Raw genomic sequence first — 111,437 nt, forward strand, 5'->3', positions numbered from 1 at the left:
ACTCGGAGGGGCGTTCCGTCGGCACGGGTGAGGCGGGGGGCCGAGGCGGTGGCGGGGGTCGTTGTGGTCACGTCTCCAAGTATCGAGCGGTTCCTATGAACCGACTGTGATCGGTCCATGAGCAGGCTGCGCATCGTCCCCGGGCGACCCGCGCGGGCCGCGAGCACCCGGGGCGCCGGGCGCGCGTCAGGCGGACGGGTAGTCGGCGCAGGCGAAACGAGCCGAGTCCGGGGCCCAGCAGGGCACGTTGATCGTGCCCTGGCCGCCGAAGAGGGCGAGCACGTCGCGCGGCGCCCGGCCCGGCACGGGCAGGCCGTCGGGACCGAGGGGCAGGGTGCGCAGCACGACGTCGCGGTTCTCGGGGTGGCCGAGCGTACCGGGCTCGAACGACACCCAGAGCAGCGTCGAGCCGTCGGGCGACACGTGCGGGAACCAGTTGACCCGTTCGTCGTCGGTCACCTGCACGACGTCTCCGCCGTCCAGGCGGCTCCGGAAGAGCTGCGCGTGGCCGGCGACCCCCTCGGAGGCGCGCTCCGAGTTCGCCCACAGCCACGCCCCGTCCGGAGAGAACTCGGCCCCGTCGTCGGGGTGCTCGTCGTCGGTCACCGGCGTGGTCGCGCCGTCGGCGAGCGAGACCAGGGCGACGTTCGTGCGCCAGCCGGCCCGCGCCTCCTCGTCGTCCGGGTCGTCGACCGGCGCCGGCAGGGCGCCGACGATCACGCTGAGCGTGGCACCGTCGGGCGAGACGCCGTGCAGGTAGTTCTTGTGGTTGCGGCCCGCGGGGTGGTCGCGCGTCACGCGGCGGGGGTGCCGCCCGGGGTCACGCCGTCCCACGGCACCTCGTACAGGTGGCCGTCCCGGGCGCTCACGATCACGGCCCCCTGGTCGGGAACGATCACGTGGTCGTTGTTGATCTCGGGCACTTCGCCCATCGGCACCGGCTCGAGCGCCGTCTCGTCGACCCCACGGGCGTCGGCGGGCACCCGCCAGAGCAGGCCGTCGCCGTTGACGACGAGCCAGCGACCGTCGGGGCTCCAGTTCGGGGCCTCGACGAGCACGCGGGTGCTCTCGAGGACGACCTGGACGTCGCCGGTCGCGGGGTCGACGACGAGCAGGCGGCTCCGTTGGCCGGGCAGCAGGGTTCGGGGCATGGGATCAGTCTGCCGTCACTGGTTCGAGAAGGCGGCGTCGAAGGAGGCGCTCGGTCGCCTCCAGAGGAGTGAGCGGATGTAGGCGAGCGCCTCGGGGGCGCCGTGCAGCCGGTCCATGCCGGCGTCCTCCCACTCGATCGAGATCGGGCCGTCGTAGCCGATCGCGTCGAGGGCGCGGAAGGCGTCCTCCCACTTCATGTCGCCGTGGCCGGTCGAGACGAAGTCCCAGCCCCGGCGGGGGTCGCCCCAGGGCAGGTGGGAGCCGAGCACGCCCGAGCGCCCGCTGACGGGCTTGATGCGGGTGTCCTTGCAGTCGACGTGGAAGATCCGGTCGGCGAAGTCGGTGATGAACGACACCGTGTCGACCCCCTGCCAGAGCATGTGCGAGGGGTCCCAGTTGAAGCCGAAGGCCGACCGGTGCTCGATGGCCTCGAGCGCCCGGACGCTCGTCCAGTGGTCGTAGGCGATCTCGCTCGGGTGCACCTCGTGGGCGAACCGGACGCCCACGGCGTCGAACACGTCGAGGATGGGGTTCCAGCGGTCGGCGAAGTCCTGGTAGCCGGCGTCGATCACGCTCGCCGGGACCGGCGGGAACATCGCCACGTAGGGCCAGATCTTCGAGCCGGTGAAGCCGACGACGGTGTCGACGCCCATCTTGCGGGCCACCCGCGCCGCCCGCTTCATGTCCTCCGCGGCCCGCTGCCGGACGCCCTCGGGCTCGCCGTCACCCCAGGTGGACGGGCGCACGATCGCCTGGTGCCGGAAGTCGATCGGGTCGTCGCAGACCGCCTGCCCGGTCAGGTGGTTCGAGATCGCCCAGACCCCCAGGCCGTGCCGCTCGAGCACGTCGAGTCGCGACCGCAGGTACGCGTCGTCCTGGTCGGCGCGCTCGAGGTCGAGGTGGTCGCCCGACGCGGCGATCTCGAGGCCGTCGTAGCCCCACCCGGCGGCGAGTGCCGCGACCTCCTCGAAGGGCAGGTCGGCCCACTGGCCGGTGAACAGGGTGACGGGGCGGGAGCTCTCGGCCATGGGTTCCTTCTCGGGGGCGACGGGGGTGCGGGCGGGCAGCGGGGGCGGTGCGGGCGGCGGCGGGGTCGGGACGGTCGGGGTCAGGGCAGGTCGACCCACCGGCGCGACGCGGCGGACCCGAGGACCGCCTCGGTCACCCGGACGGCGCGCAGGCCGTCGACGAAGGTCGGCAGCCCCTCGGGGGTCCCGCCCCGGACGGCGTCGTGGGCGTCGCGCACGAACCCGGCGAACGCGTCGACGTAGCCCATCGGGTGCCCGGCGGGGACGGTCGACAGGCGGGCGGCGTCGGGTGCGAGCACGGCCGCGTCGCGGGCGACGAGCTGCGTGCCCGACCGGCGTCCGACCCAGAGCGTCTCGGGCTCCTCCTGCGAGAACTCGAGGCTCTCGGCGGTGCCCGACAGGTCGAGCAGGAGGCGGTTCTTGCGACCCGGCGCGACCTGCGACACGAAGAGGGTGCCGATCGCCCCCCGTGCCGTCTCGAACACGACGGCCGCCTCGTCCTCGGTGTCGACCGACGAGCCCCCGCGGTGGGTGTGCACGGTGGTGGTCGTCGAGGTCAGCCGGGCCAGCCGGTCGCCCAGGACGAACTCGAGCAGGTCGACCAGGTGGCTGCCGATGTCGGCGAAGGCCCGTGACGGACCGCCCGCGGCCGAGTCGACCCGCCAGTCGACGTCGTCGCTGTCGAGCAACCAGTCCTGCAGGTAGGAACCCCGGACGCTCAGCACGCGGCCGACCTCGCCCGTGGCGACGCGGGCCCGGGCCTCGCGCACCATCGGGTGGTAGCGGTAGACGAAGGGCACGGCACCGACCAGTCGCCCGGCCCGGGCGGCCTCGACCAGGGCCTCGGCCTCGGCGCTCGAGGTCGCCAGCGGCTTCTCGCAGACCACGTGCTTGCCGGCGGCGAGCGCCGCCAGCGCGACGGGCGCGTGCGTGGCGTTCGGCGAGCAGACGTGCACGACGTCGACGCCGGGATCGGTGACGAGGTCGTCGACGCTCTCGTGGGAGGTGTCGACGCCCAGGGACGCCGCCGCGTGGGCCGCGCTGGCGGCGCTCGAGGAGGCGAGGGCGACCACGCGGGCGCCGGCCGACCGCGCGGCGCCGGCGTGCACGCGCGCCATGAAGCCGCCGCCCACGATGCCGACGCGCAAGGGTTCGACGCGACCCGCGCCTCCTCGGCTCGGCGCTGCCCGGCCGGCCGGGCCGGCGGTGGCGCCCACCGGCCCCACCGCCGTGGCCACGGCCGGCTCGGTCACTTCACGGCCCCCGACGACAGTCCGGTGATCAAGTGTTTCTGCACGAGCATGAAGCCTATGAGCACGGGCAGCGAGACGACGACCGAGGCGGCCATGAGCTGGTTCCAGTAGACGTCCTGCTGCGAGGCGTAGGCGCGGAGGCCGATGGAGAGCGTGCGCGTGTCCTTGCTCGTCAGCACCGAGGCGAAGAGCACCTCGCCCCAGGCCGTGATGAAGGCGTAGACCGCGACCGCGATGATGCCCGGCTTGGCGACCGGGATGATCACGCGGAACAGGGCACCGAGGCGACCCGTGCCGTCGATCATCGACGCCTCCTCCAGCTCTTTCGGGATCGACGCGAAGTAGCCCGTCAGCATCCAGATCGAGAACGGCAGCGAGAACGTCATGTAGGTGATGATCAGGCCGAGGTAGCTGCCGGTCAGCTGCACGCCGACCGTGCGCTGGATCTGCACGAAGATCAGGAACAGCGGCAACAGGAACAGGATGCCCGGGAACATCTGCGTCGACAGCACGACCAGGCTGAAGCTGCGCTGGCCCTTGAACCGCAGGCGGGCCAGTGAGTACGCGGCGAGCACGGCCATGGCCACCGACAGCACCGTCGCCGAGATCGTGACGATCAGGCTGTTCTTGAAGTACGACGCCAGCGGAACCGTCTGCCAGATCTGCACGTACGGCTCGAGCGTCACCCGGCTGGGGATCCAGGTGAACAAGCCCTGGACGTCGGCGAGCGGCTTGATCGACGTGGTCAGCACCACGTAGAGCGGGACGACCACCACGAGCGACAGGAAGGCCAGCCCGAAGAAGCGGAAGACCTTGAACCCACGGGTCTCAATCATCGTGTTGTCCCTTCGGCAGAACCATGCGGATGTAGAACGCCGACGCGATCAGCAGCACGACCAGGAGCATCACGCTCATGGCACCGCCGAGGCCGAAGTTCCAGTTGTTGAACGACTGCTGGTAGATCAACGGCGAGATGAGCGTCGCCTGCTCGGGCGACGCCGGGCCGAAGAGCACGTAGGGCACGTTGAACTGGTTGAAGATCCACAGGCTCATGATCAACAGCAGCACGGCGTTGGCCGGCTTGACCATGGGCAGGGTGATCTGGGTGAACTGCTTCCAGAGGCTGGCGCCGTCGAGGCTCGCGGCCTCGTAGACGTCGCCCGGGATGTTCTGCAGCGCGGCGAGCAGCATCAGGAAGGCGAAGGGCCAGAACTGCCACGCCGTCACGATGACGATGGCCCAGAACGAGTTGCCGCCGAGCAGCCAGAAGGGGCGGTCCTGCAGGATGCCGAGGTCGTCCACCAGGAAGCGGTTGATGGCCCCGTCGCGCTGGTTGAACATGAAGGCCCAGGCGATGGTGCCGACGTACGACGGCAGGGCGTAGGGCACGAGGAAGAGCGTGCGGAGGATGCCGCGGCCCTTGAACGAGCTGGTCAGGAGCACCGCGCCGAGCATGCCCATGCTCCAGGCGATGGCCACCACGATGACGGTGAACATCAGCGTGCGCCCCAGGGCCCCGTACAGCTGGCCGGCGATGGGCGAGGACGGGTCGAGCGCGGTGACGAAGTTCTGCAGGCCGACGAAGGGCGCGTTGACCCAGTTGGCGATGCTGAGCTGGTTCAGCGTGATGAACGCGATCCAGATGCCGAGCACCATCGGGACGATGTGGACGAGCAGTTCGGCCAGGGCGGCGGGCGCCACCAGGAAGTAGGCGAGCGGCGATCGGTGCTTCTTGCGCTTGGCCGGCTCGATCGGGGCCTGCTGGTGCGGGTCGGGCGGGAGGTCTTTCTCGGCGGTGGCGGGGGGCAGGACGTTGACGGTCATGAGGGTCCTCTCGGGGCCTGGGTGGCGGGGGCGGCCGGTCGATCGGACCGGCCGCCCCCGTCACGGGCGGTGGGACGGGCTACTGACCCGAGCTCATCTGGCTGTTCGCGTCCTCGAGGGCCGACTTGACGTCGGACTCGCTGACGGAACCGCCCTGGGCTGCGGTGGCGAGGAGGTTCTTGATCGCGGTGCCGACCAAGGTCTCCATCTGCCCCTCGGAGGGGTAGAGGGGCATGGGCTGGGCGTGGTCCTCGAGGATCGTCTGCTTCAGCTTGATCGTGTCCGACTGGAACGCCGGGTCGTCGTACGCGCTCGTGACCACGGGCAGCGAGCTGAACGCCTTGTTCAGGTACACCTGCTCGGAGTCGCTCGTCAGGTGCTTGACGAAGTCGATCGCCGCGTCCTTGTTGCCGCTGTTCTCGAAGACGCTCACGTTGATGCCGGCCACGTGGCTCTGGGTGCCCAGCAGACCGGTCGCGTCGGCGGACTCCATCGGCACGGGTGCCGCGGCGTAGTCGGTGAAGTCGCGGGCCGAGAGGTTCGCGTCGGGGGCCTGGTCGAAGAACATCGCGGCCTTGTCGTCCGCGAACGTCGCCGCCATGTCCGAACCGTTCACGCTCTCGGCGTCGGACGGTGAGACCACCTTGTCGACCGCCATCAGGTCGACCCACTCCTTGACGCCCTTGACGACGCCGTCGTTGCCGAAGTCGGGCTCGCCGTCCTCGTCGTACAGCGCGCCTCCGTTCTGCAGGCCCCGGACGAACGCCTGGTGGGCGTTGTTCGAGATGCTCGACCCGGCCATGGTGACGCCCCACTGGTCGATCGTGCCGTCGCCGTCGGTGTCGACCGTCAGCTTCTTGGCGTCCTCGACGAACTCGTCCCAGGTGGCGGGCGGGGTGGTGATGCCCGCGGCCTCGAACATCTTCGTGTTGTAGTACAGCGAGTACGACAGCCCGTAGAGCGGGATCGACGTGGGTGCCTGACCCTCGGCACCGCCGGTGGCGAAGCTGGACTGCACGAAGCGGTCCTGGCCACCGACCTGGTCGAGGGCGTCGCCCTCCCAGGGCACGAAGGCGCCGCTGGACTGCAGCGACACCGCCCAGGTGTTGCCGATGTTGAGGACGTCGGGCCCCTCGCCGCTCGAGACGGCGGTGAGGATGCGGTTGTAGAGGTCGGACCACGGGATGACCTCGAGGTCGACCTTGACGCCGGTCTCCTCCGTGTAGCGGTCGATGCTCTCCTGCAGGATCTCGGCGTCCTTCTCGACCGTCGGAGCCTGGTTGCTGGCCCAGTAGGTGATCGTGTCGGCGTCGCCGCTGCCGCCCGAGGCGCTGCAGGCGGTCATCGATCCGACCGAGAGGGCTCCGACCGCGAGGGCGGCGAGCCAACGGAACTTCGTTTGCATGACTTCTCCTGGTGTCTCTTCTTCGAGATTTCTCTTCATCGAGTGAGGGAAGGGGTGGTGCGGGGGTTCGTGGTGCTGTGGTGACTCCGGTGGTGCGGGTGGTGCGCTCAGGGGGTGGACGGGTCGGGAGGCGCGGTGCCGGCGTCGAGGAGGCGCCGGCACCGCACCGGATCAGCCGAGGGTCGGGACGGAGGGGTCCCAGCTCTCGGGCAGCTCGGGCGTCGGCTCGAGGGTCGAGTCGACACGGACGCTCTCGTCGCGTTCGGCGGACTCGGCCAGCGAGACCATGACGTCCAGGACGTGGAAGGCGAGTTCGCCGGGCACGCGCTCACGGCGACCCTCGCGGATGGCCTGGGCGAGCTCGGCGACGCCGGTGCCGCGGGTGAAGGTCGAACCCGTGGCCGCGACGACCGCCGGCTCGTCGGTGCCCGTGTGGACCGTCGTGTCGCCCTCGAACTCGTTCGGGTCGGGGAACACGGCCGTGCCCTCGGTCCCGGCGATCTCGACGAAGCCGGCACGGGCCAGCTTCGAGTCGAAGCTGAAGACGGCCTGCGCGCTGGCGCCGCTCTCGAACTGCAGCAGGGCGCTCACGTGCGTCGGCACCTCGACGGGGAAGACCGTTCCGGCCTTCGGCCCCGAGCCGATGACCCGGCTGTCCCGGGCCTTCGACGCCGTGGCCGTGACCTTCGCGACGGGTCCGAAGACCTGCACGAGCGTGGTCAGGTAGTACGGGCCGACGTCGAACATCGGTCCCGCGCCGTAGGCGAAGAGGAACTCGGGGCTGGGGTGCCACGACTCGGGGCCGGGCACCTGGAAGAGCGCGAGGCCGGTCAGGGGCGTGCCGATGTCGCCGCGCTTCACGACCCGCAGTCCGGTCTGCAGACCGGCGCCGAGGAACGTGTCCGGGGCGACGGCCACGCGGACGCCCGCCTCCTTCGCGGCGGCCAGCAGCCAGGCACCGCTCTCGCGGTCGAGGGCGTAGGGCTTCTCTCCCCAGACGTGCTTGCCCGCGGCGACGGCCTGCAGCGCCACGTCGACGTGGGCCGCCGGGATCGTCAGGTTGACCACGATCTCGACGTCGTCGAGGGCGAGCAACTCGTCGACCGTGCCGCTGGCGGGGACGCCCCACTTCTCGGCCTGGGCCGCCGCGCGGGCCTGGTCGATGTCGGCGATGAAGAGCACCTCGAGGTCGGGGAACTGCGTGAGGTTGCCGAGGTACTGGTCGCTGATCACGCCGGCGCCGATGACCCCGACGCCCACCGGGCCGGTCTTGCCGTCGGAGGCGACGGCGGGCCGCGAGGCCGTCGTCACGTCGGTCATGCGCGGACCCCCTGCAGGAACTCGAGGCTGTCGGCGAGCGCGGTGAACACGTCACCGGCGTGGTCGTCGAGTTCGACGACGGGGGTGGCCTGACGGGCCGCCTGCAGGATGTCGCGGACGGGCATCGACCCGCGCCCGACGGCGACCTGCTCGACGTCGTTCTTGTTCTTCGGGCCGTCCTTCACGTGGAGGAACTGAACCTTGTCGCCGAGGCGGGCGAGCAGCTCGGCGGCGTCGACGCCGCCGACCTCGACCCAGTAGGTGTCGATCTCGAGCACGACGTTCGCGGGCAGGGCCGCGGCGAACACCTCGAGGGCGGGGGTGCCGTCGATCAGGTTCTCCAGCTCGAAGGCGTGGTTGTGGTAGCCGATGGTGAGGTCGTGGGCGGCGGCCGCGTCGGCGATCTCGCCCAGCTCCTTCGCGATCGCCTCGACGTCCTCACGGGTGACCCAGCGGGTCTCGTCGATGTGCGGGTCGATGATCGTGCCGACGCCGAGACGGGTGGCGGCGGCGAAGATCGGCTCGAGGTCCTTGCCGATCAGGCCGACGTGCGCGCTGGGCGCGGTGAGTCCGGCGGCGGGCAGGGCCTCGGCGTACTCGTCGACGCGGTCGACGAAGGCGTACGGCTCGACCTGGGTGTAGCCGAGGTCGGCGATTCGCTTCAGGGTGCCGGGCAGGTCGGCGGCGATGGCGTCTCTGACCGTGTAGAGCTGGACCGAGATCGGGCTTGCGGTGGTCACCAGGGGTGTCTCCTCTTCCGAGTGGATGTGCGACGGCGACGGGCACCGTCGGGGACTCTCAGCGGTCGAGCCGTCGACCGGTCACCCCCGGAAGAGTGGCGGTCGGCGTCGACCGAGACTCACCATAGGACCGCTTCTGTCGACCCGCAAGCAAAAGTCGACCTTTTCTCGGCGGGGTTCTCTCGGGCGTCGCCGAGGGCTGTGGTTTACTGCTGCCATGTCCGACACGACGAGGTCGTCTGCCCTCGGCAGCACCGGAGCCAGCGAGATCTTCCAGCTGCTCCGCGACGGCGTGCCGCGCACCCGGGCCGAACTCGCGGCGATGACGGGCCTCGCCCGGTCGACGATCGGCCTGCGCCTCGACGTCCTGGCCGAACTCGGTCTGGTCGGCCCCTCCGCAGACGCCGTCTCGACGGGTGGCCGCCCTCCCTCTCGCGTGGCGCTCATCCCCTCGGCGCGTGTCGTCCTGGCCGCGGACTTCGGAGCGGGCCACGTCAACCTCGCCCTGACCGACCTGATGGGCGTCGAGCTGATCAGCGACCGTCGCCTGATCGACATCGCCGACGGTCCCGAGACGACCCTCGCCGGCATGGTGACCGGGGCGGACGCCCTGCTCGACCGGCTCGGTCGCACCCGGGACGACCTCATCGGGGTCGGGATCGGCCTGCCGGGCCCCGTGCAGTTCAGCACGGGTCGACCGGTGAACCCGCCGATCATGCCCGGCTGGGACGGCGTCGACGTGCCGGGCTGGGTGAGGCGCCACCTCGACGTGCCCGTCCTCGTCGACAACGACGTCAACATCATGGCCCTCGGCGAGCGCAGCCACGCCTGGCCGGGCACCGACCACTTCCTGTTCGTCAAGGTCGCCACCGGCATCGGCTCGGGCATCATCTCGGGCGGTCGCCTGCAGCGCGGCGCCCAGGGCATCGCGGGCGACATCGGCCACGTGCAGATCCCCCGCGGCGCCGGCGTCGTCTGCCACTGCGGCAACGTCGGGTGCCTCGAGGCCGTCGCCTCCGGCCCGGCCCTCGCCCGCTCGCTGCGGGCCCTCGGCCACGACTGCGAGGGTGGCCGCCAGGTGGTCGAGCTCGTCCGGGCCGGCAACGTCGACGCGGTGCAGGCCGTCCGCCAGGCGGGTCGCGACCTCGGCGAGGTGCTGACCGCCTGCGTCAACATGATCAACCCCTCGGTCATCGCGATCGGCGGCTCCATGGCGCAGGCCGGCGAGCACTTGCTGGCAGGCGTGCGCGAGGTCGTCTACCAGCGGTCGATGCCGCTCGCGACCGAGCACCTGAGCATCGTGCCGTCGCGGGCGGGCGACCGGGCGGGGCTCATGGGCGCGAGCATGCTCGCGATCCACCACGCCCTCTCCCCCGCGGCGATCGACGAGCTCGCCGCCGCCGTCTGACCGCGGGCTCCCGGTGCTCGCCGCTCCGCCGCGACACGAGGAGGCGCGGGTGTCGTCCTCGCGCCCCCGGCGAGGGAGAATGGTCACCATGACCGTCGTCCAACCCATGCTCGCCCTGTGGGACGACGACGAGCCGACGACCCCCGCCGCGCCTCCTGCGCACCTGACGCGCGTGCTGGCCGACTCGTCGGACCGCATCGCATGGCTGCGGGCTCGCAGCCAGGGCATCACGGCCACCGACGTCGCCCGGCTCTCGAGCCCGCGCGCCGTGCAGGCCGTCGTGCTCGACAAGTTGTACGGCAACGGTTTCGGCGGCAACGCCTACACCGACCACGGGCGGGCGCGTGAGCCCGAGATCGCCCGGTGGGTGCTGCAGCGGCACGGCATCGAGTCCAGCCAGAAGCTCTTCCACGCCGCGGGTCAGCGCCGACACCTGGCCACCCCGGACGGCGTGACCGTCCGCACCGACGGCACCGTCGAGCTGTGCGAGATCAAGACGACGAAGAACGCCTGGTCGTCGATCCCCCGCTCGTACCTGCGCCAGGTGGCCTGGCAGCAGTACGTGCTCGGCGCCGAGCGCACCCTCGTGGTCTGGGAGCAGCACACCGACTTCGTGCCCCTGCACGGTGACCCGCAGTGCCGCTGGGTCGAGCGCGACGAGGACGAGATCCACCGTCTCGTGGCCCTCGCCGACCAGGTGCTCGACACCCTCGCACGACAGGCGCCGGTCGACCCGTTCGCGCCGGGCGGTCGGGCGTCGGCGCCCCCACCGCCCGACGCCTACGAGGCCTACGAACCCCCGCCCTACGATCCGTTGCGCTGAGTCACGCGCCGATCCGGGTCGACGAGGCGCAGGCGCGACGCCGCCACGACGAGCGCCCCGATCAGGGCGACCGCGACGGCGATGCCCACGCACCAGAGCGCCACGACGCCCCCGCCGAGGGTCGCCACGTCGAGGAAGGGGTACGGCACGAAGTCGGCGCCCCGGGCCAGGACGACGACCACCCAGATCAAGGGGAAGGCCAGGAACTGCCACAACCGCCGCCAGGGCTGGCGGTCGCGGTCGGCGAAGAGCACCCAGTCGAGCACGACGTAGAGCGGGATCACCCGGTGGAACACGTTGCTCGCCCACCCCACGGTGTACGGGTCGTTCGAGGGCAGTCCCGCCAGCAGCAGGTTGAAGACCAGCCCGGTCAGCGCGATGTACGTGGTCGCCGCCGCCCGCACCGCGACCGTCCACCGGGGCGGCGTCGTCCGGCGCAGCACCGTGAACGCGCCGATCGCCAGGGCCAGCAGCACGATGAGGTTGCTCTGGATGGTGAAGTACCCGAAGAAGTCCACGAATCGGTACCCCGGGTCGCGCAGGCTGTTCTCCCACTGGGCCACGACGGCGACGAGGACCGCGACCGCAGCCGCGACGCGCAGGACGGCGACCGATGCTCTCATGCCCACACCGTACCCATCATCGTTTCCCTCTCGGTGACACCCGCGAAACACGGGTGACTCATCCGTCCCGTTGACTGACCTGACCACCGCGCCGGAGCCACGGCGCACACGAGCCGACAGGGGCCGCCGATGGACACGACGATGCAGACGACGATGCGGGCGATGGTGATCGAGCGGACCGGCGGGCCCGAGCAGCTCGTCGCCGCCGACGTGCCCTACCCGCGACGGGTCAACGCCGAGGTGCTCGTGCGCGTCGTCGCCGCCGGCGTCAACCGCTTCGACCTGGAGACCCGGGCCGGTCGCGGCGACAGCGACGCCATCCCGGCGTTCCCGGCCGTGCTGGGCCACGACTTCAGCGGCGTCGTCGTCGAGACGCCCTATGCGGCGCATCCGTTGAGTCCGGGTGACGCCGTCTACGGCATGGCCCCGTGCCCGCGCTCCGGTGGCAGCTACGCCGAGTACATCAGCGTCCCGTCGCTGTCGGTGGCCCGGAAGCCCACCACCCTGTCGCACCTCGAAGCCGCCGCGGTGCCCCTCGCGGCGCTCACGGCCTGGGGGATGGTCGTCGACGTCGCCAAGGCCCACGAGGGCCAGCGCCTCCTCATCAACGCCGGCGCGGGCGGGGTGGGGCACTTCGCGGTGCAGTTCGCCTCGTACTTCGGCGCACACGTCGTCGCGACCGGCTCGCAGGCCAACTCGGCCTGGCTGCGGGAGCTCGGGGCCGCCGAGGTCGTCGACTACGGCGCGGCCGACGTCGACCGCAGCGTCCGTCAGGTCGACGTCGTGCTCAACCTGGTCGACGACGACGTCGAGGCCGACCGGTCGCTGAGGTTGCTCCGACCCGGTGGGCTCGCCGTCCACGCACCGCTCGCCTCGGGGGCCGCCTTCGCCGAGAAAGCCGCGCAGGCAGGCGTCCGGTCGACCGGGTTCGCCGTCTCCCCCGACGGCGCCACGCTGGCGGTCATCTCGCGACTGCTCGACTCGGGAGACGTCCGGGTCTACGTCGACGAGGTCTACGACCTGGTCGACGCCCGTGACGCCCATGCTCGCCTCGAGCGGTCGCACACCCGCGGCAAGCTCGTGCTGCGCGTCACCGACGACACCGAGGCCGCCTGACCCGGCCTCCGGACCCGGCCCCCGGACCGGCCGCCGTGGCCCGACGCGACCCCGCCTAGATCCGACGCTCGAGGACGAAGTCCTGCTGCAGGTCGTCGCCGAGGGCGAAGGTCTTCGTCCCGACCTTCACGAGTCCGTGCTTGGCGTAGAAGCGAAGCGCCCGTTCGTTCTGCTGGTTGACTCCGAGCCACACCGAGGAGGCGCCGGTCGCGCGGGCTGCCTCGAGGGTCGCGGCCATCAGGGTCGAGGCCGCCCCCGTGCCGTGCCCCTGCGGCATGACGTAGAACTTGCTCAGCTCGACGGTCGGCCGGGACGAGACGGCTGCGGCGACGTCCGCGTCCTCGGGATCTCCCGCGATCATCATGCTGTAGCCGAGGGCCCCCCGGGCCGTGGGGTCGACGGCCAGCAGGACGGTCCGGGTGTCGTCGGCGAGGTAGCGCGAGAAGGCCTCCTCGGACAGCACCGTGGTGACGACCCGGGCGATGTCCGCGAGGTCCGACCCGGGCGGGCAGGCGAGCGGGAAGGTCACCGCGGCGACCTCGGCGAGCAGGGGGGCGTCGGTCGGGAGGGCAGGGCGCACGGTGACGGTCATCTGCCCATGGTGCCCCACCCGCGCCTCCCCGCCCGACCACGGACGGGAGCCGACGACGAAGGCCGCCCCACTCGAGAGTGGGACGGCCTTCGGGCGACGCAGTGCCTGGGAGGTCTGAGGACCTAGAAGACGTTGATGTCGAGGGGGATGCCGGGACCGAAGGTCGTCGACAGCGTGCCCTTGGTGATGTAGCGGCCCTTGGACGAGGACGGCTTGAGGCGGACGACCTCTTCGAGGGCGGCGTCGAGGTTGGTGTTCAGCTGCTCTTCCGAGAAGCCGGCCTTACCGATGACGAAGTGCACGTTGCTGTGCTTGTCGACACGGAACTCGATCTTTCCGCCCTTGATGTCGTTGACGGCCTGCGCGACGTTGGGGGTCACGGTGCCGGTCTTCGGGTTGGGCATGAGGCCGCGGGGGCCGAGCACCTTTCCGAGACGACCGACCTTGCCCATGAGCTCGGGGGTCGAGACGGCCGAGTCGAACGACGTGTAGCCGCCCGCGACCTTCTCGATGAGCTCGTCGCCACCGACCTCGTCGGCACCCGCGGCGATGGCCGCCTCGGCGGCGGCACCCGTCGCGAACACGATGACGCGGGCGGTCTTGCCCGTGCCGTGCGGCAGGATGACGGTGCCGCGCACCATCTGGTCGGCCTTGCGGGGGTCGACGCCGAGCTTGAGCGCGACCTCGACGGTCGAGTCGAACTTCTTCGAGCCGGTCTCGCGAGCGACGGCCACGGCCTCGCTGGTGCTGTAGAACTTGCCTGCCTCGATCTTCTCGGCAGCGGCGCGGTACGCCTTGGACTTCTGAGCCATGTTGGACCTCTTCGTACTGGGGACGTGGTTGCGAGCCTGGCCGGCTCTCCCACTGATGTCAGGGTCGTGCAGGCGGGTCGCCTGCACGGAGGGGTGCTGCTTAGGCGTCGACCGTGATGCCCATGGAACGGGCGGTGCCGGCGATGATCTTCGCCGCGGCGTCGATGTCGTTGGCGTTCAGGTCGGCCTGCTTGGTCGTCGCGATCTCGCGCACCTGGTCCATGGTCAGCTTGCCGACCTTGGTGGTGTGCGGGGTTCCCGAACCCTTGGCGACGCCGGCGGCCTTCTTGATGAGCTCGGCGGCGGGCGGGGTCTTGAGGATGAACGTGAACGAGCGGTCTTCGTAGACCGTGATCTCGACGGGGACGACGTTGCCGCGCTGCGACTCGGTCGCCGCGTTGTACGCCTTGCAGAACTCCATGATGTTCACGCCGTGCTGACCCAGGGCCGGGCCGATGGGCGGGGCGGGGTTCGCGGCGCCGGCGTTGATCTGAAGCTTGATCAGACCCGTGACCTTCTTTTTCGGTGCCATTGTTCTTTTCCTTCTTGTGGGGTTCGAACCGATCGCGGTCGCGACCTGCTCTCCCGGTGGCCCGCGGCGCGGACTCCGGTGATCTGTAGACCTGGGGGTGGGTGCCTGCTAGAGCTTCGTGACCTGGTCGAAGCTGAGCTCGACCGGCGTCTCGCGCTCGAACAGCGAGACCAGCACGGTGAGCTTGCCGCTCTCGGGCTTGATCTCGTTGATCGTACCGGGAAGTCCGGCGAACGACCCCTCTTTGATCGTGATCGTCTCGCCGATCTCGAAGTCGACCTCGGCGGGGATGACCCGCTGGGCCTGCTTGCCACCCTTGGCGCCGCCCTTGGCGGGCGCCGGGGTCGTGTCGACCTGGACGAGGCTCTTCAACATGTTGAAGGCCTCTTCGAAACGCAGCGGCGTCGGGTTGTGGGCGTTGCCCACGAAGCCCGTGACCCCGGGGGTGTGGCGGACGACGGACCAGCTGTCCTCGTTGAGGTCGAGACGCACGAGCACGTAGCCGGGGATGCGGACGCGGGTGACGAGCTTGCGCTGCCCGTTCTTGATCTCGACCACGTCCTCCATGGGGACCTCTACCTGGTAGATGTAGTCCTCCATGGTCATCGAGACCATGCGGTTCTCGATGTTCTGCTTCACGCGGCGCTCGAAGCCGGCGTACGAGTGGATGACGTACCACTTGCCGGGCTTGCCCCGCAGCTCGTAACGGAAGGCCTCGTAGGGGTCGACCTCGGCGGGCTCGTCGTCCTCGACCTCGGTGGCGGACACGTCGACGTCGACGTCGTCGTGCGCGATCTCGGCGTCGGCGTCCTGGACGGACTGCTCGGCCTCGGCGACGACGGCGTTCGCGGCGGGGGCGTCGCCCTCGTCGGCCGCCTGCTCGGCCTCGGAGTCGGCCTCGTCGTCGGTGGCCTCGACGGCGGCCTCGGCCTCGAACTCGTCGTCGATGTCGAGGGCGTCGTCGACGATCGCGTCGGCCTCGGGGTCGCGTGCCTCGGCCAGCGTGTCGAGCAGGCCGTCGAGGTCGCTCGTGTCGGTCGAACCGGACTCGCCTTCGTCGACGACCGAGAGGGCCTCGGACTCGGCGGGCTCGACGGCGTCCTCGTCGGCGGCCAGCGTGCCGCCCTCTTGGGCCTCTTCGACCTCGGAGGACTGCTCGGCAGCGGTGGCGAGGTCGATGTCGTCGCGCTCGTTGTCAGGCAAGGGTTCTTCTTTCGATCGGGGTTGTCGGGTGCTCGTGCTCGGTGGCACGGGACCCGCTCACGTGGTGCTCGGGGAGTCGGCCGGTGGGTGCCGCGTCAGCTGCCGGTCGGGCCGTTGCCGAAGACGTAGCCGACGCCGGTGCCGAACACCAGGTCGAGCAGGGAGACGAGGGCCATCATGATGACCACGAAGACCAGGACGACGCCGGTGTAGCTCAGCAGCTCTTTGCGGGTCGGCGTGACGACCTTCTTGAGCTCGGCGATCACCTGGCGGATGAACAACGCGATGCGGGCGAAGGGGCTGCGGCGCGTCGCACCGTCGCTCTTCGCCTTCTCGACGACGTCTTCACTGGGGACGTCAACGTCTTTTCTCGCCACTGTTCCGACCTTCCGAGCTCGGCCCGTGGGCCTGTGTCCGTATCTGTGTGTGATCACCGTGTCATGAAGAACACAGCCGGGCTGCAGGGCGGACAGGACTCGAACCTGCAACCTGCGGTTTTGGAGACCGCTGCTCTACCAATTGAGCCACCGCCCTATGGGATCGACGCCCTTCAGATGACCTCTCGGCCGGACCCGGAGGCCCTGCCTCTCTCAGCCGGCTGTTGGTGAACCGGACTGCAGAGGCGCGCTGAAGCTTGGCGCATTCGATCGCCTCGTCAAGTGTAGGCGAAGCGGCGGGCGCGTGCAAAGCCGGGCGCCGCGGGGTCCGACGGACCGCCGGCGGGCGCACCCGTCCGGGCCGGTCACACCCCCGCTAGGCTGACCCGCGTGACCCCGACCGCGCGCCGTCTCTCGTCCCGTATCTCGTCGATCGCCGAATCGGCCACGCTGGCCGTCGACGCGAAGGCCAAGGCCCTGCTGGCACAGGGCCGACCGATCATCAGCTACGGCCCGGGCGAGCCCAACTTCCCCACGCCCGACCACATCGTCGACGCGGCCGTCGTCGCCGCCCGCGACCCGCGCAACCACCGCTACTCGGCCGCGGCCGGCCTGCTCGAACTGCGCGAGGCGATCGTCGAGGAGACCCTGCGCGACAGCGGCACCACGGTGTCGACGTCGCAGGTGATCGTCACGAACGGTGGCAAGCAGGCCGTCTACCAGGCCTTCCAGGCGCTGCTCGACGACGGCGACGAAGCCCTCCTGCCGTCGCCCTACTGGACGACCTACCCCGAGGCCATCGCCCTCGCCGGCGGAGTCACCGTCGAGGTCTTCGCCGGTGCCGACCAGGGCTACAAGGTCACGGTCGACCAGCTCGAGGCCGCCCGCACCGAGCGCACGAAGGTGTTGCTGTTCTGCTCGCCGTCGAACCCGACGGGCGCGGTCTACTCACCCGACGAGGTAGAGGCGATCGGTCGTTGGGCCCTCGAGGCCGGCGTCTGGGTGATCACCGACGAGATCTACCAGAACCTCACCTACGACGGGGTGACGGCCGTCTCGATCACCGAGGCCGTGCCCGAGCTGGCCGACCAGGCGATCCTGGTCAACGGCGTGGCCAAGACCTACGCGATGACCGGGTGGCGGGTCGGCTGGATGATCGGCCCGACCGACGTGGTCAAGGGTGCCGCGAACCTCCAGTCGCACCTCACGTCGAACGTCTCGAACGTGTCGCAGCGGGCGGCCCTGGCGGCCCTCACCGGACCGCAGGACGAGGTCGAGGCCATGCGGGTCGCCTTCGACGCCCGACGCAGCACCATCGTCCGCGAGCTCAACCGGATCGACGGCGTCGTCACCCCCACCCCCGAGGGAGCCTTCTACGTCTACCCCGACGTGCAGGGCCTGCTCGGTCGCGAGTGGGGAGGCGTCACGCCCACCACGTCGCTCGAACTCGCCGACCTCATCCTCGAACAGGCCGACGTCGCCACCGTGCCCGGTGAGGCCTTCGGGCCCAGCGGGTACCTCCGGCTGTCCTACGCTCTCGGCGACGACGAGTTGCTCGAGGGCGTCCGCCGCCTCCAGCGCCTGTTCGCCTGAGGCCGCGACCCCCGTCCCGAGGCCGGGTCCACCGATCGGTGGACCCGGCCTCGACCGGTCGGGCCTGGTGCGCGGAGCCGCCACGGCGCACGCTGGAGCCATGACCCCCGAACCCGTCGGTCGAGTGCGCGACCTCACCAAGACCTACGGCACCGCCACGGCTCTGCACGGCCTCTCGTTCGAGGTGGCCGCGGGCGAGACCCTCGGCCTGCTCGGCCCCAACGGCGCCGGCAAGTCGACCACCATCGAGATCCTCGAGGGCTACCGCGACCGGTCGGGCGGTGACGTGTCGGTGCTCGGCGCCGACCCGCAGCACGCCGGTCTCGACTGGAAGGCGCGCCTCGGCATCGTCCTGCAGACCTCCGGCGAACAGGGGACGGCCACGGTGCGCGAGCAGATCGCCCACTTCGCCGGCTTCTACCCGAACCCGCGCGACGTCGACGAGGTGATCGCCGCGGTCGGCCTCGAGGCGAAGGCCGGGGCACGCATCCGGTCGCTGTCCGGGGGGCAGCGACGACGCGTCGACGTCGCGCTCGGTGTGGTCGGCGGCCCCGAGCTGTTGTTCCTCGACGAACCGACCACGGGCTTCGACCCCGAGGCCCGCCGACAGTTCTGGCAGTTGATCCGGTCGCTGTCGGACGACGGGACGAGCATCGTCCTCACCACCCACTACCTCGACGAGGCGGCGCAGCTGAGCGACCGCGTCGCGGTGATCGCGCAGGGCCGGCTCGTCGCCCAGGGGCGACCCGACGAGCTCGGGGACGAGGAGGCGCGCACCCCTCGGGTGACCTGGCTCGACGAACACGGACGGCACGACGTCCGCACCTCCGCACCGGGCGCCCTGGTCGCCGACCTGCACGCCCGCGGAGGCGAACCGCGCTCGCTCGAGGTGATCCGGCCGTCGCTGGAGGACGTGTACCTCGGGTTGGTCGCGACCGCCGAGACCGTCGCGGACGGGGAACGGGTCGCGACCGACGCCGGGGACGCGCCGCGCGCCTCCTCGTCCGGGGTGACCTCGTGAGGACGCTCTCGCTCGGCCTGAGCCGCACCCGGTACGAGGTGCGGGGGTACTTCCGGGCCGGCGACACCGTCTTCTTCACGTTCTTGTTCCCGGTCGTGATGCTCGCGATCTTCTCCACGGCGTTCAGCGCCTCGGGCTCGTTCGGCACGCGGCCGGACGGTTCCGAGGTGGGGGCCGCCGCGTTCTACCTGCCGGGCATGATCGCGGCCGGCATCCTGCTCTCGGGCGTGCAGAACCTCGCCGTCGACATCGCCCTCGAGCGTGGCGACGGCACCCTCAAGCGACTTTCGGGGACGCCCCTGCCGGTCGGGTCGTACTTTGTCGGCAAGTTCGGCCAGGTGCTCGTCACGAGCCTGCTGCAGGTGGCGCTGCTCGTGCTGGTGGCCCGGGTGCTCTTCGGCGTGCCCTTGCCGACCGACGCCGGGTCGTGGCTGACGCTCGCCTGGGTCTACCTGCTCGGCATCGCGACGTCGGCGCTGGTCGGCATCGCCCTCTCGCGCGTGCCCCGCAGCGGGAAGAGCGCCACGGCCGTGATCGTCCCGATCACGCTCGTGCTGCAGTTCATCTCGGGGGTCTACCTGCCGTTCACCCAGCTGCCCGACTGGCTGCAGTCGGTGGCCTCGGTGTTCCCGTTGAAGTGGCTGGCGCAGGGCATGCGCAGCGTGTTCCTGCCCGACACGTTCTCGGCCGCCGAGGCCGGCGGATCGTGGGACCTGCCCGGCGTCGCCCTCTGGCTGGCGGTCTGGCTCGTCGCCGGCGCCGTCGCCTCGCTGCTGACCTTCCGGTGGATCAGGAAGGACACCTGACCCGTGGACGGCCACCGTCCTCCGCCCGATCGGCGACGACCACGACGGCCTCGCCGGCCCGCGGCTGCCACTAGCGTGATCGACATGGACGACACCGGCGACCGGGCGGAGGCCGCGGCCCCCGCCCGGTCGGGAACCGCCATCTCGATGCGCTGGTGGGACGCCGGCCTCGCGATCACGGTCGTGGTGATGGTCGTCCTGGCCACGACCTCGTCGAGCGGCCGGGTCACGGCCTCGTTCGTCGCCGTCGGGCTGCTGGTGCTCACGTGGTTCGCCCTCGCGCGGCCCGTGGTGCGTCGCGCCGTCGCGCTGCTGTCGCTCCCGACCGTGACGGCCGTCGCCGCGCTCGTGGTGGTGGGCGGCGTCACGGTGGCCGCCACCCCCGAACTCGCGGTCGTGCAGGCCTTCCTCATGCCGCTGATCTGGACGCTGCTCCCCGGCACCCGGTCCGCGATCGTCGCCAACGTCTGCTTGTGCGTCGCCATCTCGATCGGGTTCGTCGTCAGCCTGGGGTGGTCGGCCGAGGCCCTCGCGACGGCCGCCACCAGCGAAGGCCTCTCGCTCGTCTTCAGCATCGCGCTGGGGATGTGGATCACCACGATCGCCGGGGTCGGGGTCGAACGCGGCCGGCTGCTCGACGAGCTGCGCGAGGCCCAGGCCGAACTGGCCGCGCGGCACCGCGACGCGGGCACGAGCACCGAACGCGAGCGCCTGGCCCGGGAGATCCACGACACGATCGCCCAGAGCCTCACCGGAGTCGTCATGCTCGCGCAGCAGACCCGCGGAGCCCTCGCGGCCGGCGACCTGACGACGACCCGTGAACGGCTCGACGTGATCGAGGCCGCCGCCCGCGAGGCCCTCACCGAGGCGCGCACCCTCGTCGCGGCGACCGCGTCCACCGGACCGGCGGGCACCGACGTGGCGGCCGCCCTCCATCGCCTCGGCGAGCGCTTCGAGCGGGAGAGCGGAATCGGGATCACGGTCGACGCCGTCGATGTCGACCTGCCCCGCGACCTGCAGGTCGTGCTGGTGCGGTGCACCCAGGAGGCGCTGGCCAACGTCCGCAAGCACAGTGCGTCGACGTCGGCGCGGGTCACGCTCACGGCGACGGACGGGACGGCCGTGCTCGTCGTGTCCGACGACGGCACCGGGTTCGACACGGCGGTCGCATCGACCGGGTTCGGCCTCGACGGCCTCCGCGAGCGGCTCGAGCTGTCGGGTGGCCGCCTCGACGTCTCGTCGGACCGCGACGGGACGGTCGTCACCGCGCAGGTCCCCCGCGCCGCGGTGGTGACCCCGTGACCGCGGGGCCCGCGCACGAGGATGCGACGTCGACCGGGCCCGGAGCCTCGCCGGCGGGATCGCCCGTGCACCGCACCGTCGTGGCCGACGACCATCCGATCGTGCGGCAGGGCATCGCCGCCCTGCTCGCGACGACGGACGACTTCGTCGTGGTGGGGCAGGCGAGCGACGGCTCCGAGGCCGTCGCCCTGGCGGACTCGCTCGAGCCCGACCTGATCGTGATGGACCTCCGCATGCCCGGCCTCGACGGTGTCGAGGCGACCGAGGCCGTCCTGGCACGTCACCCGACGACCAAGGTCGTCGTGCTCACCACCTACGAGTCCGACGACAGCATCCTGCGGGCGATCGAGGTGGGGGCGAGCGGCTACCTCCTGAAGGCCTCCCCGGAGGACGAGCTCGTGGCGGGCCTCCGAGCCGTGGTCGCGGGACAGGTGGCCCTCGCCCCCGCGATGGCGGCCCGTCTCGTCGGCCGCGCACGCAGCGGCGCCGAGCCCGTGCCGCGCCCGACCCCGTTGAGTCCTCGCGAGACCGACGTGCTCGCCCTCGTGGCGGAGGGTTGCTCGAACCGCGAGATCGGACGCCGGCTGTTCGTCGGCGAGGCGACGGTCAAGACGCACCTGCTGCACGTCTTCGAGAAACTGGGCGTCAACGACCGGACGCGCGCCGTCACGCTGGCGCTCGAACTCGGCCACCTGCCGCGCCGCTGAGGATCTCTGCGCCGCGACGTCGGACGGGCACCGCCGCGTCGGACGCACGTGGCCGCGTCGGACGCACGCGGCCGCGTCCCTACAGCGAGAGGCCGAGGAGGACGGGCTCGGGGTGCAGCAGCACGCCGAACTCGGACTGGACCCGCTGCTGCACGTAGCGCGCGAGCTCGGCGACCTCGTCGCCCGTGGCACCGCCACGGTTGGTCAGGGCCAGGGTGTGCTTGGACGAGACGGCGGCTCGCGAGCCCGGCAGGCGGAAACCCCTCGCGATGCCGGCGTGCTCGATCAGCCAGGCGGCGCTGAGCTTGACCTCGGCGGGCGCACGGGGCGCCGGGGCGGCCGGCTCCTCACCGAGTGGCACGACCTGGCGCTCGGGCTCGGGGCCGGTCGGCCACCGTGGCGCGTCGGCCGGCAGGGTCGACGCGTCGGCCCGCGACACGATCGGGTTGGTGAAGAACGATCCGCTCGACGCCGTGTCACGGTCGGCCGGATCGAGCACCATGCCCTTCGCGGCCCGCAGGGCGAGCACGCTGGAGCGCACGTCGGCGACCGAGACCCGGGCCCCGAGCTCGACGCCGAGGGCCTTCGCGAGCTGCGGGTACGCGACCTGCTCGCTCGCGCCTCCGTGGTCCGTGAGGGCGAACTCCACGGCCGTGACGACGCCCCGACGGCCCTGCTTGAAGACGCTCGTGCGGTACCCGAGGTCGAGGTTGGCCGCGGGGATGCGGACGAACTCGCCCGAGTCGTCGTCCAGGAAGTCGACGGCCACGAGCGTCGAGGCGACCTCCTGGCCGTAGGCACCGATGTTCTGGATCGGCGACGCGCCCGTCGAGCCGGGGATGCCGCTGAGCGCCTCGAGCCCCGACCAGCCCTGCTCGACCGTGGAGGCGACGAGGTCGTCCCAGGGCTCACCGGCGGCGACGCGGAGGTGGACGCGGTGGTCGTCGGAGTCGACGCGCTCGACACCCCGGGTGGCCACGTGGACGACCGTGCCGTCGAACGGCTCGTCGGAGGCGACCGTGTTCGACCCGCCGCCCAGGACGTACCAGGGGTCGTCACCGACCGACGCCTCACGGACCGCGGCCAGCAGCTCGTCGGTCGTCGTCGCCTCGACCAGGCGGGCGGGCTCGCCGCCCACCTGCATCGTCGTGAGCTCGGCGAAGGTCGTCACGCCAGCGTCACCACGACCTGGGCCTTGCCCAGCACGGTCTGGCCGCCGGCGGTCACGGTCAGGTCGATGCGCGCCGTGCCGGCCTCGGCGTCGAGCTTGCCCACCTTCGCGACGACGGCGATCTCGGCCCCGGCGGTGGGGTCGACCACGACGGGACGCGTGAAGCGCACCTGGTAGTCCGACACCCGACCGAGCACGCCGGCGTCGTCGCCCGCCCCCTCGAGCCATTCGACGACCGGCTGGACGGCGGTGCCCATCGTGAGCATGCCGTGGGCCAGGACACCGGGGAGACCGACCGCGGCCGCCACGTCGTCGCGGTAGTGGATGGGGTTGAAGTCGCCCGAGGCGCCGGCGTAGCGCACCAACGAGTCGCGTGTCAGGGGGTAGGTCTTCTCGGCGACGACCTGGCCGACCTCGAGGGCGCTCACGCGGCGGCCTCGTCGTCGGCGCGGACGACGAGCGTCGACACGGCGGTGACCACGTGCCGCCCGTCGACGTCGCGCATGTCGGAGGACGCCGTGACCATGGCGTTGCCGCCCAGCGTCTTGACGCTCGTCACGGTCAGGGTGGCCGTGAGCTCGTCCCCCGCGACGATCGGACGCGAGAGCGAGAAGCGCTGCTCGCCGTGGACGACGCGGGAGAAGTCGATGCCCGCGTCGGGTTCGGCGAGCAACTGGGCGAGGGTGGCCTCTTGGACGACGACGGCGAAGGTCGGCGGGGCGACGAGGTCGCCGTGCCCGGCCGCGTGGGCCGCCTCGAGGTCGAACGAGAGCGGGCTCGTCGAGCCGGTCGCGCGGGCGAACTCGCGCACCTTCTCGCGGCCCACGAGGTAGGGCGGGGCCGGCGGGAAGACCCGCCCTTGCAGATCAGGGTTCACGGACACGCGGTCGAGTCTAACCAGCGGGGTACGTCGCCCGGCCCGGTGTCGGGGGCACGGCGTACGTTCACGTCATGAGCGACGCGAACATCGACCCCGACATCACCCCCGTCGACCCGGCAGCGGCCGAGTCCGACGAGACGACGACCACCGACACGACGACCACCGACGAGACCGACCAGGCCGCCACGGCCCGGGAGGAGAACGCGGCCCCCGCACACGGCGAGACGCTCGGCGGCGCCCGCCCCGACGGCGGCAGCACGGCGTCGAAGGACCCCGACGACTGGGTCACCGGGGACGAGCCCATCACCGGCCCGCAGAAGAGCTACCTCGACACCCTCGCCCGCGAGGCCGGCGAAGAGTTACCCGCCGACATGACGAAGGCCGAGGCGAGCGAGCACATCGACCGCCTCCAGCAGAAGACCGGCCGCGGGGCCTGACCCCTCGTCGTCCCCCGGGGCCCGGGCCGATCCGCGAAAGACGGCCCGGTGCCCCTTCCGATCCACCCGTGGCAGTCGTACACTCCAGTCACGTCTGGGATGGTAACTCGACGTGGGCACCCTCCTCTGGCGCGTGCCGGTACTGATCCACCTGCACCTCGAGCGCCGAGGGTGCGACGGGGTGCATCCGAGTCCTCCCCCGACTCGGGTGCACCTCTTCACGTCGCCCACCGCATCGTGTCCTGCCGTCCGGGGCCGACCGACTCGGGGCCGTGCGGCTCCGTCCGTCTAGGGTGAACGGATGATCTCCCCCGAGCCCCCGGTCTCCACCGCCGGCTCCGGTCGCCGCGACGGCCCCGCCTCGTGGACCGCCGCACTGCTGGGTTCGACGCACCCGGGGCCGACGGTGGTGGTGACCGTCCTCGCCGTCGTGCTGGGTGCCTCCTCGGGGTTGCCCCTCGGCCGACTCGTGCTGCTCGCCCTCGCGGTGCTGCTCGGACAGGCCTCGATCGGGTTCGCCAACGACTGGCTCGACGCCGGGCGCGACCGCGCCGTCGGCCGGACCGACAAGCCGGTGGCCCAGGGCCTCGTGAGCGTGTCGGCCGTCCGCCGTGCCGCGGTGGTCTGCGGCGTGCTGATGCTCGTGCCGTCCTACGCGCTCGGGCCCGCAGCCGGCACGGCCCACCTCGTGCTCGTGGCCTCGGGGTGGGCCTACGACCTCGGGCTCAAGCGGACCCCGGTCTCGGTGGTGCCGTTCGTCGTGAGCTTCGGCCTGCTGCCCGCCGTCGCCACCCTCGCCGCGGCACCACCGTCGCCTCCCGCCGGCTGGGCCGTCGCGGTCGGAGCCGTGTTCGGCGTCGCGATCCACTTCACGAACGTCCTGCCCGACATCGACGACGACGCGCGCACCGGCATCGTCGGGCTCCCCCACCGCCTCGGACGGACCGTCTCGGGCGTCGTCGCGTTCGCGGCCCTGGCCGTCGCGGCCGTCCTGCTGCTCTCGGGCCGGCTGGGCGGCGACTCGTCGGCCCCGGGCCTCGTGGCTGCCGCCGTCGGCACCGCCGTGACCCTCGGCATCGCCGTCGTCGGCGTGCGCCTCGTGTTCGCGGGACGCGTCGACCGGACCCTCTTCCGATTGATCATGGTGGCGGCCGTGCTGCTCGTGGTGCAGCTCGCCCTCAGCGGCGGCACCGTCGTCGCCTGAGCACGCGGGTCGGCGGAGGCGAGCCGAGCCGGCCCGGCCGCAGAGGCCGGACCGCTCAGGCCCAGCGCATGGCGTAGACCGACGCGAGCAGATGCCTGCTCGGAGCCCTCAGCACGGCTCCGAGCGCCAGGTCCCGGGCCCGAGCCGCTCCCCCGCCGACGGGCCGACCGAGGGCGGTGTTCCACTCGGCCTGCCGGGCGGCGCGGAGGGCGGCGCGGGCACGGTCGGCGTCGAAACGGCCGAACGTGGTCGGATCGAGCACCCGGCCACCCCTCCGCTTCACCGCCGCAGCGATGACGGCCTCGAGAGCGTGTCCGTCGAGCCAGCCGAGGTTCATGCCCTGGCCGCCGATGGGACTGATCTCGTGGGCGGCGTCGCCGATCAGCGTGACCCGGCCGACGACCCTCCGGACGGCCAGCCGGCGCCGGACGCCGAACCCGCTCGTCATGGTCGAGGTCGTCGGTTCCACGGGCGACCCCGTGCGGTCCGACACGAGCCGCGCGACGTCGTCCGGTGCGACCGACGCGGTCGCTCCCTGAGCCGACCCGACGTGCACCACGAACCGTCGTCGACCCGCGGGCAACGGGAACGACTCGACCACCCCGGAGCGCTCGAGATGGATCACGGCGTCGGGGCCGTGGCCGGTGGCGTCGGCGAAGTCGCCCATCACGTAGCGGTCGGGCAGGTCCCGGGCCCTGGTGTCGACGCCCAGCGCGGCGCGGACGGCGCTGCGCGTGCCGTCGGCCCCGACGACGAAGCGGGCGGCGACGACCACCGGCCCCTCGTCGTCGACCCCCTCGACGACCACGTCCTCGTCGCGTTGTGCGAGCCCGACGAACCGCACGCCCCGACGGAGCGCGTCGTCCCGCCGCGCGGCCAACCCCGTCCGCAGCACCGCCTCGGTGCGGTCCTGCGGCACCGCCGCGACGAACGGCCACCGCGACGACGCCCGGTCGAACGGCACCACGCCGACCGTCCGCTCGCCGCTCCGGGCGATCCCCCGCCGGATGCGGACGGCGTCGGCGAGCAGGTCGTCCGCGAGGCCGAGCCGGTCGAAGAGGTCGATCGAGGGCGGATGCACGCCGAGGGCGCGCGAGTGCGCCGGATCGTCGACCCGCGCCTCCCAGACGACGGCGTCGAGGCCGCGATCCGCCAGGGCGGCGGCGAGCATCACCCCGACGGGCCCCCCACCGACGATCAGGACGTCATGCGTCCGCACGGCCGGCACCCCCGGGGGCGTCGATGCCGATCTCGCGGACGAGCAGCAGGCGGAAGGGCCACTGCCGGACGACGCGCCACCCCGGCGGAGCCACGTCGACCAGCTCGTCGGCGGTGAAGCTGCGGCGGATCGACAGGAGCCCGTCGACGTGGACGAACGAGCGGGTCCGCCACGGCCAGGTCGCGGCCCGGTAGGCGAGGTACGCCCCGCGGGCCCGCTCGATGTCGGCGTGCAGCACGAGACGGGACGCCAGGCGGGCGCTGTCGTCCAGCACGGCCGCCCGGGCCCCGTCGTCGAGGTGGTGCAGGACGTGGTTCGACACGACCACGTCGAAGGTCTCGCCCGCCGCCACGAGGTCGGCGCTCGAGGCCCGCCGGAACTCGACGCCGAACGGGACGGGGCAGGACGCCGCGAAGGCGTGGGCCCGTTCGTCGGGATCGACGGCCACGACCTCGAGGGCGAGCCCGTCGCGACGGGCCCAGCCGGCCAGGGCGCGCGCGAGGTCGCCGCCGCCGGACCCGAGGTCGAGCAGCCTGGTCGTCACGTCGGCCGACAACAGCGGGCGGAGGCGGCGGAGGTACGCCCGGCGCCACCCCGCCACGAGACCGTTCACGACCGGGAATGCCCGGTAGGTGGCGTTCAGCAGGCCGAGGTCGCAGCCCGGGTCGTCCATCAGCTCGACGAGTCCGACGCCTCGTCGCGACAGGTCGGGCCACCAGGGCGGCCGCACCGCGACCGACGGAGCCGAGGAGGTGCGGGTCGCGCTCACGAGACCGCGCGACGCGTCATCAGCGCGGTCTCGACGGTCAGTCCGGGGCCGAAGGCCATGGCGCCCACGCGCTGCGACGGGGCGGGGGGCCCGGCCAGGAGGTCGGCGAGGATGAACAGGACGGTCGCGCTCGACATGTTGCCATAGTCGCGCAGGACGTCGCGTGAGGGCGCCAGGTGGGCGTCGGTGAGCCCGAGCTGCTGTTGCACGCGGTCGAGGATGCTGCGCCCGCCCGGATGGACGGCCCACAGGTCGACGTCGCCGACGCCGACGCCGCCGGCCTCGAAGAGCGGTGCCAGGGCCGAGTCGATGTGCAGCTCGATGATCTGCGGGACGTAGCTGCTCAGCACCATGTCGAAGCCCAGGTCGCCGATCGTCCACGCCATGTCGGTCTCGCCGACCGGGGTGAGCACCGTCTCGAGGACGTCGAGGTCGAGCACGACGGAGCCCGACGGCGCCGGGCGGGCGGTCACCACGGCGGCGGCCGCCCCGTCGGCGAACACGGACGAGGCGACGATCGAGTCGGGGTCGTCGGAGCTCCGCAGGTGCAGCGTGCAGAGCTCGGCGCAGACGACGAGCACGACCGCCTCCGGATCGGCGAGGCAGAAGTCGCGTGCGGCGGCGAGGGCGGGGAAGGCCCCGTAGCAGCCCATGAAGCCCAGGTGGTGGCGACGGGTCGACGGCGACAACCCGAGGCCCCGGACGAGCAGGTAGTCGGGCCCGGGGGCGAAGAAGCCGGTGCACGACACGCTGATCACGTGCGTGACGTCGTCGGGCCCGAGGTCGGGCGCCGCCGCGAGCGCGGCACGAGCGGCGTCGAGGAACAGCTGGGGCGACCGGTCCGTGTAGACCTGGTTGCGCGCACCCGTGCCGGGTCGGAGGATCTCGTTCGACGCGGCGTCGTAGAAAGTGGGCTCGCCCTCGCGCGGTCGCCGGTCGAGCTCGTCGACGACGGTGTGCCGGGTCTCGATGGCCGAGGCACCGAACGCGGCGCCGACGATGCGCTGACCGAGGCGGCCGAGGCCGGCCTGGGTCGCGAAGATCTCTCGGACGTCGTCCTGTCGGATGATGGTCGGGGGCACCGCGGTGCCGATGCTGCGGATGCTCACGGCCATGCTTCATCGTATGCCCGACGCCCGGGCACGGCGCACCGGTCGCGTCTCGGTGCGCGGAGACGACCCGGCGGGTGACCACCGAGCGTACGGACGACGAAGGCCCGAACTCGTGAGAGATCCGGGCCTGCGGTAGCGAGGGCGGGACTTGAACCCGCGACACCACGATTATGAGCCGTGTGCTCTAACCAACTGAGCTACCCCGCCGCAGGCTGCAGGCCCTGCCGGCATCACACCGGGACGGGACCGAGACAGCCAGAGCCCCGAGTCAGGATTGAACTGACGACCCCTTCCTTACCATGGAAGTGCTCTACCACTGAGCTATCGGGGCGTGACCACCAGGCGAGCGACCGAGGCCGCTGCCGATTGGCACCAGACAAGGGTAGCAGAGCGAACGGGCTGCTGACGCCACGTGCCGACCCGGCCCGCCGAAGGCCCCGCGGGGCAGGATCGACGGGTGCACAGCCTCGAACTCCTGCTCGACCCGGCCTCCGACGGAGCCGTCCGTGACGAATGGCGCGTGCTGTCCGCGGCGGGCCTCCCGTCGCAGGGCGACCACGGCGGGACGTCGAACGCGCCGCACGTCACCCTGGTGGCACGACCCGACCTCGACCCGGCCGCCGACCCGCGCCTCCTGCCCCTCTCGGAGGCGCTGCCGATGCCCGCCGAGCTCGGCGGGCTGCTGCTCTTCGGGTCGCCCCCGCGCGGGCTCGTGCTCGTGCGACCCGTGGTCGTGACGGGAGAACTGCTGGACCTCCACGCCCGGGTGCACGAGAGCCTGGGAGGCGCGGGGGACGTCCCGCACACCACGCCCGGTCGGTGGACCCCCCACGTCACCCTCGCGTCACGCCTCACGCCCGACCAGGTGGCCCGGGCCCTCGACGCCCTCTCCGAGGCCGGCGTCCCGTCGACCCGGCCGGTCGTGCTGTCCCGGCTGCGGCGCTGGGACCCGGGCGCGCGGACGATCGTCCCGCTGGGTCCCGTCGCCGCGGACGGGGAGGCGCATGAGAGGGACGGCGCCGAGCGCTGACCCCGGACGTCAGGCGAGCGGACGCGAGGCCGCCTCGAGCGACGCCAGGTCGCCCTCGGTCAACTCGACCCGGGCGGCGTCGAGCAGGCCCTCGAGCTGGCGGGGGGTCCGGGCGCTGCCGAGTGCGCCGATGACGTTGTCGCGGGAGGCGAGCCACGCGACGGCCACGGCGCCCGGCTCGACGTCGAGACGCTCGGCGATCTCGACGACGACCTCGAGGGTGCCCTGGTTCTGCGGCGTGACGTAGCTGAGGGCCCGGCTGCCCCGGGGAGAGTCCCCGCGGCCGGCCTCGTGACGGTACTTGCCCGTCAGGAACCCGCTCGCCAGGGACGAGTGCGGCAACACGGCGAGGTCGTAGTGGTCCACGATGGCGGCGACGTCGTGCTCGTACTCGCCCCGTCGCACCAGGTTGTACGCGACCTGGACCAAACGGAACGGGTGGAGTCCGTCGCGATCCGCGATCGCGAGGGCCTGCCGGAGGCGCGCGCCGGTGTAGTTGGACGCCCCGGCGCAGAGGATCTTGCCCTCGTCGACGAGCTCGCTGAGCGCGCCCACGGTCTCGTCCAGCGGTGTCTCGTCGTCGTCGAAGTGCGTGAAGTAGAAGTCGACGTGGTCGGTGCGCAGACGGCGCAGCGACGCCTCGACCGCCGCACGGATGCTGACGCGCGACAGGCCGGGGGCGTCGGGGTGCTGCCCGCACTTGGTGCTCAGCACCACCCGGTCGCGGTTGCCCGGTCGGGCGAGCCACCGGCCGATGATGGCCTCGGACTCGCCCCCGGAGTTGCCCGGCAGCCACGCCGAGTAGACGTCGGCCGTGTCGACGACGCGGCCGCCGTCGTCGGCGAACAGGTCGAGCACCTCGAGGGCGGTGGGGGCGCCGACCGTCCAGCCGAAGACGTTGGTTCCGAGCGCGAGCGGGAACGGCCGGGTGCCGGCGGGCAGGTCGGCCGTCACGAGATCGGTCGCAGGGTTCAGGATCGTGCCAATCGTGTCGCGGGTGTTCGTCCCGGAGGTCCCCCTCCGGGCTGTCCTGACCACGACCGTAGCCGATGCCGCGTCGGGGGCCTGCCGTATCGTGGCCTCATGTCCACACGAGATCCGGCCGAGACCGACACGCTGACCCCGACCGCCCCCCTCGAGGGCACCGCGACGACCGCCGACCAGGGCCACGAGTGGTGGCGCACCGCCGTCATCTACCAGGTCTACCCGCGGTCGTTCGCCGACGGCGACGGCGACGGCGTCGGCGACCTCCCCGGCATCACGTCGCGACTCGACGCCCTCGGCGAGCTCGGCGTCGACGCCGTCTGGCTGTCGCCCTTCTACACCTCGCCCCAGCGCGACGCGGGCTACGACGTGGCCGACTACCGCGACGTCGACCCGCTGTTCGGCACCTTGGACGACTTCGACGCCCTCCGCGCCCGGGCCACCGAGCTGGGCCTGCGGGTCATCGTCGACGTGGTGCCGAACCACACCTCGAGCGACCACGCGTGGTTCCGCGAGGCCCTCGCCTCGCCGGCCGGTTCGGCCGCCCGCGGTCGGTACCTGTTCCGTGACGGCCGCGGCCCCGACGGCGAGCTGCCGCCGAACAACTGGCAGTCGGTCTTCGGCGGCCCGGCGTGGTCCCGCGTGACCGAGGCCGACGGCCGACCGGGCCAGTGGTACCTGCACCTGTTCGACTCGTCGCAACCCGACCTCGACTGGACGAACCGCCGCGTGCGCGACGAGTTCGTCGACGTGCTGCGCTTCTGGCTCGACCGCGGCGTCGACGGGTTCCGGGTCGACGTCGCTCACGGCATGGTCAAGGCCGAGGGCCTGCCCGACTACACGCCCCCCGCCGAGTCCGGCAGCATGGGCGGTGGCCAGGGCGAGTCCGCTCCCCCGCCCTACTGGGGCCAGGAGGGCGTCCACGAGATCTACCGCGAGTGGCACACCGTCCTCGCCGAGTACCCGGGCGACCGGGTGCTCGTCGCCGAGGCCTGGGTCGAACCGCTCTCGCGTCTGGCCGACTGGGTGCGCCCCGACGAGATGCACCAGGCGTTCAACTTCGCCTACCTCGAGACCGGGTGGTCCGCCCCGGCCGTCCGCGAGGTCGTCGACGCGTCCCTCCAGACCTTCTCGAGCGTCGGAGCCCCCAGCACCTGGGTCATGAGCAACCACGACGTCGTCCGGCACGCCAGCCGGCTCGCCCTGACGGCCGAGAACCCGCAGGGGTACGGCATCGGGCCGAAGAGCGAGGGGCTGCCCGTCCCCGAGCTCGGGTTGGCCAGGGCGCGAGCCGCATCGGCGCTCATGTTGGCCCTCCCCGGCAGCGCGTACCTCTACCAGGGCGAAGAACTCGGCCTGCCCGAGGCCATCGACCTGCCCGACGACTCCCGGCAGGACCCCACGTGGTTCCGCACGGACGGGGAGCGCTACGGCCGGGACGGCTGCCGCGTGCCGTTGCCCTGGTCCGCGACCGAGCCGGCCTTCGGGTTCAACGCGACGGGCGCCTCCTGGTTGCCCCAACCCGCGGACTGGTCGACGTACGCCCGGGACGAGCAGCGGGGTGTCGCCGGGTCGACGCTCGAGCTCTACACGCGGGCGCTCCGCCTCCGTGCGGAGCACGAGCTGGGTACGGGCACGCTGACCTGGCTCGAGGGCTTCGGGCCCGAGGTGGTCGCGTTCCGCAGCCAGGGGGTCACCGTCGTGGCCAACATGGGCGACGTCCCCGTCGAGCTCCCCGTGGGCGAGGTCCTGCTGGCCACCATGGTCGTCGACGGGCCGGCCCTGCCGGCGAACGCGACGGTCTGGCTCGCCACCACGTCGTAGCGGCGACGACGACGGAAGAGCCCCACCTGGCGACAGGTGGGGCTCTTCTCGTGCGTGCCGCGCGGACGCGGGACCACGGCTCAGTTCGTGTTGGCCTGGAGCCAGGGATAGGGGTCGACGGGCACGCCGCCGATCACGATCTCGAAGTGCAGGTGGGCCCCGGTGCTGTTGCCCGTGCTGCCGACCTTGCCGATGATGGTGCCGACCGTGACGGTGTCGCCCTCGCGGACCTCGACCGAACCGGTCTGCATGTGCGCGTAGACGCTGGTGACCTTCTGGCCGTTGACGACGTGGTCGATCCAGACGTTGTTGCCCAGGGCACCCGAGGGGCCGTCGACCTTGCTGACGACGCCGTCGGCGATCGCCTGGATCGGCGAGCCGGCACCGGGGACGAAGTCGAGACCCTGGTGGAACGTCGAGCAGAAGCCGCAGTTGGCCACCTGGCGGGCGCCGAAGCCGCTGCTGATCGGCACGCCCGTCTGGAACGGCCACTGGACCGTGCCGTCGACGTCGTTCGAGAACGTGCTGGCACTCGTCGAGGCGTACTCGGAGACGGCCTTCATCTCGGTGACCGAGTAACCGTCGCGCGAGACGCCGGCCGTGCCGTCGGCCGAGGGTGCGGTCGCCGTGTAGCTCTGGGAGTCGGCGGCCTTCTTGGCGGCCGTCTGCGTGGGGGTGTCGACGAAGAAGGCGTTGGCGGGCACCGAGGTGGCCACGAGCATGGACGCGGCGAAGAGCATGGCTCCGACGACCGTGACGCGCTTGGTGGTGCGTCGGAAGGTCGCCCCGGCGGTGCGGGGCGCGCGGACGGGCGCCTCGAGGCGAGCCGCGGGGCGCTGTGCGCGGGCCTTCGCGGTGCGCCCGGCAGCTGCGGGACGGGTGCCGGAGTCCGCACCGAGACGAGCGGCTCGTCGCGGCGAGACGTGCTCGGTCGCCGCGGACGGGCCAGTCGCGGGTCGGGCCTCGGCGGCGGGCTCGGCGACCACGCGGGCCGCAGTGCTCGTAGCGGCGGCAGCCGTCGTGGTGGCGGAGGTCGTGGTGGCGGAGGTCGTGGGGGCGGCGGAGGCCGTCGTCGTCACGGGCCGGGCCGCGCGGCGTTCGGCCTCACGCGCTTCGCGACGGGTGAGGTAGACGGGGGCGTCGGCCACGACGGGGACGGTCGGAGCGACACTCGGCGAACCGGTGCCCGTGAGGTCGTCGGTGGCGCGACGCGACGGGGTTCCGTCGCCGTCGGGCTCGGCGATCTGCTGGTACTTCGTCACGTGTGATGGGTCCTCGGGGTGATCGGGATCGGACGGTGGGTGCACCGTCGTCTTCACGGCCGTCACTGGTGATCGTGGCGCGAGCTGCGCAGGACTTTCGGAAGGAGCCCTGGCGGAGTGCGTCACGCGATGATCACGGATCAATAACGACCTCTCCAGGGTAGCCGGTCGATGAACGAATGGCTACCCGCATTCGGGTGTCGATGTCGATATGTATCGTTGACCTACGATATGACAACTCGAACGCTGCATGTTCATATCTCGCAGCGAGGGTGCTCAGGTCAGATCCCTGCCTCGACGACCAGGGCGGCGAGGTCCTGGGCGATGGCAGGGGCCGCGACGAAGGTCAGCGACTCGCTGGGCGCCTGCCCGAGCTCCCCGCGGACGACGGCGCCTGCTTCGGCGGCCACGAGCGCGCCCGCCGCGTGGTCCCACGGTTTGAGTCCTCGCTCGACGTAGGCGTCGACCCGTCCTGCGGCGACGGCGCAGAGGTCGAGCGAGGCCGCCCCCAGGCGCCTCAGGTCGCGAACGCGCCCCACCACCCGGACCAGCGCCTCCGCGTGCTCGACCCGACGTGCGGCGTCGTACGAGAACCCGGTGGCCAGCAGGGACGACTCGAGGGAAGCCGGAGCGTTCACCTCGAGGCGACGACCGTCCAGCCACGCGCCGCCGCCGACCGACGCGGTGAAGGCCTCGCCCGACGTCGGGTTGACGACCGCCGCGGCGAGGGTGCGCCAGGTGAGCGGGTCGGGACCGCCCTCGACGACGGCGATGCTCACGGCCCACTGCGGGATGCCGTAGAGGAAGTTGACGGTCCCGTCGATGGGGTCCACGACCCAGGTGAGACCGGTGGTGGAGTCGTCGGGTTCGCCCTCTTCTCCGAAGAAGCCGTCCCCGGGTCGCAGCGCGGCCAGACGGCCTCGGACGTACGTCTCGACCTCTCGGTCGGTGTGCGTCACGACGTCGACGGCGCTGCTCTTGGTGTCGGCGACCACGACCCCCTCGGAGCGGCGGAGGGCCGCGAGCTCGGCGGCCTCACCCGCGACGGCGACGGCGATCTCGAGCAGCTCGGCGGGGGTCGGGGTGACGGACACGGGTCCTCCTGTGGGGGTGGGTGGCCCGGTAACGCAAGAACGGACTCGACGAGCGAGTCCGTTCTTGAGGGGCAACCGTGGCAAGTGAGGGATTCGAACCCCCGAAGGCTACGCCGGCTGATTTACAGTCAGATCCCTTTGGCCGCTTGGGTAACTTGCCATGCACGCCCAGCCCGTGTGATCACCGACCGGAGGCGCCAGACAAATATACAGCCTCGGGAGCCCCCTCACGACCACTCGCCCTCAGGGCCGCGCCGCGCGGGCCGCGGGCCCGCGATGGACCGCGTGGACAGGTGGACTACTGGACGGCGGAGGTGAGGCGGGCGACGTTGTCGAGGACCTTCGAGCGGAAGGGCCGCACGAGCCAGTCGTCGAGGAATAGTTCGCGGCTCGAGGCGCGGTAGGTCTGCTCGACCTCGCGCAGCCGTTCGACGAACTCGCGTCCACGCACCATGACCGAGATCTCGAGGTTGAGGCTGAACGACCGCATGTCCATGTTGCTGGAGCCGATGACCGCGACCTCGTCGTCGATCGAGAAGTGCTTGGCGTGCAGGACGGTCGGCGAGCGGTACAGGAAGATGCGGACCCCCGACCGCAGCAGGGCCTCGTAGTAGGAACGCTGCGCGTGGTAGACCACCGGCTGGTCGCCGATCTCGCTGACGAAGAGCTGCACCTCGAGCCCGCGCTGGGCCGCGGTCGTCACGGCGTAGAGCATCGACTCGTCGGGCACGAAGTAGGGGCTGGTGATGATGATGCGCTCCTGCGCGCTGTAGAGCAGCGAGTTGAACAACCGCAGGTTGTTCTCGCCGTCGAAGCCCGGCCCGCTCGGCACCACCTGACAGTCGATCGTCTCGAGCCGGTCGGCCGTGTGCACGGGGTCGGTCTCGCGGAGCAGCAACTCGTCGGTCTCGCTGTACCAGTCGGTGACGAACAGCGCGTTGATGCCGGCGACGATGGGGCCCTCGAAGCGGACCATGAAGTCCTTCCACTCGAGGCCTCGGCGCTTGTTCTTGCGTTTCTGGTAGCTCTTGTCGACCATGTTCTGCGAGCCCGTGAAGGCCACCCGACCGTCGATCACGAGGAGCTTGCGGTGGTTGCGCAGATCGGGCCGCTGGTACTTGCCCCGCAGCGGCAGCACGGGCAGCATGAGCTGCCACTCCACGCCCATCGCGTCCAACCGGCGTCGGGCCTTGCGGTACCCCGGGTACCCGCGGCTGGCGATGTGGTCCATGAGCAGACGGACCGTGACGCCCCGTCGACGGGCGTTCTCGAGCGCCAGGAAGAACGGCTCGGTCGTGCGGTCGAGGCTCGTGATGTAGAACTCGGCGTGGACGTAGCGGTGGGCCCCGTCGACGGCCTCGACCATCGCGGCCATGGATTCGTCGTAGTCGGTGTGCATCTCACCGGTGTTGCCGCCGACGAGCGGCATCGCACCGAGCGTGCGGTTGAGTTCGACCACCGAGTCGAGCCAGGCCGGCCACGGGTGGTCGCGCTTGACGCGCTCCATGCCCTCGGTCGTCTCGATGATGTACTTGTTGATCTCGGTCTGCTTCTCACGACGACGCGCGGGCAGCTTGGTGCTGCCGATCAACAAGAAGAGGACGAACCCGACGTACGGGATCAGGAAGATCGCGAGCAACCACGCGGTGGCCGTCTGGGGCCGCCTGTTGATCGGGACGTAGACGATCGCGAACACCCGGATGGCGATGTCGAGCACGATGCCGAGAACGGCGATCGTCGGCGCCACCCAGGCGGGTTCGACCATGGACGGGACCTCGGAGTCGTGAGCCGCGCGGTGACTAGCGGAAGTTGACGAACTGCAGGTCGACGTCGAGGTCGGCCTTCTTCAACAGCGCCATGGTCGCCTGCAGATCGTCACGGCTCTTGGACTGCACGCGCAGTTCGTCGCCCTGGATCTGGCTCTTCACGCTCTTCGGGCCCTCGTCGCGGATGATCTTGCCGATCTTCTTCGCTGCGTCCTGCTCGATGCCCTGCTTGAGGGACGCCTCGATGCGGTACTCCTTGCCGCTGGCGAAGGGCTCGCCGACGTCGAGGTGCTTGAGGCTGATGCTGCGCTTGATGAACTTCGACTCGAGCACGTCGAGCACGGCCTTGACGCGTTCTTCGGTGGCGGCCTTGAGCAGCAGCTTCTCGCCGCTCCAGTCGACCGAGGCGCCGACACCCTTGAAGTCGTAGCGCTGCTCGATCTCTTTCTGCGCCTGGTGGAGGGCGTTGTCGGCCTCCATCTTGTCGACCTTGCTGACCACGTCGAAGGAACTGTCTGCCATGGGGACCACCATACCGACGACCGACGAGGTCGGTGACGACCGCGCGCCTCCTCGGTTCCCCCGTCGAGGGGAGCCGAGGAGGCGCGCTGCGGGCGACCGAGGACGTCAGGCGGGCGTCGTCTCCGTCTCGACGGCGCGCGAGACGCGCACCATCTCGTCACGCTCCACGACCTTGACCCGGGCACGCTCGTGCTCGTGGGCCCCGCCGAGGGCGATCTCGTGCCCGTCGAGACGGTGCCAGCCCTCGAGGTCGGTGTACTCGACGCCGCGCTGCTCGAGCAGGGCCGGGATGGCCTCGTCGGACGGGTCGACCGGCTGCCACCAGCTGGCCTGGTCGTTGATGAGGTGCTTGATGGTCTCCATCGCGTCGCTCTTGGTGTGCCCGATGAGGCCGACGGGGCCGCGCTTGATCCAGCCGGTGGCGTAGACGCCGGGGACGATCTGGTTGTCGTCGTCCATCACCTGGCCCTCGTGGTTCGGGATCACGCCACGACGCTCGTCGAACGGGATGCCGTCGAGCGGAGAGCCGAAGTAGCCGACCGCGCGGTAGATGGCCCGGATCGGCACGTCGCGGAGCTCGCCCGTGCCCTCGACGCCGCCCTGCCCGTCGGGCCGGGTGCGCTCGTACCGGAAGGCCGCGACGCGACCGTCGGCATCGCCGACGACCTCGACGGGCTTGGCGTAGAAGTGCAGGTGCAGGCGACGCGACGCCGTCCCCACCTCGCGCTGGCGCCACTGGTTCAGCACCTTGTCGATGACGAACACCTGCTTGTTGGTCGCGATGGCCGTCTTGGACGCCTCGTCGTGGTCGAAGTCCTCGTCGTAGACGATCATGTCGACGTCACGCACCTCGCCCAGCTCGCGGAGCTCGAGCGGCGTGAACTTGACCTGGGCCGGGCCCCGGCGTCCGAAGACGTGCACGTCGGTGATCGAGGACTGCTTGAGGCCCGCGTAGACGTTGTCGGGGATCTCGGTGGGCAACAGGTCGTCGGCGTGCTTGGCCAGGATGCGGGACACGTCGAGCGCGACGTTGCCGACGCCGACGACGGCGACCGACGTCGCGTCGAGCGGCCAGGTGCGGGGGAAGTCGGGGTGACCGTCGAACCAGCTGACGAAGTCGGCCGCGCCGTAGCTGCCCTCGAGGTCGATGCCGGGGATGTCGAGGTCGGCGTCCTTGATGGCACCGGTCGAGAAGATGACGGCGTTGTAGTGCTTGCGCAGGTCGTCCAGCCCGATGTCGACGCCGTAGCGGACGTTGCCGAAGACCCTGATGTCGCCGCTGTCGAGCACGTCGCGCAGCGCGTTGACGATGCCCTTGATGCGGGGGTGGTCGGGGGCGACGCCGTAGCGCACGAGACCGTAGGGGGCCGGCAGCTGCTCGAAGAGGTCGATCGAGACGTCGAAGGCCTTCTCGGCCTTCGCGAGGATGTCGGCGGCGTAGATGCCGGCCGGTCCGGCGCCGACGATGGCCAGTCGCAAGGTGGTCACGGGTTCTCCCTAGATCTGGGGTGGCTCGGCGGGGCCGGCCGGTTGGACGATGGTGCTCGAGGACGAGACGGACGAGGAGGCGCGGCGCCGGTCAGGCGGACCGCTCGACCACGCGGTCGGCGAAGCGGGTGAGCGCCTTCTTCACGGGCCCGTCGGGCAGCGGGGACAGGGCGTCGAGGGCCTCGCGGGCCCACCGGTGAGCCTCGACCCGGGTGCGTTCGGTGACCTCGTGCTGACGGACGCGTCGGACCAGGTCGGCGAACTCGTCGTCGAGGTGGGCCGTCGCGTCGGCGAGCGACGCCGACGTGCCGCCCTCGAGGTTCGGTTCACCGCTCGACCCGTGGGCCGCGGCACGCGTGGCGTCGACGATGCGGTCGATCTCGGACAACAGCGACGACGCCTCGAGGTCGGCCTGCGCCAGCTGCCGCAGGTACAGCACCGGGAGCGTGACGACGCCGGCCCGCAGGTCGGTGCCGGCCTTCTTGCCGGTCTCCGCGGGCTGGTCGGACAGGTCGATGACGTCGTCGATCAGCTGGAAGGCGATGCCGATCTTCTCACCGAACTCGGCGACGGGGGCGAGGTACTCACGCGGTGCCCCGCTGAACATGACGCCGGCGCGAGCGGCGGTCGAGATGAGCGACCCCGTCTTGTCGGCGAGCACGTCGATGTAGTGGGCGATCGGGTCGTCGCCTTCTCGTGGGCCGACCGTCTCGTGGAGCTGACCGAGGCAGAGCCGTTCGAAGGTCTCGGCCTGGAGCAGGATGGCCTCTTGGCCGAGCCCCGACACGATGGTGCTGGCCCGGGCGAACAGCAGGTCGCCGGCGAGGATCGCGACGTTGTTGCCCCACACCGTCTGGGCGCTGGGGACGCCGCGACGCATCTGCGCCTCGTCCATGACGTCGTCGTGGTAGAGCGAGGCGAGGTGGGTGATCTCGGTGGCCTGCGCCGAGGCGACGATCCCGGGGTCGCGCCGTCGCCCAGCTGGGCGATGAGCAGCGTCAGCGTCGGCCGGACGCGCTTGCCGCCGGCCGCGAGGAGGTAGCGCGTCGTGGCGTCGGCGATGTCGTCGGCGAAGGCGATCTCGCGCAGCAACCCCTCTTCGACGAGCTCGAGCCCGTCGTCGACCGCGGCCACGAAACGACGCTCGGTCGGCGTGGCGAACAGCTTCTCGCCGAGGCCGAGCGAACGACCCAGCGAGTTGCGCTGCGCAGGAGGGGCGCCGGCGTTCACGACGTGGCCCGCTTCGACCGCGAGGAGGAGCGCGCGGCGCCCGACGCCGGCTTGCGACCCCGGTGCAGGGCGACGATGCCGAAGCTGAGGTCGCGGTGGGCGACGCGGGTGAACCCGGCGCCGCGGATCCACTGGCTGAGGACCTGCTGCTCCGGCCACTGCTCGATGGACTCGGCCAGGTACGAGTAGGCCGGGCCGTTGCTGCTGGTGACCTTGGCGACGAGGGGCATGCCGTACTTGAGGTAGGCCCGGTAGGCGGCGCGCAGGAGACCGAACGGCGGAGTGGAGAACTCGCAGACGACGAGGCGGCCACCGGGCTTGAGCACGCGGTTCATCTCGGCCAGCGCGACCTTGGGCCGGTTCACGTTGCGCAGCCCGAACGAGATGGTGACGGCGTCGAACGTGTCGTCGTCGAAGGGCAGCGACTCGGCGTTGCCTTCGACGAACTCGAGCTCGGGGTGGCGTTCGCGGCCGACCTCGACCATGCCCTTCGAGAAGTCGAGGGCGACGACCTCGGCACCCCGCTGCGCTATGGCCGCCGAGCTGGTGCCCGTGCCGGCTGCGATGTCGAGGACCTTGTCGGCCGGACCGGCACCGATCGCCTTCACGGTGGCGATGCGCCACAGGACGGCGTTGCCCGCCGAGAGCACGTCGTTCGTGCGGTCGTAATGGCGCGCGACGCCGTCGAACATCGAGGCGACCTCGTCGGGTTGCTTGTTCATGTCGGCCTTGGTCACGATGGTGGATCCTACCGTCAAGCACTGGGGGTGTCCCGAGTAGGGTCGACGAGTGAAGTCCCCCGCGTCCCGCGCTCCGTCACTCGCCGTCCGCACCACGCGAATCGACCACGTCAGCCCGTTGCTCGACGTCGTCGACCGGGCGCGTCCGCTGGTCTTCGTCCGCGGCGGGGCGGGCATGGCGGGCGTCGGCGAGGCCCTCCGTCTCGAGTTCTCCGGGCCCGACCGCATGACCGAGGCCGCCGACGCCTGGCGTGCCGTGGCGGCCTCCGCCACGGTGCACGACGAGGTCGGCGTGCCCGGTACCGGGTTGGTCGCGTTCGGCTCGTTCGCGTTCGACGACGAGTCCGCCGAGACGAGCGTGCTGATCGTCCCGAGCATCGTCATCGGACGGCGCGACGGGGTCGCCTGGATCACGAGGGTGGACGACGCCGAGCTGCCCGCGGGGAAGCCGGTCGGCGCCTCCGTCCGCCTCTCGCTGGCCGACGGCGCCCTCGACGCCGGCGGCTACGCGACGGCCGTGGCCCGGGCCGTCGACGCCATCGGCGCCGGTCGGGTCAGCAAGGTCGTGCTCGCACGCGACCTCGTGGGCACGTTGCCCCCCGAGGCCGACCTGCGCCTCGTCGCCGCCACCCTGCTCACCGCGTACCCCGACTGCTACGCCTTCGCCGTCGACGGACTGATCGGGGCGAGCCCCGAGACGCTCGTCAAGTCCGAACGGGGCGAGGTGTCGGCCCGGGTCCTCGCCGGAAGCGCGGCCCGTGGCGTCGACGCGGCCACCGACGAGCAGGCCGCCCTCGCCCTGGCGACGTCTCCGAAGGACCTCGACGAACACGCCTTCGCCCTGCGCAGCCTGTTGCTGTCGCTCGGACCGCACGCCCGGGACGTCGTGACGGGCGAGCAGCCCTTCACCCTGCGCCTCCCCAACCTCTGGCACCTGGCCAGCGACGTGCGGGGCCGCCTGACCGACGGGTCGAGCTCGCTCGACCTCATCGCCTCGCTGCACCCGACGGCGGCCGTCGCCGGCACCCCGACGCAGGAGGCGCTGGCCCTGATCCGAGAACTCGAACCGTTCGACCGTGGTCGCTACGCGGGGCCCGTCGGCTGGGTCGGTGCCGACGGCGACGGCGGGTGGGCCATCGCCCTCCGGTGTGCCCAGGTCGACCGGGACGGCTCGGTGCGGGCGTTCGCGGGGGCCGGCGTCGTCGCCGAGTCCGTGCCCGAGAGGGAGGTGGCCGAGACGGCCATGAAGTTCCGCCCCGTGGTCGACGCCTTCAGCCGATGACCGCGCCCGCCCCCGCGACGACGTGGTCGCGTCCGGTCGCCCTCGTCGTGGCGGCCGCGTTCTTCATGGAGAACCTCGACGCCACCATCCTGTCGACGGCGACCGCCACGATCGCGACCGACTTCGGCGTCCAGCCCGCGCAGCTCGGACTCGCCGTGACCGGCTACCTCGTCGCCGTGGCGGCGTTCATCCCGCTGGGCGCCTGGCTCGCCGAACGCTGGGGCGCCCGCCGCGTGTTCCTCGCGGCCGTCGTGCTCTTCGTCCTCGCCTCGGTCGCCTGTGCCGCGAGCACCGACCTGGTCGCCCTCACGACCTCCCGGGTCGTGCAGGGCTTCGCGGGCAGCATGATGGTGCCGATCGGCCGACTGATCGTCCTCCGCAGCACCGAGAAGTCCGAGCTGATCCGGGCGATCGCCTACCTCACCTGGCCCGCGCTCGTGGCTCCGGTCGTCGCGCCGCTGCTCGGAGGACTGCTCACCGAGCACCTCGGCTGGCAGTGGGTGTTCCTGGTCAACGTCCCGGTCGGCTTCGCGCTGCTCGCGGTCGCCTGGAGGGTCGTCCCCTCCCCCGAGGTCGGTGACCGTCAGCCTCTCGACCTGGTCGGTCTGGTGCTCGTGGCGGGATCGATCGTGGCACTGGTGCTGGCGTTCGAGCTGCTCGGCGAGCCCACGACGCTCGTGCCGGGCGTGCTGCTGGCCGTCCTGGCGGTGGTGCTCGGCCTCGTGGCCGTGCGGTGGTTCCGTCGGGCGGCGCACCCGTTGCTCGACCTCACGGCCTTCCGCATCGGGTCGTTCCGCGTGACGAACCTCAGCGGATCGCTTTACCGGGCCGTCGTGAACGGCATCCCCTTCGTCGTCCCGCTGCTGCTGCAGGACGGTTTCGGCTGGTCGCCGGTCGAGGCGGGACTCATGCTCATGTGGGTGTTCGTCGGCAACCTGGCCGTCAAACCGTTCACGACGCCGCTGCTGAAGCGCTTCCGCGTGGTGCCGATCATCGTCGTCGCGACGGTGGCCCTCGCGGCGACCTTCGTCGCGGCCGCGCTGGTCGGCCCCGACACCTCGCCGGTCGTCGTGGCGGGGGTGCTGCTGCTCAGCGGCGTCTTCCGGTCCGTCGGCTTCACGGCCTACAACACGCTGCAGTTCGCCGACGTCCCGGCCGAGATGATCGGGCCCGCCAACGCCATCGCGTCCATCACGAGCCAACTCGCCGTGGGGCTCGGCGTCGCCGCGACGGCACTGGCCGTCCGCGTGGCCGACCTCGCGATCTCGACCGACGGCCCGGCACCCGCGGCGTCCGGGTACCAGGCCGCGTTGATCGTGCTGGCCGTGCTGGCCCTGCTCAGCCTGATCGAGGGGCTGCGGCTGCCCAAGGGGACCGGCGACGCGTTGCGGAGCCGCGCCTCCTGACGTCCGGTCAGCGACCGCAGACGGCCAGCGGGACCTCGTTGGCGGCCCCCAGCACCGCCGGTCCCCCGACGAGGACGACCTCGAAGACGCGGGCGTCGAGCACGGCTCGCTCCGTCGCCGGCGGGACACAGTCTCGCTCGCTCAGGACGAGCGAGGCACCTTCGCGGGCGGCGACCGCACCCGCGACCAGCGCATCGGCGAATCCCCGTCCGCTCGCCACGAAGATCGTCTCGGAGTCACCACCGACGAGTGCGGCGGCCGTCTCGTAGCGATCGACTCCGGCGCGACGCTCGGTGACGAGAAAGGGCTCCTGCTCGACGAGACTGGCTTCGTACGCCCGGGAGATGCTCGCCGTCCCGCCGACGAGGATGGCCCGGGCCTTGCCCAGCTCGACCATCAGGGCCCTCGTCGGAGCGTCGGCGGCCGACTGAGCACCTCGGACGAGGACGACCGGGGCGTCGTCCCGATGAGCGGCAGGACCTGCGGCCAGGGCATCCGGGAACGCCTCACCCGTGGCGAGGTAGATCCTCTCGCCGGTCGACGAGCCGAGGAACGAGTGACGCGCCACCAGGCGCGAGGTCTCGTAGCGGTCCGCTCCACCGAGCCTCGTGATCGCCGGTTGCCACGAGGCCAGCTGCTCGTAGACCTGGGCGGAGACCGCGGCCGGCCCACCCACGACCACGATGCGCTCGGGGGCGAGGCGCTCGATGACCGCCACGGTGGCTGCGGGGAGGGCATCCCGGTCGGTCATCGCGAGGGCCCCGCCCTCGTGGGCTGCCGCAGGGCCCGCGCTGAGCGCGTCCGGGAAGTTCAGCCCGTTCGCGACGTAGAGGACGGGGACCCGAGGCGTGGCACCGTTCGTGGAAGGAAAGCCCCAGGGCGACGACAGGACCGCTGCTCCGGTGCCGAACCGGTCGTCCCCGGCCACTCGTGTCGTCGTGAAGGTCCGTTCGGTGAGGACGACGTCGAGACCGGTGATCTTTTGTCCGGGACCGATGACGATGTCCTCGGCATCGGCGAACCGCCGACCCGCCGGCCAGTACAGGTCGTCGTGGACCCTCGATGACTGCGAGGACCCGTCTCCGAAGCTCAGGCGATAGGTGCCCGGGCGCAGGAGGGGGAACTCCCAGCGACCGTCCTCGCTCGCCGTGGACTCGGAGCCCTCGTCCTTGTAACCACCGGTGGTGGGGTTCTTCCACCAGATCGTCACGCGGGCGTACGGCAGCGGCACCGTCCTCCCGTCGACGACCGCCGACACCTGGCCCGACAGGAGCTGGGACAGGATGAGCGGGAGATCGCCGACCGAGGCCGCCGACCCGTCGGCGGGAACGTCCACCCAGAATCGAGGGGACCCATAACGGTACGGACCGGGATACGGCGCTTCGAGCGTGACGTACCACCGGCCCGGCGTGACTCCGGTGAACGTGAAGGTCCCGTCGGGCCGACGCTCGAGCGAGGGGACCGGGACCTCGTCCGGGGTGGTCCCGGGTGAGACGGCCGTCAACCGACCGGCGGACGACGGCACCATCGAACCATCGGCCGTCTGGGCCGTGACCCGACCGGTGATGCTCCCGATCGGCGTCGTGCCGAGCGGGGCGGCGCCGGCCGGGGCGACGACGAGCCAGGACGCGACGACGGCGACGACGAGAGCGAGGGAGAAGACCACCGCGGTAGGACCGCCACGGAGGGGCGAGATGACGAGCATGAGGCATTGTCAGGGACCGGGGGACCCGTGAGCAACACGCGTACCCCGAACCGTACCGTTCGACGACCGGCGATCGCCGGAGGCACCTGAACGGACGCGTCCGACCCGAGCGGACTGTCCCCCGCTACGACGTCGCGAGCTTCGTCTTCTCGAGCTCGACGTCGAACTGCGCGACGGGCCAGTCGAGCCCGCGCGACGCGAGGGCGTCGATCAGCAGCTTCTGGACGGCGACCCGGGCGTACCACTTGCGATCGGCCGGCACGACGAACCACGGGGCGGTCCCGGTCGACGTGCGACGGATCGCCGTCTCGTAGGCGTCTTGGTAGTCGTTCCAGACGAGACGCTCCTCGAGGTCGCCGGGGTTGTACTTCCAGTGCTTGTCGGGGCGGTCGAGTCGGTCCGCGAGGCGTTCCTTCTGCTCGTCGGACGAGATGTGCAGCATCACCTTGACCAGCGTGGTGCCGTTCGCGACGAGCTCGTCCTCGAACTCGACGATGTCGGCGTACCGCTGTTCGATGTCCTCGGGCGGCGCGAGGCGGCGCACCTTGCCGATCAGCACGTCCTCGTAGTGCGAGCGGTCGAAGACCCCGATCATGCCGGGGCCGGGCAGCTCGCGCCGCACCCGCCACAGGAAGTCGTGCGCGAGCTCGTCGGGCGTCGGCGACTTGAAGGCATGGTGCGCGACGCCCTGGGGGTCGACGGCGCCCACGACGTGCCGGACGATGCCGCCCTTGCCGGCGGTGTCCATCGCCTGCAGGACCAACAGCACGTTGCCGGTGCTGCCCCCGCTCCGGCTCTGCGCGAACATCTTCTCCTGGAGCTCGCTCAGGGTCTCGCGACCCGACTCGAGCGCCTGCTGTGCGTACGCCTTGTCACCCGCGAAGCCCGGGGTGGACGAGGTGTCGACGTCGGCGAGCACGAAGCCCTCACCGGCTCGGAGGGACTGGGAGGGCGGGGTCGTCCACGTCTTGGCCATGCCCTCGACCCTACGACCGAGCGACCCGATCCGCCCTGGCGTGGCGCGGACGCTCAGCGGGAGAGGGGCACCTCGATCAGAACCGGCCCGTCGTACCGGGCGACGAGGGCCTGGTCGAGCTCCGCCCGCGTGGCCGCCTCGACGTACTGCCAGCCGTAGGCCACGGCGAGTGCCGAGAGGTCGACCTCGTGAGGGGTGAACTGCACACGGGTCATCGCCTCGGGCGACGCGGTGGCCGCGACCTCGAGCCCGTCGAAGATGGTGCCGCCGCCGTCGTTGCCGACGACCACCTGCAACCGGGGCCTGGTCTCGCCGAGGCCGAGGAGCATCGAACCGACGTCGTGCAACAAGGTCAGGTCGCCGACGAGCACCCGGGTGGTGCCGGCTGCGGGGTCGTCACGCTGGCTGGCGAGGGCGATGCCGGTGGCCGTGGCGATCGTGCCGTCGATGCCGGCCAGCCCACGGTTGGCGTGCACGGGGATCTTCTTGCCCGGCACGATCTGGTCGAGTTCGCGGATGAGCCTCGACGCACCCAACACGAGGCGGTCGTGTGGCCAGCTGACGCGCCACAGGGCCTCGGCGAGGGCGCGGCGCGTCACCGGCCGCCGCAGCAGCTGCACCTCGCGACGCAGGAACTCGGCCTGTTCGGCCGCCTCGGTGCGACCGGCCGAACCCTCGGCCGTCCCGTCGGCCCCGGGACCGTCGGCCGCGTCCTCGGACTCGGCCTCGGCCTCGGCCTCGAGCAGGCGACGACCCGTGTGGACCCAGCGCCCGACCCACGTGCGATGCGCGGCGTCGTCGGTCGAACCGACCCCCGAGGAGGCGCGGTCCACCTCGACGGCCTCGACCACGCGCGCGGAGCGACCCGGGTCGTAGGCCTCGGCCCCCGCCGCACGGACGACCACGACCTCGACCCCGTCACGGGTGAGCAGCGAGGGGATCTGACGGCTGAGGGTCGGGTGCCCGAAGACCACCACCCGACGGACGCGGCCGCCGAAGTCGGCGTCGTCGAGCAGGGCACGGTACGACGAGACGAGGTGCGGCCCGAAACGGGCCCCGCTCGAGACCTCGGCCACGAGAGGGGCACCCAGTGCCCGGGCAGCGGCCTCGGCCTCGGGGCCGGCGGCGTGCCCGGCGACGACGAGGGTCGCGGGGTCGACGTCGACCCCGAGCGCGGATGGTGCCACGGGCGGCGCGACCTCGACCGGCGCGGGGTGGGCGGCGGGCAGCGACTGCTCGCCCGACGACAGGGGCTCGCGGAACGCGACGTTGAGCTGGACCGGGCCGCGCGAACGCCCGAGGGCACCGTGGGAGTCGCCGCCGAGGGCCTCGGCGACTGCCTCACGCGCGAGCGTGCGGACGGCCTCGTGGTCGACCGGACCGGAGCGAGGAGCCTCGACGTCGCGCACCCACCCGACGGCGCTCGCGAAGAGACCCGGTTGCACCGTCGTCTGGTTCGAGCCGATCCCGCGCATCTCGGAGGGACGGTCGGCGCTCACGACGATCATGGGCACACCCGAGTGGTGCGCCTCGAGCACGGCGGGGTGGAGGTTCGCCACGGCGGTGCCCGACGTGGTGATCACGACGCTCGGGACGCCCGTCTCGGCGGCGAGACCCAACGCCAGGAATCCGCCCGAACGCTCGTCGATGCGCACGTGGACCGACAACCGACCGGCGATCTCGAACTCGGCGGCCGCGAGGGCCAGGGCCTGGCTTCGGGACCCAGGGCTGAGCACCACGTCGCGGACACCCGCGTCGGCGAGGGACGCGAGCAGCGACAGGGCGTACTCGGTCGAGGGACTGGTCACTTACTGCTTGCCGGTCTTGTCGTCGTTGTCGAGGTCGAGCAGCTCTTGCTCGAGGCGACGGATGCGCTCGTCGGTCGTCTCGCGGTCGAGGTCGCTCGTCGTGCGCCAGGACGTCCCCGAGAACTCGGGGTCGTCGTCGGGTGCGATGGTGCGCGTCGCGGCCGGGCGGCCGCTCTTGCGCGCCCGCCCGAGCACGAACCACAGCACTGCGCCGATGACGGGGAGGAGGACGATGATGACGGCCCAGAGGGGCTTGTTGAGGGCTCGGAACCGTGAGGCGTCGGCGAACAGGCAGTCGATGAGCGCGAAGATGACGAATGCCGCCGCGGCGACGATGCCCACGATGAAGAGCCTGACCATGGACCGAGCCTAGTTCTCGATCCGGTGCAACGCCTGATGGTCGGTCGGCCGTTGCGGAGCTGTGACGTACGGCGCGAGGCGGTGCCGCACCGCGCCTCCTCGGCCCGTCGGATCGCGGCCGCACGGCCCGTCCGCCGCGGGGCGGGCGCACACCTCACGGACCGTAGACTCCTCGTCGTGAAACCCTGGCTCAAGTACTCGATCGTCCGCCTCGGCCTGTTCGCGGTCGTGCTGGGCCTGCTGCTGGTGCTGAGGTTCGACCCCTTCTGGGCCACGCTGATCGCGGCGGTCGTCGGCTTCTGCGTCTCGTATCTGTTCTTCGCGCCGCTGCGCCGGAAGGTCGCGCTCGACCTCGCCGACCGCCGGTCGCGCCCGGCCAAGCTCGACGACGACTCCGTCGCCGAGGACGAGGCCATCGCCGAGGACGACGGCGAGCGCGCACGCCGCATCGACGGCCAGGCCTGACCGCCCCCGGGCCGCGAGCCCGGGCCGCGAGCCCGGGCCGGACCCTAGAAGAAGAGCGCGGCCGACAAGGCGAGAGCCCAGACCAGGGCCGTCAACGACGACAGCTGCAGGGCGAGGATCAGCTCACGGGGCGTCTTGCCCGTGACGCCGATCACCGCGGCGGGCACCGCGACGATGAGCGTGAAGTAGACGTAGGGCGCGTGCAGGTACAGGAACGCGAAGTACACGAGGATGAAGAACGGCAGCAGCAGGAACAGCGCGTAGAGGGCACGCGCCACCGGGTCGCCGACGACGACCGCGAGGGTGCGCTTGCCGGCGGCGGTGTCTTGCGGGATGTCGCGCACGTTGTTGATCATCAGGACCGCGCAGGCGAACAGCCCGGCGGCGACCCCCGCCACCCAGGCGTCGAACGGGAACTCGCGCAGCTGTACGAAGGTCGTGCCCACGGTCGCGACGAGCCCGAAGAACACGAAGACGAAGAGCTCGCCCAGGGCGTTGTAGCCGTAGGGCCGTTTGCCGCCGGTGTAGAACCAGGCGGCCACGACCGCGGCGGCGCCGACCGCGAGCAGCCACCAGATCTGGGTGATGACGACGACGACGACACCGGCGACGGCCGCGAGGGCGAAGAACGCCAGCGCCACCTTCAGCACGGTCTTCGGACGGACGCTGCCCGAGCCGGTCAGTCGCGAGGGCCCGACCCGGAAGTCGTCGGTGCCGCGGATGCCGTCCGAGTAGTCGTTCGAGTAGTTGACGCCGATCTGCAGGAACACCGCGACGGCGAGGCAGAGAAGCGCCAGGGTGAGGTCCCAGCCACCGTTCGCCCGGGCGACACCGGTGCCGAGGGCGACCGGGGCGATGCCCAGCGGCAGGGTGCGCAGGCGGGCACCGCCGATCCAGTCGCCGGCCGTCACGCGACGGACCGGCTGCTTGCCGGGCCGCCCGCCCGGTCGGCCACCGGGGCGGCCGTTGCGCTTGGGGGTCGAGGTCTTCGTCTTCGCCACGTGGTCGAGTCTAGTTCGCAGCCGGCTATCAGCTTGCCGCGAGGCCGGCGACCAGGCGGGTCAGCGCCACCCGGTCCGGCTTGCCGCTCGCGAGCACGGGCACCGCGTCGACCCTGACGATGCGATCGGGTGCCGCGGCTCGACCGGCGGCGGCGACCACCGCGCATCGCAGTGCCGCCAGGTCGTCGGCGGCCGGCGGCGCAGGAGGCGCGGTGTCGGTGACCACGACGGGCACCTCGCCCCACCGGGCGTGCGCCGCGCGGACGACCACGGCGTCGGCGAGCCCCGGCTGCTCGCGCACGACCTGCTCGACGACGCCGAGCGACACCTTCTCGCCACCCGAGACGATCACGTCGTCGAGCCGGCCGCTCACGGTCAGCACCCCGCCGGGCGACACAGTTCCGGCGTCGCCCGTGCGGTACCACCGCAGGCCGTCGCGCGTGACGAAGGCCACAGCCGTGCGCTCGGGGTCGTCGAGGTACCCCTCGGCCAGCGACGGCCCGCTCAGCTCGACCTGGCCGTCGACGACCTCGACGCGGGTGCGGCCCACCGGCACGCCGTCGTACACGCACCCGCCACTGGTCTCGCTCGACCCGTAGGTGCGCACGACGGTCACCCCGAGCCGACGGGCCCGTTCGACGAGGGGGCCGGGAGTCGCCTGCCCGCCCACCAGGAGGGCGTCGAAGCGGCGCAGCACGTCGGCCACGCCGGCGTCCTCGTCGGCGGCGTCCAGCGCCGTCGAGAGCTGCGCGGGGACGAGCGACGAGTACCGCACGGGGTGCTCGAGCCGACCGGCGGCGGCGACGAAGCCGGCGACGTCGAAGTGGCCGGGCGTCAGCAGGGCCGGCTCGGTGCCCGAGGCGAGCGAGCGGACGAGCACGTTCAGCCCGGCGACGTAGTGCGCCGGCAGGGCGAGCACCCACTGCCCGGGCCCGGCCAGGGCACCGTCGGCCGCGGCGGCACCGGCGAGCACCGCGTCGGAGGACAGGGCCACGCGCTTCGGGCGTCCGCTCGAGCCGCTGGTCTCGACGACCAGCGACACCGCCTGCGGCACGAGTCCCGGGAGGTCGGCGGGCACACGGTCGTCCGTCCGGGGCGCCACCGCGGGACCCCCCTCGAGCGCGACCCGGAGGGCGTCGAGCACCGCACCGGGCTCACGTGCGTCGACCGCCCGCAGGGTGCGCGTCATCAGTACTGCCAGGGGAAGGGCGACCAGTCGGGAGCACGCTTCTCGAGGAACGAGTCGCGTCCTTCGACGGCCTCGTCGGTGCCGTAGGCGAGGCGGGTCGCCTCGCCCGCGAAGACCTGCTGACCGACGATGCCGTCGTCGGTCGCGTTGAAGGCGAACTTGAGCATGCGGATGGCGGTCGGCGACTTCGTCAGGATGGTGCGCGCCATGGCGAGCGCCTCGCGTTCGAGGTCGACGTGTGGCACGACCCGGTTGACGGCACCCATCTCGTGGGCACGGTCGGCGCTGTACTCCTCTGCCAGGAAGAACACCTCGCGAGCGAACTTCTGCCCGATCTGCTTGGCGAAGTAGGCGCTGCCGTAGCCCGCGTCGAACGACCCCACGTCGGCGTCCGTCTGCTTGAACCGACCGTGTTCGCGACTGGCGATCGTCAGGTCGCAGACGACGTGCAACGAGTGGCCGCCACCGGCCGCCCAACCGGGCACCACGGCGATGACGACCTTGGGCATGAACCGGATGAGCCGCTGCACCTCGAGGATGTGCAGCCGCCCCGCCGACGCCGGGTCGGGCACGTTCGCCTGGTCGCCCTCTGCTTTGTAGCCGTCACGACCGCGGATGCGCTGGTCGCCACCGCTGCAGAACGCCCAGCCCCCGTCCTTCGCGCTGGGACCGTTGCCGGTCAGCAGGACGACCCCGATGCGGCTGTTCATGCGGGCGTCGTCGAGCACCCGGTAGAGCTCGTCGACCGTGTGCGGCCGGAACGCGTTGCGCACCTCGGGGCGGTCGAAGGCCACGCGGGCCACCCGCCCGTCGAGGCTGTGGTGGTAGGTGACGTCGGTCAGGGCGTCGAACCCCTCGACCCCCCGCCACTCGGTCGGATCGAACAGGTCGGACACCTCGGAAGCCATGTCGCCAGCCTAGCGACGGGGTCCGACCTCGCCGCCTGGCGGGGTCAGACCGTCGAGACGAACCTCGAGATCAGCCAGACGAGGACGAACGGGTTCGACAGCGAGCTGAGGACGACCGCGGCCACCCCCCACCACCGGCCGCGGCGCAGGACGGCGGCCATCAGACCGATCACCCCGACGACGACGGAGGCCAACAGGGTGACCAACGCGAGGACGGCGGCCGGGCTCACGGCGTCCGCGGCCAGGAGTCCCAGGGCCACACCGTCGAGTGCGAGCAGCACGACGGCCAGGACGAACGTGACGACGCCGAGGCGTCGGCTGCGCGCAGGGTCGAGCACGTCGTGACCGGGACCGTCGAAGACCCGGAGGCCGTCGGCCTCGGACGAGGCGCGGCCGAGGCCGTCGCGCCCCGGGTCGGAGGGATCGTCGGGTGAGGGCTCCGGTCGTCGGACGGGTTCGGGTTCGCGGTCGACCATGACGCACGACCTTACCGGGGTCCCCGGTGCGACACTGGGCGGATGCCGACCGTCGACCGCGCACCGTCCACGACTCCCCCGCTGCCTCCCCTGGCCGACCTGGTCGAGGGTGCCCACGTCGTCCGTCTCCCCCTCCGCACCCGGTTCCGCGGACTCGACGCACGCGAGGCCCTGCTGGTCGAGGGCCCGTCGGGCTGGACCGAGTTCAGCCCCTTCGTCGAGTACGGACCGGCCGAGGCGGCCGCCTGGCTCGCGGCCACGATCGACTTCGGCTGGGGCCGGCTCCCCGAGGGGGCGCCCGCCGGGTGCCGGTCAACGCGACCCTGCCGGCCGTCTCCGCCGACCGGGTGCCCGACGTGCTCGCCCGCTACCGCGGCTGCCGGACGGTCAAGGTCAAGGTCGCCGAGCGCGGTCAGACCCTCGCGGACGACATCGCCCGCGTCGCGGCGGCCCGCGACTGGGTCGGCCCCGAGGGGCGCGTCCGCGTCGACGCCAACGGAGGATGGTCCGTCGAGTCGGCCGAGGAGGCGCTGGTCGGCATGGCACCGTACGCCCTGGAGTACGCCGAACAGCCCTGCGCCACGGTGCCCGAGCTCGCCGAGCTGCGACGCCGCGTCTCGGGGACGGGCGTGCTCGTCGCCGCCGACGAGAGCGTCCGCAAGGCCGACGACCCGCTGGCCGTGGCCCGGGCCGGGGCCGCGGACCTCCTCGTGATCAAGGCCCAACCGCTCGGCGGCGTCACCGCCGCACTGCGCATCGTCGCGGCGGCCGGGCTGCCCGTCGTCGTGTCGAGCGCCCTCGACACGTCGGTCGGGCTCAGCATGGGGGCGCACCTCGCCGCCGCCGTGCCCGGGCTCCGCCACGACTGCGGGCTCGGCACGGCCGCCCTGCTCGGGGCCGACGTCACGCGTGATCCCCTGCTGCCCGTCGACGGGGAGATCGACGTGCGCCGGGTCGAGGTCGACGTGGACCTGCTCCGCCGCCACGCGGTGGACGACGACCGACGCGAGGTGTGGCTGGAGCGGCTGCGCGCCTCCTACGCCGTGCTCGCGGGCTGACGCCCCGTCGCACGCGGCGCCGGGCGACGCCACGGCATCGGTGCGTCAGAGACCGGAGTACGCGTGGAGGCCCTTGAAGAAGACGTTGACGACCGAGAAGTTGAACATGACCGCGGCGAAGCCGATGATCGACAACCACGACGACCGGGCCCCGCGCCACCCACGGGTCGCCCGCGCGTGGATGTACCCGGCGTAGAGCACCCAGATGATGAAGGTCCAGACCTCTTTGGTGTCCCAGCCCCAGTAGCGGCCCCACGCCCGCTCGGCCCAGATGGCGCCGGCGATGAGGGTGAAGGTCCAGAGGACGAAGCCGACGAGGGCGATGCGGTAGGCCAGGTCTTCGAGGCGCTCGGCGCCCGGGAGGGTGTCGAGGAAGCGCAGGCCGGCGAGCTTGGACTGCTCACGCTTCGTCTGCACGAGCTGGGCGGCCGAGAGCCCGGCGGCGATGGCGAAGAACGCCGTGCCGAGGATGGCCACGAAGACGTGGATCACCAGCCAGGCGGACTGGAGCGCCGGCGGCAGCGGCGAGACCGCCACGTAGTAGTTGACGGTGCCGATCGCGAGAAGCACCAGGTTGAGGCCCATGACGTACGCGCCGAGGAACCGCAGGTTGACCACCAGCTGGACGGCCAGGTAGACCCCGACGATGATCGCGGTGCCGGTCAGCGAGAACTCGAACATGTTCGCCCACGGCACGCGACCGGCGGCCAGTCCACGCAGGACGACCGAGGAGACGTGGACGACGAACCCCAGGAGCATCATGGCGATGGCGACGCGCTCGAAGCTCGAGGCCTTGGCGGACCCACCGGCGGCGGGGACCGCCCCGCCCGCTCCGCCCGACGGCCGGTCGAGGACGACGGTGCTGCCGCCCGACGACGAGCGCGAGACGGTGGTGGTCGCGAGGGCCTCGGCCTTGGCCGCACGGGCCGCCGCCTGCTGGGCGTCACCGGACCGCTTCGCCAGGTCGAGGGCGAAGGCCACGAACGAGATCGTGTAGATGGCCATCGCCGAGTACACGGCGACGAGCGAGTAGTAGGCGAGGTCGGCGGTCACCATCAGATCTTACGTCCGCGTCCCCCGGCGGCGGGGCCGGGTTTCTCGACGTCGTGACGGGCCGGGTCGTCGGCGACCTCGCGCGCGACGTCGGCCGGGACGCCCAGGCCGCCCAGGTGCGCCTTGGCGATGTCGCCGACGGCACGTCCGAGCGTGGGGTCCTCGCCGCGGGCGAGCCCGGCGTACTCGAGCCGGACGCCGTCGCCGGTCTCGGTGGCCTTGACCCAGACCCGACGGCGCGGCACGAACAACGCGGTCAGCAGACCGGCGAACGAGAGCCCCGCGAACAACAGCACCCAGACCTGCGAGGGGTCGTGGTGGATGTCGAACGAGGCGAACCGCTTCACCCCGTCGAAGGTGATCGTGCCGAGACCGTCGGGGATCGTCGCCGTCTCGCCCGGGGTCAGCTGGACCGCTTTCTCCTGCGCGTCGTCGTCGGTGCCGGCCAGCGGGGTCAGACCATCCGTGTCGAGCGTGTAGACGGACGTCGGCACCCCGGCGTCCAGCCCGAGGTCGCCCGAGTAGACGTTCAGGCTGAGCACGGGGTTCGTGGTGTCCGGGTCGGTGGACGTCAGGGCCCCCGTGCCGTTGTCCGCCGCCGTGGGGTAGAAGAACCCGATCATGCCGAGCTGCCGGGGCAGGGCGTCGGGCACCTTGATGACGCCGAGCGAGGTGAGGTTGGTGTCCTGCGGCAGGAACGGGACCGTGTCCCGGAACGCGACGTTGCCCTCGCCGTCGCGCACCGTCACGTCGACCGCGTAGCCGTTGCCCAGCAGGTAGACGTTCGAACCGCCGATCGACAGGGGCGAGTTGACCTTGATCTGCGTCTTCTCGGCGACGCCACCCCGCGCCTGCGCGGTGACGTCGGCGGTGAAGTCGGTGGCCATGCCGGCCGCGCCCGCGGTGTCGGGCGCGTACTCGGTCGAGAACCGGTCGAGCGCGATCGAGAAAGGCGACAGCTGTGCCTCGTCGAACCAGCGGCCCGGGTTGAACGAGTCGTAGGAGCCGAGCACGTTCGAGAAGGTCTGACCCTCGACGACCACGCGCTGGCCCGAGTAACCGAAGCCGCCGCCGACGCCGACGGTCAGGAGCACCCCGACGAGCGCCGAGTGGAACACCAGGTTGCCGGTCTCGCGCAGGTAGCCGCGTTCGGCGCTGACCGAGTCGCCGAAGACCTGCGTGCGGTAGCCGGAGCGCTTCAGCTGGGCCCGGGCCGCGTCGACGGCACGGGCGGCCGTGATCGAGGCCTCACCCGCGCCTCCTGCGGTCTCGAGCGTGATCGACCGGTACCCGGCCAGGCGCGACAACCGCGCGGGGGTCTTCGGGGGTCGAGCTCGCAGCGCCTCGAAGTGGTGCCGGGTGCGCGGGATGATGCAGCCGATCAGCGAGATGAAGAGCAGCAGGTAGACGGCCGAGAACCAGGGCGACGAGTAGGTGTCGAAGACGCCGAGCTTGTCGAGCACCGGGAACAGGTCGGGGTGGTCGGTGCGGTACTGGACCACGCCGTTGGGGTCGGAGGTGCGCTGCGGCACGAGCGAACCGGGGATCGCCGCGACGGCGAGCAGCATGAGCAGGAAGAGCGCGGTCTTCATGCTGGTCAGCTGTCGCCAGAAGAAGCGCAGGTAGCCGAGGGGGCCGAGCTTCGGCTGCGTGATGCCCGCGCCGTCGGAGGCCGCCGGTCGGACCGAGTCGATGTGGTCGCTCGGGCGCAACGGGTCGCCGCCGACGTCGGTGGCGTCCGCGTCGGTCAACCCGGTGTCGCTCCGCCCGGTGTCGGTCCCGGCGGCCACCGAGGAGGCGCGGGTCGCGTCGCCCCCGTCGCGGTCAGACGATCGTGCCATAGGTCGCGATCACCGCCCCGACGTGTGACATGAGGCTGGACCAGAGGCCCGTGACCATGAGCAGACCGATGAGCACGAGCAGTGACCCTCCGACGATGTTGACGACGCGGATGTGCCGCTTGACGAACGAGATGGATCGTGACGCCCACCCGAAGCCGAGCGCGACGAGCAGGAACGGGACCCCGAGGCCGATGCAGTAGAAGGCCCCGAGCAGGACTCCCTGCCAGGCCGAGCCCGAGCCCAGGGCGAGCACCTGCACGGCGGCCAGGGTGGGTCCGATGCAGGGGGTCCACCCGATGCCGAAGACGATGCCGAGCAGGGGCGCCCCGGCGAGACCCGTCTTCGGGAGGAACCCGGGCTTGAGGGTGCGCTGCAAGAACGTGAACTGCCCGATGAAGACGAGACCGAGCAGGATCACCACGACGCCCATGACCCGGGTGACGACGTCGCGCCACTGGATCAACCAGAACCCCGCCGAGGCGAAGGCGAGCGAGGTGCCGACGAAGACGACCGAGAAGCCGAGGATGAACAGGACGACGCCGAGGACGAGCCGGCGGCGGTCGCGGCGCCGGGCCCTCGCCTCGGTCGCCCCCGTCGTCAGACCGCCGACGTAACCGAGGTACCCCGGCACGAGCGGCAGCACGCACGGCGACAGGAACGAGATGAGCCCCGCCAGCAGGGCAACCGGCAGGCCGACCGCGAGCTGACCGCCCACGACCGCGTCGAAGAAGGGATTGCCCTGGTACACCTAGGACGTCTCGGCGAGGGTGTCGGAGATCAGGGTGTCGAGGATGCCGGGCCCGTCGAGACCGCCCAGGATGCGCGCCGCGATGCGGCCCTGCTTGTCGAGGACGATCGTGGTCGGCACGGCGTTGGGCGCGATCGTGCCGGCGAGGGCGAGCTGGACCGCGCCGTCGTTGGCGTCGACGACCGACGGGTAGGTGACGTCGAAGGTGCGGGCGAAGGCCAGGGAGGTGTCGGCCTGGTCGCGCACGTTGACGCCGAGGAACTCGACGCCCTTGTCGGCGTAGGACTGGTTGAGCTTCTCCAGCTCCGGTGCTTCGAGACGGCAGGGCGGGCACGCCGCGTACCAGAAGTTGAGGACGACGACCTCGCCCTCGTGGTCGCTCCTCGAGACGGTCTCGCCGGCGTCCGTCTCGGCCGTGAACGCGACCGGGTCGGTGCGGTCCTCGGGCGCGATCTCGGTCACGGTGCCGTTGCCCGAGATGTAGTTCTCGGTGGTGCCGTTGCCGTACTGCTTCGCGAGGTCGTCGGCGGTGGACGAGCACCCCGTGGCGACGACGCCCAGGACTGCGGCGAGCGCGAGGCCCCGGACCACGAGTCGGGCTCGGGTCGGACGGATGGTCTTCTGGCTCACACTGCTCCCAGGTCGACGGCGGACTGGTTCAAGTGTGCAGCGGGTTCCTGGTAGCCGACCTCGACGAAGCCCCCCTCGCGGCGTTCGAGCGTCGTGATGCTCGAGAGGGTGCAGCGGCGGCGGCGCGGGTCGTGGAACAGGCGGGCGCCCGTCACGCTCCGGTGGACCATCCAGATGGGCAGCTGGTGGCTGACGAGCACGACGTCGCCCTCGTCGACGCTCGACCAGGCCTCGTCGACCGCCGAGAGCATGCGGGCGGCGATGCTCACGTAGGCCTCGCCCCAGCTCGGCTTCAGGGGGTTGACGATCCAGGGCCACTCGGCCGGCACCTTGAGCTGTTTCGCGATGGTGAAGTCGCTGCGACGACCCTCGTACTTGTTGCTCGGCTCGATCAGCCGCTCGTCGACCTGCGTCTCGAGCCCGAAGGCCGACGACCACGGCGCCGCGCTCTCGCGGGTGCGCTGGAGCGGTGAGGCCACGACGGCACGGACCGGGACGCCCTGCTCGTGGAAGGCGTCGGCCGAGGCGGCCGCCATCCGGTGGCCGAGGTCGCTCAGGCCGAACCCGTCGAGGCGGCCGTAGAGCACGTGCTCGGGGTTGTGCACCTCACCGTGCCGGACGAGGTGGATCTGCTGCGCGGGCATGCGGACGAGTCTAGGTCGGGACCGCCTGCACACCTCCCACACGGGAAGCCCCAAGCTCGCCGTGGTCCGGCGGGGCCGTCCGGCGGGTCGCGCGAGGCGGTGACTGTAAACTCGGGCCTCGTGATCGAACGCACCCTCATCAAAGACCTGTCCGCGCTGCCCGACGGACCCGTGACCGTGACCGGCTGGGTCGAGACCGTGCGCGACCAGAAGAAGGTGCAGTTCGTCGTGCTCCGCGACGAGACGGGCGCCCTTCAACTGGTCCGCCCCCGTACCGCGGCCGACGTGCTCGAGGCCGCGGGCGAGACCGACGACGTCGCCGACGCGATCTCGTCACTGTCGCAGGGCAGCTTCGTCACCGTCACGGGCGAGCTCAAGCACGACGAGCGCGTCAAGCTCGGCGGCATCGAGGTCAAGGTCGAGACGCTCGTCATCGACTCGCTGGCCGACCCCGAGACCCCCATCGCCGCCGACAGCGGCATCGACAAGCGCCTCGACTGGCGCTTCCTCGACCTGCGCGTCCCCCGCAACGCCCTGATCTTCCGCGTGCAGACGACCTTCGAGCACGCCCTGCGCACCTGGTGGATCGAGCGTGACTACGTCGAGATCCACACCCCGAAGCTCATGGCGACCCCGAGCGAGTCGAACGCCGAGCTGTTCAAGGTCGACTACTTCGACGGTGTCGCCTACCTGGCGCAGAGCCCCCAGTTCTTCAAGCAGATGGCCCAGTCGGCCGGCTTCGGCAAGATCTTCGAGATCGCTCCGGTGTTCCGTGCCGACCCGTCGTTCACGTCGCGTCACGCGACCGAGTTCACGGGGGTGGACGCCGAGATCAGCTACGTCGAGAGCCACGAGGACGTCATGCAGATGCAGGAGCAGCTGCTGGCCTTCGCGTTCCAGGCCGTGGCCGACAAGCACGGCGCCGAGATCAAGGAGCTCTTCGACGTCGACGTCGTGGTGCCGACCGTGCCGTTCCCCCGCATCCCCTTGGCCGAGGCCAAGCGCATCGTGGCCGAGCGCGGCTACGAGGTACCCCGGGCGGACGCCGACATGGACCCCGAGGGCGAGCGCCGCATCGCCGAGTACGTCGCGGAGGAGTTCGGACACGACTTCGTGTACCTGACGGACTACGACGCCTCGATCCGCCCGTTCTATCACATGCGTCATGACGACGACCCGCAGCTCACCAAGAGCTACGACCTCATCTACCGCGGCACCGAGATCACCACGGGTGCGCAGCGCGAGCACCGCATCGAGGTGCTCGAGCAGCAGATCCGCGAGAAGGGCATGAAGCCCGAAGAGCTCTCGAGCTACCTCGACTTCTTCCGCTACGGCGCCCCGTCGCACGGCGGCTTCGGCATGGGCCTCGCCCGGGTGCTGATGCTCATGCTGAACCAGGCCAACCTGCGTGAGGTGACCTTCCTCTTCCGCGGCCCCACGCGCCTCCAGCCGTAGCTCCTCGCCACCGACCACAGAAGCCCCGACGAGAGTGTCTCGTCGGGGCTTCTCGTCGTCGTGCGCCGTCGGCCGTCCTCAGCGGACGGCCGCGCGGAGCGCCGTCCGGAGCCGCTCGGGCTCGACTCGCCAGATGGTGTGCACGCGACCGTCGATCAGGACGACCGGGATCTCTTCGGCGTACTCGGCGGTGAGCTCGGCGTCGTCGAGGATGTTCTGCTCGTCGACGGCCACGCCGGCATCGACGAACTCGGCTTCGGCCAGCACGCCGTGCACCGCGGAACGGGCGTCGTCGCACAGGTGGCAGCCCGGCTTGGTCAGGAGGGTGATTCGCGGTTCGGCCATGCCCTCAAGGGTAGCGAGGGCCGGATGGCGCCCGGTCACGACGAAGGCCCCCGGCGACCGGTGGTCGGCGGGGGCCTTCGCGTCGAGCGACTACTTCTTGTTGCGACGCTGGTGACGAGTCTTGCGAAGCAGCTTGCGGTGCTTCTTCTTCGCCATGCGCTTGCGACGCTTCTTGATGACAGAACCCATAGAGGACCTCACTGATTTCTGGATTGGACCGACCGGGTCCGAAACAGAACCGCGGAAAAATGCCTCGGGTCAGTCTACTAGGACGGCCCGAGAAAGTCGAAGTGGGCCTACCCGACGTCGGCGATGCCGATTCGCAGCACGGCCGCGACGGCCGATTCCGGCACGCGGAAGGACCGCCCGAAGCGGATCGCCGGCAGCTCGCCCGAGTGGACCATGCGGTAGACCGTCATCTTCGACACGCGCATCATGTCGGCCACCTCGGCGACCGTGAGGAACCGCACATCCGACAGATCCTGCGACATGACCCTGCCTCGTCTCGGGCCCCGGGCGGGGCTGTGGAGCAGACGGGTGTTCCCCATGTGCCTGGGGGCAACTCTAGGGGCGCGTGTGACTCGGTGTAAAGGCGCCCGGGTCGCTACTGGCCGGTGCGTCCCCACCGCTTGCGGACGGGGTCGATGACGCGCTCGTCCAGGGCCCCGAGCGCGCTCTGGGCGTCGTGCAGGGCCGAGGAGGCGCGGTGCTGGGCCCCGGCCGCGTAGCGACCCAGCGTGCTCCCGACGTCCTCGGCGTCGGGCAGGTTCTCGGCCGCCCGCCGGAGCGGGGCGGGGACCGAGGCCCCGGCCCAGGCGGCGAAGGGCGTGCTGGCCAACGCCTCGGAGGTCAGCGAGTCGGCACTGACGAACGGGATCAACCAGTCCTCGACGACCTCGAGCGGCCCCGACTCGAGCGAGTAGTACCGGTGCTGCCCTTCTTCGCGGACGCGCACCAGACCGGCCTCGCGCAGCACCCGGAGGTGCTTCGAGACGGTCGGCTGGCTGACGCCGAGGGACGTGACCATCTCACCCACGCTGATGTCGGCATTGGCGGAGTCGGTCGACAGCGAGGCGTCGAGCAGCACCTTCAAGAGGTCTCGGCGGGTGGCGTCGGCGATCACGGCGAAGATGTCCGGCATGCGACCAGCGTAGTGACCCGGGATAGCATGACCGTCGTGACTCGCGCCCCCGTCGCCGGTCGACGCCGCCCCTCGGACCCCGGCCGCTCGCCCTGGCGCAGACTCAGCGACGCGATCGACGACATCGGTCGCAAGTCGCCCGCGCGCTTCGCCATCCTGATCTTCACCGGCCTCATCGTCGTCTTCACCCTGCTGTTCTCGCTGCCGATCGCCTCGGCCGACCGGACGATCACCCCGCTGGCCGACTCCGTGTTCACGGCCGTCTCGGTCATCTGCGTGACCGGCCTCGCGACGGTCGACATGGCCACCCACTGGTCCCTGTTCGGCCACGTCGTCATCTTCGTCGGCGTGCAGATCGGGGCGATCGGCGTGCTCACGCTCGCGTCGATCATGGGCCTCGTCGTCTCGCGCAAGCTCGGCCTCCGCGCCCGGCTCATGGCCGCCGGCGACCAGAACCCGCTGCGGGTGCACGCCGGCCCGGTGCCCGAGGGTCAGGCCGTGCGGCTCGGCGAGATCGGTGGCCTGCTGACGACGGTGGCCCTCAGCTCGTTCGTGATCCAGCTCGTCATCGCGGTGCTGATGATCCCCCGCATGCTGATCGACGGCATCCCCGTCGGCGACGCGGTGCTCGACAGCTTCTACTACTCGGCGATGGCCTTCACGAACACCGGGTTCACGCCCAATGCCGAGGGTCTGGCCGCCTTCGAGAACGACTACTGGTTCCTCAGCCTGATCATGGTCGGGGTCTTCCTCGGCAGCATCGGGTTCCCGGTGATCTACGCCCTGGCCCGGAACCCCCGCAACCCCCGGCGCTGGTCCGTCCACGTCAAGCTGACCCTGCTGACGACGGCGATCCTCATCGTGTTCGGCATGGTGCTCTACATCGTCCTCGAGTTCGACAACCCGAAGACGTTCGGCGGCATCGAGGCCGGCCCGACGGTGTTCCAGTCCCTGTTCCTCAGCATGATGACGAGGTCGGGCGGTTTCTCGACCATCCAGATCTCCGACCTGAACGGATCGTCGCTCCTCGTCACCGACATGCTGATGTTCATCGGCGGCGGCTCGGCGTCGACCGCCGGAGGCATCAAGGTGACGACGCTCGCGGTGCTGTTCCTGGCCGCCTTCGCGGAGGCACGCGGCCAGCGGTCGATGGAGGCCTTCGGCCGCCGCATCCCCAGCGACGTCCTGCGCCTGGCCGTCAGCGTCGTCCTCTGGGGCGCCACGATCGTCGCCGTGTCGAGCATCCTGATCATGCACATCACGAAGGAGCCCCTCGACCACGTGCTGTTCGAGTCCATCTCGGCGTTCGCCACCTCGGGGCTCAGCACCGGCCTGACCGACCGCCTGCCGGACTCGGCGAAGTACATCCTGGCGGTCACGATGTGGATGGGCCGCGTTGGTACAGTGACACTCTCCGTCGCCCTGGCCGCCAGCCAACGACGCCAGCTGTTCACCCGAGCCGAGGAGCGACCGATCGTTGGTTGACAAGATCAAGCACGACGCCCCGGTGCTCGTCATCGGCCTCGGACGCTTCGGCGCCGCGACCGCCGGACAGCTCGAACGGCAGGACCGTGACGTGCTCGCCGTCGACACCGACGCCGGGCTCGTGCAGAAATGGGCCGACCGCGTGACGCACGCGGTGCAGGCCGACGCCCGGAGCATCGACGCCCTCAAGCAGATCGGCGCGCAGGACTTCTCGATCGCGGTCGTCGCCGTCGGCTCGTCCATCGAGGCCAGCGTGCTCATCACGGCCAACCTGGTCGACCTGAAGGTGCCGCAGATCTGGGCGAAGGCGATCAGCCAGTCGCACGGCAAGATCCTCGCCCGCATCGGCGCAAACCACGTCATCTACCCCGAGCGCGAGGCCGGCGAGCGCGTCGCGCACCTCGTCTCCGGCCGGATGCTCGACTACATCGAGTTCGACGACGCCTTCGCCATCGTCAAGATGTATCCGCCGAAGCCCGTCCGCGGTGCCTCGTTGGCCGCGTCGAACATCCGCAAGAAGTACGGCATCACGATCGTCGGCGTCAAGAGCCCCGGTGGCGCGTTCGTCGAGGCGACCCCCGAGACGGTCATCAGCAACCACGACCTGATCATCGTGTCGGGCGACAGCCGCGCCATCGAGCGCTTCGCCGCCCTCGAGGGCTGATCGCCCTCAGCGCCCTTCGGCGATCTCGCGGTTGCGGGCCAGGGCGGCCTGGGTCGCCCGCTCGAACAGCTCGAGCAGACCACCGTCGGCGAGTTCGGCCACGGCGCGCTCGGTCGTTCCGCCAGGGCTCGTGACACGGCGACGGAGTTCGGCCGGTGCGGCGTCGGCCGGCAGGACGTCGCTCGTCGCGAGCAGCTCGCTCGCGCCACGGAACGTGCCCTGCACCAGGGTGGCGGCCTGCGCGCGGGTGAAGCCCAACGCGACCGCCGCCTCCTGCAGTTGCTCGACGAGGTAGAAGACGTACGCGGGGCCCGAACCCGAGATCGTGCTGAGCGCGTCGATCTGCGCCTCGGGGACGACCACGACGTCGCCGACGACGGCGAAGAGCGACCGGGCCAGGGCCAGGTCGGCGTCGGTCGAGCGCGACCCGGCGCTCAGGCCGGTCACCCCGAGACCGACGTGCGACGGCGTGTTCGGCATGGAGCGCAGCACCGACACGGACTCGGGCAGCGCCGCCTCCATCGTGGCCGTCGTCACGCCGGCGGCCAGGCTCACGACGACGGCGCCCGCGTCGAGCACGGGACCGATCTCGTGCAGCAGGTCGACCACCATGTGCGGCTTCACGCCGATCAGCACCAGCCGCGCACCGACGACCGCGGAGGAGTTGGCGCTCGGGTCGGTCTCGGTGGCGAGGGAGGTGACCCCGCCGTGCCGCAGCGCGCGGGCCTTGACCTCGGTGCGGTTCGTCACCCGCACGCGCCCGTCGACGGACACCTCGGGGCGCAGCAGGCCCTGCAGGATCGCGCCGCCCATCGAGCCGGCTCCGAGAATCGCTGTGGTGGGGAGGGTGGTGACCATCCGGCCATCCTAGGATCGACCAGGACCACACGAGGGGATCGAACCGATGAGCAGTCACGGCGGCAACAAGGCGATCATCGCCGCACTCAGCGCGAACCTGGGCATCGCGGTGACGAAGTTCATCGCCTGGGCGTTCTCGGGGTCGTCGTCCATGCTCGCCGAGGGCGTCCACTCCCTGGCGGACTCGGGCAACCAGCTCCTGCTGCTGCTCGGTGGCCGCAAGGCGAAGAAGGCCGCCGACGCCGACCACCCCTTCGGCCACGGGCGCGAACGCTACGTCTACGCGTTCGTCGTCTCGATCATCCTGTTCAGCGTCGGTGGCGTGTTCTCGCTCTACGAGGGCGTCGAGAAGCTGCGCGAGCCGCACCCCCTCGAGGTGCCCTGGCTGCCCGTCCTCGTGCTCGCCATCTCGCTCGCCCTCGAGGGGTTCTCGCTGCGCACCGCGATCCGCGAGTCCCGCCCGAGCAAGGGTCAGCAGAGCTGGGTCGCGTTCGTGCGCCGGGCCAAGGCCCCCGAGCTGCCGGTCGTGCTGCTCGAGGACGCCGCCGCGCTGCTCGGCCTGTCGTTCGCCATGATCGGCGTCGTGCTCACCTGGATCACCGGTGACGGCGTCTTCGACGCGATCGGCACCCTGGCGATCGGCGTGCTGCTCGTCGCGGTGGCCGTGATCCTCGGCATCGAGACGAAGAGCCTGCTCGTCGGCGAGGGCGCCTCGGCCGAGGACGTCCAGAAGATCCGCGCCGCGATCACGGGCGGGCCCGAGGTCGAGTCGATCATCCACATGAAGACCCTCTACCTCGGTCCCGACGAGCTGCTCGTCGGCGTCAAGGTCGCGATGCCCGGCCGCACGGTGCTGGCCGACGTCGCGAGCGCCATCAACGCCGTCGAGTCGCGCATCCGCGAGGCCGTGCCGATCGCCCGCGTCATCTACGTCGAACCCGACGTCTGGGTCAAGCCGGGCCAGGTCGACCCGCCGACCGACGCGATCGTCATCCGCGCGGCCGACTGACCCGAGGAGGCGCGGATCGGCCCTCGGGGTCGGCCCGCCTCAGTGCCCCTCGGCGACGCGCCGCTCGGCGAAGAAGTCGTCCAGCCGAGCCCGGCACTCGGCCTCGCGCACGCCGGCGTACACCTCGGCGCGGTGCGGGAGCCTGCGGTCGCGGACGATGTCGTAGACGCTGCCCGCGCCTCCTGCCTTGTCGTCCCAGGCCCCGTAGACGAGCCGCGGGACCCGGGCGGCCAGCAGGGCCCCGGCGCACATGGGGCACGGTTCGAGGGTGACCACGAGCGTCGTGCCGGTGAGGTGCCAGTCGCCGGTGTGCGCCGCGGCGGCCCGCAGCGCGATCACCTCGGCGTGGGCGGTCGGGTCCTGCCGCAACTCGCGTTCGTTGCGTCCGGTCGCGATGACCAGGCCGTCGGCGTCGACCACCACGGCACCGACCGGCACGTCGGCCGAGACGCGGCACGCGTCGGCCTCGGCGAGGGCGAGCGACATCCAGTCGTCGAACTCGGGCGGGACGGCGATCACGGGGCCTCTGCGGGGTCGGGACGGCTCACGGAACCGGTCGACTCCGCTACCGTTGAGCCTATGCGAGTGCACGTAGCGGACCACCCCCTGATCACCCACAAGCTGACCGTGCTCCGCGACAAGAGCACACCCTCCCCCACCTTCCGGGCGCTGACCGAAGAACTCGTCACGCTGCTGGCCTACGAGGCCACGCGCGACGTCCGCACCAGCCCCGTCGACATCGAGACCCCGGTCGGTCCGACCACGGGTCTCGAGATCAGCCAGCCGCGTCCGCTCGTCGTGCCGATCCTGCGCGCCGGCCTCGGCATGCTCGAGGGCATGACCAAGCTCGTCCCCACGGCCGAGGTCGGATTCCTCGGCATGGTGCGCGACGAAGAGACCCTCCAGCCCACGACCTACGCCGAGCGTCTGCCCGACGACCTCTCGAACCGTCAGTGCTTCGTGCTCGACCCGATGCTCGCCACCGGCGGTTCGCTCATCGCGGCGATCGACTACCTGCTCGACCGCGGCGCCGTCGACGTCACGGCGGTCTGCATCCTGGCCGCGCCCGAGGGCCTCGCCGCCGTCGAGAAGGCGATGGAGGGCCGCGACGTCCACGTCGTGCTGGGCGCCGTCGACGAGAAGCTCAACGAGCAGGGCTACATCGTGCCGGGCCTCGGCGACGCGGGCGACCGCCTCTACGGGCTCGCCTGACCCCCGTCGCCCCGACGCCCCGGACCGCGCCTCCTCGACCGCAGGAGGCGCGGTCCGGCGTTTCCGGGCCGCTCACGGTGCCGGAACGCGAACGTCGCTTGACATCGCGACGCGGGGTGTAACAAGATCGACCCCATGACTAACAGTGTGCTCACCCCGACCTCTCGTGAGGCCCTCGGGAGCACCGGCATGATGATGCCGATGCACGCTGTCATGTGTCGAATGTGTGCCTGATCCGGTCACACACCTCGCCGAGTCGAAGCTGCTGACACCGCCAGCTGAGCTCGTGACCCCACCCGGTCACTGAGCCACCGACTCCAGGATGCCCCGCGTCGCCACCCTCGACGCGCATCCCGAACGGTGCATCGCACCGACTGCTCGTGACGTACGGCACCATCGCCGGCGGGATCGAGCACCGACACACATCGAGCAGTCCCTCCGCACCCGGCGACCCGTCGGCCCGAGGGACCGCCGCCGTCACGCAAGGACCCCCGCCTGTCATGTCCCTCATCCTCGACCGCCCCGTCACCGCCACCCGCACCGTCTCGCCCGCCCGTTCCGCCGCCCCGACACCCCTCCGCGAGGTCGCGCCCGCCCTCTCGGCCGCCCCCAGCGACGCGTCCGTCATCGCGAGCCCCGCGGCCCCCCGACCCCGCGCCGTGCCCGAGGGCACCGAGGCCCGCGGCTTCGTCCTCTACGTCGGGCTCGACGAGCTCAAGGCCGCCGCCGACGGCACCTCGCTCGGCGACGTCGTCTCGCAGATCAAGGAGCTCGTCGGACGGATCGCCCCGTCGGCCGAGACGCACGCCGCCGTCGCCCTCGCCCCCGAGGGGGCCGGCGGCCGCGACGTCGAGGTCGTCCGCCTGGCCCTTCAAGACCCGGCCGCCCTGGCGAAGCGCCGACAGGTCAGCGAGGACGACGAGCCCGGTGCCCGTGGCGGCGTCGTCGTCGACATCTCGCGCAAGCGCCTGCTGCTGGACGGCGACGTGGCTCCCCTGACCTACAAGGAGTTCGAGCTGCTGCAGTACCTCGTCCTGCGCGAGGGCCGCACCATCGAACGAGCAGAGCTGATCTCGAGCCTCTGGGCCGACGGCGACGACGAGGTGCCGAACGAACGCACCATCGACGTGCACGTCCGTCGACTGCGGTCGAAACTCGGCGCCTTCGAGGACATCGTCCGCACCGTCCGCGGGGTCGGTTACCGGTTCGACCGCCACGCGGACGTCTCGATCCGCCACGCGTCGACCCCGTCGCCCGACGTGTTCTGAACCCCGTCCGGCACACGCGCCGGCCGCGGCGTCGGCTCGGTGCGAGTTCCCAGGAATTCCTCGGGTCCACCCCTGGACCACCGTTACCGATCCGTTATAGATTGTGTCTCGCCGACGTCGTTTGCTGTGGCGGCCGAGGCGGAATGTGATTGCAGGACACTCCTGGTGCAAGGGAAGAGGGCCGGTCGCCATCGGGCGACCGGCCCTCTGTCGTGTACCCCCGGGTACACGCTCGCTCGTCGCCGCCCCCGCGCGTCGGCCCGAGGTCGGTGGCCTTTCGTAGACTCGACCTCGACGAACGTGAGGGACGACATGAGCGAGACATCGATGGCCGTGGGGGCCTGGGAAGCCCTGTTCCGGGCCCAGGTCAGCGTCATGCGTGAACTGACCGAGTGCTTCCCGACCCACGAGATCTCGTTCAACGAGTACGACGTGTTGTTCAACCTGTCCAACCAGCCCGATCGGCGGGCCCGCATCCGCGACCTGACCCGCCACCTGTTGCTGACGCAGCCGAGCATCAGCCGTCTCGTCGACCGACTGGCGTCGAAGGGCATCGTCGAGAAGGCCTCCGACCCCGGCGACGGCCGGGGCATCATCGTGACCATGACGGACGAGGGCTACGACCTCTACCGGCGCACGGCGGTCAGCCACGCCGAGGCCATCCGTCGTCGCGTGGGCGGAGCACTCGACGACGACGAACTGGCCTCGCTCGCCGATCTGTGCACAAAGCTGCGGCTCGGCACGCCGGCCGGGACGAACGCATGACCTCCCCTTCCATCGTCTGGTTGCGCGACGACCTGCGCCTCGCCGACAACCCCGCCCTCGTGGCCGCCGTCGAGCGCGGCGAACCGGTCGTCGTCCTCTTCCTGCTCGACGACGAGACCGACGGCCTGCGCCCCCTCGGCGGGGCCTCACGCTGGTGGCTGCACCACAGCCTCGCCGCCCTCGCCGAATCGCTGCAGGCCGTCGGTGGGCGACTCACGCTGCGCCGGGGCCCGCAAGCCCGCGAACTCCCCCGTCTCGTCGACGAGGTGGGCGCGGGCGCCGTCTTCTGGAACCGCCGGTACGGCCTGGCCGCCCGCGACGCCGACGCCGGGCTCAAGTCGTCGCTGCGCGAGCGTGGGCTCGACGTTCGCAGCTTCCAGGCGAACCTCATGTTCGAACCGTGGACCATCCAGACCGGGCAGGGCCAGCCGTTCAAGGTCTTCACGCCGTTCTGGCGCGCCTGCCTCGACCGGCCCGAACCCCGCCACCCCGAGGCGGCACCCGACGAGCTGCACGTCCCCCACGCGACGCCCGACAGCGACGACCTCGACTCGTGGGCGCTGCTGCCCACGACCCCCGACTGGTCGGCCGGCCTGCGCGACGCCTGGACCCCGGGCGAGGCGTCGGCCCTCGACACCCTCGAACGTTTCGCCATCGGCCACCTGGCCGACTACGGCCTGCGCGACGAGCCGGCCCAAGAGGCGACGAGCCACCTCTCGCCGCACCTCCGCTTCGGCGAGGTCAGCCCGTTCCAGGTCTGGCACCGCATGCGCGGCGACCTGGCACCCGACGCCCGAGAACAGGCCGCGGGCTTCCTGCGCGAACTCGTGTGGCGCGAGTTCAACCACACCGTCCTCTTCGCGAACCCGCACCTCGCCACGAAGAACTACCGGCCGGAGTTCGACGACTTCCCGTGGCACGAACTCGAACCCGGCGAACTCGAGGCGTGGCAGCAGGGCACGACCGGCATCCCGCTGGTCGACGCGGGCATGCGAGAGCTGTGGACGACCGGGTACATGCACAACCGGGTTCGCATGGTCACGGCGAGCTTCCTGGTCAAGAACCTGCTGGCCGACTGGCGGGTGGGCGAGCAGTGGTTCTGGGACACCCTGGTCGACGCGGACGAGGCGAACAACCCCGCGAACTGGCAGTGGACGGCCGGCTCGGGTGCGGACGCGGCCCCGTACTTCCGAGTGTTCAACCCCGTCCTGCAGGCCGACAAGTTCGACAAGCACCGCGACTACGTGCGGCGCTGGGTCCCCGAGGTCGACACCGACTCGTACCCCGAGCCCATGGTCGACCTCAAGGCCTCCCGCCGGGCCGCGCTCGACGCCTACGAAGCCATGCGCCGCACCACGCGCACCGAATGACCCCGCCCCTCGAGAGGATCGCCTCCGTGACGACGTCATCACGACCCGACCGCACCGAACCACCCACGGGGATCGACGCCGTGTTCGCCGCACGCGCTCCCGAGCGGCGCGGCCCGAGCGCCGTGTGGGCGACCTTCGACCGTTCGGGCGTCACGCACGACGGCTCCTACGGCCAGGTCGCCCCCGGCACCGCGCCCGGCGTCGACACGGCGTACCGCATCGCCTCGTGCACGAAGAGCTTCACCGCCACCGCCCTGCTCGCCCAGCGCGACGCCGGGCTCGTGTCCCTCGACGCACCGATCACCGACTTCGTGCCCGCCTTCGCCGACGTGGCCCTGCCCACCGCCGACTCCCCCGTGCCGACCCTGCGCATGCTCCTGACCATGTCGGCCGGCTTCCCCACGGACGATCCGTGGGGCGACCGGCAAGAATCCCTCACCGACGACGGACTCGACGCCCTGCTGCGGGCCGGGCTCAGTTTCGACAGCGTGCCGGGCACCACCTTCGCCTACTCCAACCTCGGCTTCGCCCTCGTGGGCCGGGCGATCGCGGACGTCGCCGGCAAGCCCTACCGTGAGGTCGTCGAGTCGACGATCCTCGAACCGCTCGGCCTGACGGCCACCGGCTTCGAGGCGACCGTGCGGGCGACGGGCGGCGTCGCGATCGGCCATCGCCGCACCTCCGACGGGGGTGACCCCCTGCCGTTCTCAGGCCCGGGCGCGTTCTCACCGATCGGCGGCTTGTTCAGCACCGTGACCGACCTGGCGCGCTGGGCGCGCTGGCTGGGTTCCGCCTTCGACCCCGAGGGCCGCGGCGACCTCGACGGCATCCTCTCGCGCGCCTCCCGACGCGAGATGCAACAGGTGCAGCGTTTCGTCCCCGCCCGGGTCGGGCACCCCGGCGGCTACGGGTTCGGCCTGTTCGTCGAGCACTACCCCGACCACGGCCCCGTCGTGTCGCACAGCGGGGGCTACCCCGGGTTCTCGGCCCACATGCGCTGGCAGACCGCGACCGGCCTCGGCGCGATCGGGTTCGAGAACGCGACCTATTCGAAGGTCTCCGAGCCGATCGGGCTCGCGCTCGACGGCCTGATGGCCGAGCGTCCCGACGCCCGCGTCGTCGTGCGGCCGTGGCCCGAGACGTCGGCGGCCCGCGAGGCGGTCGAGGCCGTCGTCCTCGGCGGCGCCGTGCCCGACGGGTTGTTCAGCGAGAACGTCGAGGCGGACCTGCCGCTCGACCGACGCCGCGCCTCCTGGGCCGCCGCCGTCGAGTCCGTGGGCGGTTGGGACGACGACGGCGAGGCATCGCCGCCCGACGAGTCGTCCGCTCCCTCGCACCTGGTGTGGCGACGACGGGGAGCCCGGGGCGTCGTCCGGTTCGAGATCCGGCTCACCCCCGAGCGTCCGCCCCGGGTCCAGACCGTGCTGGTGAGCGCCGAGAGCGCACGGTAGCCGAGGGCTCGCCAGGACAGGCGTCGTCAGTCGGGCAAGGCGTCGTCACGCGGGCCAGGCGTCGTCACGCGGGCCAGGCGTCGTCACGCGGGCCAGGCGTCGTCAGGCGGGCCCGACGCGGTCACGCGGGCGGCCGACCTCCGGCGACCCCGGCGGCCCGGGCGGCGGCACGGGCTCCACTCCGACCCGCGACCCCGAGGCTGCCCGTCGTCGCCCACGCGGCGATGAACCCGGCCGAGAACGCGTCCACGAGGCCCACCGAGTCGACCCAGCGCGAGACGACCCCGTCGACCACGACCGGTTGCTGCCCCCGCGAGACCACGACGGCACCCCCGTCGTCGGCGACGAGCGCGACCACGCCGACCTGCTCGGCGAGCGCCGTCGCCGACGCGACCGGGTCGTCCAACCCGGTGAGCTCGCGGGCGGTCTCGTCCGACGGGAAGAACAGGTCGGCTCCGTGGACGGCCGCGAGGAACGCCGACGCTCCGAAGCGGCGGACGATCGAGGCGCTGCCCGGGGCGACCGAGACGAGCGCACCCGCCTCCCGAGCCCGTCCCACGAGGCGTCGGAGGGCGACCGGGCTGCGGGACTGGGCGACGGTGTAGCCCGTGAAGTGCACGAGACCGGCCCCGGCGACCAGGTCGTCGGGGACGTCGTCGGGGCTCAGCGAGGCACCGGCCCCCCGATCGGTGAACATGATGCGCGACGAGCCGTCGACGGTGATGACGACCGTGCCCGTCGGGTCGTGGGCGTCGTAGGACAGACGGGCCACGACCCCCGCGTTGGCGAGCAGTTGCGCGTGGCGTTGCAGGTCGGCCGTGCCGACCCGACCGACGAACGAGACCTCGACCCCCAACGACCCGAGCCACGCCGCCGTGTTCGCCGCCGAACCCCCGGCCCGGTGCCGGATGGTGGCGGCCGTCTCGGTCCCGGTGCCGTCCTCCGCCCGGGGAGTGACGATGATGTCGTCGAGGACGTCCCCGAAGACGAGGACGGGCGATCCGGTGCGGGGTCGGCCGCCGGAGCGGCGGAAGCGGTCGCTGGCGGGGATCATCGGCATCCAGCCGACCACGGATCGGGGGCCGGGACGGGACGAGGAGGCGCAAATCACCCTCGCGGGTGCGTCACGTTCACCCGTCCCGGCCTCGCGCCCGACCCGCTCGGCCCCGACTCAGACGGTGGCGGGCAGCGGGGCCGGGGCCTCGCGACGGGCGCGCCGGCCCCGGACGACCAGGGCGTCGAGGGCGAAGCGGCCCGGCCCCGTGAGCACGACCGCGACGGAGACGACCGCCAGGACGAGGACGTACTCGAACCCACCCGTCGTCGAGTAGAAGCCGTTCGGCAGGTGGACGGCGACCAGGGCGACGACCGCCGTCACCGCCAGGAGCGCGGCGGCGACACGGGTGGCGACGCCGACCACGAGCGCGACGCCACCGGCGAGCTCGGTGACGGCCGCGACCGGGGCGGCGACCTCGGCGAGCGGGATGCCCATGCCCCCGAAGGCGCCCTGCGTCGCGGCGAGGCCGTCGACGGCGAGCTTCTGCCAGCCATGGGCGACGAACACGACCCCGAGGACGACGCGGACGAGGAGGAGGCCGAGGGACGAGAGAGCTGACGACACGAGGTGCCTTTCGGTCGGGGACGGGGTCGTGGCACGTCGTCGGGCCCCTCGCCACGGTAGGAGGTGACGCGTCACCGACCGGGGTCGTGGAGATCCCTGCCAGGCCTTCGCCAGAGCCTTGTCAGGCTCGGGTGGGGCATCCGGGGGACGCGGGGACGCGTCGCGAGGGCGGTTCGGCGGACGCGTGGCGTGCCCCGCGGGCGCTGTCGGTGGTCCCGGGCAGGATCGGGGCAGGACCACGGGACGGGCCGACGAGCCCCCGGACGAGAGGCGGCACACATGGCGACCATCGCGATCACGGGAGGCTCGGGCCGCATCGCGACCTGGGTCCGCCCTCTTCTGCTCGAGGCCGGCCACGACCTGCGGCTGCTCGACGTGGTCACGCCACCCGGCGGCCTCCGACGACGAGAGACCTTCGAGCACGTCGGCGTGACCGATCTCGACTCCCTCACCGTGGCGTTCGCCGGGGCCGACCTGGTCGTCCACCTCGCGTCGCACGCCGGCGAGCGCACATGGCACGAGATCCGTGACCTCAACGTCGAGAGCGCCTACGTGGCGCACGAGGCCGCCCGTCGGGCCGGCGTGACCCGGCTGCTCGCGGCCAGCTCGGTGCACGCCGTCGGGTTCGAACCGGGCTCGAGCGCCGCCGACCACGACGTGCCGGCCCCCCGGCCCGACACCTTCTACGGCGTCAGCAAGGTGCTGCTCGAGGCGGTCGGCAGCCTGTACGCCGACCGCTTCGGCTCGACCGTCGTGTCGGCGCGCATCATGACGGCCGAGGTCGAGCCGCACGACGTCCGCAGCCTCGGCACCTGGCTGTCCCCGGCCGACGCGACCCGGCTGATCCTGGCCACCCTGACGACCGCACCGGCCGGGCACCACGTCGTCTGGGGCGTCAGTCGCAACACCCGTCGCGTCGTGTCGCTCGCGGCGGGCGAGGCCATCGGCTACCACCCCGAGGACGACGCCGAGGCGTTCGCCGACCGCTTCGCCGGTCAGGTCCTGCCCCCCGACGCACCCGTCGGCGGGGACTTCACGACCATGCCGTTGGGCGAGACCCGGTGACCCGCCCGAGGGCGGCATCCGGTCACGCGCGCGAGGCCGATAGCGTGGCCGTGTGACCCCCACCCAGCACTCGTCGTCCGTCGCCGAGATCGACCCCGTCGTCCTCTACGAGATCCTCCGCCTCCGGGTCGACGTCTTCGTCGTCGAACAGGAGTGCCCCTACCCCGAGCTCGACGGGCGCGACCTCGAGCCGAGCGCGCGCCTCCTCTGGTCCACCGACGACGACGCCCGGGTCCTGGCGACGCTCCGGGTGCTGCACGACGGCGACGACCGTCGCATCGGCCGGGTGGCGACGGCGTCGTCGGCTCGCGGTCGCGGGCTCGCCGCCGACCTCATGCGGTCGGCCGTCGACGAGTGCGACGGTCGACTGGTCCGGCTCGACGCCCAGGCCCACCTCTCGGGCTGGTACGCCCGGTTCGGCTTCGTGGTCGACGGTGACGAGTTCCTCGAGGACGGCATCCCCCACCTGCCGATGACGCTCGCCGCCAGGCGCTGACGCCGGCCCCTGGCACGGCACCGGCTGATCGGTCAGACGGTCGGGCCGGGGTGGTGGTGCTCGAAGACCAGGCTGGTCCGGGTCGAGGCGACGGCCGGGTGCGCCGAGAGGTGGTCGAGGACGAACTCGCGCACGTCGTTCGTGTCGCGGACGGCCAGGTGGATGATGAAGTCCTCGGACCCGCCGAGGAAGAACAGCTGCACCACCTGCGGCAGGGCCCGGATCTCGGCCGAGAAGGCGGCGATCCGCTGTCGGGCCGACGCGAGGATCGTCACGCTGATCAGCGCCTGCAGGTCGAGTCCGAGCGCCGACAGGTCGACGTCGGCTCCGAAGCCGGCGACGACGCCGCGCTCGACGAGGGACCGGAGGCGCGCGAGACAGGTCGACGGAGCGATCCCGACCTGCGCGGCCAACGTGGCGTTGGGGGTCCTACTGTTCGCGAGCAGCAGGCGCACGAGCTGCCGGTCGATCTCGTCGAGCCGAACGTCCTTCGTCGCAGCCATGCCTCGTCCCGTCCCTCACCGTCGATCGTGCGGCCAGGCAGGGCCTGCACAGAATCTCGTGCGGAGAGCTTGGCACGCATCGGCACGAAACAGCACACTGACCTCAGTTCGGCGAACAGAGGCGTGCACCGGCCGCCCGTCGTCGAGGCCACTCCCCGAGAGGACGAACCATGCGCGTCGGCATCCCCACCGAGATCAAGAACAACGAGAACCGCGTCGCCGCGACACCGGCCGGAGTCCACGAGTTCTCCCGCCGTGGACACGACGTGATCGTGCAGGCCGGCGCCGGACGGGGGTCGGGGTTCACCGATGCCGAGTTCGTCGCCGCGGGTGCGACGGTGGTGGACGACGCGGCCGACGTCTGGGGCGAGGCCGATCTGCTGATGAAGGTCAAGGAGCCGATCGCGGCCGAGTACCCGCTCATGCGGGCGGACCAGACCCTCTTCACCTATCTGCACCTCGCGGCCTCACCCGAGTGCACCGAGGCCGTCCTCGCGTCCGGCACGACCGCGATCGCCTACGAGACGGTCCAGCGGGACGATCGCAGCCTGCCGCTGCTCTCGCCCATGAGCGAGGTCGCCGGCCGCCTCTCCACGATGGTCGGCGCCTACCACCTCATGAAGCCGATCGGGGGCACGGGCGTGCTGCTCGGCGGCGTCCCCGGCACCCCGAAGGCGAAGGTGGTGGTCATCGGCGGCGGCGTCGCCGGTGAACACGCCGCGGCGAACGCCCTCGGCCTCGGCGCCGACGTGACCGTCATCGACGTGTCGCTTCCGCGCCTCCGCGCCCTCGAGGTGCAGTTCGGCGGCAGGGTGCAGACCCGCGCCTCGACGGCCTACGAGATCGGCGCCCAGGTCGCGGCCGCCGACCTGGTGATCGGTTCGGTTCTGATCCCCGGCGCACAGGCCCCCAAGCTCGTCACCGACGAGATGGTGGCGTCGATGCGTCCCGGGTCGGTGCTCGTCGACATCGCCATCGACCAGGGCGGCTGCTTCGAGGGCTCGCGCGCGACCACGCACGACGACCCGACCTTCGCCGTCCACGACAGCGTCTACTACTGCGTCGCCAACATGCCCGGCGCGGTCCCCCAGACCTCGACCCGGGCCCTGACGAACGCGACCATGCCCTACGCACTCGCCCTCGCCGACCGGGGGTGGCGTGACGCCATCGCGGCGGATGCGTCGTTGGCCCGCGGCGTCAACGCGGTCGCGGGGCAGATCACCAACGCGGGCGTCGCGGCGGCGGCCGGCGTCGACCTGGTGGACGCCCGCGCGCTCTGACCCGTCCGACGACGCGACGGCCCACCTCCGCGACGGCGCCCTCCCGGACGCGGGGCGAACCGGTCCGGCCGGTAAGCGAAGACCTCTCTCCGAACCAGGTGGTCCGGAGAGGTGCAGCCCCTATGCTCTGGGCATGGCACGACGACCCACCCCTCCGCGGGAGCGGCTGCTCGAGGCGGCGCGGACCGAGTTCGCGGCCCGCGGCCTCGCCGGAGCCCGCGTCGACACGATCGCGCGCGACGCCGAGGCGAGCAAAGAACGGCTCTACGCCCACTTCTCGACCAAGCGCGACCTGTTCGACGCCGCCCTCGGCGAGAGCATCGGCCGCTGGGTAGCGGTCGTCCCCTTCGACGCCCACGACCTGCCGGGCTGGGCCAGCGCGCTCTACGACCACCTGGCCTCGAACCCCGACGACGCGCGCCTCCTGCTCTGGGGCCAGATCGAGGGCGTCGCGTTGCCGAGCCCCGGCGTGCTCGACCACGGTCAGCTCGAGGCGCGCCGTGACTCGGTGCGTGCGGCCCAGGACGCGGGTGACATCTCGTCCGGCTGGGACGCCGACGAGTTGCTGACCATGGTCTTCGGCGTCGTGCTGGCCTGGTTCGTCACGCCCGAGGCCACCAACCTGCACACCGGCCCGCAGCAGCGTCGGTGCGACGTCGTCCGCCAGGCCGTCGCCCGCATCGTCGCCCCCGGCTGAACCGCCCCGGCACCGTCCGACCCGCCGGGAGTAGCGTCCCCGTGTGACCACGACCGAACCCACTCCCGCCCTCTCCCCCGACCTTCAACGCGTCCTCGACAGCGTGCCCGACCCGGGCGGCGTCACGACGTCGGACGAGGTCTACGCGGCGACCGACGTCGATCTCGAGGGGTTCCTCGCGACGCCGGCCGGCGCCTCCTCGTCCGGGCTCGTGCCCGGCGTGCTCGTGCTGCACGACTGGTTCGGCGTCGTCGACCACGTCAAGGTGCGCGCGCAGATGCTCGCGCGGCTCGGCTACGTGGCGCTGGCCGGCGACGTCTACGGGCAGGGGGTCCGCCCGTCGCCCGAGGAGGCTGCCGGCGAGGCGGGCAAGTACTACGGTGACGTCGCGTTGTTCCGGTCGCGCCTGCTCGCGAACCTCGAGCGCCTGCGCGCCGAGCCGGGCGTCGACCCGTCGCGGATCGCGGTGATGGGCTACTGCTTCGGCGGCTCGGGTGCCCTCGAGCTGGCCCGCGCGGGTGCCGACGTCGCCGGCGTCGTGTCGTTCCACGGAGGGCTCGGGACGGGGATGCCCGCCGAGAAGGGTGCCGTGACGGCCCCGCTGCTCGTCATGACGGGTGCCGCCGACCCGGTGGTGCCCGACGAGGCCGTGGTCGGCTTCGAGGACGAGATGCGCGCCGCCGAGGCACCCGACTGGCAGGTGCTGAGCTACAGCGGCGTCATGCACGCCTTCGCCGTCCCCGGGACGGACGCACCCGATCACGGGGCCCAGTACGACGCCCGCGCGGATCGTCGCTCGTGGCAGCAGCTCGAGACGTTCCTGTCCGAGGTCTTCGCCTAGGCCCGAGGGGCCCGAGGGTCCCGACGGGCGCGACGGGCAGGACGCCAGACCGTCAGGAGGCGCGGTGCCGGGACGCTCGTCGCCCCGGCACCGCCTCCGTCGTCAGAAGCCGGCCACGCGGGCCGTGCCGGCCCGGGCCAGGTCGCGCAACTGGACGGCCGTCGCGACGGCGGCGTGGGCGGCCTCGGCACCCTTGTCCTCCTTCGAGCCGGGGAGGCCTGCCCGGTCGAGGCCCTGCTGCTCGTCGTCGAGGGTGAGCACGCCGAACCCGACGGGCTTGCCCGTGTCGAGCGTCACCCGCAGCAGGCCCGAGGTCGCGGCGTCGGACACGTACTCGAAGTGCGGCGTGCCGCCGCGGATGATGACACCGAGGGCCACGACCGCGTCGGCCCCGGCCTCGAGCGCGGCCTTCGCGACGACGGGCAGTTCGAAGCTGCCGGGCACGCGCACGACCGTGGCCGTGGCGCCGAGGCGCTCGACCGTCGACAGCGCGCCGGCCAGCAGGCCGTCGGTGATGGTCTCGTGCCAGGTGCCGGCGACGATCGTGACACGGATTCCCGTGCCGTCGACGTCGAGTTCGGTGGGGGCGCCTTCTCCGCTCATGCGCGGTCTCCTTCGGTCGTGCGGGTGGTGGTCGTGGTGTCGGTGGCCCGGGAGTCGGACGCAGGGGATGGTGCGTCGAGGTCGCGGTCGCCCAGCCAGGAGACGAGAGCGGCGATCGTCACGACCGGCACGCCCTCGCGGGCCCCGAAGTCGAGCAGAGCCCGCAGTCGCATCATCTCGCCGTCGTCGCCCACGATCTCGCTGATGACGGCCACGGGTCGCAGCCCCGCGGCCTTCATCAGGTCGACCGAGGCCTCGGTGTGGCCGTCGCGCTCACGCACTCCGCCGTCACGGGCGCGCAGCGGCAGGACGTGCCCAGGGCGGTGCAGGTCGTCGCGAACGCTGGTCGGCGACGCGAGCGTGCGGAGGGTCGTCGCCCGGTCGGAGGCGCTGATCCCCGTCGTCACGCCGGCCGCCGCGTCGACGCTGACGGTATAGGCCGTGCCCCGGGCGTCCTCGTTGTGGGCGACCATCGGCGGCAGGTCGAGTCGGTCGGCGATCTCGTTCGTCATCGGCGCGCAGACGAAACCGGAGGACACCCGGACCGTCCAGGCGATCCACTCGGCCGAGGCCAACTCGGCCGACAGGACGACGTCGCCCTCGTTCTCGCGGGACTCGTCGTCGACCACCACGACCGGGCGACCACGGCGCAGGTGCTCGAGGGCGAGCTCGATCGGGGCGAGGCGCGAGTCGACCCGCCCCTCCTCCCGGGGCGTCGACACGGTCACGGGCGCCCCGTCACGGCGGCGTCCCGCAGGTCCGCCGCGTCGGCCGGGGTGGCCGCACCGCGCGGGCCGTCGGCGTCGAGCGCGTCCAGTCGCAGCATGCGGCGCACGTGACGGGCGAGCACGTCGGTCTCGACGTTGACGCGGTCGCCGACGGCCTTGCCGCCCAGGGTCGTCACGGCGAGCGTCTCGGGGATGAGGCTGACCTCGAACCAGCCCGGCACCTCGCCGGGTTCGCTGATCGCGCTCACCGTGAGGCTGACGCCGTCGAGCGTCACCGACCCCTTGTCGACGAGCAGGGGCGCGAGGTCCTCGGCGAGGTCGAACCGGACCCGACGCCAGGCCTCGCCCTCTTCGATCTCGACGACCGTGGCCGTGCCGTCGACGTGGCCCTGGACGATGTGACCGCCCAGGCGGTCGCCGACGCGGGCGGCTCGTTCGAGGTTGACGGGCGTCCCGGGGCCGAACGTCCCCACGGTGCTCATGGCCAGGGTCTGCCGCATGACGTCGGCCGTGAAGGTGTCACCCTGCTGCTCGACCACCGTCAGGCAGACGCCGCTGACCGAGATGGAGTCACCGTGCGCGGCGTCGGTCAGCACGGCGGGGCCGTGAACCGTCAGGCGGACGCTGTCCCCCTGGTCGGCGACGCGCTCGACGCGTCCGAGTTCTTCGACGAGGCCGGTGAACATCAGCGCACCACCGGGCCCGTCGGGTCGGTGGGTCGGTGCGTGCGTGCATCGGGCCCGCGGGGCGTGGTCGCCTGCGTCGTCATGTCGTCCTCCGGTCTGCCTGGCTGTGTGCCGAGGGCTCTCCGGGGGTGCGCGACGCGAGGGTCGGCATCGGCCCGGGGGTCCGCTGAGGGACGACCGGGCCCGCGCCACCTCTCATCCGGACTATGACCGTCGGTACCGGGGTTCCACCGGTTCAACCGGCCGCCACCTCTCGGGGACGACGCGGGTCGCGGACTGTGACCGCCGGCTCAGATTTTCACTGACCCCGGAGCGCGTTGCTCTGTCGGCGACGATAGCACCGCCGCCTCGAGCGGCCCCGACGTGTTCGGCCAGGGCGTAGCCGGGCGTCGCACGGGCGGCCCGGGCTCAGCCGTCGACGAGCCCGGGCTCAGCCGACGACGAGCCCGAGGTGAGCCGCCATCGTCGGGGCGAAGGTCGCCAGCTGCAGGTCGTCGATGGTCGCGCCACGAAGCCCTTCGAAACCGTCGATGCGGGAGAAGTCGCTGGTGCGCAGATCGGTGTGCGACAAGGAGGCGCGGGTCACGTCGAGCGTGCCGATGCGGCAGTCGACCAGCGCGACCCGCAGGGCCTGCACACCCCCGAGGTCGAGTTCGCCGATCGTGCAGCCCTCGATCACGACGTCGGTGAGGCGCGCCCCGCGCAGGTTGAGGAAGTCGATCTTGCCGCCGACCAGGTGCACCGACCGCAGTTCGGCGTCGAACAGCTCTGCCGACCCCCACCGGGGCCGCTCGACGCGGACGTCACGCCAGGTGCTGCGCGAGGCGGCGAACTCGGGGGCGAACGAGTCGGCCAGCACCGACTCGACCAGGCGGGCGCCCCGCAGTCGGGCCGATCCGAGCCGCGGCGACTCGAAGACGCACTCGGTGAACTCGGACCCCTCGAGGTCGCGACCGGTCAGGTCGGCGTCGACGTACCGTTCGAGCTCACGGCTGTCGCGCGGACCCAGCAGGTCGGTGCCGAGATCGACGAGCCCCCGGGGCTCGACGGGGTCGAGCCGCGGGGCGTCGGTGCCCCCCGGGGTCGCGGGGCGGGACGGCGTGGGGCGGCGCGACGGGGTCATGCGACGAGGCTAGCGGCGGGGTGCGACACGACCCGAGGAACGTCCGGGCGGACGTCCGACGCGGTCGTTCTCAGCACTCGATGACGTTGACCGCGAGCCCGGCACGGCTGGTCTCCTTGTAGCTGTCCTTCATGTCGCGGCCGGTCTGGCGCATCGTCTCGATGACGGTGTCGAGGCTGACGACGTGGCTGCCGTCGCCGAGCAGGGCCATGCGGGTGGCGGCGACCGCCGTGCCCGCCGCGATCGCGTTGCGCTCGATGCAGGGCACCTGCACGAAGCCGCCCACGGGGTCGCAGGTGAGGCCGAGGTGGTGCTCCATGGCGATCTCGGCCGCGTTCTCGACCTGGCGGGGCGTCCCGCCGAGAAGGGCGGTCAGGGCGCCGGCGGCCATCGATGCGGCCGAGCCGACCTCACCCTGACAGCCGGCCTCGGCCCCCGAGATCGACGCGTTGCGCTTGTAGAGCGACCCGATCGCCGCCGCCGTCAGCAGGAAGGTGCGGGACAGCTCGTGATCGGTCGCGCCGTGGAACCTCATGGCGTAGTAGGCGACCGCCGGGATGATGCCGGCCGCGCCGTTGGTCGGGGCGGTGACGACGCGCCCGCCTCCCGCGTTCTCTTCGTTGACGGCCATCGCGTAGGCCTGCAGCCACTGGGCCGGCAGGTCGGAGGCCAACAGCGAGGAGGCGCGGCCCCGGTCGATCGCCGAGCCGCCGAGGGCGAAGGCGGTCGCCCGCTCGTCCTGCTGGCGCAGCATGGTCGCGAACTGCCGGGCGCGTCGGGGCACCTTCATCCAGCCGGGCAGGACGCCCGTGGCCTCGAGACCCGCGTCGACGCAGGCCCGCATGGCCGCCCAGCGTGAGTCGAGCCCCACCGCGGCGTCGGCCTCGCCGTGCAGCGCGACCTCGTTGCGCCAGGCGAGGTCGGCGATCGACGCGCCTTCGGAGTCGCAGAGGCGCAGCAGGTCGTCCGCGTCGGTGAAGGCGAACGGCGCCTCGGCGGTGGGCACGGCCCGCTCGTCGTCACCGTCCCGCACGACGAAGCCCCCGCCGACCGAGAAGTAGACCTCGCGGGCGAGGCTCCCGCCGTGAGCGTCGAAGGCCTCGACGCTCATCGCGTTGGGGTGCCGGGGCATGCGCGTCAGCGGCGCCATGCGCAGGTCGTTGGGGGCGAAGGCGATCTGGTGCCGGCCGAGCAGCCGCAGGCCGCCGCCCTGCTCGACCGCCTGCTGCATGCCCGAGACGACCTCGGGGTCACAGGTCTCGGGTTGCATGCCCGCGAGGCCGGCGAGGACGGCCGACGGAGTGCCGTGGCCGAGGCCGGTGGCGGCGAGCGAGCCGTAGAGCACGGCCTCGACCCGCACGACGTCGGTCAGCCGGCCGTCGACGTCGAGACCGAGCAGGAACTCGCGGGCGGCCCTCATGGGGCCGACGGTGTGCGAGCTCGAGGGGCCGATGCCGATCGAGAAGAGATCGAGGGCCGAGACGTGGTCGGTCACGGAGAACCTGCCTTCCGGGGTCACCACGACGTTACCCGCTCCCGCCGACGCGCAGGAGGTCGGGGCCGTGCGCCACCCCGGGGAGGTGCGGGTCGCCTCAGGCGGGTCGCCCCACCTCGCGGGCCCGCTCCGCCATCGCGCCCGACATGCCCTCGAGGAACCGTCGGACGGTCTCGAGCTCGGCCTCGTCGAACTCGGCCATGACCCGGTCGCTCATCACGCCGAGCGGCCCGAAGAACGCGCCCGCGACCTCGCGGGCGCGATCCGAGTAGCGGACGAGCACCCGGCGCCGATCGGCGTCGTCGCGGCTGCGGTGCACGTGCCCGACCTTCTCGAGGCGGTCGATGACTCCGGTCGCCGCCCCCGACGTGACGCCCAGGAGCTCGCCGAGACCGCCGGCGGTGACGGGGTCGCCGTCGCGCTCGGCCTGCATGACGTGCAGCAGCGCCTCGAGGTCGATGTGGCCGAGACCGTGTCGCGAGGCGAAGGCCTGGGCGACCTTCTGGGACTCGGTGGTCAGCCGTTGCATGTGGGTGACGATCTCGTCGGCCTGCGGCGAGCGCGACGGACGGGTCGACGGGGCCGTGGGGCCCGGGTCTCTCGGGGTGGGCATGGAACCTCCTGCGTGACGAGTCTGGTCGATGCTCCTGTGATCTGCAATACTCTTAGCTCCTAAGACATTCAGCGACTGAAGGATCACCATGCGCACCCTCGCCCGCATCGTCAGCGGCCACCGCACCGCCTGGGCCGTGCTCGCCGCGACGGCCGTCGCCGTCGCCCTGCTCTTCACGGTCCTGCCGCAGAGCGAGGGCGACGCGGCCCCGCCGTCGGGCGTCCCCGACACGAGCCAGTCGGCCCAGGTGGCCGAGTTGCTCACGACCTTCCCGAGTGCCGAGACGACGGTGGGCATCCTGGTCTTCAGCCACGACGGCGACCGGCTCGACGCCGCCGACCTGACCGCCGTCGACGAGCGGGCGGCCGCCCTCGCCGAGCTCGCCACGACCCCGCAGGCCGTCCGGCCGCAGCTCAGCGACGACGGCACCGCGGCGATCGTGGCCGTCCCGCTCGACGCCACGACGGTCGACGCCGACGTCGCGGGCACGGCGACGAGCCTGCGGGACGCGGCCTCGGCCGACCTGCCCGCCGGGCTGGACGCCCTGCTCACCGGGCCGATCGGGTTCCAGGACGACATCGCGAACGCCTTCGCCGGGGCCGACTTCCGGCTCCTGCTGGTCACGGTGGTCGTCGTGGCCGTGCTGCTGATCGTCACCTACCGCAGCCCCGTGCTGTGGATCGTGCCGCTGGCCGTCGTCGGTGCCGCGGACGCCCTGGCCGGCCGGGTCGCGGCCGCCGTCGCCGAACCCCTGGGCATCCCGCTCGACGCCTCGATCTCGGGCATCCTCTCGGTGCTCGTCTTCGGCGCGGGCACCAACTACGCCCTGCTACTCGTCGCGCGTTACCGCGAAGAACTGCTGCTCGAGCCCGACCGCCATCGCGCGATGCGCACGGCCGTGACGAGCGCCGGGCCCGCCATCGCGGCCAGCGGCGGCACGGTCGCCCTGAGCCTCCTCACGCTGCTCCTCGCGTCGCTCACGGGCAACCGGGCCCTCGGTCTCGCCTGTGCGATCGGCGTCGGCGTCGCGATCGTGTTCGCCCTCGTCGCCCTGCCGGCGGCCCTGGTGGTCTGCGGTCGCGGGCTGTTCTGGCCCTTCGTGCCCCGCGCCTCCTCGTCCGGGCGCGACCGCGTCTCCGACGGGGCCGACGCGACGCGGACGGCCGACGCCACCGCAGGAGGCGCGGCGCACCACGCGGCACCGCGACGCGGCTTCTGGGACCGTCTCGGGCGCGGCGTCCGACGCCGTCCGGCCGTCGTGGCCGTGGCGTCCGTCGCGGGCATCGGCGTCCTCTGCCTCGGCCTGAGCGGCTATGCCGTCGGCCTCTCGCAGACCGACCATCTGCTCGGCGACCCCGATTCGGTCACCGCGCAACAGGTGATCGACGACTCGTTCTCGGCGGGGCTGACCAGCCGTACCACCGTGATCGTCCCCTCGACGGTCGCCGACGAGGCCACCGCGCTCGCGTCGGGCACGGACGGCGTCGACACGGCCACGACCGGCGAGACCGAGGGCGGACTGACGCGCGTCGACCTGCAGCTGTCCGCCGAACCCGAGAGCGACGCCGCGTTCGCCACCGTCGAGCGTCTGCGTGCCGGGTACGCCGACGCCGGCGGCGGCCTCGCCGACGCGCTCGTCGGGGGCAGCGACGCCACCGCCTACGACACGAAGGTGGCGGCGCAGGCCGACATCGACCTGATCGCGCCGATCATCCTGGCGATCGTGTTCGCCGTCCTGGCCCTGTTGCTGCGCTCGCTCGTGGCCCCCGTCCTGCTCATCGCCTCGGTGCTCGCCACGTTCTTCGCGAGCCTCGGGGCCTCGACCTGGCTGTTCCAGAACGTGCTGGGGTTCCCCGCGCTCGACACGGCGGTGACGCTGTACGCGTTCCTGTTCCTCGTCGCCCTCGGGGTGGACTACAACATCTTCCTCACCACCCGGGCCCGCGAGGAGGGCCTCGTGCACGGCACCCGCGAGGGCATGGTGCGGGCCCTGGCCTCGACCGGCGCCGTCATCACGAGTGCGGGCATCCTGCTGGCGGCCGTCTTCGCCGTCCTCGGCGTGCTGCCGGTCGTCGCCCTGACCCAGGTCGGCGTGATCGTCTGCCTCGGCGTGCTGCTCGACACCCTGGTCGTGCGCACCGTGCTGGTGCCCGCGCTCGTGTTCCTCACCGGTGACGCGTTCTGGTGGCCGAGCCGGCGTCCGTCGGTTCAGCCGCAGGCGCCCCAGAGCCCGACCCGCGACGCCTCGGCCGACGCCTCGGCCGCGACGAACCGGTCGCGGTAGCGGTACGCGTCGTCGTAGGTGTCCTCGCGCCCGTAGCCCTCGGCGACGAGCCGCTCGTTGAGCATCGTGCCGTCCGGCGACCAGACGTAGCGCAGCAGCCGGTCGTAGCGGTCGGCGTCACCCTGCGAGGCGTCGTCCTCGAGCCAGACCGTGGCCCCCTCGGGCAGGGTGGCCGTCGTGAAGGCGCTCGCCTCGGGTCCGAAGCAGTCGACGGGCGCGTCGGGCTTCACGGTCTCGGGGGTGTCGACGCCGATCAGGCGGATGCGCTCGCGCTCCCCCGCCACCAGGACGACGACGGTGTCCCCGTCGACGACCCGGTCGACCACGGCCTCGACCGCCGCGGCCGGGACGCTCGCGGGCACGGGGACCGCACCCGCGCCTCCCGGGTCGCCACCCGCCGACCCGTCGCCGAGGAGGCGCGGGAAGGCCACGAGGACGGCCCCCGCCACGAGCACCACGAGGACTCCGAGCAGCCGGCGCGGCGTGAGGCGACGACGCGACGGACGGCGACGCGCGCTCACTCGGCGAGCCGCGTGCCGCGGAGCTCGGGCAGCATCGTGGCGGCGACGGCCCCCACGACGAAGACCGCGCCGAAGACGACGAACAGGGTGGGCGGCCCTCCGAGGGCGATCAGCGGGGGCACCGACAGCGGCGCGGCGATCGAGGCGATGCGCCCGACGCCGGCGGCCCACCCCGCGCCCGTGCCCCGCAGCGGGGTCGGGTAGAGCTCGGGCGTCACGGCGTAGAGCGCCCCCCACGCGCCGAGGTTGAAGAACGACAGGGCCATGCCCGCGACGAGGATCTGCGCGACGCTGCCGCTGACCGCCCCGAAGCCGAAGAAGACGGCCGCGACGGCCGACCCGAGCAGGAAGGTCGCGAGCGTCCCCCGGCGCCCCCACTTCTCGATCAACCACGCCGAGGCCGCGTAACCCGGCAGCTGCGCCAGGGTGATGATCAGCACGTACCCGAACGAGCGCACGAGCGGGAACCCGGCCGCGACGAGCAACGACGGCAGCCAGACGAAGGCGCCGTAGTACGAGAAGTTGGTCATGAACCAGACCACCCAGATCGCGACCGTGCGGCGAGCCATGCCGGCACCGAAGAGCCGGCCGACGGAGGCGCGGACCGGCTTCTCGACGACCCGCGCCTCCTCGGCGGCCACGGTCGGGGCGGCGACGCCGGCCGCCTGCTCGAAGCCGCGGACGGTGCGCTCGGCCTCGTCGTGACGCCCCTTCGACTCGAGGAAGCGCACCGACTCGGGCATCCTGAGGCGGACGAACACGGCGTAGAGCGCGGGAGCGGCACCGATCAGCAGGGCCCAGCGCCAGCCGTCGTCGCTCGTCGGGATCACGAGGTAGCCGACGAGGGCGGCCCCGATCGAGCCGACGGCCCAGAACGCCTCGAGCAGGACGACCACCCGGCCCCGGATGCGCCGGGGTGAGAACTCGCTGACGAGGGTCGACGCGACCGGCAGTTCGGAGCCCAGGCCGAGTCCGACGACGAAGCGCAGGACGAGCAGCACGCCGACCGACCAGGACAGGGCCGAGAGGCCGGTGGCGAGGCCGTAGAGCAACAGGGTCAGGGCGAAGACGGTCTTGCGGCCCAGGCGGTCGGCCAGCGAACCACCGACGGCCGCGCCGATCGCCATGCCCGCGAACCCGGCCGACGCGACCCAGGCCAGTTGTCCGGCCTGGTCGCTCCACACGGTCATCAGTTGGGCGATGACGAACGAGAGCAGGCCGACGTCGAGCGCGTCCAGGGCCCATCCGATGCCCGAGCCGGCCAACAGGCGACGGTGCTTCGAGGTGAACGGCAGCTCGTCGAGGCGCTCGCTGCGCGTCGGGGCGACCGGGGTCGAGGTGGGGACGGGGGTCATCGGGGCCTGTCGTCTCGGGGTGTCGTCGGGTCGGGCGGGTGGTCGGACACGGACTCCTCGCGTGAGGCGGACCGGGCCACTGGGCAGTGTAGGAGCCGTGAAGATGGCCGCGGCTACAGACACCGGGGCCGCGGCACCGTAGCCTCGGGCGGACCGGATCATCTCGGTCCGCGACGGAGGCACCACCATGGCAGAGAAATCAGCGAAAAAAGGCACCGCGAAGGTTGCCGTGCGCTCCTTGAAGGAGAAGCGCGCCGACAAGAAGGCCAAGGGCGCGACGGGTGGCCACTCGGAGGACATCGTCTCCAACGCCAAGAAGCGCTGACGCACGACGTCCCCGAAGGGGCGCCGACCTCCGCACCGGGTGACCGGTCGCGAGGCGGCGCCCCTTCGTCGTTCCCGGCACGCGGCGACGCCCGCGACGACGCCTCGGGTCGGTCCGGGTGTGACACGACGACCACACCTGACATAACCTCGACCTCGTGGCCCGCGATCAGGGGTGGGGCAGGAGGGACGACGACATGATCGACAGGCGCATCAGGGCATGGGCGGCGACGGGGGTGACGGTCGTCGTGGCCGGCGCGCTGGCCCTCGGGGGCGCGACCAGCGCCTCCGCCGCCGGACCGGGAGCGGTCGGCTGGGCCGACTTCACCGTCGACGGGACGGCTCGTGCCTACACGGGCACGATGACGCTCCCCGGGGACTTCCCGCAGGCGACGTTCACGTCGACCTCGCGCCAGGCGACGATCCCCAGCGGATCGAGCACGTGGCAGGGCACGGGCACGCCGGTCGGCGCCGAGTACGACTCGAGCCGCGGTCGCCCCTACCTCAACCTCCGTCCCGCCCAGGACTCGCCGACCGCGGCCGCCGCCTCGGTCACGACCTACACCTTCGATCGCGCCACCCCCGCGAGCGACTGGTCGTTCGTGCTCGGTGACGTCGACGCCGACCAGGTGACGGTGTCGGCCACCGGCGCCGACGGTGTGGCCGTGCCCGCCGACGCCCTCGGCTTCGGGAGCACGTACAACTACTGCCGCACCGCGGCCGGCGGTCCGTCGCCGTCGTGCGACGCCGCGGGACTGCGCGACGTGCCGACCTGGAACGCCGCCACGGGCGTGCTGACCGGCAACGCCACCGCGTCCGACACCGAGGGCGCCGCCGCCTGGTTCAGCCCGACCGTGCCGCTGTCGACGCTGACCTTCACGTACCAGCAGCGTTCCGGGTTCCCCGTCTACCAGACGTGGTTCGTGACCAAGACCTTCACCGCGAGCGGGGTGGTGACGAACGACGGCGCGGCCTACCCCGGAGCGATCGTGACGGTCGTCGACCCGGCGACCGGTGAGGTCGTCGGGACCACCACGACGGTCGGCCCCGAGGGCACCTGGTCGGTCCCCGGCCTCGTCTCGGGCACGCCCTACGAGGTCGACGTGACGGCGCCGGACGGTGCCGCAGCCCTGCCCGCCGTGCCGTTCACGGTCGCGGGTGACGACTCCCCCGGCCTCGACTTCGCCTTCACGGGCGCCGTGCCCCCCGCCGACACCGCGCCCCTCACGGTCACGGTCGTGGAGGCCGACGGGACGCCCGTGGCCGACCGTCCGGTGAGCATCGTCGTGCCCGGCCAGATCGACCCGGTGGCGTCGGGGACGACCGGAGCCGACGGCTCGGTCACCTTCGAGGGGCTCGACCCCGCGGCCGAGTACGACCTGGTGGACGAGGTCACGGGCATCGCCCGCGGTCCGGTCACCACGGCCTCCGGCGCGTCGATCACGCTCGACCCGACCGTCGAGATCACGACGAGCATCGTGAACCCCGACGGATCGGCACCCGCGACCGGGTCGACGGTCGACATCGTGCCGGTCGGCGAGACCGCGCCGGTGGCGAGCGTCGAGACCGGCGCGGGCGGCTCGTTCACGGCGGACGGCCTCACCCCCGGCGAACAGTACGAGGTGGTCCTCGACGAGGACGTCGACTCGGCCGTCACGATCACCGCACCTGCGACGAGCGGGACGATCCCGCCCGTGCAGATCGCGGCCCCCGCGACCGTGTCGGTCGAGGGCACCGTCGTGGACTCCGACGGCACGCCCGCCGCCGACCTCGAGCTGTCGCTGATCGAGGCGGACGCCACCGACCCCGAGCCCGTCGCCACCCCGAACACCGACGCCGCGGGCGTCTACCGGGCCGACGACCTCGTCCCCGGCACGACCTACGACGTCGTGGCCGACGGCGAGGCCATCGGGTCGTTCACGGCGCCGACCGCCGACGGGACCGTCCCGACCATCACCCTCCCCGCGCCTCCCGTGGTGACCCCCGTGCCCGACCCCGAGCCGACCCCCGACCCGATCGTCACGCCGGCTCCCGTCGTGCCGGCAGCCGGAGGCCAGGGCACGGGCGGCACGGGCACCGGCGGCTCGGGCCGACCGCTCGCCTACACCGGCAGCGAGCCGGGCCTGCCGCTCGGCGTCGCGGCGGCCGCCCTGGCCCTCGGCCTCGCGCTCGTCACGGGCTCGGCCGTCACCCGTCGCCGGGCGGGGCGCCGCTGACCGCGGCGGCCCCCGGGGCCCGACCCCACGAGGCAGAGGAGGCGCGGTGTCCGGTCGACGGGCACCGCGCCTCCTGCGGTCCGTCGGCCCGTGGGCCGGGCATGTGCCCGCACCGGGTGCGAGGGAGTTGGCTCGGGACCATGAAGAACACCACACTCGGCCAGGTCGACGGCGGACTCGACGTCGGCCGCCTCGGCCTCGGCCTCATGGGCATGTCCGCCTTCTACACCGGCAACAGCACCGACGACGACGAGTCGGTGCGCGTCATCCACCGCGCGCTCGACGTGGGCGTCACCCTGCTCGACACCGCCGACATGTACGGCCCGCACACGAACGAGCAGCTGCTCGGCCGCGCCCTCAAGGGCCGCCGCGACCACGCCGTCGTCGCGACGAAGTTCGGCAACGTGACCGACCCCGAGGCCCGCGCCGAACGCACGGTCGACGGTCGCCCCGAGTACGTCCGCCGGTCGGTCGACGGCTCGCTGAAGCGCCTCGGCATCGACCACATCGACCTCTACTACCAGCACCGCGTCGACCCGCTCGTGCCCATCGAGGAGACCGTGGGCGCCATGGGCGAGCTCGTCACGGCCGGCAAGGTGAGGTTCCTCGGGCTGTCCGAGGCGGCGCCCGAGACCATCCGCCGTGCCCACGCGACGTACCCGATCACCGCCCTGCAGACCGAGTGGTCGCTGTGGAGCCGTGAGCCCGAGGCCGAGATCCTGCCGACCGTCCGCGAGCTCGGCATCGGCTTCGTGCCCTACTCGCCGCTCGGTCGGGGGTTCCTCACGGGCACCATCCGCTCGGTGGACGAGCTCGCCGAGGACGACTTCCGCCGGTTCGCTCCCCGCTTCTCGGGCGACAACCTGCAGGCCAACGTCCGCATCGTGCAGCAGGTCGACGAGGTCGCCCGGGCCGTCGGCGCCACGCCGGGTCAGGTCGCGCTCGCCTGGCTGCTCGCCAAGGGCGAGGGCATCGTGCCGATCCCGGGCACGAAGCGCCGCGCCTACCTCGACGAGAACGTCGCGGCCGACGACGTGGTGCTCGACGCCGAGCAGGTGCACCAGCTCGACGACGTGGCCGCGCCGAAGGGCGCCCGCTACGCCGACATGTCGACGGTCGACAAGTAGCGAGGCGACCGGCGTCGGCTCGGCCGTCGCCCTGCGTGAGCCGTCGCTCCGCCACCCCGCCAACCCGCCACCCCGCCACGAAATGAACATCCCGCCATCTTTTTTGGTGGCGGGATGTCCACTTCATGGCGGGGTGAGACGTCCGGGGCCGGAACGAGGGCGAGCCCGAGGAGGCGCGGGTACGGTCGAGCGATGGACGACGTGATCAGACGCCGGGCCCTCGTGCACGGTTCGGTGCAGGGCGTGGGTTTCCGTTTCTCGACCGAGGGCGAGGCGGACCGACTGGACGTCGGCGGCTTCGTCCGCAACCTGCCCGACGGGACCGTCGAGGTCGAGGTCGAGGGACGGCCCGACCGGGTGGCGCTGCTGCTCGAGTGGCTGGACGAGGGACCTCGTGGGGCCCGGGTCGACCGGGTCGAGGTGAGCGAGATCACCCCCGTGGGCGAGAGCGAGTTCAGCACGCGCCACTAGCCCGAGCGACGATCAGAACGGGGCCCGGCGGCCGGAGACGAGAGACCCGGCCCGGACGCTCGCACACACCCGACAGTGTGGAGTGCCCGGACCGGGCGTTCAAGGGTACCTGCTCGACGGCCCGGCCCGATCACCCGGACCGGTTCGGTCGGACCGTCCGGCCCGGTCGGCCCGGGGCGTCCGATCTCGTCGACCGGTGACCTCACATCCGGTGCCGCTGCCGCGTCTACGGGGTGGATACCATCGCCGAGAGCCAGGAGGCACCGTGAGCGTCCACACCAGCGTCGACACCCCCGTCGGTCCGTTGACCGTCGTCGGGGGCGAGACGGGCCTCGTCGGCCTCTACTTCGACGAGCACCGCCACCTGCCCGATCCGACCGGCTTCGGCCCGGTCTCGCGGGACGGCGTCGGCCTGAGCGACTTCGCCGAGGTCGGGCGCCAGCTCGGCGAGTACTTCGGCGGCGAGCGGCGCTCCTTCGACCTCCCGCTGGCACCGCGCGGCAACGACTTCCAGGTGCGGGTGTGGACGCTCCTCCGCGACATCCCCTTCGGCGAGACCCGCAGCTACGGGCAGCTCGCGACCGCGCTCGGCGGCGTCGGCCTGGCCCGGGCGGTCGGCGCCGCCAACGGGCTCAACCCGTTGAGCATCGTCGTGCCGTGCCACCGCGTGGTCGGCTCGGGCGGGGCCCTGGTCGGCTACGCCGGCGGGCTCGACCGCAAACGGTTCCTGCTCGGGCTGGAGGCCGACCAGCCGTCGGGCCCCGACTCCGGTCGGCTGTTCTGACGTGGAACCCTTCGAGCGCGTGGTCGCCCGGCACGGTCGCACGGTCTGGCGCGTCTGCCGGGCCGTGCTCGACGAGCACGACACCGACGACGCCTGGAGCGAGACGTTCGTGGCGGCCCTCGTCGCGTATCCGTCGCTCCCCGCGTCGACGAACCTCGAGGCGTGGCTGGTGACCATCGCGCACCGCAAGGCGATCGACGTGCTGCGGGCACGGGAGCGTCGCCCCCGCCCGGTCGAGACGGTGCCCGAACCGCCGCCCGCGCCTCCTCACGACGAGACCGTCGCGCGCGCGGACGAGCTCGACGGGGCGCTGCGCACCCTGCCGCCGGGCCAGCGGCGTGCCGTGGTCTACCACCACCTCGTCGGGCTCTCGCACCGCGAGGTGGCCGAGCTGACCGGCATCAGCGCGGACGCGGCCCGGCGTGCGTCCGCGGACGGCATCGCGGCGCTGCGGCGGCTGCTCGCGGAGCCGGCGACGCCCCGACCGGCTGACGCCTCCGACCGGGCCGCCGGCCGCGCCTCCGTCCCGTCCGCCTCCCCCGAGCCGAAGGGCACCCGATGACCGCCTCCCCCATCGACGCGTCGACCGACCCCGGCGACCTGTTGACCAGCCTCGACCCGACCGACGAGCGACTCGCCGCGCTGCGCGCCCGCTTCGCCGAGACCGCCCTCGGCGTCGGGGCGGTCGACGTGGCCTACCGCACCCTCGACTCCCCCGTCGGCCTCCTGCTGCTCTGCGCCACCGACGTGGGCGTGCTGCGGGTGGCCTTCGAGATCGAGGGGCACGACACGGTGCTCGACCGCCTCGCCTCGACGGTCAGCCCGCGCATCGTCGAGGCGCCGTCACGGCTCGACACCGTGGCACGCGAGCTCGACGAGTACTTCCGCGGCGAGCGCCGCGCGTTCGACCTGCCGCTCGACCGGCGCCTGTCGACGGGGTTCCAGCGGACGGTGCTCGAGCACCTGCCCGACATCGGCTACGGGTCGACGACGAGCTACGCCGCGGTGGCGCTGGCCTCGGGCAGTCCTCGCGCGGTGCGGGCCGTCGGCACGGCCTGCGCCACCAACCCCCTGCCGCTCGTCGTCCCCTGCCACCGGGTGGTGCGGAGCGACGGGACCTCGGGCAACTACCGTGGGGGCATGGCGGCCAAGCAGATCCTGATCGACCTCGAGGCGGGGGCGTGAGCGACGCGGTGACCTCCGGCGTGACGACGGCCGACCCGGGAGCGGTGCCGTCTGACGTTGCGGGCGCGGGCGTCGTGGTCGGTGACGACGGGCTGGCCCGGCCGGTCTGGGCATCGACCGATCCGCTGTTGCGCGAGTACTACGACACCGAGTGGGGGCTGCCGGTCCGGGACGAGCGGGGCCTGTTCGAGCGGCTGAGCCTCGAGGCGTTCCAGTCGGGGCTGTCGTGGGCGACGATCCTCCGCAAGCGTCCGGCGTTCCGGAGCGCGTTCTCCGGCTTCGACCCCGAGGTCGTCGCGCGCTTCGACGACGAGGACCGGGCACGGCTGATGGCCGACGCGGGGATCGTCCGCAACCGGCTCAAGGTCGACGCGACGATCCGCAACGCGCGGGCGACGCTCGACCTGAGGGCCGACGGCGGCCTGGTCGACTTCGTCTGGTCGTTCCGGCCGGCCGAGACTCCCCGGCCCCGCACGATGGCCGAGGTGCCGACGACGTCGCCGGAGTCGCTCGCCCTCTCGCGGGCACTCAAGGCGAAGGGGTTCACCTTCGTGGGGCCGACCACCATGCACGCGCTGATGGAGGCCGCGGGCATCGTCGACACGCACCTCGTCGACAGCCACCGCCGCGGGTCGTCCGGGGTGTGGGCCGACGACGGCCGGCCGGTGCCGGACGGCGGCCCCCGGGCGGCCGGGTCGTGACCGCGGACTCGCCCGACGGGGCGGCACCCGACGGGGCGGCACCCGACGGGGCGGCACCGGTCGGGGCGGTACCGCACGGGGCGATACCGCACGGGGCGACCGCGCGCTTCGTCGTCGAACCCGTCGGCGCCTGGGACCACGCGCACGCCGTGGGATTGCTGGCGGCGCACAGCGTGCCGGGAGCCGAAGCCACCGACGTCGCCGCGGCCACGCACGCGCGACTGGTCGAGCTGGGTACGGGAGCCGCCCGCGCCTCCCACCGTCTCGACCTGTCGTTCGCGGCGACCGGGGTCGACGTCGCGCTGACCGGGCCCGACGGCGTGCCGCCGACGCAGGCGACGGTCGACGAGGCACGACGCGTCGTGCGGACGTGGCTCGACCTCGACACCGACCTCGACGACGTCGAGCGGGGCTTCGCCGACGACCCCGTGCTCGGGCCGCTCGTCGCGGCGCGTCCGGGCATCCGCGTGACGGGCAACCCCGACGGGTTCGAGACGGCCGTGATGACGGTGCTCGGGCAGCAGGTCTCGCTCGCCGCGGCGCGCACCTTCACCGGGCGGCTCGTCGCGGCCCACGGCGAACCCGTCGCGGGGACGGGCCTGACGCGGTTCCCCCGCGCCGACCGCCTGGCGGACGCCGACGTCGACGAGCTGCGGGCCGCGGTCGGGGTGACGAACGGTCGCGCGCGGACGATCCACGCCCTGGCCGAGGTCGTCGCCGACGGACTCGTCATCGCCCCCGACGTCGACCACGCCGACGCCCGCCGACGCCTGCTCGCCGTGCCCGGCATCGGCCCGTGGACCGTCGAGTACCTGGCCGTGCGCGCCCTCGGCGACCGCGACGCCTGGCCGGCGGGCGACCTCGTGCTGCGGCGCGTGATGGGCGGGGTGACGACGAAGGAGGCCGAGGTCGCCGGGGCACCGTGGTCGCCCTGGCGCGCCTACGCCCTGTTCCACCTCTGGGCCGCGGTGCTGCCGACCGCGCCGTGAGGCGTTCGGCGCCACCTGCCGAGGACGACGACCGGACGAGGAGGCGCGGTGCGCCTAGCCTCGGAGGCCCACCACGAGAGGACCCCCCGATGAGCGACGCCCGCACGAACCCGGACCCGCACGAGCCGGACGACGAACTCGGCCACGGCGACGCGCTCGACCAGGCTGCGGTCGAGGCCGCCGCGATCGAGACGCACCGGGCCGCCCACGGCACGGGCCCGACCGACACGCAGGGCGAACCCGCCGCATCGGGCGACGCGACGCCGGACGGCGACGTCACGCAGCCGCTCGGCGGCAGCCACTCGGGCGAGGACGGCTACGTCGCCGTGAGCCCCGGGGGCGTCTCGGGCGAGCAGGACGCCGCCTTGACCGTCGACGACGAGGACCCGCACTCGGCCGACCCCGAGGCGAACGCCCACCGCGGCGACATCGGCGCGAACCGCGGCGGCAGCGGCGGCCGCTGACCCGTGTGAGACCCCGGGAGGGCGCCGAGACCCACGTGCGCGAGCCGGGGCCTCGGCCCCTTCGTGAGGTCTCGGCGGCGACCGGGTGGTGCATGCTGGTGGGGATGACTGACACGCGCCCCCACCTCGACGACTTCGCCCGCTTCATCCAGGCCTCGCCCTCGTCCTTCCACGCCGCGGCCGAGGCCGCCCGCCGGCTCGACGACGCCGGGTTCACCGCCCTCGACGAGACCGCCGAGTGGCCCTCGGGCCCGGGCCGTCGCTACGTCGTGCGCGACGGCGCGGTCATCGCCTGGATCGAGCCGGCCACCGCGACGGCCACGACGCCGTTCCGCGTCGTCGGAGCGCACACCGACTCCCCCGGCTTCAAGCTGAAGCCCAAGCCGACGACCGGCACCCGCGGCTGGCTGCAGGCCGGCGTCGAGGTCTACGGCGGTCCGCTGTTCAACTCGTGGCTCGACCGCGACCTCGAGTTCGCCGGCCGACTGGTCACCCGCAGCGGCGAGACGCACCTGGTGCGCACCGGGCCGCTGCTGCGCTTCCCGCAGCTCGCCGTCCACCTCGACCGGGGCGTCAACGCCGAGGGCCTGAAGCTCGACCCCCAGCGCCACCTGAACCCCGTGGTCGGGGCGGGGCCGCTCGACGAGGCCGACGTCCTCGGCCACCTCGCCGGGTTGGCCGGACTGACCGGAGCCGACGTGACCGGGTACGACGTGGTCGTGGCCGACACCGCGCCTCCTGCGGTCCTGGGGATGTCGGGCGAGCTCTTCGCCGCCGGGCGCATGGACAACCTGTCGTCGACCCACGCCGGTCTCGTCGCACTGGTCGAGACGGCGACCTCGGGCGTCGAACTCGACCACGTCGCCGTCTTCGCGGCGTTCGACCACGAAGAGGTCGGTTCGGCCACCCCGTCGGGTGCGGCCGGGCCGCTGCTCGAGGACGTCCTGGCCCGGGTCTCGGCCGGTCTCGGGGCGACGACGACCGATCACCGCCGGGCACTCGCCGGGTCGTGGTGCCTGAGCGCGGACGCCGGGCACGCGGTGCACCCGAACTACCCCGAGCGGCACGACCCGGTCAACCAGCCGGTCGTCAACCGCGGGCCGCTGCTCAAGATCAACGCGAACCAGCGCTACGCCACCGACGGGCTCGGGGCGGCCGAGTGGTCACGGGCGTGCGAGCAGGCGGGTGTGCCGTTCCAGGAGTTCGTCTCGAACAACTCGGTGCCCTGCGGCTCGACCATCGGACCGATCACCGCGACGCGACTCGGCATCCGGACGATCGACGTCGGCATCCCGTTGCTCGGCATGCACTCGGCCCGCGAGTTGTGCGGCGCCGACGACCCGGCCTACCTGTCACGCGCCGCCGCCGCCTTCCTCGCGCCGGACGCGTAGACCCGGCGCGGGCCCGATCCGCAGGCCCGGCGCGGACGGCCGCGGCCCTGCCCTGCTCTGCTCTGCTCTGCTCTGCTCGAGGCGGTTCGCCGTGACATGACGGTCTGACATGTCACGGTAGTTTGGTGCGATGCACGAGGCGAATCGACTACGACTGGCGGACGTCGAGATCCGGTACGGGCGCCGACCGGTGGTGGCCGCTCCCGCACTCGAGATCGCCCGATCGTCCACGACAGCGCTCGTGGGAGCATCCGGCAGCGGCAAGAGCTCTCTGCTTCGCTGCCTGACGGGCCTCCAACGCCCTTCCTCGGGTCAGGTCTTCGTCGACGACCTCGATCTGACGTCCCTGTCCCCCTCCCGGCTCGCTCGGCGACGGCGAGAGCTGTTCGGCATCGTCCTTCAAGACGGCGGCCTCGTACCGTCGTTGTCGGCCTTGGACAACGCGCAGATCGCTCTCGACCTCCGCCGCATCCCGAAGTCGCGATCCACTGCCCGATCGACCCTCGCCGACCTCGGCCTGACCAGACTGGCCGACCGGCGACCCGACGAGCTGTCCGGCGGCGAGCGGCAGAGAGTCGCCTTCGCCCGGGTGCTGGCCCAACGGGCACCTTTCGCGACGTTGGACGAACCGACCTCGAGCCTCGACGCCGAGAGCCGCGCCGACGTCGTCGACGGCATCCGTGCGCTCGCGGCCGCGGGGTGCGGCACGGTGCTGGTCACGCACGATCTCGAGCTCGCCGCCAGCGTCGACGCCGTCGCGGCGATCACCGAGGGGCAGGTCGTCACGCATCTGACCCCGACGACGGCGTCGGACATCCGCCGGCGGATGCGAGCCGTGCACGACACACAGAGCGAAAGATGATCGGCCTCACTCGTCTCGCCGCGGCCTCCCTGCGCATGCTCGCGACCGATCGGGCCACCTGGTTCGCCTACGGCGCCGTCGTCCTGGTCACCACCGTCGTCGCCGGCCTCGCCCTGACGGGTGTCGACTCGGCAGGCGGTGCGCCCGCCCCCCTCGGAGGCATCGTCCGCTCGTGGACGACTCCCGCGGCGTTCATGGCCGTCGTCGCCGGCACGACGTGCCTCGCCGCCGTGTCACGGCTGACCCAGTCACAGTTCGACCCGACCCGTCTCGCCTGGGTGCCCTTGGGCGTCCTGCCGTGGCAGGGGCGCGCGCTCATCGCCCTCGAGACGGCCGTCGTGACGGTCGCGGCCGCCACGGGGGGTGTCGCCATCGTGATCGTGACGGCCACGGCCCTCAACCCCCTGACAACTCCCTGGGGCTCCCTCGTCCTCACCACGGGTCCACTGGTCACCGTCGGCACATCGGTCGTCGTCGCCTTGTCACTGACCCCGGCGCTGGCAGGTGCGACGAGCCGCTTCCCGCCGCGTCCGCGACGGGCCGGGCTCGGCCGCGTGCTCGGTTGCGCGATCCCCGTCGCGGCCGTCGTGGTGCTCCTGGCCCTGATGCCGTCGACTTCGATGAGGGACGACGACGTGGCCGGGCTGGTGCCCTGGTCGCTCCTCCTCGTCGTCCTCGGCTCAGTCGCCGCGTCCACGATCGGCCCTGCGGCCTGCCGTCTCGCCGCCGCCGGGCTCGGTCTGGTTGCGCGGGGTACCCGATGGACCATTCCCCGACTCGCCTTCCAGGCCGTCGCGGACGGCGTCCGCCGCGATGGCGCGGGCATCTCGGTGCCGATGGTCGGCGTCGCCGTCCCCGGCGGACTCGCCGCCGTCTTCCTGGCGGGCGACGAGGCCCTCCGTGCGTTCGGTTCGCTGGTCACGTCGGAGACGACGATCAACTGGGCGGCCGTGACCGGTCTCGCCACGGCGCCCGCCCTCCTCGCAGCGGTCACGGGTGCACTCGTCTTCAGCCTGTCGGCCCCGATCCGTCGAGACACCGGGCGAGCACTGCTCGCCGCGGGAGCCGCCCCGGCGACCCTTCGGGCCATCGCCTCCTTCGAGGCCGTCCTGCTCTGGGCTCTCGGGGCCCTTGGCGCCGTCGCCGTGGTAGCGGTCTCGGCCTCACCTCTGTTGTCGGCCGCCCAGGCCGACCTCGGCACGTGGGCGGCCGTGATCGTGAACCCGGTCACCCTGTGCTGTTCCGGGCTCGCCCTCGTCGCACTGCTGATGGGCAGTTCGTTCGGCCGACGGTCGTGACCGGCGGCGGATCAGCCGAAGGCCTCCGCCGCCGGTGCCCCGAGCGCCCAGGCCAGGACCGCCGGCCACTCGCCGTAGCCCGAGTCCGGGGTGAGGTGACCGCCTCGGGGCACGACGACGACCGGGGCGTCGACCCGCGCCTCCCAGGTGTCGACCGGGCCGAGCGGCAGCCACTCGTCGTCGTCCCCGGCGACGACGACCGACTCGGCGTCGTCCCCGAGCGCGAGCCGCCGCCCGTCGAACAGCTCCCCGGCCACGAACGCGTGGATCGGCTGGCCGGCGATCAGCTCGGGCGACGGAGGCGCGACCAGCGCCACCCGGTCGGCGGACGGAGGCGCGACGCCGGCCTGCAGCCTCAACCAGAGCAGGCACGAGAGGCTGTGGCACAGCACCGTCACCGGACGGCCCGCGGGCAGGGCGGCCCGTTCGTGTCGCACCGCGGCGTCCCAGGCGGCGGGCGTGGGCTCGTCGGCGTCGGGCAGCTGCGGGTAGCGCACCGCGTGTCCGCGGGCCTCGAGCTCGCCGGCGAGCCAGCGCTGCCAGTGCCCCTCGGGACGATGGTTCTGCCAGCCGTGCAGGATCAGGAAGGCCGTGGGCGGGGTCGGCGTCGGGGCGGTCGCGTCGGTCACGGTCCGATCATGCCCCGAGCCGGCGTCCTCACGTGGCAGGGTCGACCCATGACGTCACACCCGTACCGCGCCCGGTTCGGCCACGGCTACGCCTTCGAGGGCGAGCCCACCCTCGACGGTCCGCCGCCGACCCGATTCCACGTGACGACGCGCAGTCGGGTGATCGGCCACGGCCGGGCCGCCTTCGAGGCCGCAGGGGACGCCGTGCTGCACTGGCAGGTGCACCGCGGCTCGGGCTTCGTGCCCCTCGAGGTGCCCGTCCGCGTGGCCGTCGGTGCGACGAGCGTCTGGGGCGTGACCCTCGGCCCCGTGCACCCACCGGTCGCCTGCCGGGTGTTCGCCGTCGTCCGGTCCGCCACCGAGATCGGCTTCGGACACGCCGCCCTGGTCGGCCACCCCCAGCGCGGCTGGGAGAGCTACCGCGTGCACCACCACGACGACGACCGCGTCACCCTCGACATCCGCGTCGTCTGGCTCCCCGCCGCGTGGTGGATGCGGGCCGCCGGGCCGGCGTCCGCACTCGCCCTCTCGCTGATCCTGCGGCGCAACCTCCGTGCCCTCGACGTCGTCGTGGCCTCCGCCTGACGGCACCGCGCCCTCACCGGACGGCCCGGTCACCCCTCCGTGGGGACGAGGAGGCGCGGCTCACGAGAACAGGTCGTCGAGCCACCTCTGCCAGGCCGACCCGGTCGCGGCGGCGTCGGCCCCGTCGGCGAAGTCGTGGACGCTGACGCTCACCCCGGCCCCCAAGCCTCCCGCCCGAAGACGCGGACGAGCGCGCTCGCGGTCCGCAGCCCCACGAACGACGCGGTGCGGTACGAGAGTCCCGCGGCGACCGGACCGACGCCGGGCAGGTCGACCACGACGGCGTCACCGACCTCGACGTCGTCGGCCAGGTCGAGGGCCTGCAGCACCCGGGCGGCCGATCCCGCCGCCCGCGACGACTCCGGGGCGTCGACGCTCGTGAACGTGGCCTCCCGCCCCGTGAACCATGCGACGTACTCGGCAAGGGTGTGCAGGTAGAAGTCGGTGTGCTCCTCGACGCCGGGCACCTGCCCCTCGTCGAAGACGCTCGAGTGCCGGTAGGTCAGCCGGGTCGCCTCCTCGGTGTCGTCGCCTGCCGCGAGGGCGAAGTCGAGCTCGTTGAACCAGCCGCCCTCGCCCTCCATGCGGTTGGCGTAGTGGCGACCCGGTCGCCAGGCCGTGACCACCGCACCCGGCCCGGCCGCGCCTCCCACCCGGGGTTCGACCTCACCGGGCCAGAGCCACCCGCCGGTGCCCGTGGTGACGGCGTCGAAGACCACGGCGGGAGGCGCGGCGAGGGTGACGGTCCGGACGATGTCGGCAGCGGGCACGATGACTCTTCTCTCGTCGAGGCGGGTGGGTCGAGGCGGTGGGGCGGAGGCGGTGCGCCGCGGGCGGGACCCGGCGGGGTCAGCCTGCCACCGGGGACCCCGCCCGCGCCACCGTCCCGGGCTCCGAGCCCACCGTGCCACACTGATCCGATGACCCCTCGACGTCGCCACGCCGGTTCGCCACGGCGTTCGGCCGCCCGCGACGCCTCGCGAGCGGGGGACGTCGACACGACCGTCACCGTGCGTCGCGTCGAGCGGGGCGACCTCTACGTGCGGGTCAACACGATCGGCGACACGGGCGAGCGTCCGTTCGTCCTCGTGCCGGGCATCGGCGTCTCGTCCGACTACTTCGAGCGCCTCGCGCCGAACCTCAACGAGTTCGGCCCCGTGCACGCTCTCGACCTGCCGGGCTTCGCCGGGGTGCCGCACCCGGGTCACGCCCTGAGCATCCGCGAGTACGCCGACCTCGTCGGCACCGCCATCGACGAACTGGGACTCCACGACCCGGTCGTCGTCGGGCACTCGATGGGCACGCAGATCGTCGTCGACCTCGCCGCGCGCCGACCCGACCTGTCGACCGTCGTGCTGATCGGGCCGGTGATCGATCCGGCCCATCGACACGTGCTCGAGCAGGCGGTGCGGTTCGCCCGGGCCGCCTGGCACGAGCCCGGCCGGGTGAAGTTCCTGGCCCTGAGCGCCTACGTGCTCTGCGGGGTGCGTTGGTTCTCCCGCATCCTGCCGAAGATGATGACGTACCCGATCGAGCGGCACCTGCCGCAGATCGCCGCCGACACCCTGGTCATCCGGGGCGAGCACGACGCCGTCGCCCCACGCGAGTGGGTGCGCCGCGTCGGCGAACTGCTGCCCTCGTCCCGCCTGTGGGAGATGCCCGGGGCCGCCCACTCCGTCATGCACGCCCACGCCGAAGAGGTCGCCAAGCTCTGCGTCGAGCACGCCCAGCAGCCGATCCGGCACGACGAGGGCGTCGAGCTGCACCACTACGTCGACGCGGGGGACGGCGACGAGAGCGACGACTTCAGCCCCAGCCCGGCCGACTTCGTGAAGGCCGTGGGGGCGCGCCTGCGTTCGACCGCGGCGACCATGCGCGGTGACGACGAGGCCCTCGCGAAGGCCAAGACGGACCACGCCGAGTCGATGCAGGCGGCGTTCGACCGTCGCCAGGCCGAGAAGGCCGCGGCCGGCGCCGACCCCGACGACGGCCCGCACATCGAACCCACGACCGGCGGCGCCGACCGCTGACGGTGCGGCTCGTCCCGGCCGCGCCGGGCCGGGCCGGGGCGGGTCGGGTCGGGTCGGGTCGGGAACGCAGGAGGCGCGGGTCGCCTCGCCGCCGCCCCTCACGCCCCCGAGACGGTCAGCCCGATCAGCACGAGGTTGAGGGCCACGACGACGACCACGGCCACCCAACCGGCGATCCGCGTCCCGACGGCGTTGACTCCCGTGCCCATGAGCGACCGGTCGCTCGTCGCGACGACGAGGGGCACGAGGGCGAAGGCGATGCCGAAGCTCAGCACGACCTGGCTGAGCACGAGCAACCACGTCGGGCTGATGCCCGTCGCGAGCAGCACGAGGGCCGGGATCAACGTGACGACCCGGCGCACCATGAGCGGCACCTGCACGTGCAGCAGGCCCTTCATGATCTCGGCGCCCGCCATCGCCCCGATCGACGTGGACGCGAGACCCGACGCGAGGAGGCCGACGGCGAACAGGACGCCGATCACCGGCCCGAGCGCCGCCGCGATGGCCCGCTGGGCCCCGGGGATCGTATCGGTGCCGTCCTGACCCGACAGGGTCGAGGCCGCGAGCACGAGCATGGCGATGTTGACGCCGCCGGCGACGAGCAACGCCAGCACGACGTCCCACCGGGTGGCCTTCAGCACGCGGGCACGGTCCGCCCCCTCGGCCACGACGCCGTGGTGGTCGCGGGTGAGTGCGGAGTGCAGGTAGACCGCGTGCGGCATGACCGTCGCGCCGAGCATCGACGCGGCGAGCAGCACGGCCGTGCTGTCCTCGAAGCGGGGCACGAGACCGGCGAGCATGCCTCCGGCCGACGGCGGGGCGAAGAGCAGCCCCGCGCAGAAGCCGAGCGTGAGGACGGCGAGCAGGGCGATGACGACGGTCTGGAAGACTCGCCCGCTGCGGTACCTCGTGAGCAGCAGCAGGCCGAGCGAGACGAGGCCGGTGATCAGGCCCCCGACGACCAGCGGCACCCCGAAGAGCAGCTGGAGCGCGAGGGCTCCCCCGATGATCTCGGCGACGTCGGTCGCGGCCGCCACCAGCTCGGCCTGACCCCAGTACGCCAGCCGGAGGGGCCGACGACGGAGGCGCGTGCCCATCACCTCGGGCAGCGACCGACCCGTGACGATGCCGAGCTTCGCCGACAGGTACTGGACGAGCACCGCGATGGCGTTCGCGAGGACGAGCACCCAGAGGAGCGTGTACTGGTACGCCGCCCCAGCCGTGAGGTTGGCGGCGACGTTGCCGGGGTCGACGTACGCGATCGCGGCGACGAACGCCGGGCCGAGCAGGGTGCCGCGGGGTCGGGCGTGCACGACCTGCGGGGCACGGCCGTCACGGGGTCGGTCGGCGTCGGCACGGCGGGTGTCGGACGAGCTCATGCCTCGACCCTAGCAAGATTTCGGAGTCCCGAAACCTTGGTGTGAGGCCTCCGTAACCCGCCCGCAGGCCGCACGCCGCACCCGCACACCGAACGCCGCGCCCGAACGCCGAGAACCCCGTTCCCGAAGACGAACCACGATTGATCGGGGTTCTTCTTCGCGAACGGGGTTCCTCGGTGATCGGACGTGCCCGATCGGTCGAGCGGGGGTGTTACTCGGTGGCGGCGGTGATCTTCGCGACGCCGACGAGCATCTCGTCCTGGACGGCGTCGGTCTTGAAGGTCTGGTTCAGCAGCGACGCGGCGTCGGGGCTGATGTGCACCGTGGTGCCCTCGAGGACGGCGTTGGAGCCTTCCATCTGGATCGGCTTCAGCGTGCCACCCCAGAGGTTGAAGAGGTAGGCGTCCTCGGCGGCGACGGTGCCGTTGGCGGTGACGGTGCCGTAGAGCTTCGACTCGCCCGGGTCGATGCGGAAGTCGGTCAGTTCGACGACGGTGCCGTCGGCCGAGGTCAGGCTGAGGCCGGAGCCGTCGTGGTCGATCTCGCCCTGGACGTAGGGTCGCACGTCGCTGTCGGGGCCGTAGTAGTCGACGTTTCCGCCGGTGATGGGGAAGGCGAAGGTGCCGTCGGTGAAGGTCGCGGTGCCCACGACGCCGGGGGTCAGGCCCAGGCTCGTGAGGGCCTCGACGAAGGACGCGTCCACGGCGACCTGCGTGTCGACGCCGTTCGACAGATCCGGGATGGACGCCTCGGGCAGCATGCTCTCGCCGGGGCCGGGTTCACGGGTCTGGTTGACGGGGTGCGTCGGGGCCGTGTTGTTGCTCTCGGAGTCCGAGGTCGAGGCGCAGGCCGCGAGCGAGAACACGAGGGCTCCGGTGGCGACGACGCCGAGGACGCCTCGACCGAGGGAGGAACGGAAGGGGGTGCGCATGAATGGTCCTTGTCTGTGCTGCCCGGTGGAGTTGATCGGTGTTCGACGCCCGGGCCGCGTCGGATGGGGCGAGGGGGCGACCCGGCCGGGACGCCCCCTCGCGGCGCTCAGTCCTCTTCGGAGAAGAAGCGGTCGACCTTGCGGTGGTACCGCTGACCCAGCAGGCCACCGAGGACGGCACCGGCGAAGCTCAGGACGACGACGAGGCCGAGGCCGATGAGACCGGCGAGGGACGACGACTGCAGGTCGTCCATCGAGGGCACGAACGGATTCGGCGACGACGAGTCTCCGGTCTGGGTGCCGACGACGCCGACGACGATCGCCAGGACGATCGTGATGACCAGACCCCAGAGCCAGGTCGCGAGCCCCTGCTTGAAGCCGCTGAAGCGGGCGATGCGCGACGCCGTGTAACCACCGATGAGGTACCCGAAGAAGATGATCGCGAGCACCACGATGCCCGAGGTCAGCGCGAGCACGTCGGCGTTGTCGGTCGTGAAGCTGCGCAGGTCGGCCATGGCGGTCGAACCGGATGCGACCCCGCCCCAGGCCGCGAGGACGCCGCCGAAGATCGTGATCATGACGAGGCCGAAGCCCGTCGCGGCGAACCAGCCGAGCAGGCCGGCGCCGAAGCGGATGCCGCCGAACTCCTCTTTCTGCTGGGCGAGCAGCTCACGGCGCACCGACACGTGGTCGATGCCCGAGTCCTTGACGAGGGGGTAGGCGTGGGAGCCGGTGTCGCGACCCGCGGCGGCTCCTGCGGCCGCGCCTCCGGCTGCCGCCGCGGTGGGCGCGACGGCGGTGGGGGCGTCCTGACCGAACGAGGGCTGACGCTCGGCCGCGGCGCGGTCGGTGGCGTCGCGTTCGGCGTCCGAGCGGTCGTCGACCCACCCGTCGTGCGAGGACGAGGAGGCGCCCGTCGCCGCGGTCGCGGACGCCGCGGTGGCCGTGTCGTCCCCTCGGTCACCGGTGGCGGGCTCGCCGGCGCGGGCGGCCTCGGCCGCACGGAGGGCCTCGTCGTCGTGCAGCGGACGGCGCGTGCCGTCCGAGGAGGCGGACCAGGCCCGCTGGGCGGGCTCGGTCGGCGCCACCATGGGGACCGCCTCGGTGGGACGGCCGGTCGAGGCCGCGTCGCGGTCGGACTCCGAGAGGACCTCGGTGTCGCGGCGGTCGGCGTCGGTCGACGCGTCGGCGTCGGTCGACGCGTCGGCGTCGGCGTGCTGGTCGGACCCGGTGTCGCCGGGGACGTACTCGGCGGGCACCGAATCGGGCAGCGCCTCCTCGTCGGACGACGCGGGAGCCCCGTGCGCGTCCAGGCCGGACGCCTCGGGGTTCGCGGGGGCCTCGGCGACGACCGGGCGGTCCTCGGCGTCGGCGACGGGGGCCTGCTGCGTCGGGGCGTCGGACCCGAAGTCGACGGCGGGCTGCTGCTGCGTCGGGGCGTCGGACCCGAAGTCGACGGCGGGCTGCTGCTGCGTCGGGGCGTCGCCGCCGAAGTCGACGGCCGGGGGCTGCTGGGTCGGGACCTCGGAGCCGTACGGCACCTCGGTCGGCTCGACCGTCTCGCCGGTCTCGTCGGACCGCGGGGCGTCGTTCGTGTCGCCGTACTGGGGATCGCGTCCCTCGTGGTCGGGGCGGTCGCGCCGCGGATCGTTCGCGTCGGTCATGGCTCACTCCTGTCGGTGGGGTCGTTCCCTGGATCTGTGATCCGCCTGAACGTTACGCCCGAACGGCACCCCGGGCCGGGAGCCCCCGCCCGCGCCCGCGGGACTCACGGGCGCGGACGAGCCGGTAGCGTGGACCGGACCGCCGAGCGACGAAGGACGACGACGTCATGACCGACACCAGCCAGACCCCCTCCGACCCGACCGCGACGGCCTCCGGCGCGACCGACTCCGCGGCGACGGGCCGCCGGGCCGCGGCGGCCGCCCGCACGCGACCGAAGGCCGACATCGCCCGTTCGTGGCTGCTCGTGCCGGGCACCGCCCCCGACCGTTTCGACTCGGCCCAGGCGTCCCGCGCCGACCAGATCGTCCTCGACATCGAGGACGCGGTCGACCCCGCCCGCAAGCCAGCCGCACGCGACGACGTCGTCGCCTGGCTCACGGGCGGCGGCGAGGCCTGGGTGCGCATCAACGACCGCTCGACGGACTTCTGGTCCGACGACGTCGACGCCCTGATGGGCCTGCCCGGACTGCACGGCGTCATGCTCGCCAAGACCGAGGCGCCCGAACACGTCACCGAGACCTTCGACCGGCTCGGAGGCGCGGTGCCGGTGCTCGCGCTCGTCGAGTCGGCCCTCGGCATCGAGGAGAGCCCCGCCATCGCCAAGGCCCGCGGGGCGTTCCGCCTCGCGTTCGGAAGCGGCGACTACCGCCGCGACACCGGCACGAGCGCCGACGACCTGGCCATGGCCTACCCCCGCTCCCGCCTCGTCGTGGCGAGCCGCATCGGCGGGCTGCCCGGCCCGATCGACGGCCCGACGGTGGGCAGCAGCCACCCCGTCCTGCGCGAGCAGTCCGGGGTCGCGGTCGCCCTCGGCCTCACCGGCAAGCTCTGCCTCGACGTCGAGCAGCTGCCCGTGATCAACGAGGTCATCAGCCCCACGCCGTCCGACGTCGCCTGGGCCCAGGACTTCCTCGCCGACTTCGAGGGACGCGGCCGGGTCATCCGAGACGGCAGCGACCTGCCCCGCCTGGGCCGGGCCCAGAAGATCGAGAAGCTCGCCTCGGCGTTCGGGGTGCAAGCCGCGAACTGACGGCTCGACGGAAGGAGGCGCGTCCCACTCGGGACGCGCCTCCTTTCTTTCTGCCCGGATGTCCGCCGGACCGTTGACAGACGATAGTCACCGACATATCTTTGACACATCGCGACAGGACGTCGCGACCTCGATCTCTTCCCCCCGACCCGAGAGGAGTACCCCATGGGTACCGACTTCACCACCGAGAACCACGGCGACCCCCGTCGCCGGCACCACGACTCCCCCGACGCCCGGCACGACCCGATCGGCCGCGGCGAGGGTCACGGCCGCTTCGGCCGTCCGTTCGGCCGCGGGTTCCGCCCCGGTCCGGGCTTCGGCGGCTTCGGCCCCGGTTTCGGCCCCGGCGGCCCGGGCTTCGGTCCCGGCGGTTTCGGACCGGGCCGCGGAGGACGCGGCCGGGCACGACGCGGCGACGTGCGCCTCGCGATCCTCTCGCTGCTGTCCGACGCCCCGTCGAACGGCTACGGCCTGATCAAGGCGATCGCCGAGCGCACCGACGGCACGTGGAAGCCCAGCCCCGGCTCGGTCTACCCCACGCTGCAGCAACTCGTCGACGAAGAGCTCATCTCGTCCGACGAGGCCGCGACCAAGAGCGTCTTCACGCTGACCGACGCAGGCCGGGCCTACGTGGCCGAACACGCCGACGAGATCGAGAGGGCCTGGGCCGCCACGGCGGACGACGCGAGCGACACCGACCGCGAGTTCCAGACCAGCCTCATGAAGCTCATGGGCGTCGTCAAGCAGTTCCACCACGACGGCAGCGACGCCCAGCGGGCCGCCGCCACCGCCAAGCTCGACGAGGCACGCCGCGCGCTCTACACGATCCTGGCCGACTGAGCCCCGGCGGGCCGAGGCTCGGCCGACCGAGCCCCGGCCGGCCCTCCTCCGGTGGGCCGTCCTCCGGTGGCGGCCGGACCGATGTCCGGGGTCGTGGGCATGATGGGCCCACGAGCACGACGACCCCGCCGGAGGCGCGCATGAGCACCGCAGACGACCGCACCACCGCGAGCACCGCCGACCTCGGGCGCGCCGGGTACGACCCGTCATTCCTCACGGTCGACGTGCCCCTGCCGGCCGTCCACGCCACCGTCCGCGAGCTGCCCTACGTCCACTTCACGGTGCTGCTCGACCCCGTCCGGCGGTTGGCCGCCCTGACGGCCGTCAACATCGACGGGTCGTCGCTGGTCGACCTCGGCCGGGGCGACGACTGGCACCTCGACGAGCGCGTGCCCGACGACGAGCAGACGGGTCCCGAGGTGTACGCCTCCAACGACCTCGACCGGGGGCACCTCGTGCGTCGGCGCGACCCGGTCTGGGGCGAGCGTGCCGTCGCGGCCGCGGCGAACGTCGACACCTTCAGCTTCACCAACGCCGCACCCCAGGCCGCCGAGTTCAACCAGTCGAAAGAACTGTGGCTCGGCCTCGAGGACCAGGTGCTGCAGTACGCCTCCACGCATCGGCAGCGGCTGACGGTCTTCACGGCGCCCGTGCTGCTCGACGACGACGCGCCCTACCGCGGCATCCGCCTGCCCCGTCGGTTCTTCAAGGTCGCGGCCTGGACGACCTCCGACGGCGGTTCGTTGCGCAGCGCGGCGTACCTGCTCGACCAGTCCCCCGAACTCGACGGCGTCGACCTCGAGGCGGCCTTCGCCCGCGCGCACGAGCAGGGCGACCCGCCGCCCCTCGGGCCGTACCGCACCTACCAGGTGCCCGTCCGCGACATCGCCGAGATGACCGGTTTCGACCTCGCCCAACTCGCCGAGGCCGACACGCTCCGGCCCGTGCCCACGATCGAGCCGCCGGACGGCATCCGCGCGGGGTGGGTGCCGCTCACGTCGGTCGACCAGCTGTCGTTCTGACCGCCAGGCGACGCGGCCCCGGCTCGTCCAGGCGGCTCGCATCGGGCCGTGCCAGCATTCTCGGGCCATGGCACCGAACGACCGAGATCCCGTCGACCCCACAGACGCCCCGTCACCCCTGCCGCCCGAGATGCCGCGCAGCCTGACGGTGCTGCGTGACGAGGACGCGCCGCCGGTCCGGGCCACACCCTGGCGAGAGGTCCGGGTGGACTTCCTGGTGCCGACCACCTCGACCGGTGCGGCCCGCGGCGTCCGGCACCTGCTCGACGAACCCGAACTGCACTTCTCACCCGGGCTGCGCCAGGGGACGCTCGCCCTGATGCCCCGACGGTCGGCACTCCTCCGCGTCGTGCTCGCGTGGGAGTGGTCGGTCGAGGCGGCGTCCTTCGCCGTGCACTCCTTCGAGCCCGAGCCCTTCTCGTCCGACGAACGAGACGCCCTCGAGGCCTGGTTGCGGGCGACGGCGCGACGGTTGCAGCTGTTCGACGGCGCCCTCGCGCGTGCCGTCGCCCGGGTCGACCACGACGTGGTCCGAGGCGTCGACACGAGCTCTCCCGAGGCGTCGCTGGCCGGCGCCTCCGCTGCGGCCCGGGCGGCAGCCCCTGCGGCCGCGGGTTCGCCTGACCCGGGCCCGGTCAGGGGCCGTCCGGTGCCCGACGACTCCGACCCGGTCGACCTCGCGGCGGCCGGGCCCGCCGCCACGACGATGCGGACGGCCACCCTCGGGACGAGACTCGCCTCCCCCGCCGTCGGCGCCGCCCACCCCGTGGTCGACGTCACCCTGCCGGACGCGAGCGACCCCGGCTGGGAGGTCTTCGTCGACGCCCTGAGCCGCCAGACCCTCGGTTACCGTCGCACCCTCGACGACGGCGGCAGCGCCTACGCGTTCACCTACCTCGTGGCCGACGACGTCGACGACGTCACGCCCGACGACCTGGTCGACTGGCACGACCAACACATCCAGCGGCAACTGCTCGTCGAGGACGCCCGCCAGGCGTACGTGCACCTGCTCGCCGGGCTCGAGCCGCCCGTCTCGGTGCAGTACACGATCTGACCGACGTGGCGCGCGCCTCCCGGGCAGGCAGTCGGGTCAGGGGGCGACGTCGACGATGGCGACGAAGCGGGTGCCGACGCCGTCGACCTCGGCGCGCACGACGCCCGGCTCGGGCTCGGGCAACTCGTCCGCACCGTGGTCGTCGCAGCTGAGGTAGGTGTACTCGGGCCACCACTTCTTGGGGCGAGCCGCCTCGTGGTAGCCGCAGACGACGCACTCCAGTTCGACCCACACCGGCTTGCCCGTGCGGTTCGCCCGGGACTGCACCAGCCAGGCCGGCGGCGTCCGCTCGATCGCGACGAGTTCGTCGACCGTCATCTTCGGCGGTAGGCCGTGGCGCTTGGCCATCTCGAGCGGGATGTCCAGTCGCAGGGCGGCGTCTCGTCGCGTGATCACCCGCACACGCTACCCGTCCGCCCCCACCCCTCGCGAGCACGGGCACTGTTGCCACGCGCAACACCCGCCGTCAAGTCGGCCAGAGTGCCGACTTGCCCCCGAACGAGGGCCAGGCGGAAGCTCGACCCAGGCGGCACGTGTCCGATCCACCCGGTCGGTCGATCACCGGACCGCCGGCAGGCACCACCCGACACGCACCACCCGACACGCACAACACGAACCAAGGGGAACCACATGAAGACCTCCGTCGCCGCCGCCCTCACCGCCGCAGCCCTCGTCGTCGGATCGCTCGGGGTCTCGACCTCGGCCGTCGCCGCCGGGCCCGTCGACACCATCCGGTCGACGGACGTCGTCGGCGGCGAGAAGGCTCCCACGACGCCGTGGGCCGTGCAGCTGGTCTTCCGGACCGGCGGCACCGCGAGCTACGCCTGCACCGGCGAGCAGATCAACGCCAGCTGGGTGCTGACCGCCCGCCACTGCATCGACGGCGTCACCTCGATGCAGGTGTACCACTCGAACAGCACGACGAACCCGGGCACCGCGATCGCCGTCGACCGCGTCGCCGCCGCCCCCGCGGGCGACATCGCGCTCGTGCACCTCGGCCAGCCGAAGGCGCTCGGCAGCTACCCGACGCTGAACCTCGGGTTCCAGGCGACGTCGTCGGGCAGCGGCACGATCATGGGCTACGGCCTACGCGCCAACTCGGTGCAGTCCGACGGCCTGTACCAGGCGACGGTGGGCCTGACCGGCCGCAGCACCGACGCCTACGGCGGGGCCGCGCAGCACCTGACCGGCACCACCGGCGCGGCGAACCACGGCGACTCGGGTGGCCCCCTGATCGTGGGCGGCCAGATCGTGGCCGTCTGCTCCACCGGCGACGAGGCCGACCCGGGCGCGAACACCCGTGCCGGCTCGAACTACGCCGTGCTGTCGCAGAGCGCGACCTGGATCCGCTCGACCGCCGGCCTCTAGTCCGCGACCTCGGGCGGGTCCGCCGGCGACGGGCGGCCTCGGACGCAAGGCCCGTACGGACACGCCCACCCACGGAACGCAGGAGGCGCGCCCCGGTCACGCGACCGGGGCGCGCCTCCGTCGTCGTGTCGACCCGCGCCTCCTCGGGGGGCGTCGGCCGCCGGACGTCAGGCGATCGG

113 protein-coding genes, 4 tRNA genes, 4 pseudogenes and 1 riboswitch (2 of these 122 only partly in view) are annotated in these 111,437 nt (G+C 72.3%); of the genes and pseudogenes, 50 read left to right on the top strand and 71 right to left on the bottom strand.

The window, feature by feature from the left end; translation table 11 throughout:
• The 10 genes from OVA02_RS14920 to OVA02_RS14965 form a co-directional block, all read right to left on the bottom strand.
• On the bottom strand, positions 1 to 83 hold the 5' portion of the coding sequence (locus OVA02_RS14920) for a response regulator transcription factor (protein ID WP_420709661.1). 676 nt of this gene lie to the left of the window's left edge; the window shows 83 of its 759 coding nt (coding positions 1–83); its start codon is at positions 81 to 83; its stop codon lies beyond the left edge, outside the window.
• A 103-nt stretch (positions 84 to 186) separates the two neighbouring features.
• The gene (locus OVA02_RS14925) at positions 187 to 798 is read right to left on the bottom strand and encodes a TolB family protein (protein ID WP_267658748.1); all 612 of its coding nucleotides are present in this window, start codon (positions 796 to 798) and stop codon (positions 187 to 189) included.
• The gene (locus OVA02_RS14930; protein ID WP_267658749.1) at positions 795 to 1,151 is read right to left on the bottom strand and encodes a hypothetical protein; all 357 of its coding nucleotides are present in this window, start codon (positions 1,149 to 1,151) and stop codon (positions 795 to 797) included. Before OVA02_RS14930 ends, OVA02_RS14925 begins: the two co-directional genes overlap by 4 nt.
• A gap of 15 nt (positions 1,152 to 1,166) precedes the next feature.
• A complete protein-coding gene (locus tag OVA02_RS14935; protein WP_267658750.1) occupies positions 1,167 to 2,180 on the bottom strand; it encodes a sugar phosphate isomerase/epimerase family protein in 1,014 nt (337 codons plus the stop codon).
• 80 nt (positions 2,181 to 2,260) lie between these two features.
• Positions 2,261 to 3,433: a Gfo/Idh/MocA family oxidoreductase gene (locus OVA02_RS14940; RefSeq protein WP_324289747.1), complete on the bottom strand. Its 1,173-nt coding sequence runs from the start codon at positions 3,431 to 3,433 to the stop codon at positions 2,261 to 2,263.
• Positions 3,430 to 4,269: a carbohydrate ABC transporter permease gene (locus OVA02_RS14945; protein WP_043592933.1), complete on the bottom strand. Its 840-nt coding sequence runs from the start codon at positions 4,267 to 4,269 to the stop codon at positions 3,430 to 3,432. Before OVA02_RS14945 ends, OVA02_RS14940 begins: the two co-directional genes overlap by 4 nt.
• Positions 4,262 to 5,257: a carbohydrate ABC transporter permease gene (locus OVA02_RS14950; RefSeq protein ID WP_082460311.1), complete on the bottom strand. Its 996-nt coding sequence runs from the start codon at positions 5,255 to 5,257 to the stop codon at positions 4,262 to 4,264. The genes OVA02_RS14945 and OVA02_RS14950 overlap by 8 nt, the downstream gene beginning before the upstream one ends.
• Positions 5,258 to 5,336: 79 nt before the next feature.
• Positions 5,337 to 6,662 carry an ABC transporter substrate-binding protein gene (locus OVA02_RS14955; RefSeq protein ID WP_123570513.1) on the bottom strand — a complete coding sequence of 442 codons (1,326 nt, stop codon included), beginning with the start codon at positions 6,660 to 6,662 and terminating at the stop codon, positions 5,337 to 5,339.
• 171 nt (positions 6,663 to 6,833) lie between these two features.
• The gene (locus tag OVA02_RS14960; RefSeq protein WP_267658751.1) at positions 6,834 to 7,982 is read right to left on the bottom strand and encodes a Gfo/Idh/MocA family protein; all 1,149 of its coding nucleotides are present in this window, start codon (positions 7,980 to 7,982) and stop codon (positions 6,834 to 6,836) included.
• Positions 7,979 to 8,722 (bottom strand): sugar phosphate isomerase/epimerase family protein, encoded by a 744-nt coding sequence (locus tag OVA02_RS14965; RefSeq protein WP_152970255.1) that lies wholly within the window; start codon positions 8,720 to 8,722, stop codon positions 7,979 to 7,981. Before OVA02_RS14965 ends, OVA02_RS14960 begins: the two co-directional genes overlap by 4 nt.
• A gap of 217 nt (positions 8,723 to 8,939) precedes the next feature.
• Here OVA02_RS14965 and OVA02_RS14970 point away from each other — a divergent pair, with 217 nt between their 5' ends.
• On the top strand, positions 8,940 to 10,130 hold the full coding sequence (locus OVA02_RS14970) for an ROK family transcriptional regulator (RefSeq protein ID WP_056046530.1): 1,191 nt from the start codon (positions 8,940 to 8,942) through the stop codon (positions 10,128 to 10,130).
• Between the two features lie 88 nt (positions 10,131 to 10,218).
• Entirely contained in the window at positions 10,219 to 10,953 is a 735-nt protein-coding gene (locus OVA02_RS14975; RefSeq protein ID WP_267658752.1) for a YqaJ viral recombinase family protein, read from the top strand.
• Here OVA02_RS14975 and OVA02_RS14980 read toward each other — a convergent pair.
• On the bottom strand, positions 10,935 to 11,576 hold the full coding sequence (locus tag OVA02_RS14980) for a Pr6Pr family membrane protein (RefSeq protein ID WP_157485352.1): 642 nt from the start codon (positions 11,574 to 11,576) through the stop codon (positions 10,935 to 10,937). The two genes, OVA02_RS14975 and OVA02_RS14980, sit on opposite strands and share 19 nt — an antisense overlap.
• A 129-nt stretch (positions 11,577 to 11,705) precedes the next feature.
• On the opposite strand from OVA02_RS14980, the gene OVA02_RS14985 reads away from it, so the two are divergent.
• Positions 11,706 to 12,692, top strand: a complete 987-nt coding sequence (locus tag OVA02_RS14985; protein ID WP_369794389.1) for an NADP-dependent oxidoreductase — start codon at positions 11,706 to 11,708, stop codon at positions 12,690 to 12,692.
• A 55-nt stretch (positions 12,693 to 12,747) separates the two neighbouring features.
• Here the strand turns inward: OVA02_RS14985 and OVA02_RS14990 are convergent, their stop codons facing one another.
• The 6 genes from OVA02_RS14990 to OVA02_RS15015 form a co-directional block, all read right to left on the bottom strand.
• Positions 12,748 to 13,284 carry a GNAT family N-acetyltransferase gene (locus OVA02_RS14990; protein ID WP_056046534.1) on the bottom strand — a complete coding sequence of 179 codons (537 nt, stop codon included), beginning with the start codon at positions 13,282 to 13,284 and terminating at the stop codon, positions 12,748 to 12,750.
• 122 nt (positions 13,285 to 13,406) lie between these two features.
• A complete protein-coding gene (gene rplA / locus OVA02_RS14995; RefSeq protein WP_043592944.1) occupies positions 13,407 to 14,096 on the bottom strand; it encodes a 50S ribosomal protein L1 in 690 nt (229 codons plus the stop codon).
• A gap of 100 nt (positions 14,097 to 14,196) precedes the next feature.
• Positions 14,197 to 14,628: a 50S ribosomal protein L11 gene (rplK, locus tag OVA02_RS15000; protein ID WP_043592945.1), complete on the bottom strand. Its 432-nt coding sequence runs from the start codon at positions 14,626 to 14,628 to the stop codon at positions 14,197 to 14,199.
• 108 nt (positions 14,629 to 14,736) lie between these two features.
• Positions 14,737 to 15,831 carry a transcription termination/antitermination protein NusG gene (gene nusG / locus OVA02_RS15005; RefSeq protein WP_056046537.1) on the bottom strand — a complete coding sequence of 365 codons (1,095 nt, stop codon included), beginning with the start codon at positions 15,829 to 15,831 and terminating at the stop codon, positions 14,737 to 14,739.
• 95 nt (positions 15,832 to 15,926) lie between these two features.
• Complete coding sequence (secE, locus tag OVA02_RS15010; RefSeq protein WP_043592949.1) at positions 15,927 to 16,208, bottom strand: preprotein translocase subunit SecE; 282 nt, start codon at positions 16,206 to 16,208, stop codon at positions 15,927 to 15,929.
• A gap of 84 nt (positions 16,209 to 16,292) precedes the next feature.
• Positions 16,293 to 16,365, bottom strand: a tRNA-Trp gene (locus OVA02_RS15015).
• Positions 16,366 to 16,598: 233 nt separating this feature from the next.
• Between OVA02_RS15015 and OVA02_RS15020 the strand changes: the two genes are divergently transcribed.
• The 5 genes from OVA02_RS15020 (at position 16,599) to OVA02_RS15040 (ending at position 21,637) form a co-directional block, all read left to right on the top strand.
• Positions 16,599 to 17,801, top strand: coding sequence for a pyridoxal phosphate-dependent aminotransferase (locus OVA02_RS15020; protein WP_420709602.1), 1,203 nt, complete (start codon positions 16,599 to 16,601; stop codon positions 17,799 to 17,801).
• 100 nt (positions 17,802 to 17,901) lie between these two features.
• On the top strand, positions 17,902 to 18,822 hold the full coding sequence (locus tag OVA02_RS15025; protein WP_267658753.1) for an ABC transporter ATP-binding protein: 921 nt from the start codon (positions 17,902 to 17,904) through the stop codon (positions 18,820 to 18,822).
• Positions 18,819 to 19,628, top strand: coding sequence for an ABC transporter permease (locus OVA02_RS15030; protein WP_056046543.1), 810 nt, complete (start codon positions 18,819 to 18,821; stop codon positions 19,626 to 19,628). The genes OVA02_RS15025 and OVA02_RS15030 overlap by 4 nt, the downstream gene beginning before the upstream one ends.
• A gap of 84 nt (positions 19,629 to 19,712) precedes the next feature.
• Entirely contained in the window at positions 19,713 to 20,930 is a 1,218-nt protein-coding gene (locus tag OVA02_RS15035) for a sensor histidine kinase (protein ID WP_157485354.1), read from the top strand.
• 65 nt (positions 20,931 to 20,995) lie between these two features.
• Positions 20,996 to 21,637, top strand: coding sequence for a response regulator (locus tag OVA02_RS15040; RefSeq protein ID WP_056047759.1), 642 nt, complete (start codon positions 20,996 to 20,998; stop codon positions 21,635 to 21,637).
• Between the two features lie 79 nt (positions 21,638 to 21,716).
• Here the strand turns inward: OVA02_RS15040 and OVA02_RS15045 are convergent, their stop codons facing one another.
• From OVA02_RS15045 to OVA02_RS15055, 3 genes are read right to left on the bottom strand one after another with little or no spacing between them, the layout of a single operon-like run.
• Entirely contained in the window at positions 21,717 to 22,808 is a 1,092-nt protein-coding gene (locus tag OVA02_RS15045; protein ID WP_255350790.1) for a UDP-N-acetylmuramate dehydrogenase, read from the bottom strand.
• Positions 22,805 to 23,236, bottom strand: a complete 432-nt coding sequence (locus tag OVA02_RS15050; protein WP_056046546.1) for a MaoC family dehydratase — start codon at positions 23,234 to 23,236, stop codon at positions 22,805 to 22,807. Before OVA02_RS15050 ends, OVA02_RS15045 begins: the two co-directional genes overlap by 4 nt.
• A complete protein-coding gene (locus OVA02_RS15055) occupies positions 23,233 to 23,691 on the bottom strand; it encodes an FAS1-like dehydratase domain-containing protein (protein ID WP_056046547.1) in 459 nt (152 codons plus the stop codon). Before OVA02_RS15055 ends, OVA02_RS15050 begins: the two co-directional genes overlap by 4 nt.
• A gap of 215 nt (positions 23,692 to 23,906) precedes the next feature.
• Between OVA02_RS15055 and OVA02_RS15060 the strand changes: the two are divergent.
• Together OVA02_RS15060 and OVA02_RS15065 are read left to right on the top strand one after the other, a co-directional pair.
• Positions 23,907 to 24,125: pseudogene (locus tag OVA02_RS15060) on the top strand (DUF3072 domain-containing protein); the annotation flags it as partial.
• A gap of 301 nt (positions 24,126 to 24,426) precedes the next feature.
• Positions 24,427 to 25,329, top strand: a complete 903-nt coding sequence (locus OVA02_RS15065; protein ID WP_267658754.1) for a UbiA family prenyltransferase — start codon at positions 24,427 to 24,429, stop codon at positions 25,327 to 25,329.
• Between the two features lie 55 nt (positions 25,330 to 25,384).
• On the opposite strand, the gene OVA02_RS15070 is transcribed toward OVA02_RS15065, so the two are convergent.
• The 5 genes from OVA02_RS15070 to OVA02_RS15090 form a co-directional block, all read right to left on the bottom strand.
• On the bottom strand, positions 25,385 to 26,548 hold the full coding sequence (locus tag OVA02_RS15070) for an FAD-dependent oxidoreductase (RefSeq protein ID WP_157485356.1): 1,164 nt from the start codon (positions 26,546 to 26,548) through the stop codon (positions 25,385 to 25,387).
• Positions 26,535 to 27,317, bottom strand: a complete 783-nt coding sequence (locus tag OVA02_RS15075; RefSeq protein WP_235452635.1) for a class I SAM-dependent methyltransferase — start codon at positions 27,315 to 27,317, stop codon at positions 26,535 to 26,537. The genes OVA02_RS15070 and OVA02_RS15075 overlap by 14 nt, the downstream gene beginning before the upstream one ends.
• Positions 27,314 to 28,432 carry a type III polyketide synthase gene (locus OVA02_RS15080; protein ID WP_056046549.1) on the bottom strand — a complete coding sequence of 373 codons (1,119 nt, stop codon included), beginning with the start codon at positions 28,430 to 28,432 and terminating at the stop codon, positions 27,314 to 27,316. Before OVA02_RS15080 ends, OVA02_RS15075 begins: the two co-directional genes overlap by 4 nt.
• Positions 28,433 to 28,562: 130 nt before the next feature.
• Positions 28,563 to 28,636, bottom strand: a tRNA-Met gene (locus OVA02_RS15085).
• Between the two features lie 52 nt (positions 28,637 to 28,688).
• A tRNA-Thr gene (locus OVA02_RS15090) sits at positions 28,689 to 28,760 on the bottom strand.
• Positions 28,761 to 28,886: 126 nt separating this feature from the next.
• Here OVA02_RS15090 and OVA02_RS15095 point away from each other — a divergent pair.
• A complete protein-coding gene (locus OVA02_RS15095; protein WP_056046551.1) occupies positions 28,887 to 29,459 on the top strand; it encodes a 2'-5' RNA ligase family protein in 573 nt (190 codons plus the stop codon).
• Between the two features lie 9 nt (positions 29,460 to 29,468).
• Here OVA02_RS15095 and OVA02_RS15100 read toward each other — a convergent pair whose 3' ends face one another.
• On the bottom strand, positions 29,469 to 30,413 hold the full coding sequence (locus OVA02_RS15100; RefSeq protein WP_157485358.1) for an aldo/keto reductase: 945 nt from the start codon (positions 30,411 to 30,413) through the stop codon (positions 29,469 to 29,471).
• 129 nt (positions 30,414 to 30,542) lie between these two features.
• Here OVA02_RS15100 and OVA02_RS15105 point away from each other — a divergent pair, with 129 nt between their 5' ends.
• Entirely contained in the window at positions 30,543 to 32,267 is a 1,725-nt protein-coding gene (locus OVA02_RS15105; protein ID WP_056046553.1) for a glycoside hydrolase family 13 protein, read from the top strand.
• Between the two features lie 80 nt (positions 32,268 to 32,347).
• Here the strand turns inward: OVA02_RS15105 and OVA02_RS15110 are convergent, their stop codons facing one another.
• From OVA02_RS15110 to ubiE, 8 genes and pseudogenes are all read right to left on the bottom strand, one after another.
• Positions 32,348 to 33,529, bottom strand: a complete 1,182-nt coding sequence (locus tag OVA02_RS15110) for a M23 family metallopeptidase (RefSeq protein WP_148053635.1) — start codon at positions 33,527 to 33,529, stop codon at positions 32,348 to 32,350.
• A 281-nt stretch (positions 33,530 to 33,810) separates the two neighbouring features.
• Entirely contained in the window at positions 33,811 to 34,623 is an 813-nt protein-coding gene (locus OVA02_RS15115) for an inositol monophosphatase family protein (protein WP_056046556.1), read from the bottom strand.
• A gap of 78 nt (positions 34,624 to 34,701) precedes the next feature.
• Positions 34,702 to 34,783: transfer RNA gene (locus tag OVA02_RS15120), tRNA-Tyr, on the bottom strand.
• A gap of 138 nt (positions 34,784 to 34,921) precedes the next feature.
• The gene (gene cls, locus OVA02_RS15125) at positions 34,922 to 36,388 is read right to left on the bottom strand and encodes a cardiolipin synthase (RefSeq protein WP_056046558.1); all 1,467 of its coding nucleotides are present in this window, start codon (positions 36,386 to 36,388) and stop codon (positions 34,922 to 34,924) included.
• 34 nt (positions 36,389 to 36,422) lie between these two features.
• Complete coding sequence (locus OVA02_RS15130; protein WP_056047782.1) at positions 36,423 to 36,911, bottom strand: YajQ family cyclic di-GMP-binding protein; 489 nt, start codon at positions 36,909 to 36,911, stop codon at positions 36,423 to 36,425.
• 105 nt (positions 36,912 to 37,016) lie between these two features.
• Positions 37,017 to 38,399 (bottom strand): FAD-dependent oxidoreductase, encoded by a 1,383-nt coding sequence (locus OVA02_RS15135; RefSeq protein ID WP_267658755.1) that lies wholly within the window; start codon positions 38,397 to 38,399, stop codon positions 37,017 to 37,019.
• Between the two features lie 91 nt (positions 38,400 to 38,490).
• Positions 38,491 to 39,629: pseudogene (locus OVA02_RS15140) on the bottom strand (polyprenyl synthetase family protein).
• Entirely contained in the window at positions 39,626 to 40,366 is a 741-nt protein-coding gene (ubiE, locus tag OVA02_RS15145; RefSeq protein ID WP_233568365.1) for a bifunctional demethylmenaquinone methyltransferase/2-methoxy-6-polyprenyl-1,4-benzoquinol methylase UbiE, read from the bottom strand. Before ubiE ends, OVA02_RS15140 begins: the two are co-directional and overlap by 4 nt.
• 52 nt (positions 40,367 to 40,418) lie before the next feature.
• Here ubiE and OVA02_RS15150 point away from each other — a divergent pair, with 52 nt between their 5' ends.
• Both OVA02_RS15150 and OVA02_RS15155 read left to right on the top strand, forming a co-directional pair.
• Complete coding sequence (locus OVA02_RS15150) at positions 40,419 to 41,651, top strand: isochorismate synthase (protein WP_267658756.1); 1,233 nt, start codon at positions 40,419 to 40,421, stop codon at positions 41,649 to 41,651.
• The gene (locus OVA02_RS15155) at positions 41,648 to 43,057 is read left to right on the top strand and encodes an MFS transporter (protein WP_267658757.1); all 1,410 of its coding nucleotides are present in this window, start codon (positions 41,648 to 41,650) and stop codon (positions 43,055 to 43,057) included. The genes OVA02_RS15150 and OVA02_RS15155 overlap by 4 nt, the downstream gene beginning before the upstream one ends.
• A 7-nt stretch (positions 43,058 to 43,064) precedes the next feature.
• On the opposite strand, the gene OVA02_RS15160 is transcribed toward OVA02_RS15155, so the two are convergent.
• The 4 genes from OVA02_RS15160 to OVA02_RS15175 all read right to left on the bottom strand — a co-directional run bounded on the left by OVA02_RS15160 (position 43,065) and on the right by OVA02_RS15175 (position 47,906).
• On the bottom strand, positions 43,065 to 44,762 hold the full coding sequence (locus tag OVA02_RS15160) for a cell wall-binding repeat-containing protein (RefSeq protein WP_192124570.1): 1,698 nt from the start codon (positions 44,760 to 44,762) through the stop codon (positions 43,065 to 43,067).
• 124 nt (positions 44,763 to 44,886) lie between these two features.
• Positions 44,887 to 45,738 carry a PPK2 family polyphosphate kinase gene (locus OVA02_RS15165; RefSeq protein WP_056046567.1) on the bottom strand — a complete coding sequence of 284 codons (852 nt, stop codon included), beginning with the start codon at positions 45,736 to 45,738 and terminating at the stop codon, positions 44,887 to 44,889.
• Positions 45,739 to 45,791: 53 nt separating this feature from the next.
• A complete protein-coding gene (gene menD, locus OVA02_RS15170; RefSeq protein WP_267658758.1) occupies positions 45,792 to 47,546 on the bottom strand; it encodes a 2-succinyl-5-enolpyruvyl-6-hydroxy-3-cyclohexene-1-carboxylic-acid synthase in 1,755 nt (584 codons plus the stop codon).
• On the bottom strand, positions 47,547 to 47,906 hold the full coding sequence (locus OVA02_RS15175; protein ID WP_056046571.1) for a PLD nuclease N-terminal domain-containing protein: 360 nt from the start codon (positions 47,904 to 47,906) through the stop codon (positions 47,547 to 47,549). It abuts the gene before it with no gap.
• A gap of 177 nt (positions 47,907 to 48,083) precedes the next feature.
• On the opposite strand from OVA02_RS15175, the gene OVA02_RS15180 reads away from it, so the two are divergent.
• Positions 48,084 to 48,371, top strand: coding sequence for a DUF4229 domain-containing protein (locus OVA02_RS15180; protein ID WP_056047790.1), 288 nt, complete (start codon positions 48,084 to 48,086; stop codon positions 48,369 to 48,371).
• A gap of 44 nt (positions 48,372 to 48,415) precedes the next feature.
• Here the strand turns inward: OVA02_RS15180 and OVA02_RS15185 are convergent, their stop codons facing one another.
• From OVA02_RS15185 to OVA02_RS15200, 4 genes are read right to left on the bottom strand one after another with little or no spacing between them, the layout of a single operon-like run.
• The gene (locus OVA02_RS15185) at positions 48,416 to 49,372 is read right to left on the bottom strand and encodes a 1,4-dihydroxy-2-naphthoate polyprenyltransferase (protein WP_159826068.1); all 957 of its coding nucleotides are present in this window, start codon (positions 49,370 to 49,372) and stop codon (positions 48,416 to 48,418) included.
• Positions 49,373 to 49,400: 28 nt separating this feature from the next.
• Positions 49,401 to 50,561 (bottom strand): AMP-binding protein, encoded by a 1,161-nt coding sequence (locus OVA02_RS15190; RefSeq protein WP_267658759.1) that lies wholly within the window; start codon positions 50,559 to 50,561, stop codon positions 49,401 to 49,403.
• Positions 50,561 to 51,469 carry a 1,4-dihydroxy-2-naphthoyl-CoA synthase gene (locus OVA02_RS15195; RefSeq protein WP_056046577.1) on the bottom strand — a complete coding sequence of 303 codons (909 nt, stop codon included), beginning with the start codon at positions 51,467 to 51,469 and terminating at the stop codon, positions 50,561 to 50,563. Before OVA02_RS15195 ends, OVA02_RS15190 begins: the two co-directional genes overlap by 1 nt.
• A 44-nt stretch (positions 51,470 to 51,513) precedes the next feature.
• Positions 51,514 to 51,945, bottom strand: a complete 432-nt coding sequence (locus tag OVA02_RS15200) for a hypothetical protein (RefSeq protein ID WP_267658760.1) — start codon at positions 51,943 to 51,945, stop codon at positions 51,514 to 51,516.
• 42 nt (positions 51,946 to 51,987) lie between these two features.
• On the opposite strand from OVA02_RS15200, the pseudogene OVA02_RS15205 reads away from it, so the two are divergent.
• Positions 51,988 to 53,003, top strand: a pseudogene (locus OVA02_RS15205) (o-succinylbenzoate synthase).
• A gap of 45 nt (positions 53,004 to 53,048) precedes the next feature.
• Here the strand turns inward: OVA02_RS15205 and ccsB are convergent.
• The 5 genes from ccsB to OVA02_RS15230 are packed head-to-tail and all read right to left on the bottom strand — an operon-like array spanning position 53,049 to position 57,919.
• Positions 53,049 to 54,059, bottom strand: coding sequence for a c-type cytochrome biogenesis protein CcsB (gene ccsB, locus OVA02_RS15210; protein ID WP_159826062.1), 1,011 nt, complete (start codon positions 54,057 to 54,059; stop codon positions 53,049 to 53,051).
• Entirely contained in the window at positions 54,059 to 55,897 is a 1,839-nt protein-coding gene (resB, locus tag OVA02_RS15215; protein ID WP_267658761.1) for a cytochrome c biogenesis protein ResB, read from the bottom strand. The genes ccsB and resB overlap by 1 nt, the downstream gene beginning before the upstream one ends.
• Positions 55,881 to 56,645: a cytochrome c biogenesis CcdA family protein gene (locus OVA02_RS15220; RefSeq protein ID WP_056046586.1), complete on the bottom strand. Its 765-nt coding sequence runs from the start codon at positions 56,643 to 56,645 to the stop codon at positions 55,881 to 55,883. The genes resB and OVA02_RS15220 overlap by 17 nt, the downstream gene beginning before the upstream one ends.
• On the bottom strand, positions 56,646 to 57,275 hold the full coding sequence (locus OVA02_RS15225) for a TlpA disulfide reductase family protein (RefSeq protein WP_056046589.1): 630 nt from the start codon (positions 57,273 to 57,275) through the stop codon (positions 56,646 to 56,648).
• Complete coding sequence (locus OVA02_RS15230; protein ID WP_056046592.1) at positions 57,272 to 57,919, bottom strand: histidine phosphatase family protein; 648 nt, start codon at positions 57,917 to 57,919, stop codon at positions 57,272 to 57,274. Before OVA02_RS15230 ends, OVA02_RS15225 begins: the two co-directional genes overlap by 4 nt.
• A gap of 120 nt (positions 57,920 to 58,039) precedes the next feature.
• Here OVA02_RS15230 and aspS point away from each other — a divergent pair, with 120 nt between their 5' ends.
• Positions 58,040 to 59,374, top strand: a complete 1,335-nt coding sequence (gene aspS, locus OVA02_RS15235) for an aspartate--tRNA(Asn) ligase (RefSeq protein ID WP_056046595.1) — start codon at positions 58,040 to 58,042, stop codon at positions 59,372 to 59,374.
• A 78-nt stretch (positions 59,375 to 59,452) separates the two neighbouring features.
• On the opposite strand, the gene OVA02_RS15240 is transcribed toward aspS, so the two are convergent.
• The 4 genes from OVA02_RS15240 to OVA02_RS18105 form a co-directional block, all read right to left on the bottom strand.
• Entirely contained in the window at positions 59,453 to 59,719 is a 267-nt protein-coding gene (locus OVA02_RS15240) for a glutaredoxin family protein (RefSeq protein ID WP_159826058.1), read from the bottom strand.
• Positions 59,720 to 59,809: 90 nt separating this feature from the next.
• A complete protein-coding gene (locus tag OVA02_RS15245) occupies positions 59,810 to 59,908 on the bottom strand; it encodes a 30S ribosomal protein bS22 (protein WP_003792170.1) in 99 nt (32 codons plus the stop codon).
• Between the two features lie 107 nt (positions 59,909 to 60,015).
• A complete protein-coding gene (locus tag OVA02_RS15250; RefSeq protein WP_043593002.1) occupies positions 60,016 to 60,210 on the bottom strand; it encodes a helix-turn-helix domain-containing protein in 195 nt (64 codons plus the stop codon).
• Positions 60,211 to 60,323: 113 nt separating this feature from the next.
• On the bottom strand, positions 60,324 to 60,860 hold the full coding sequence (locus OVA02_RS18105) for an ArsR/SmtB family transcription factor (RefSeq protein ID WP_082460318.1): 537 nt from the start codon (positions 60,858 to 60,860) through the stop codon (positions 60,324 to 60,326).
• A gap of 27 nt (positions 60,861 to 60,887) precedes the next feature.
• Between OVA02_RS18105 and OVA02_RS15260 the strand changes: the two genes are divergently transcribed.
• On the top strand, positions 60,888 to 62,345 hold the full coding sequence (locus tag OVA02_RS15260; protein ID WP_056046599.1) for a TrkH family potassium uptake protein: 1,458 nt from the start codon (positions 60,888 to 60,890) through the stop codon (positions 62,343 to 62,345).
• Positions 62,338 to 63,009 (top strand): potassium channel family protein, encoded by a 672-nt coding sequence (locus OVA02_RS15265; protein ID WP_043593005.1) that lies wholly within the window; start codon positions 62,338 to 62,340, stop codon positions 63,007 to 63,009. The genes OVA02_RS15260 and OVA02_RS15265 overlap by 8 nt, the downstream gene beginning before the upstream one ends.
• 6 nt (positions 63,010 to 63,015) lie before the next feature.
• On the opposite strand, the gene proC is transcribed toward OVA02_RS15265, so the two are convergent.
• Complete coding sequence (proC, locus tag OVA02_RS15270) at positions 63,016 to 63,867, bottom strand: pyrroline-5-carboxylate reductase (RefSeq protein ID WP_267658762.1); 852 nt, start codon at positions 63,865 to 63,867, stop codon at positions 63,016 to 63,018.
• 46 nt (positions 63,868 to 63,913) lie between these two features.
• Between proC and OVA02_RS15275 the strand changes: the two genes are divergently transcribed.
• A complete protein-coding gene (locus OVA02_RS15275) occupies positions 63,914 to 64,876 on the top strand; it encodes a cation diffusion facilitator family transporter (protein WP_123570541.1) in 963 nt (320 codons plus the stop codon).
• A 39-nt stretch (positions 64,877 to 64,915) separates the two neighbouring features.
• Here OVA02_RS15275 and OVA02_RS15280 read toward each other — a convergent pair whose 3' ends face one another.
• Positions 64,916 to 65,362 (bottom strand): nucleoside deaminase, encoded by a 447-nt coding sequence (locus tag OVA02_RS15280; RefSeq protein WP_267659717.1) that lies wholly within the window; start codon positions 65,360 to 65,362, stop codon positions 64,916 to 64,918.
• A 93-nt stretch (positions 65,363 to 65,455) separates the two neighbouring features.
• Here OVA02_RS15280 and upp point away from each other — a divergent pair, with 93 nt between their 5' ends.
• The 5 genes from upp to OVA02_RS15305 all read left to right on the top strand — a co-directional run bounded on the left by upp (position 65,456) and on the right by OVA02_RS15305 (position 70,942).
• Positions 65,456 to 66,088, top strand: a complete 633-nt coding sequence (upp, locus tag OVA02_RS15285) for a uracil phosphoribosyltransferase (RefSeq protein ID WP_043593011.1) — start codon at positions 65,456 to 65,458, stop codon at positions 66,086 to 66,088.
• A gap of 500 nt (positions 66,089 to 66,588) precedes the next feature.
• On the top strand, positions 66,589 to 67,356 hold the full coding sequence (locus OVA02_RS15290) for a winged helix-turn-helix domain-containing protein (RefSeq protein ID WP_267658763.1): 768 nt from the start codon (positions 66,589 to 66,591) through the stop codon (positions 67,354 to 67,356).
• 312 nt (positions 67,357 to 67,668) lie between these two features.
• Positions 67,669 to 68,121, top strand: a complete 453-nt coding sequence (locus tag OVA02_RS15295; RefSeq protein ID WP_267658764.1) for a MarR family winged helix-turn-helix transcriptional regulator — start codon at positions 67,669 to 67,671, stop codon at positions 68,119 to 68,121.
• Entirely contained in the window at positions 68,118 to 69,491 is a 1,374-nt protein-coding gene (locus OVA02_RS15300) for a cryptochrome/photolyase family protein (protein ID WP_267658765.1), read from the top strand. The genes OVA02_RS15295 and OVA02_RS15300 overlap by 4 nt, the downstream gene beginning before the upstream one ends.
• A gap of 26 nt (positions 69,492 to 69,517) precedes the next feature.
• Positions 69,518 to 70,942 carry a serine hydrolase domain-containing protein gene (locus tag OVA02_RS15305; RefSeq protein ID WP_267658766.1) on the top strand — a complete coding sequence of 475 codons (1,425 nt, stop codon included), beginning with the start codon at positions 69,518 to 69,520 and terminating at the stop codon, positions 70,940 to 70,942.
• Positions 70,943 to 71,063: 121 nt separating this feature from the next.
• Here the strand turns inward: OVA02_RS15305 and OVA02_RS15310 are convergent, their stop codons facing one another.
• Positions 71,064 to 71,996, bottom strand: coding sequence for a carbohydrate kinase family protein (locus tag OVA02_RS15310; protein WP_267658767.1), 933 nt, complete (start codon positions 71,994 to 71,996; stop codon positions 71,064 to 71,066).
• 117 nt (positions 71,997 to 72,113) lie between these two features.
• The gene (locus OVA02_RS15315; protein WP_192124543.1) at positions 72,114 to 72,563 is read right to left on the bottom strand and encodes a DoxX family protein; all 450 of its coding nucleotides are present in this window, start codon (positions 72,561 to 72,563) and stop codon (positions 72,114 to 72,116) included.
• A gap of 279 nt (positions 72,564 to 72,842) precedes the next feature.
• Here OVA02_RS15315 and OVA02_RS15320 point away from each other — a divergent pair, with 279 nt between their 5' ends.
• Complete coding sequence (locus tag OVA02_RS15320) at positions 72,843 to 73,628, top strand: NAD-dependent epimerase/dehydratase family protein (RefSeq protein WP_267658768.1); 786 nt, start codon at positions 72,843 to 72,845, stop codon at positions 73,626 to 73,628.
• A gap of 52 nt (positions 73,629 to 73,680) precedes the next feature.
• Positions 73,681 to 74,124, top strand: coding sequence for a GNAT family N-acetyltransferase (locus tag OVA02_RS15325; protein WP_267658769.1), 444 nt, complete (start codon positions 73,681 to 73,683; stop codon positions 74,122 to 74,124).
• Between the two features lie 32 nt (positions 74,125 to 74,156).
• Here OVA02_RS15325 and OVA02_RS15330 read toward each other — a convergent pair whose 3' ends face one another.
• Positions 74,157 to 74,627, bottom strand: a complete 471-nt coding sequence (locus OVA02_RS15330; RefSeq protein WP_056046623.1) for an Lrp/AsnC family transcriptional regulator — start codon at positions 74,625 to 74,627, stop codon at positions 74,157 to 74,159.
• Between the two features lie 170 nt (positions 74,628 to 74,797).
• Here OVA02_RS15330 and ald point away from each other — a divergent pair, with 170 nt between their 5' ends.
• The 3 genes from ald to OVA02_RS15345 all read left to right on the top strand — a co-directional run bounded on the left by ald (position 74,798) and on the right by OVA02_RS15345 (position 77,445).
• Positions 74,798 to 75,907 (top strand): alanine dehydrogenase, encoded by a 1,110-nt coding sequence (gene ald, locus OVA02_RS15335; protein WP_123570549.1) that lies wholly within the window; start codon positions 74,798 to 74,800, stop codon positions 75,905 to 75,907.
• Positions 75,908 to 76,040: 133 nt separating this feature from the next.
• Entirely contained in the window at positions 76,041 to 76,604 is a 564-nt protein-coding gene (locus tag OVA02_RS15340; RefSeq protein ID WP_056225368.1) for a TetR family transcriptional regulator, read from the top strand.
• Between the two features lie 43 nt (positions 76,605 to 76,647).
• A complete protein-coding gene (locus tag OVA02_RS15345) occupies positions 76,648 to 77,445 on the top strand; it encodes a dienelactone hydrolase family protein (protein WP_123570551.1) in 798 nt (265 codons plus the stop codon).
• Between the two features lie 102 nt (positions 77,446 to 77,547).
• On the opposite strand, the gene ribH is transcribed toward OVA02_RS15345, so the two are convergent.
• From ribH to OVA02_RS15375, 6 genes and pseudogenes are all read right to left on the bottom strand, one after another.
• Positions 77,548 to 78,048 (bottom strand): 6,7-dimethyl-8-ribityllumazine synthase, encoded by a 501-nt coding sequence (ribH, locus tag OVA02_RS15350; protein ID WP_056046630.1) that lies wholly within the window; start codon positions 78,046 to 78,048, stop codon positions 77,548 to 77,550.
• A 103-nt stretch (positions 78,049 to 78,151) separates the two neighbouring features.
• Positions 78,152 to 78,722: pseudogene (ribB, locus tag OVA02_RS15355) on the bottom strand (3,4-dihydroxy-2-butanone-4-phosphate synthase); the annotation flags it as partial.
• A gap of 50 nt (positions 78,723 to 78,772) precedes the next feature.
• On the bottom strand, positions 78,773 to 79,462 hold the full coding sequence (locus OVA02_RS15360) for a riboflavin synthase (protein WP_267658770.1): 690 nt from the start codon (positions 79,460 to 79,462) through the stop codon (positions 78,773 to 78,775).
• Positions 79,463 to 79,645: 183 nt separating this feature from the next.
• Positions 79,646 to 79,780, bottom strand: a riboswitch (FMN riboswitch).
• Positions 79,781 to 79,892: 112 nt separating this feature from the next.
• Positions 79,893 to 80,585 carry a pentapeptide repeat-containing protein gene (locus OVA02_RS15365; RefSeq protein WP_056046634.1) on the bottom strand — a complete coding sequence of 231 codons (693 nt, stop codon included), beginning with the start codon at positions 80,583 to 80,585 and terminating at the stop codon, positions 79,893 to 79,895.
• 70 nt (positions 80,586 to 80,655) lie between these two features.
• The gene (locus OVA02_RS15370; RefSeq protein ID WP_267658771.1) at positions 80,656 to 82,080 is read right to left on the bottom strand and encodes an L-serine ammonia-lyase; all 1,425 of its coding nucleotides are present in this window, start codon (positions 82,078 to 82,080) and stop codon (positions 80,656 to 80,658) included.
• A 97-nt stretch (positions 82,081 to 82,177) separates the two neighbouring features.
• The gene (locus tag OVA02_RS15375; RefSeq protein WP_123570553.1) at positions 82,178 to 82,693 is read right to left on the bottom strand and encodes a MarR family winged helix-turn-helix transcriptional regulator; all 516 of its coding nucleotides are present in this window, start codon (positions 82,691 to 82,693) and stop codon (positions 82,178 to 82,180) included.
• A gap of 88 nt (positions 82,694 to 82,781) precedes the next feature.
• Here OVA02_RS15375 and OVA02_RS15380 point away from each other — a divergent pair, with 88 nt between their 5' ends.
• Positions 82,782 to 84,977 (top strand): MMPL family transporter, encoded by a 2,196-nt coding sequence (locus OVA02_RS15380; RefSeq protein ID WP_267658772.1) that lies wholly within the window; start codon positions 82,782 to 82,784, stop codon positions 84,975 to 84,977.
• Here the strand turns inward: OVA02_RS15380 and OVA02_RS15385 are convergent.
• Together OVA02_RS15385 and OVA02_RS15390 are read right to left on the bottom strand one after the other, a co-directional pair.
• Complete coding sequence (locus tag OVA02_RS15385) at positions 84,902 to 85,498, bottom strand: thermonuclease family protein (RefSeq protein WP_056046641.1); 597 nt, start codon at positions 85,496 to 85,498, stop codon at positions 84,902 to 84,904. The two genes, OVA02_RS15380 and OVA02_RS15385, sit on opposite strands and share 76 nt — an antisense overlap.
• The gene (locus OVA02_RS15390; protein WP_267658773.1) at positions 85,495 to 86,853 is read right to left on the bottom strand and encodes an MFS transporter; all 1,359 of its coding nucleotides are present in this window, start codon (positions 86,851 to 86,853) and stop codon (positions 85,495 to 85,497) included. Before OVA02_RS15390 ends, OVA02_RS15385 begins: the two co-directional genes overlap by 4 nt.
• A gap of 521 nt (positions 86,854 to 87,374) precedes the next feature.
• On the opposite strand from OVA02_RS15390, the gene OVA02_RS15395 reads away from it, so the two are divergent.
• The 12 genes from OVA02_RS15395 (at position 87,375) to OVA02_RS15450 (ending at position 98,665) form a co-directional block, all read left to right on the top strand.
• Positions 87,375 to 89,393 carry a hypothetical protein gene (locus OVA02_RS15395; RefSeq protein ID WP_267658774.1) on the top strand — a complete coding sequence of 673 codons (2,019 nt, stop codon included), beginning with the start codon at positions 87,375 to 87,377 and terminating at the stop codon, positions 89,391 to 89,393.
• Between the two features lie 140 nt (positions 89,394 to 89,533).
• Positions 89,534 to 90,520 carry an aldo/keto reductase gene (locus OVA02_RS15400; protein WP_200413585.1) on the top strand — a complete coding sequence of 329 codons (987 nt, stop codon included), beginning with the start codon at positions 89,534 to 89,536 and terminating at the stop codon, positions 90,518 to 90,520.
• Between the two features lie 192 nt (positions 90,521 to 90,712).
• Positions 90,713 to 90,991, top strand: coding sequence for an acylphosphatase (locus tag OVA02_RS15405; protein WP_056046650.1), 279 nt, complete (start codon positions 90,713 to 90,715; stop codon positions 90,989 to 90,991).
• Positions 90,992 to 91,256: 265 nt separating this feature from the next.
• Complete coding sequence (locus tag OVA02_RS15410; RefSeq protein ID WP_056046652.1) at positions 91,257 to 91,775, top strand: methylated-DNA--[protein]-cysteine S-methyltransferase; 519 nt, start codon at positions 91,257 to 91,259, stop codon at positions 91,773 to 91,775.
• 1 nt (position 91,776) lies between these two features.
• Entirely contained in the window at positions 91,777 to 92,337 is a 561-nt protein-coding gene (locus tag OVA02_RS15415) for an RNA polymerase sigma factor (RefSeq protein WP_082460320.1), read from the top strand.
• Complete coding sequence (locus tag OVA02_RS15420) at positions 92,334 to 92,960, top strand: methylated-DNA--[protein]-cysteine S-methyltransferase (protein WP_056046655.1); 627 nt, start codon at positions 92,334 to 92,336, stop codon at positions 92,958 to 92,960. Before OVA02_RS15415 ends, OVA02_RS15420 begins: the two co-directional genes overlap by 4 nt.
• 44 nt (positions 92,961 to 93,004) lie before the next feature.
• The gene (locus OVA02_RS15425; protein WP_157485463.1) at positions 93,005 to 93,661 is read left to right on the top strand and encodes a DNA-3-methyladenine glycosylase I; all 657 of its coding nucleotides are present in this window, start codon (positions 93,005 to 93,007) and stop codon (positions 93,659 to 93,661) included.
• Positions 93,658 to 94,650, top strand: coding sequence for a DNA-3-methyladenine glycosylase 2 (locus tag OVA02_RS15430; protein ID WP_200922584.1), 993 nt, complete (start codon positions 93,658 to 93,660; stop codon positions 94,648 to 94,650). The genes OVA02_RS15425 and OVA02_RS15430 overlap by 4 nt, the downstream gene beginning before the upstream one ends.
• Positions 94,651 to 94,739: 89 nt before the next feature.
• Complete coding sequence (locus OVA02_RS15435; RefSeq protein WP_056046657.1) at positions 94,740 to 95,114, top strand: hypothetical protein; 375 nt, start codon at positions 94,740 to 94,742, stop codon at positions 95,112 to 95,114.
• Between the two features lie 104 nt (positions 95,115 to 95,218).
• Entirely contained in the window at positions 95,219 to 96,505 is a 1,287-nt protein-coding gene (locus OVA02_RS15440) for a M18 family aminopeptidase (protein ID WP_056047805.1), read from the top strand.
• A gap of 130 nt (positions 96,506 to 96,635) precedes the next feature.
• Positions 96,636 to 97,367: an ABC transporter ATP-binding protein gene (locus tag OVA02_RS15445; RefSeq protein WP_267658775.1), complete on the top strand. Its 732-nt coding sequence runs from the start codon at positions 96,636 to 96,638 to the stop codon at positions 97,365 to 97,367.
• Positions 97,364 to 98,665 carry a hypothetical protein gene (locus OVA02_RS15450; protein ID WP_056046661.1) on the top strand — a complete coding sequence of 434 codons (1,302 nt, stop codon included), beginning with the start codon at positions 97,364 to 97,366 and terminating at the stop codon, positions 98,663 to 98,665. The genes OVA02_RS15445 and OVA02_RS15450 overlap by 4 nt, the downstream gene beginning before the upstream one ends.
• Positions 98,666 to 98,676: 11 nt before the next feature.
• Here the strand turns inward: OVA02_RS15450 and OVA02_RS15455 are convergent, their stop codons facing one another.
• A complete protein-coding gene (locus OVA02_RS15455) occupies positions 98,677 to 99,294 on the bottom strand; it encodes an RBBP9/YdeN family alpha/beta hydrolase (protein WP_056046663.1) in 618 nt (205 codons plus the stop codon).
• 48 nt (positions 99,295 to 99,342) lie between these two features.
• On the opposite strand from OVA02_RS15455, the gene OVA02_RS15460 reads away from it, so the two are divergent.
• Positions 99,343 to 99,879, top strand: coding sequence for a DUF1990 family protein (locus OVA02_RS15460; protein WP_056046665.1), 537 nt, complete (start codon positions 99,343 to 99,345; stop codon positions 99,877 to 99,879).
• 149 nt (positions 99,880 to 100,028) lie between these two features.
• On the opposite strand, the gene OVA02_RS15465 is transcribed toward OVA02_RS15460, so the two are convergent.
• Positions 100,029 to 100,649, bottom strand: a complete 621-nt coding sequence (locus tag OVA02_RS15465; protein ID WP_267658776.1) for an SRPBCC family protein — start codon at positions 100,647 to 100,649, stop codon at positions 100,029 to 100,031.
• 150 nt (positions 100,650 to 100,799) lie between these two features.
• Between OVA02_RS15465 and OVA02_RS15470 the strand changes: the two genes are divergently transcribed.
• Positions 100,800 to 101,909, top strand: a complete 1,110-nt coding sequence (locus tag OVA02_RS15470; RefSeq protein WP_056046669.1) for an alpha/beta fold hydrolase — start codon at positions 100,800 to 100,802, stop codon at positions 101,907 to 101,909.
• Positions 101,910 to 102,007: 98 nt separating this feature from the next.
• Here the strand turns inward: OVA02_RS15470 and OVA02_RS15475 are convergent, their stop codons facing one another.
• The 3 genes from OVA02_RS15475 to OVA02_RS15485 all read right to left on the bottom strand — a co-directional run bounded on the left by OVA02_RS15475 (position 102,008) and on the right by OVA02_RS15485 (position 105,883).
• The gene (locus OVA02_RS15475; RefSeq protein ID WP_056046670.1) at positions 102,008 to 103,288 is read right to left on the bottom strand and encodes an Nramp family divalent metal transporter; all 1,281 of its coding nucleotides are present in this window, start codon (positions 103,286 to 103,288) and stop codon (positions 102,008 to 102,010) included.
• Positions 103,289 to 103,499: 211 nt separating this feature from the next.
• Positions 103,500 to 104,219: a hypothetical protein gene (locus OVA02_RS15480; protein ID WP_267658777.1), complete on the bottom strand. Its 720-nt coding sequence runs from the start codon at positions 104,217 to 104,219 to the stop codon at positions 103,500 to 103,502.
• Positions 104,220 to 104,326: 107 nt separating this feature from the next.
• Positions 104,327 to 105,883 (bottom strand): CvpA family protein, encoded by a 1,557-nt coding sequence (locus tag OVA02_RS15485; protein ID WP_056046672.1) that lies wholly within the window; start codon positions 105,881 to 105,883, stop codon positions 104,327 to 104,329.
• Positions 105,884 to 106,050: 167 nt separating this feature from the next.
• Here OVA02_RS15485 and OVA02_RS15490 point away from each other — a divergent pair, with 167 nt between their 5' ends.
• The 4 genes from OVA02_RS15490 (at position 106,051) to OVA02_RS15505 (ending at position 109,890) form a co-directional block, all read left to right on the top strand.
• Positions 106,051 to 106,974, top strand: coding sequence for an HpcH/HpaI aldolase/citrate lyase family protein (locus OVA02_RS15490; RefSeq protein WP_082460322.1), 924 nt, complete (start codon positions 106,051 to 106,053; stop codon positions 106,972 to 106,974).
• Positions 106,975 to 107,139: 165 nt separating this feature from the next.
• Complete coding sequence (locus tag OVA02_RS15495) at positions 107,140 to 107,814, top strand: PadR family transcriptional regulator (protein WP_082460323.1); 675 nt, start codon at positions 107,140 to 107,142, stop codon at positions 107,812 to 107,814.
• A 140-nt stretch (positions 107,815 to 107,954) separates the two neighbouring features.
• On the top strand, positions 107,955 to 108,836 hold the full coding sequence (locus tag OVA02_RS15500; protein WP_056046674.1) for a DNA/RNA non-specific endonuclease: 882 nt from the start codon (positions 107,955 to 107,957) through the stop codon (positions 108,834 to 108,836).
• Between the two features lie 67 nt (positions 108,837 to 108,903).
• Positions 108,904 to 109,890: a hypothetical protein gene (locus OVA02_RS15505; protein ID WP_157485361.1), complete on the top strand. Its 987-nt coding sequence runs from the start codon at positions 108,904 to 108,906 to the stop codon at positions 109,888 to 109,890.
• Between the two features lie 36 nt (positions 109,891 to 109,926).
• Here the strand turns inward: OVA02_RS15505 and OVA02_RS15510 are convergent, their stop codons facing one another.
• Positions 109,927 to 110,286: a hypothetical protein gene (locus tag OVA02_RS15510; RefSeq protein WP_056046678.1), complete on the bottom strand. Its 360-nt coding sequence runs from the start codon at positions 110,284 to 110,286 to the stop codon at positions 109,927 to 109,929.
• A 234-nt stretch (positions 110,287 to 110,520) separates the two neighbouring features.
• Here OVA02_RS15510 and OVA02_RS15515 point away from each other — a divergent pair, with 234 nt between their 5' ends.
• Positions 110,521 to 111,258: a S1 family peptidase gene (locus OVA02_RS15515; protein WP_056046680.1), complete on the top strand. Its 738-nt coding sequence runs from the start codon at positions 110,521 to 110,523 to the stop codon at positions 111,256 to 111,258.
• Between the two features lie 167 nt (positions 111,259 to 111,425).
• On the opposite strand, the gene OVA02_RS15520 is transcribed toward OVA02_RS15515, so the two are convergent.
• Positions 111,426 to 111,437 carry the end of a GNAT family N-acetyltransferase gene (locus OVA02_RS15520; protein ID WP_235452638.1) on the bottom strand. It continues 513 nt past the right edge of the window, so 12 of the gene's 525 nt are visible here — the last part of the coding sequence; its start codon lies off the right edge, out of view; its stop codon occupies positions 111,426 to 111,428.

It is taken from the genome of Frigoribacterium sp. SL97, from assembly GCF_026625765.1.
Classification (GTDB): Bacteria; Actinomycetota; Actinomycetes; order Actinomycetales; family Microbacteriaceae; genus Frigoribacterium.

Coding starts and splice junctions, on each gene's coding strand:
- OVA02_RS14930 (WP_267658749.1), bottom strand. CDS start 1,151: ATGCCCCGAACCCTGCTGCCCGGCCAACGGAGCCGCCTGCTCGTCGTC.
- OVA02_RS14935 (WP_267658750.1), bottom strand. CDS start 2,180: ATGGCCGAGAGCTCCCGCCCCGTCACCCTGTTCACCGGCCAGTGGGCC.
- OVA02_RS14945 (WP_043592933.1), bottom strand. CDS start 4,269: ATGATTGAGACCCGTGGGTTCAAGGTCTTCCGCTTCTTCGGGCTGGCC.
- OVA02_RS14950 (WP_082460311.1), bottom strand. CDS start 5,257: ATGACCGTCAACGTCCTGCCCCCCGCCACCGCCGAGAAAGACCTCCCG.
- OVA02_RS14955 (WP_123570513.1), bottom strand. CDS start 6,662: ATGCAAACGAAGTTCCGTTGGCTCGCCGCCCTCGCGGTCGGAGCCCTC.
- OVA02_RS14960 (WP_267658751.1), bottom strand. CDS start 7,982: ATGACCGACGTGACGACGGCCTCGCGGCCCGCCGTCGCCTCCGACGGC.
- OVA02_RS14970 (WP_056046530.1), top strand. CDS start 8,940: ATGTCCGACACGACGAGGTCGTCTGCCCTCGGCAGCACCGGAGCCAGC.
- OVA02_RS14975 (WP_267658752.1), top strand. CDS start 10,219: ATGACCGTCGTCCAACCCATGCTCGCCCTGTGGGACGACGACGAGCCG.
- OVA02_RS14980 (WP_157485352.1), bottom strand. CDS start 11,576: ATGAGAGCATCGGTCGCCGTCCTGCGCGTCGCGGCTGCGGTCGCGGTC.
- OVA02_RS14985 (WP_369794389.1), top strand. CDS start 11,706: ATGGACACGACGATGCAGACGACGATGCGGGCGATGGTGATCGAGCGG.
- OVA02_RS14990 (WP_056046534.1), bottom strand. CDS start 13,284: ATGACCGTCACCGTGCGCCCTGCCCTCCCGACCGACGCCCCCCTGCTC.
- rplA (WP_043592944.1), bottom strand. CDS start 14,096: ATGGCTCAGAAGTCCAAGGCGTACCGCGCCGCTGCCGAGAAGATCGAG.
- rplK (WP_043592945.1), bottom strand. CDS start 14,628: ATGGCACCGAAAAAGAAGGTCACGGGTCTGATCAAGCTTCAGATCAAC.
- OVA02_RS15025 (WP_267658753.1), top strand. CDS start 17,902: ATGACCCCCGAACCCGTCGGTCGAGTGCGCGACCTCACCAAGACCTAC.
- OVA02_RS15035 (WP_157485354.1), top strand. CDS start 19,713: ATGGACGACACCGGCGACCGGGCGGAGGCCGCGGCCCCCGCCCGGTCG.
- OVA02_RS15065 (WP_267658754.1), top strand. CDS start 24,427: ATGATCTCCCCCGAGCCCCCGGTCTCCACCGCCGGCTCCGGTCGCCGC.
- OVA02_RS15080 (WP_056046549.1), bottom strand. CDS start 28,432: ATGGCCGTGAGCATCCGCAGCATCGGCACCGCGGTGCCCCCGACCATC.
- OVA02_RS15105 (WP_056046553.1), top strand. CDS start 30,543: ATGTCCACACGAGATCCGGCCGAGACCGACACGCTGACCCCGACCGCC.
- cls (WP_056046558.1), bottom strand. CDS start 36,388: ATGGTCGAACCCGCCTGGGTGGCGCCGACGATCGCCGTTCTCGGCATC.
- OVA02_RS15130 (WP_056047782.1), bottom strand. CDS start 36,911: ATGGCAGACAGTTCCTTCGACGTGGTCAGCAAGGTCGACAAGATGGAG.
- OVA02_RS15155 (WP_267658757.1), top strand. CDS start 41,648: ATGACCGCGCCCGCCCCCGCGACGACGTGGTCGCGTCCGGTCGCCCTC.
- OVA02_RS15160 (WP_192124570.1), bottom strand. CDS start 44,762: ATGCTCGTCATCTCGCCCCTCCGTGGCGGTCCTACCGCGGTGGTCTTC.
- OVA02_RS15165 (WP_056046567.1), bottom strand. CDS start 45,738: ATGGCCAAGACGTGGACGACCCCGCCCTCCCAGTCCCTCCGAGCCGGT.
- OVA02_RS15175 (WP_056046571.1), bottom strand. CDS start 47,906: ATGGTCAGGCTCTTCATCGTGGGCATCGTCGCCGCGGCGGCATTCGTC.
- OVA02_RS15190 (WP_267658759.1), bottom strand. CDS start 50,561: ATGACGCGCACCCTGCGGGCGGTCGACGCACGTGAGCCCGGTGCGGTG.
- OVA02_RS15195 (WP_056046577.1), bottom strand. CDS start 51,469: ATGGCTTCCGAGGTGTCCGACCTGTTCGATCCGACCGAGTGGCGGGGG.
- OVA02_RS15200 (WP_267658760.1), bottom strand. CDS start 51,945: ATGGTCGACCGCGAACCCGAACCCGTCCGACGACCGGAGCCCTCACCC.
- ccsB (WP_159826062.1), bottom strand. CDS start 54,059: ATGGTGACCGCCGACCTCGCCTACTACTCGCTCGTCGCCGTGTACTCG.
- resB (WP_267658761.1), bottom strand. CDS start 55,897: ATGGCACGATCGTCTGACCGCGACGGGGGCGACGCGACCCGCGCCTCC.
- OVA02_RS15230 (WP_056046592.1), bottom strand. CDS start 57,919: ATGCCCGCGCAGCAGATCCACCTCGTCCGGCACGGTGAGGTGCACAAC.
- OVA02_RS15240 (WP_159826058.1), bottom strand. CDS start 59,719: ATGGCCGAACCGCGAATCACCCTCCTGACCAAGCCGGGCTGCCACCTG.
- OVA02_RS15245 (WP_003792170.1), bottom strand. CDS start 59,908: ATGGGTTCTGTCATCAAGAAGCGTCGCAAGCGCATGGCGAAGAAGAAG.
- OVA02_RS15250 (WP_043593002.1), bottom strand. CDS start 60,210: ATGTCGCAGGATCTGTCGGATGTGCGGTTCCTCACGGTCGCCGAGGTG.
- OVA02_RS18105 (WP_082460318.1), bottom strand. CDS start 60,860: ATGCCGGACATCTTCGCCGTGATCGCCGACGCCACCCGCCGAGACCTC.
- OVA02_RS15260 (WP_056046599.1), top strand. CDS start 60,888: ATGACCGTCGTGACTCGCGCCCCCGTCGCCGGTCGACGCCGCCCCTCG.
- proC (WP_267658762.1), bottom strand. CDS start 63,867: ATGGTCACCACCCTCCCCACCACAGCGATTCTCGGAGCCGGCTCGATG.
- OVA02_RS15275 (WP_123570541.1), top strand. CDS start 63,914: ATGAGCAGTCACGGCGGCAACAAGGCGATCATCGCCGCACTCAGCGCG.
- OVA02_RS15280 (WP_267659717.1), bottom strand. CDS start 65,362: ATGTCGCTCGCCCTCGCCGAGGCCGACGCGTGCCGCGTCTCGGCCGAC.
- upp (WP_043593011.1), top strand. CDS start 65,456: ATGCGAGTGCACGTAGCGGACCACCCCCTGATCACCCACAAGCTGACC.
- OVA02_RS15290 (WP_267658763.1), top strand. CDS start 66,589: ATGTCCCTCATCCTCGACCGCCCCGTCACCGCCACCCGCACCGTCTCG.
- OVA02_RS15295 (WP_267658764.1), top strand. CDS start 67,669: ATGAGCGAGACATCGATGGCCGTGGGGGCCTGGGAAGCCCTGTTCCGG.
- OVA02_RS15300 (WP_267658765.1), top strand. CDS start 68,118: ATGACCTCCCCTTCCATCGTCTGGTTGCGCGACGACCTGCGCCTCGCC.
- OVA02_RS15310 (WP_267658767.1), bottom strand. CDS start 71,996: ATGATCCCCGCCAGCGACCGCTTCCGCCGCTCCGGCGGCCGACCCCGC.
- OVA02_RS15320 (WP_267658768.1), top strand. CDS start 72,843: ATGGCGACCATCGCGATCACGGGAGGCTCGGGCCGCATCGCGACCTGG.
- OVA02_RS15330 (WP_056046623.1), bottom strand. CDS start 74,627: ATGGCTGCGACGAAGGACGTTCGGCTCGACGAGATCGACCGGCAGCTC.
- ald (WP_123570549.1), top strand. CDS start 74,798: ATGCGCGTCGGCATCCCCACCGAGATCAAGAACAACGAGAACCGCGTC.
- OVA02_RS15340 (WP_056225368.1), top strand. CDS start 76,041: ATGGCACGACGACCCACCCCTCCGCGGGAGCGGCTGCTCGAGGCGGCG.
- ribH (WP_056046630.1), bottom strand. CDS start 78,048: ATGAGCGGAGAAGGCGCCCCCACCGAACTCGACGTCGACGGCACGGGA.
- OVA02_RS15360 (WP_267658770.1), bottom strand. CDS start 79,462: ATGTTCACCGGCCTCGTCGAAGAACTCGGACGCGTCGAGCGCGTCGCC.
- OVA02_RS15365 (WP_056046634.1), bottom strand. CDS start 80,585: ATGACCCCGTCGCGCCGCCCCACGCCGTCCCGCCCCGCGACCCCGGGG.
- OVA02_RS15375 (WP_123570553.1), bottom strand. CDS start 82,693: ATGCCCACCCCGAGAGACCCGGGCCCCACGGCCCCGTCGACCCGTCCG.
- OVA02_RS15380 (WP_267658772.1), top strand. CDS start 82,782: ATGCGCACCCTCGCCCGCATCGTCAGCGGCCACCGCACCGCCTGGGCC.
- OVA02_RS15390 (WP_267658773.1), bottom strand. CDS start 86,853: ATGACCCCCGTCCCCACCTCGACCCCGGTCGCCCCGACGCGCAGCGAG.
- OVA02_RS15395 (WP_267658774.1), top strand. CDS start 87,375: ATGATCGACAGGCGCATCAGGGCATGGGCGGCGACGGGGGTGACGGTC.
- OVA02_RS15400 (WP_200413585.1), top strand. CDS start 89,534: ATGAAGAACACCACACTCGGCCAGGTCGACGGCGGACTCGACGTCGGC.
- OVA02_RS15405 (WP_056046650.1), top strand. CDS start 90,713: ATGGACGACGTGATCAGACGCCGGGCCCTCGTGCACGGTTCGGTGCAG.
- OVA02_RS15420 (WP_056046655.1), top strand. CDS start 92,334: ATGACCGCCTCCCCCATCGACGCGTCGACCGACCCCGGCGACCTGTTG.
- OVA02_RS15435 (WP_056046657.1), top strand. CDS start 94,740: ATGAGCGACGCCCGCACGAACCCGGACCCGCACGAGCCGGACGACGAA.
- OVA02_RS15440 (WP_056047805.1), top strand. CDS start 95,219: ATGACTGACACGCGCCCCCACCTCGACGACTTCGCCCGCTTCATCCAG.
- OVA02_RS15445 (WP_267658775.1), top strand. CDS start 96,636: ATGCACGAGGCGAATCGACTACGACTGGCGGACGTCGAGATCCGGTAC.
- OVA02_RS15450 (WP_056046661.1), top strand. CDS start 97,364: ATGATCGGCCTCACTCGTCTCGCCGCGGCCTCCCTGCGCATGCTCGCG.
- OVA02_RS15460 (WP_056046665.1), top strand. CDS start 99,343: ATGACGTCACACCCGTACCGCGCCCGGTTCGGCCACGGCTACGCCTTC.
- OVA02_RS15470 (WP_056046669.1), top strand. CDS start 100,800: ATGACCCCTCGACGTCGCCACGCCGGTTCGCCACGGCGTTCGGCCGCC.
- OVA02_RS15475 (WP_056046670.1), bottom strand. CDS start 103,288: ATGAGCTCGTCCGACACCCGCCGTGCCGACGCCGACCGACCCCGTGAC.
- OVA02_RS15480 (WP_267658777.1), bottom strand. CDS start 104,219: ATGCGCACCCCCTTCCGTTCCTCCCTCGGTCGAGGCGTCCTCGGCGTC.
- OVA02_RS15485 (WP_056046672.1), bottom strand. CDS start 105,883: ATGACCGACGCGAACGATCCGCGGCGCGACCGCCCCGACCACGAGGGA.
- OVA02_RS15490 (WP_082460322.1), top strand. CDS start 106,051: ATGACCGACACCAGCCAGACCCCCTCCGACCCGACCGCGACGGCCTCC.
- OVA02_RS15495 (WP_082460323.1), top strand. CDS start 107,140: ATGGGTACCGACTTCACCACCGAGAACCACGGCGACCCCCGTCGCCGG.
- OVA02_RS15500 (WP_056046674.1), top strand. CDS start 107,955: ATGAGCACCGCAGACGACCGCACCACCGCGAGCACCGCCGACCTCGGG.
- OVA02_RS15505 (WP_157485361.1), top strand. CDS start 108,904: ATGGCACCGAACGACCGAGATCCCGTCGACCCCACAGACGCCCCGTCA.
- OVA02_RS15515 (WP_056046680.1), top strand. CDS start 110,521: ATGAAGACCTCCGTCGCCGCCGCCCTCACCGCCGCAGCCCTCGTCGTC.